General features: G+C 70.6%; 101 protein-coding genes and 1 riboswitch (2 of these 102 only partly in view). Of the genes, 41 read left to right on the top strand and 60 right to left on the bottom strand.

Annotated elements, in window-relative coordinates; all coding sequences use genetic code 11:
• The 5 genes in view from ffh to ACIBH1_RS19595 are tightly spaced (at most 42 nt apart) and all read right to left on the bottom strand, a layout consistent with a single transcriptional unit that may run on beyond the window.
• Positions 1-1,328 carry the 5' portion of a signal recognition particle protein gene (gene ffh / locus ACIBH1_RS19615; protein WP_397315212.1) on the bottom strand. 217 nt of this gene lie to the left of the window's left edge, so 1,328 of the gene's 1,545 nt are visible here — the first part of the coding sequence; the start codon lies at positions 1,326-1,328; the stop codon falls past the left edge of the window.
• Positions 1,329-1,370: 42 nt separating this feature from the next.
• Entirely contained in the window at positions 1,371-1,949 is a 579-nt protein-coding gene (locus ACIBH1_RS19610; RefSeq protein WP_397315211.1) for a GTP-binding protein, read from the bottom strand.
• The gene (locus ACIBH1_RS19605) at positions 1,930-2,331 is read right to left on the bottom strand and encodes a DUF742 domain-containing protein (RefSeq protein WP_181611987.1); all 402 of its coding nucleotides are present in this window, start codon (positions 2,329-2,331) and stop codon (positions 1,930-1,932) included. The genes ACIBH1_RS19610 and ACIBH1_RS19605 overlap by 20 nt, the downstream gene beginning before the upstream one ends.
• 4 nt (positions 2,332-2,335) lie before the next feature.
• Positions 2,336-2,758 carry a roadblock/LC7 domain-containing protein gene (locus tag ACIBH1_RS19600; RefSeq protein ID WP_397315210.1) on the bottom strand — a complete coding sequence of 141 codons (423 nt, stop codon included), beginning with the start codon at positions 2,756-2,758 and terminating at the stop codon, positions 2,336-2,338.
• Positions 2,755-5,580 carry a nitrate- and nitrite sensing domain-containing protein gene (locus ACIBH1_RS19595; RefSeq protein ID WP_397315209.1) on the bottom strand — a complete coding sequence of 942 codons (2,826 nt, stop codon included), beginning with the start codon at positions 5,578-5,580 and terminating at the stop codon, positions 2,755-2,757. The genes ACIBH1_RS19600 and ACIBH1_RS19595 overlap by 4 nt, the downstream gene beginning before the upstream one ends.
• A 420-nt stretch (positions 5,581-6,000) precedes the next feature.
• Here ACIBH1_RS19595 and ACIBH1_RS19590 point away from each other — a divergent pair, with 420 nt between their 5' ends.
• The 4 genes from ACIBH1_RS19590 to ACIBH1_RS19575 are packed head-to-tail and all read left to right on the top strand — an operon-like array spanning position 6,001 to position 9,555.
• Positions 6,001-6,939, top strand: a complete 939-nt coding sequence (locus tag ACIBH1_RS19590) for an ABC transporter substrate-binding protein (RefSeq protein ID WP_397315208.1) — start codon at positions 6,001-6,003, stop codon at positions 6,937-6,939.
• Complete coding sequence (locus ACIBH1_RS19585; RefSeq protein WP_397315207.1) at positions 6,936-7,952, top strand: ABC transporter substrate-binding protein; 1,017 nt, start codon at positions 6,936-6,938, stop codon at positions 7,950-7,952. The genes ACIBH1_RS19590 and ACIBH1_RS19585 overlap by 4 nt, the downstream gene beginning before the upstream one ends.
• A complete protein-coding gene (locus ACIBH1_RS19580) occupies positions 7,949-8,731 on the top strand; it encodes an ABC transporter permease (RefSeq protein ID WP_397315206.1) in 783 nt (260 codons plus the stop codon). Before ACIBH1_RS19585 ends, ACIBH1_RS19580 begins: the two co-directional genes overlap by 4 nt.
• A complete protein-coding gene (locus ACIBH1_RS19575) occupies positions 8,728-9,555 on the top strand; it encodes an ABC transporter permease (protein ID WP_397315205.1) in 828 nt (275 codons plus the stop codon). Before ACIBH1_RS19580 ends, ACIBH1_RS19575 begins: the two co-directional genes overlap by 4 nt.
• 53 nt (positions 9,556-9,608) lie before the next feature.
• On the opposite strand, the gene ACIBH1_RS19570 is transcribed toward ACIBH1_RS19575, so the two are convergent.
• The 3 genes from ACIBH1_RS19570 to ACIBH1_RS19560 are packed head-to-tail and all read right to left on the bottom strand — an operon-like array spanning position 9,609 to position 12,425.
• Positions 9,609-10,052 carry a DUF3598 family protein gene (locus ACIBH1_RS19570; RefSeq protein ID WP_397315204.1) on the bottom strand — a complete coding sequence of 148 codons (444 nt, stop codon included), beginning with the start codon at positions 10,050-10,052 and terminating at the stop codon, positions 9,609-9,611.
• Positions 10,052-11,443, bottom strand: a complete 1,392-nt coding sequence (locus ACIBH1_RS19565; RefSeq protein WP_397315203.1) for an aldehyde dehydrogenase family protein — start codon at positions 11,441-11,443, stop codon at positions 10,052-10,054. The genes ACIBH1_RS19570 and ACIBH1_RS19565 overlap by 1 nt, the downstream gene beginning before the upstream one ends.
• A gap of 4 nt (positions 11,444-11,447) precedes the next feature.
• Complete coding sequence (locus ACIBH1_RS19560) at positions 11,448-12,425, bottom strand: DUF1838 family protein (protein ID WP_397315202.1); 978 nt, start codon at positions 12,423-12,425, stop codon at positions 11,448-11,450.
• A gap of 232 nt (positions 12,426-12,657) precedes the next feature.
• On the opposite strand from ACIBH1_RS19560, the gene ACIBH1_RS19555 reads away from it, so the two are divergent.
• Positions 12,658-13,431, top strand: coding sequence for an ABC transporter ATP-binding protein (locus tag ACIBH1_RS19555; protein ID WP_397315201.1), 774 nt, complete (start codon positions 12,658-12,660; stop codon positions 13,429-13,431).
• Positions 13,432-13,522: 91 nt separating this feature from the next.
• On the opposite strand, the gene ACIBH1_RS19550 is transcribed toward ACIBH1_RS19555, so the two are convergent.
• A complete protein-coding gene (locus tag ACIBH1_RS19550) occupies positions 13,523-15,856 on the bottom strand; it encodes a nitrate- and nitrite sensing domain-containing protein (protein ID WP_397315200.1) in 2,334 nt (777 codons plus the stop codon).
• Between the two features lie 203 nt (positions 15,857-16,059).
• Between ACIBH1_RS19550 and ACIBH1_RS19545 the strand changes: the two genes are divergently transcribed.
• Positions 16,060-17,010 (top strand): ABC transporter substrate-binding protein, encoded by a 951-nt coding sequence (locus tag ACIBH1_RS19545; protein ID WP_397315199.1) that lies wholly within the window; start codon positions 16,060-16,062, stop codon positions 17,008-17,010.
• A gap of 21 nt (positions 17,011-17,031) precedes the next feature.
• Here ACIBH1_RS19545 and ACIBH1_RS19540 read toward each other — a convergent pair whose 3' ends face one another.
• The 6 genes from ACIBH1_RS19540 to ACIBH1_RS19515 all read right to left on the bottom strand — a co-directional run bounded on the left by ACIBH1_RS19540 (position 17,032) and on the right by ACIBH1_RS19515 (position 24,473).
• Positions 17,032-17,607, bottom strand: a complete 576-nt coding sequence (locus tag ACIBH1_RS19540; RefSeq protein ID WP_397315197.1) for a GTP-binding protein — start codon at positions 17,605-17,607, stop codon at positions 17,032-17,034.
• On the bottom strand, positions 17,588-17,944 hold the full coding sequence (locus tag ACIBH1_RS19535) for a DUF742 domain-containing protein (protein WP_397315196.1): 357 nt from the start codon (positions 17,942-17,944) through the stop codon (positions 17,588-17,590). The genes ACIBH1_RS19540 and ACIBH1_RS19535 overlap by 20 nt, the downstream gene beginning before the upstream one ends.
• Positions 17,945-18,016: 72 nt before the next feature.
• Positions 18,017-18,439, bottom strand: a complete 423-nt coding sequence (locus ACIBH1_RS19530) for a roadblock/LC7 domain-containing protein (protein ID WP_181611973.1) — start codon at positions 18,437-18,439, stop codon at positions 18,017-18,019.
• A 2-nt stretch (positions 18,440-18,441) separates the two neighbouring features.
• A complete protein-coding gene (locus ACIBH1_RS19525; protein WP_397315195.1) occupies positions 18,442-21,684 on the bottom strand; it encodes a nitrate- and nitrite sensing domain-containing protein in 3,243 nt (1,080 codons plus the stop codon).
• A gap of 147 nt (positions 21,685-21,831) precedes the next feature.
• Positions 21,832-23,211, bottom strand: coding sequence for an aminobutyraldehyde dehydrogenase (locus tag ACIBH1_RS19520; protein WP_397315194.1), 1,380 nt, complete (start codon positions 23,209-23,211; stop codon positions 21,832-21,834).
• An 8-nt stretch (positions 23,212-23,219) separates the two neighbouring features.
• Positions 23,220-24,473 (bottom strand): glycosyltransferase, encoded by a 1,254-nt coding sequence (locus ACIBH1_RS19515; RefSeq protein WP_397315193.1) that lies wholly within the window; start codon positions 24,471-24,473, stop codon positions 23,220-23,222.
• Positions 24,474-24,562: 89 nt separating this feature from the next.
• Here ACIBH1_RS19515 and ACIBH1_RS19510 point away from each other — a divergent pair, with 89 nt between their 5' ends.
• Positions 24,563-25,177, top strand: coding sequence for a TetR/AcrR family transcriptional regulator (locus tag ACIBH1_RS19510; protein ID WP_397315192.1), 615 nt, complete (start codon positions 24,563-24,565; stop codon positions 25,175-25,177).
• Here the strand turns inward: ACIBH1_RS19510 and ACIBH1_RS19505 are convergent.
• Genes ACIBH1_RS19505 through ACIBH1_RS19490 form a run of 4 tightly spaced genes read right to left on the bottom strand, consistent with a single transcriptional unit; the run spans position 25,167 to position 28,899 of the window.
• Positions 25,167-26,195, bottom strand: a complete 1,029-nt coding sequence (locus ACIBH1_RS19505) for an ABC transporter ATP-binding protein (protein ID WP_397315191.1) — start codon at positions 26,193-26,195, stop codon at positions 25,167-25,169. The genes ACIBH1_RS19510 and ACIBH1_RS19505 overlap by 11 nt on opposite strands.
• A complete protein-coding gene (locus tag ACIBH1_RS19500; protein WP_397315190.1) occupies positions 26,179-26,943 on the bottom strand; it encodes an ABC transporter permease in 765 nt (254 codons plus the stop codon). Before ACIBH1_RS19500 ends, ACIBH1_RS19505 begins: the two co-directional genes overlap by 17 nt.
• Positions 26,936-27,781, bottom strand: a complete 846-nt coding sequence (locus ACIBH1_RS19495) for an ABC transporter permease (protein ID WP_397315189.1) — start codon at positions 27,779-27,781, stop codon at positions 26,936-26,938. Before ACIBH1_RS19495 ends, ACIBH1_RS19500 begins: the two co-directional genes overlap by 8 nt.
• Positions 27,778-28,899: a spermidine/putrescine ABC transporter substrate-binding protein gene (locus tag ACIBH1_RS19490; RefSeq protein WP_397315187.1), complete on the bottom strand. Its 1,122-nt coding sequence runs from the start codon at positions 28,897-28,899 to the stop codon at positions 27,778-27,780. Before ACIBH1_RS19490 ends, ACIBH1_RS19495 begins: the two co-directional genes overlap by 4 nt.
• A gap of 143 nt (positions 28,900-29,042) precedes the next feature.
• Between ACIBH1_RS19490 and ACIBH1_RS19485 the strand changes: the two genes are divergently transcribed.
• Both ACIBH1_RS19485 and ACIBH1_RS19480 read left to right on the top strand, forming a co-directional pair.
• Positions 29,043-30,065, top strand: coding sequence for a phosphotransferase (locus ACIBH1_RS19485; RefSeq protein ID WP_397315186.1), 1,023 nt, complete (start codon positions 29,043-29,045; stop codon positions 30,063-30,065).
• Entirely contained in the window at positions 30,066-30,980 is a 915-nt protein-coding gene (locus ACIBH1_RS19480; RefSeq protein WP_397315184.1) for an SIS domain-containing protein, read from the top strand. It begins immediately after the preceding gene.
• Here ACIBH1_RS19480 and ACIBH1_RS19475 read toward each other — a convergent pair.
• Genes ACIBH1_RS19475 through ACIBH1_RS19460 form a run of 4 tightly spaced genes read right to left on the bottom strand, consistent with a single transcriptional unit; the run spans position 30,974 to position 34,808 of the window.
• Positions 30,974-31,555 carry a GTP-binding protein gene (locus ACIBH1_RS19475; protein ID WP_397315183.1) on the bottom strand — a complete coding sequence of 194 codons (582 nt, stop codon included), beginning with the start codon at positions 31,553-31,555 and terminating at the stop codon, positions 30,974-30,976. The genes ACIBH1_RS19480 and ACIBH1_RS19475 overlap by 7 nt on opposite strands.
• Positions 31,536-31,889, bottom strand: coding sequence for a DUF742 domain-containing protein (locus ACIBH1_RS19470; protein ID WP_181611963.1), 354 nt, complete (start codon positions 31,887-31,889; stop codon positions 31,536-31,538). The genes ACIBH1_RS19475 and ACIBH1_RS19470 overlap by 20 nt, the downstream gene beginning before the upstream one ends.
• Before the next feature lie 13 nt (positions 31,890-31,902).
• Positions 31,903-32,316 carry a roadblock/LC7 domain-containing protein gene (locus tag ACIBH1_RS19465; protein ID WP_220133927.1) on the bottom strand — a complete coding sequence of 138 codons (414 nt, stop codon included), beginning with the start codon at positions 32,314-32,316 and terminating at the stop codon, positions 31,903-31,905.
• 5 nt (positions 32,317-32,321) lie between these two features.
• Positions 32,322-34,808: a nitrate- and nitrite sensing domain-containing protein gene (locus ACIBH1_RS19460; RefSeq protein ID WP_397315182.1), complete on the bottom strand. Its 2,487-nt coding sequence runs from the start codon at positions 34,806-34,808 to the stop codon at positions 32,322-32,324.
• 395 nt (positions 34,809-35,203) lie between these two features.
• On the opposite strand from ACIBH1_RS19460, the gene ACIBH1_RS19455 reads away from it, so the two are divergent.
• From ACIBH1_RS19455 to betA, 5 genes are read left to right on the top strand one after another with little or no spacing between them, the layout of a single operon-like run.
• Positions 35,204-36,250: a glycine betaine/L-proline ABC transporter ATP-binding protein gene (locus ACIBH1_RS19455; protein WP_397315181.1), complete on the top strand. Its 1,047-nt coding sequence runs from the start codon at positions 35,204-35,206 to the stop codon at positions 36,248-36,250.
• 30 nt (positions 36,251-36,280) lie between these two features.
• Positions 36,281-38,179, top strand: a complete 1,899-nt coding sequence (locus ACIBH1_RS19450; protein WP_397315180.1) for an ABC transporter permease — start codon at positions 36,281-36,283, stop codon at positions 38,177-38,179.
• Entirely contained in the window at positions 38,176-39,156 is a 981-nt protein-coding gene (locus ACIBH1_RS19445; protein ID WP_397315179.1) for an ABC transporter substrate-binding protein, read from the top strand. The genes ACIBH1_RS19450 and ACIBH1_RS19445 overlap by 4 nt, the downstream gene beginning before the upstream one ends.
• A 51-nt stretch (positions 39,157-39,207) precedes the next feature.
• Positions 39,208-40,146, top strand: a complete 939-nt coding sequence (locus ACIBH1_RS19440; protein ID WP_397315178.1) for an ABC transporter substrate-binding protein — start codon at positions 39,208-39,210, stop codon at positions 40,144-40,146.
• Positions 40,143-41,768 carry a choline dehydrogenase gene (gene betA, locus ACIBH1_RS19435; RefSeq protein WP_397315177.1) on the top strand — a complete coding sequence of 542 codons (1,626 nt, stop codon included), beginning with the start codon at positions 40,143-40,145 and terminating at the stop codon, positions 41,766-41,768. The genes ACIBH1_RS19440 and betA overlap by 4 nt, the downstream gene beginning before the upstream one ends.
• Here the strand turns inward: betA and ACIBH1_RS19430 are convergent.
• Complete coding sequence (locus tag ACIBH1_RS19430) at positions 41,750-42,547, bottom strand: ABC transporter permease (protein ID WP_397315175.1); 798 nt, start codon at positions 42,545-42,547, stop codon at positions 41,750-41,752. The two genes, betA and ACIBH1_RS19430, sit on opposite strands and share 19 nt — an antisense overlap.
• Positions 42,544-43,461 (bottom strand): ATP-binding cassette domain-containing protein, encoded by a 918-nt coding sequence (locus ACIBH1_RS19425; protein ID WP_397315174.1) that lies wholly within the window; start codon positions 43,459-43,461, stop codon positions 42,544-42,546. The genes ACIBH1_RS19430 and ACIBH1_RS19425 overlap by 4 nt, the downstream gene beginning before the upstream one ends.
• A gap of 60 nt (positions 43,462-43,521) precedes the next feature.
• Here ACIBH1_RS19425 and ACIBH1_RS19420 point away from each other — a divergent pair, with 60 nt between their 5' ends.
• Positions 43,522-44,277 (top strand): TetR/AcrR family transcriptional regulator, encoded by a 756-nt coding sequence (locus ACIBH1_RS19420; RefSeq protein ID WP_397315173.1) that lies wholly within the window; start codon positions 43,522-43,524, stop codon positions 44,275-44,277.
• A gap of 10 nt (positions 44,278-44,287) precedes the next feature.
• On the opposite strand, the gene ACIBH1_RS19415 is transcribed toward ACIBH1_RS19420, so the two are convergent.
• From ACIBH1_RS19415 to ACIBH1_RS19375, 9 genes are all read right to left on the bottom strand, one after another.
• Complete coding sequence (locus ACIBH1_RS19415; RefSeq protein WP_397315172.1) at positions 44,288-44,956, bottom strand: response regulator; 669 nt, start codon at positions 44,954-44,956, stop codon at positions 44,288-44,290.
• The gene (locus ACIBH1_RS19410) at positions 44,953-47,457 is read right to left on the bottom strand and encodes an ATP-binding protein (protein WP_397315334.1); all 2,505 of its coding nucleotides are present in this window, start codon (positions 47,455-47,457) and stop codon (positions 44,953-44,955) included. The genes ACIBH1_RS19415 and ACIBH1_RS19410 overlap by 4 nt, the downstream gene beginning before the upstream one ends.
• A 119-nt stretch (positions 47,458-47,576) precedes the next feature.
• Positions 47,577-48,134, bottom strand: a complete 558-nt coding sequence (locus tag ACIBH1_RS19405) for an ATP/GTP-binding protein (protein ID WP_181612183.1) — start codon at positions 48,132-48,134, stop codon at positions 47,577-47,579.
• A 7-nt stretch (positions 48,135-48,141) separates the two neighbouring features.
• Positions 48,142-48,507, bottom strand: a complete 366-nt coding sequence (locus tag ACIBH1_RS19400; protein ID WP_220133820.1) for a DUF742 domain-containing protein — start codon at positions 48,505-48,507, stop codon at positions 48,142-48,144.
• Between the two features lie 4 nt (positions 48,508-48,511).
• Positions 48,512-48,934, bottom strand: a complete 423-nt coding sequence (locus ACIBH1_RS19395; protein ID WP_181611952.1) for a roadblock/LC7 domain-containing protein — start codon at positions 48,932-48,934, stop codon at positions 48,512-48,514.
• Between the two features lie 52 nt (positions 48,935-48,986).
• Positions 48,987-51,959 carry a nitrate- and nitrite sensing domain-containing protein gene (locus ACIBH1_RS19390; protein WP_397315171.1) on the bottom strand — a complete coding sequence of 991 codons (2,973 nt, stop codon included), beginning with the start codon at positions 51,957-51,959 and terminating at the stop codon, positions 48,987-48,989.
• A 233-nt stretch (positions 51,960-52,192) separates the two neighbouring features.
• On the bottom strand, positions 52,193-54,418 hold the full coding sequence (locus tag ACIBH1_RS19385) for a [protein-PII] uridylyltransferase (RefSeq protein ID WP_397315170.1): 2,226 nt from the start codon (positions 54,416-54,418) through the stop codon (positions 52,193-52,195).
• A gap of 45 nt (positions 54,419-54,463) precedes the next feature.
• Positions 54,464-54,802, bottom strand: a complete 339-nt coding sequence (locus tag ACIBH1_RS19380) for a P-II family nitrogen regulator (RefSeq protein ID WP_181611949.1) — start codon at positions 54,800-54,802, stop codon at positions 54,464-54,466.
• A complete protein-coding gene (locus tag ACIBH1_RS19375; RefSeq protein WP_397315169.1) occupies positions 54,799-56,157 on the bottom strand; it encodes an ammonium transporter in 1,359 nt (452 codons plus the stop codon). The genes ACIBH1_RS19380 and ACIBH1_RS19375 overlap by 4 nt, the downstream gene beginning before the upstream one ends.
• 256 nt (positions 56,158-56,413) lie before the next feature.
• Here ACIBH1_RS19375 and ACIBH1_RS19370 point away from each other — a divergent pair, with 256 nt between their 5' ends.
• The gene (locus tag ACIBH1_RS19370) at positions 56,414-57,307 is read left to right on the top strand and encodes an ABC transporter substrate-binding protein (protein WP_397315168.1); all 894 of its coding nucleotides are present in this window, start codon (positions 56,414-56,416) and stop codon (positions 57,305-57,307) included.
• A gap of 37 nt (positions 57,308-57,344) precedes the next feature.
• On the top strand, positions 57,345-57,980 hold the full coding sequence (locus ACIBH1_RS19365; RefSeq protein ID WP_397315167.1) for a rhomboid family intramembrane serine protease: 636 nt from the start codon (positions 57,345-57,347) through the stop codon (positions 57,978-57,980).
• A gap of 103 nt (positions 57,981-58,083) precedes the next feature.
• Here the strand turns inward: ACIBH1_RS19365 and ACIBH1_RS19360 are convergent, their stop codons facing one another.
• Positions 58,084-58,686, bottom strand: coding sequence for a CGNR zinc finger domain-containing protein (locus ACIBH1_RS19360; RefSeq protein ID WP_397315166.1), 603 nt, complete (start codon positions 58,684-58,686; stop codon positions 58,084-58,086).
• Between the two features lie 35 nt (positions 58,687-58,721).
• On the opposite strand from ACIBH1_RS19360, the gene ACIBH1_RS19355 reads away from it, so the two are divergent.
• Entirely contained in the window at positions 58,722-59,096 is a 375-nt protein-coding gene (locus ACIBH1_RS19355; RefSeq protein ID WP_397315165.1) for a nuclear transport factor 2 family protein, read from the top strand.
• Between the two features lie 152 nt (positions 59,097-59,248).
• Here ACIBH1_RS19355 and ACIBH1_RS19350 read toward each other — a convergent pair whose 3' ends face one another.
• From ACIBH1_RS19350 to ACIBH1_RS19330, 5 genes are all read right to left on the bottom strand, one after another.
• Positions 59,249-60,190 carry an RNA polymerase sigma factor RpoD/SigA gene (locus ACIBH1_RS19350; RefSeq protein ID WP_397315164.1) on the bottom strand — a complete coding sequence of 314 codons (942 nt, stop codon included), beginning with the start codon at positions 60,188-60,190 and terminating at the stop codon, positions 59,249-59,251.
• A gap of 109 nt (positions 60,191-60,299) precedes the next feature.
• A complete protein-coding gene (gene hutI / locus ACIBH1_RS19345; protein ID WP_397315163.1) occupies positions 60,300-61,430 on the bottom strand; it encodes an imidazolonepropionase in 1,131 nt (376 codons plus the stop codon).
• Positions 61,427-62,746, bottom strand: coding sequence for a formimidoylglutamate deiminase (locus ACIBH1_RS19340; RefSeq protein WP_397315161.1), 1,320 nt, complete (start codon positions 62,744-62,746; stop codon positions 61,427-61,429). Before ACIBH1_RS19340 ends, hutI begins: the two co-directional genes overlap by 4 nt.
• The gene (locus ACIBH1_RS19335; RefSeq protein WP_397315160.1) at positions 62,743-63,930 is read right to left on the bottom strand and encodes an allantoate amidohydrolase; all 1,188 of its coding nucleotides are present in this window, start codon (positions 63,928-63,930) and stop codon (positions 62,743-62,745) included. Before ACIBH1_RS19335 ends, ACIBH1_RS19340 begins: the two co-directional genes overlap by 4 nt.
• Before the next feature lie 59 nt (positions 63,931-63,989).
• Positions 63,990-64,670: an SDR family oxidoreductase gene (locus tag ACIBH1_RS19330; protein ID WP_397315332.1), complete on the bottom strand. Its 681-nt coding sequence runs from the start codon at positions 64,668-64,670 to the stop codon at positions 63,990-63,992.
• A 29-nt stretch (positions 64,671-64,699) separates the two neighbouring features.
• Between ACIBH1_RS19330 and ACIBH1_RS19325 the strand changes: the two genes are divergently transcribed.
• From ACIBH1_RS19325 to ACIBH1_RS19315, 3 genes are read left to right on the top strand one after another with little or no spacing between them, the layout of a single operon-like run.
• Complete coding sequence (locus ACIBH1_RS19325) at positions 64,700-65,230, top strand: PadR family transcriptional regulator (RefSeq protein WP_397315159.1); 531 nt, start codon at positions 64,700-64,702, stop codon at positions 65,228-65,230.
• 21 nt (positions 65,231-65,251) lie between these two features.
• Positions 65,252-66,205 carry an ATP-binding cassette domain-containing protein gene (locus tag ACIBH1_RS19320; protein ID WP_397315158.1) on the top strand — a complete coding sequence of 318 codons (954 nt, stop codon included), beginning with the start codon at positions 65,252-65,254 and terminating at the stop codon, positions 66,203-66,205.
• Positions 66,202-66,951, top strand: a complete 750-nt coding sequence (locus tag ACIBH1_RS19315; RefSeq protein ID WP_397315157.1) for an ABC transporter permease — start codon at positions 66,202-66,204, stop codon at positions 66,949-66,951. The genes ACIBH1_RS19320 and ACIBH1_RS19315 overlap by 4 nt, the downstream gene beginning before the upstream one ends.
• On the opposite strand, the gene ACIBH1_RS19310 is transcribed toward ACIBH1_RS19315, so the two are convergent.
• From ACIBH1_RS19310 to ACIBH1_RS19300, 3 genes are all read right to left on the bottom strand, one after another.
• Positions 66,931-67,788, bottom strand: coding sequence for a MurR/RpiR family transcriptional regulator (locus tag ACIBH1_RS19310; protein ID WP_397315156.1), 858 nt, complete (start codon positions 67,786-67,788; stop codon positions 66,931-66,933). The genes ACIBH1_RS19315 and ACIBH1_RS19310 overlap by 21 nt on opposite strands.
• Positions 67,789-67,804: 16 nt before the next feature.
• On the bottom strand, positions 67,805-69,454 hold the full coding sequence (gene hutU, locus ACIBH1_RS19305) for a urocanate hydratase (RefSeq protein WP_397315155.1): 1,650 nt from the start codon (positions 69,452-69,454) through the stop codon (positions 67,805-67,807).
• A gap of 63 nt (positions 69,455-69,517) precedes the next feature.
• Positions 69,518-71,275 (bottom strand): ABC transporter ATP-binding protein, encoded by a 1,758-nt coding sequence (locus ACIBH1_RS19300; RefSeq protein ID WP_397315154.1) that lies wholly within the window; start codon positions 71,273-71,275, stop codon positions 69,518-69,520.
• Between the two features lie 193 nt (positions 71,276-71,468).
• On the opposite strand from ACIBH1_RS19300, the gene ACIBH1_RS19295 reads away from it, so the two are divergent.
• The 3 genes from ACIBH1_RS19295 (at position 71,469) to ACIBH1_RS19285 (ending at position 75,627) form a co-directional block, all read left to right on the top strand.
• A complete protein-coding gene (locus ACIBH1_RS19295) occupies positions 71,469-72,854 on the top strand; it encodes a DUF4331 domain-containing protein (protein WP_397315153.1) in 1,386 nt (461 codons plus the stop codon).
• 83 nt (positions 72,855-72,937) lie between these two features.
• Complete coding sequence (locus ACIBH1_RS19290; protein ID WP_397315152.1) at positions 72,938-74,146, top strand: tetratricopeptide repeat protein; 1,209 nt, start codon at positions 72,938-72,940, stop codon at positions 74,144-74,146.
• Positions 74,143-75,627, top strand: a complete 1,485-nt coding sequence (locus ACIBH1_RS19285) for a nickel/cobalt transporter (RefSeq protein ID WP_397315151.1) — start codon at positions 74,143-74,145, stop codon at positions 75,625-75,627. The genes ACIBH1_RS19290 and ACIBH1_RS19285 overlap by 4 nt, the downstream gene beginning before the upstream one ends.
• A 62-nt stretch (positions 75,628-75,689) precedes the next feature.
• On the opposite strand, the gene ACIBH1_RS19280 is transcribed toward ACIBH1_RS19285, so the two are convergent.
• From ACIBH1_RS19280 to ACIBH1_RS19245, 8 genes are all read right to left on the bottom strand, one after another.
• Complete coding sequence (locus tag ACIBH1_RS19280) at positions 75,690-77,357, bottom strand: hypothetical protein (RefSeq protein WP_397315150.1); 1,668 nt, start codon at positions 77,355-77,357, stop codon at positions 75,690-75,692.
• Positions 77,358-77,565: 208 nt separating this feature from the next.
• Positions 77,566-78,210, bottom strand: coding sequence for a hypothetical protein (locus ACIBH1_RS19275; protein WP_397315149.1), 645 nt, complete (start codon positions 78,208-78,210; stop codon positions 77,566-77,568).
• A 236-nt stretch (positions 78,211-78,446) separates the two neighbouring features.
• Entirely contained in the window at positions 78,447-79,202 is a 756-nt protein-coding gene (locus tag ACIBH1_RS19270; protein WP_397315148.1) for a hypothetical protein, read from the bottom strand.
• 61 nt (positions 79,203-79,263) lie between these two features.
• Complete coding sequence (locus tag ACIBH1_RS19265) at positions 79,264-80,253, bottom strand: hydroxyacid dehydrogenase (RefSeq protein WP_397315147.1); 990 nt, start codon at positions 80,251-80,253, stop codon at positions 79,264-79,266.
• On the bottom strand, positions 80,250-81,086 hold the full coding sequence (locus ACIBH1_RS19260; RefSeq protein WP_397315146.1) for a carbohydrate ABC transporter permease: 837 nt from the start codon (positions 81,084-81,086) through the stop codon (positions 80,250-80,252). The genes ACIBH1_RS19265 and ACIBH1_RS19260 overlap by 4 nt, the downstream gene beginning before the upstream one ends.
• A complete protein-coding gene (locus tag ACIBH1_RS19255) occupies positions 81,083-82,015 on the bottom strand; it encodes a carbohydrate ABC transporter permease (protein WP_397315145.1) in 933 nt (310 codons plus the stop codon). Before ACIBH1_RS19255 ends, ACIBH1_RS19260 begins: the two co-directional genes overlap by 4 nt.
• Before the next feature lie 70 nt (positions 82,016-82,085).
• Positions 82,086-83,384 carry an ABC transporter substrate-binding protein gene (locus tag ACIBH1_RS19250; RefSeq protein ID WP_397315144.1) on the bottom strand — a complete coding sequence of 433 codons (1,299 nt, stop codon included), beginning with the start codon at positions 83,382-83,384 and terminating at the stop codon, positions 82,086-82,088.
• A gap of 90 nt (positions 83,385-83,474) precedes the next feature.
• Entirely contained in the window at positions 83,475-84,509 is a 1,035-nt protein-coding gene (locus ACIBH1_RS19245) for a substrate-binding domain-containing protein (protein ID WP_397315143.1), read from the bottom strand.
• A 122-nt stretch (positions 84,510-84,631) separates the two neighbouring features.
• Here ACIBH1_RS19245 and ACIBH1_RS19240 point away from each other — a divergent pair, with 122 nt between their 5' ends.
• Positions 84,632-86,314 carry a DUF2264 domain-containing protein gene (locus tag ACIBH1_RS19240; protein ID WP_397315142.1) on the top strand — a complete coding sequence of 561 codons (1,683 nt, stop codon included), beginning with the start codon at positions 84,632-84,634 and terminating at the stop codon, positions 86,312-86,314.
• 49 nt (positions 86,315-86,363) lie between these two features.
• Here ACIBH1_RS19240 and ACIBH1_RS19235 read toward each other — a convergent pair whose 3' ends face one another.
• On the bottom strand, positions 86,364-87,092 hold the full coding sequence (locus tag ACIBH1_RS19235) for a hypothetical protein (protein WP_397315141.1): 729 nt from the start codon (positions 87,090-87,092) through the stop codon (positions 86,364-86,366).
• Between the two features lie 29 nt (positions 87,093-87,121).
• The gene (locus tag ACIBH1_RS19230; protein WP_397315140.1) at positions 87,122-87,976 is read right to left on the bottom strand and encodes a bifunctional 5,10-methylenetetrahydrofolate dehydrogenase/5,10-methenyltetrahydrofolate cyclohydrolase; all 855 of its coding nucleotides are present in this window, start codon (positions 87,974-87,976) and stop codon (positions 87,122-87,124) included.
• A 187-nt stretch (positions 87,977-88,163) separates the two neighbouring features.
• On the opposite strand from ACIBH1_RS19230, the gene ACIBH1_RS19225 reads away from it, so the two are divergent.
• Positions 88,164-88,784: a hypothetical protein gene (locus tag ACIBH1_RS19225; protein ID WP_397315139.1), complete on the top strand. Its 621-nt coding sequence runs from the start codon at positions 88,164-88,166 to the stop codon at positions 88,782-88,784.
• On the opposite strand, the gene ACIBH1_RS19220 is transcribed toward ACIBH1_RS19225, so the two are convergent.
• Both ACIBH1_RS19220 and ACIBH1_RS19215 read right to left on the bottom strand, forming a co-directional pair.
• Complete coding sequence (locus ACIBH1_RS19220) at positions 88,781-91,624, bottom strand: BTAD domain-containing putative transcriptional regulator (protein WP_397315138.1); 2,844 nt, start codon at positions 91,622-91,624, stop codon at positions 88,781-88,783. The genes ACIBH1_RS19225 and ACIBH1_RS19220 overlap by 4 nt on opposite strands.
• Positions 91,624-92,328, bottom strand: coding sequence for a FadR/GntR family transcriptional regulator (locus tag ACIBH1_RS19215; protein WP_397315137.1), 705 nt, complete (start codon positions 92,326-92,328; stop codon positions 91,624-91,626). The genes ACIBH1_RS19220 and ACIBH1_RS19215 overlap by 1 nt, the downstream gene beginning before the upstream one ends.
• A 140-nt stretch (positions 92,329-92,468) precedes the next feature.
• Here ACIBH1_RS19215 and ACIBH1_RS19210 point away from each other — a divergent pair, with 140 nt between their 5' ends.
• The 7 genes from ACIBH1_RS19210 (at position 92,469) to ACIBH1_RS19180 (ending at position 101,277) form a co-directional block, all read left to right on the top strand.
• Positions 92,469-93,770 (top strand): glutamine synthetase family protein, encoded by a 1,302-nt coding sequence (locus ACIBH1_RS19210; protein WP_397315136.1) that lies wholly within the window; start codon positions 92,469-92,471, stop codon positions 93,768-93,770.
• Positions 93,771-93,814: 44 nt separating this feature from the next.
• Complete coding sequence (locus ACIBH1_RS19205; RefSeq protein ID WP_397315331.1) at positions 93,815-95,110, top strand: aldehyde dehydrogenase family protein; 1,296 nt, start codon at positions 93,815-93,817, stop codon at positions 95,108-95,110.
• An 8-nt stretch (positions 95,111-95,118) separates the two neighbouring features.
• A complete protein-coding gene (locus ACIBH1_RS19200) occupies positions 95,119-95,883 on the top strand; it encodes a 3-oxoacyl-ACP reductase (RefSeq protein ID WP_397315135.1) in 765 nt (254 codons plus the stop codon).
• Positions 95,884-95,885: 2 nt separating this feature from the next.
• A complete protein-coding gene (locus ACIBH1_RS19195; protein ID WP_397315134.1) occupies positions 95,886-96,572 on the top strand; it encodes a gamma-glutamyl-gamma-aminobutyrate hydrolase family protein in 687 nt (228 codons plus the stop codon).
• 43 nt (positions 96,573-96,615) lie between these two features.
• Complete coding sequence (locus tag ACIBH1_RS19190; RefSeq protein ID WP_397315133.1) at positions 96,616-97,557, top strand: LysR family transcriptional regulator; 942 nt, start codon at positions 96,616-96,618, stop codon at positions 97,555-97,557.
• A 91-nt stretch (positions 97,558-97,648) separates the two neighbouring features.
• Positions 97,649-99,910 (top strand): M4 family metallopeptidase, encoded by a 2,262-nt coding sequence (locus ACIBH1_RS19185; protein ID WP_397315132.1) that lies wholly within the window; start codon positions 97,649-97,651, stop codon positions 99,908-99,910.
• The gene (locus ACIBH1_RS19180) at positions 99,907-101,277 is read left to right on the top strand and encodes a M20/M25/M40 family metallo-hydrolase (protein WP_397315130.1); all 1,371 of its coding nucleotides are present in this window, start codon (positions 99,907-99,909) and stop codon (positions 101,275-101,277) included. The genes ACIBH1_RS19185 and ACIBH1_RS19180 overlap by 4 nt, the downstream gene beginning before the upstream one ends.
• Positions 101,278-101,343: 66 nt before the next feature.
• Here the strand turns inward: ACIBH1_RS19180 and ACIBH1_RS19175 are convergent, their stop codons facing one another.
• Positions 101,344-102,177: a hypothetical protein gene (locus tag ACIBH1_RS19175; RefSeq protein ID WP_397315129.1), complete on the bottom strand. Its 834-nt coding sequence runs from the start codon at positions 102,175-102,177 to the stop codon at positions 101,344-101,346.
• A gap of 203 nt (positions 102,178-102,380) precedes the next feature.
• A riboswitch (glycine riboswitch) is annotated at positions 102,381-102,479 on the top strand.
• A 132-nt stretch (positions 102,480-102,611) separates the two neighbouring features.
• Here ACIBH1_RS19175 and gcvT point away from each other — a divergent pair.
• The 6 genes from gcvT to ACIBH1_RS19145 all read left to right on the top strand — a co-directional run bounded on the left by gcvT (position 102,612) and on the right by ACIBH1_RS19145 (position 109,351).
• Entirely contained in the window at positions 102,612-103,697 is a 1,086-nt protein-coding gene (gene gcvT / locus ACIBH1_RS19170) for a glycine cleavage system aminomethyltransferase GcvT (protein ID WP_397315128.1), read from the top strand.
• On the top strand, positions 103,694-104,083 hold the full coding sequence (gcvH, locus tag ACIBH1_RS19165; RefSeq protein WP_397315127.1) for a glycine cleavage system protein GcvH: 390 nt from the start codon (positions 103,694-103,696) through the stop codon (positions 104,081-104,083). Before gcvT ends, gcvH begins: the two co-directional genes overlap by 4 nt.
• 72 nt (positions 104,084-104,155) lie before the next feature.
• Positions 104,156-105,577: an L-serine ammonia-lyase gene (locus tag ACIBH1_RS19160; protein ID WP_397315126.1), complete on the top strand. Its 1,422-nt coding sequence runs from the start codon at positions 104,156-104,158 to the stop codon at positions 105,575-105,577.
• Positions 105,578-105,635: 58 nt separating this feature from the next.
• On the top strand, positions 105,636-105,875 hold the full coding sequence (locus ACIBH1_RS19155; RefSeq protein WP_397315125.1) for a hypothetical protein: 240 nt from the start codon (positions 105,636-105,638) through the stop codon (positions 105,873-105,875).
• Positions 105,876-105,902: 27 nt separating this feature from the next.
• Entirely contained in the window at positions 105,903-109,001 is a 3,099-nt protein-coding gene (locus ACIBH1_RS19150) for a BTAD domain-containing putative transcriptional regulator (protein ID WP_397315124.1), read from the top strand.
• Between the two features lie 62 nt (positions 109,002-109,063).
• A complete protein-coding gene (locus tag ACIBH1_RS19145; RefSeq protein WP_397315123.1) occupies positions 109,064-109,351 on the top strand; it encodes a hypothetical protein in 288 nt (95 codons plus the stop codon).
• A gap of 51 nt (positions 109,352-109,402) precedes the next feature.
• On the opposite strand, the gene ACIBH1_RS19140 is transcribed toward ACIBH1_RS19145, so the two are convergent.
• From ACIBH1_RS19140 to ACIBH1_RS19125, 4 genes are all read right to left on the bottom strand, one after another.
• Complete coding sequence (locus tag ACIBH1_RS19140) at positions 109,403-110,932, bottom strand: MFS transporter (protein WP_397315122.1); 1,530 nt, start codon at positions 110,930-110,932, stop codon at positions 109,403-109,405.
• Positions 110,929-111,504: a dihydrofolate reductase family protein gene (locus ACIBH1_RS19135; RefSeq protein WP_397315121.1), complete on the bottom strand. Its 576-nt coding sequence runs from the start codon at positions 111,502-111,504 to the stop codon at positions 110,929-110,931. Before ACIBH1_RS19135 ends, ACIBH1_RS19140 begins: the two co-directional genes overlap by 4 nt.
• Positions 111,505-111,522: 18 nt before the next feature.
• On the bottom strand, positions 111,523-112,107 hold the full coding sequence (locus ACIBH1_RS19130; RefSeq protein WP_397315120.1) for a dihydrofolate reductase family protein: 585 nt from the start codon (positions 112,105-112,107) through the stop codon (positions 111,523-111,525).
• Positions 112,108-112,207: 100 nt separating this feature from the next.
• On the bottom strand, positions 112,208-113,242 hold the full coding sequence (locus tag ACIBH1_RS19125; protein WP_397315119.1) for an AraC family transcriptional regulator ligand-binding domain-containing protein: 1,035 nt from the start codon (positions 113,240-113,242) through the stop codon (positions 112,208-112,210).
• 163 nt (positions 113,243-113,405) lie between these two features.
• On the opposite strand from ACIBH1_RS19125, the gene ACIBH1_RS19120 reads away from it, so the two are divergent.
• Positions 113,406-113,708, top strand: a complete 303-nt coding sequence (locus tag ACIBH1_RS19120) for a 4a-hydroxytetrahydrobiopterin dehydratase (protein WP_397315118.1) — start codon at positions 113,406-113,408, stop codon at positions 113,706-113,708.
• A 74-nt stretch (positions 113,709-113,782) separates the two neighbouring features.
• On the top strand, positions 113,783-114,273 hold the 5' portion of the coding sequence (locus tag ACIBH1_RS19115; protein WP_397315117.1) for a hypothetical protein. Its footprint extends 34 nt past the window's final position; 491 of the gene's 525 nt are visible here — the first part of the coding sequence; it begins with the start codon at positions 113,783-113,785; the stop codon falls past the right edge of the window.

Below are 114,273 nucleotides of genomic sequence, written 5' to 3'. Positions count from 1 at the left end.
CGCCCCGGCATGCCGGGGATGCCGATGCCGCTGGCCATCTTCTTCATCATCTTCTGCGCCTCGAAGAAGCGCGTGACGAGGTTGTTGACGGCGGAGACCTCGACGCCGGAGCCGCGGGCGATGCGCGCGCGGCGGGAGCCGTTGATCATCTTGGGGTCGGCGCGCTCGCCGGGCGTCATCGACCGGATGATCGCCTGGATGCGGTCGAGGTCGCGCTCGTCGATGGAGTTGAGCTGGTCGCGCATCTGGCCCATGCCGGGCATCATGCCGAGCAGGTTCTTGATCGGTCCCATCTTGCGGACCATCATCATCTGCTCGAGGAAGTCTTCGAGCGTGAAGTCCTCGCCCGAGGTGAGCTTGCCCGCCATCTTGGCGGCCTGCTCCTCGTCGAAGGTCTTCTGGGCCTGCTCGATCAGGGTGAGGATGTCACCCATGTCGAGGATGCGGGAGGCCATGCGGTCGGGGTGGAAGGCGTCGAAGTCTTCGAGCTTCTCACCGGTCGACGCGAACATGATCGGCTTGCCGGTGATGTGGCGCACCGAGAGCGCGGCGCCGCCCCGGGCGTCGCCGTCGAGCTTGGTGAGCACCACGCCGTCGAAGCCGACGCCCTCCATGAAGGCCTGCGCCGTGGTCACGGCGTCTTGGCCGATCATGGCGTCGACGACGAACAGGACCTCGTCGGGCGAGACCGCGTCGCGGATGTCGGCGGCCTGCTTCATCAGCTCGGAGTCGATGCCCAGGCGGCCGGCGGTGTCGATGATGACGATGTCGTGCTGCTGGCGCTTGGCGTACTCGATCGAGTCGCGCGCGGCCTTCACCGGGTCGCCGACGCCGTTGCCCTCGAAGGGCGCGTAGACGGCCACTCCGGCGCGCTGGCCCATGACCTGCAGCTGCTGCACGGCGTTGGGGCGCTGGAGGTCGGCGGCGACGAGCAGGGGCACGTGGTTCTGGCCGACCAGCCACTTGGCCAGCTTGCCGGCCAGGGTGGTCTTACCGGCACCCTGCAGACCCGCGAGCATGATGACCGTGGGCGGCGTCTTGGCGTAGCGCAGCCGGCGCGTCTCGCCACCCAGGATCGCGATGAGCTCGTCGTTGACGATCTTGACGACCTGCTGGGCGGGGTTGAGCGCCTGGGAGACCTCCGCGCCGCGGGCGCGCTCCTTGACCTGGGCGACGAACGCCCTGACCACGGGGAGCGCGACATCGGCCTCGAGCAGTGCGATGCGGATCTCGCGGCACGTCGCGTCGATGTCGGCCTCGGAAAGGCGTCCCTTCGACCGGAGGGAGGAGAAGACCGATGTCAGGCGGTCGGATAGCGTCTCGAACACGTGGTGGACCAGTCCTCGGGATATTTAGGCTTGGCTTCCAGCCTATCCCCAACCGGAGACCGCGGCGTCGACGTTGAGCGCGTGCTCCACAAGCGTGATCAAAGAGGCCTTCACCGAGCCGCGTTCACGCGCGTCCAGCCGTACCAGCGGGACGGAGGGAGACAAGGTCAGAGCCTCGCGCACCTCGGTGTCACCGTGGGCGAACTTGCCGTCCCAGCCGTTGAGACCGATCACAAAAGGCAGCTGGGCTTCCTCGAAATAGTCGATGGCCGAGAAGCTGTCGGCCAGACGACGGCTGTCGACCAGGACGATGGCGCCGATGGCGCCGCGCACCAGGTCGTCCCACATGAACCAGAACCGCTGCTGGCCAGGTGTGCCGAACAGGTAGAGCAGCAGGTCGCGGTCGAGCGAGACACGGCCGAAGTCCATGGCCACCGTCGTGGTCGACTTCAGTGGCGTCATGGCCAGGTCGTCGACGCCTACGGACGCGTCGGTCATGACCGCCTCCGTGGTCAGCGGCATGATCTCGGAGACCGCCCCGACGAAGGTCGTCTTGCCGACTCCGAAGCCACCGGCCACCACGATCTTCGCGGAGGTCGTCTCAAAGCCTGCGAAGTCCACTGAGTACCCTTTCCAGCAGCACCCGGTTGGGCCTGCCCGAGTTCAATTCAGGCTGGTGCACTCGGACCAGACCTTCTGCCGCCATGTCGGCGATCAGCACTCTGACCACGCCCAGCGGGATCCGCAGCAGCGCGGAGACTTCGGCGACCGAGCGGACCTGCCTGCATAACTGGCTGATCGCCTGGTACTCCGGAGTCATGTGCGTGAGTTCCCTGCGCTCGGCCGTCGCCGAGGAGACCAGGGCCTCCATCGCCAGCTTCATCCGCGGGGCCGTACGTCCGCCGGTGACCGCGTAGGGGCGCACCGGCGAGGCGGGATCGGATTGGGGAGGGGGTTGGGGCAGCGGGTCCCACCCACCGCTGTTCCACCGGGGATCCGTCATCGGCTCACCTGGTCTGGCTGGCGCGAAGCTCGGCGCGTACGGCAGGCGTCAGCACCTGGCCCGCCCGCTCGACCATCAACGTCATCTGGTAGGCCACCAGTCCCATGTCGCAGTCCGGTGCGGCCAGCACCGCCATGCACGAGCCGTCGCTGATCGCCATGATCAGCATCAGCCCGCGCTGCATCTCCACGATCGTCTGGTTGACCGCGCCTCCCTCGAAGACCCTGGCGGCGCCCTGGGTGAGGCTGATCAGGCCGGAGGCGATCGCGGCGAGCTGGTCGGCGCGGTCGGGCGGAAAGCCCGACGAGGACGCCAGTGGCAGGCCGTCAGAGGAGACGACCACGGCGTGCGCGACACCTGGCACACCGGAGACGAAGTCTGTGATCAACCAGTCGACTCCACGAGCCGCGTGACTCAGATCGTTCATTGGCCCTCCTCCCTGCTTTCAACGTGGCCGGGGCCCGCGGGATACGCCCGGCCCTCGGTGAGATCCGCGCGGGCCGCGCGGAATCCCTGCTGGAAACTGGACAACCGGCTCCTGACGCGATCGGGGGCGTAGGTCGGCGCCGGCATCGGCATGGGCGCCTTGGGCGCCGCGACCGGGGCCGCGGCCGGAGCGGCGGACGCACCGGCCGAGCCGGGCACCAGGTTCGCCTTCGGCACTCGTTTGGGCAGGCCCGCGGAGGTCGGCGCGTCGGCGACCGGCTCGCGTGCCGCCGCGGCGGCGGTCCATCCGGCGTCGGCCTTGGTCGATCCCCAGGAGGCGCTGTCGCCGCCACCCTGCTCGAACCAGGCGGACTCGACCGAGGCGAAGATCGGCAGGAACTCGTCGCCCGCAGCGGGCTTGACCACCGGGATGGGGCCGGTCGCGGCCGACTCCGTCTCGGGGAAGCCGAAGGAGCGGCGTGGGAGCGGCGCGGCCTCGTCGGGGTTGGGGAAGTCGTAGCGCTGCCGTCTGGCGGGCGGGGGCTCGCCGAACGACCACGAGGAGGGAGCGGGCTCCTCCGGCGGCGCCTGCGCGGGGGCGTTCCAGCCGCGCGACGACAACCACGGGTCCTGGGTGTCGAATCCGCCGGTGGCGACCTGTGGCTCCGACGGCCACGAGGGCCCGGGGTCGGAGGGCCACTGCGGAGCGCTCGGCCACGACCCGGCCACCTGGTCGGGTACGGCGGGCGTGCCCCAGCCCGGCGCCTGCGCCCCCCCGGCGAAGGGGTCCTGCGACGGGAACGGGTCGGCGGGTCCGCCGGCGAAGCGGTTGATCGGCGCCTGCACCGCGGCGAAGGAGTCGGTCTCGAAGCCGGTGGAGGGTGCGCCCGTGGCGAGCGGCGCGCCCAGCAGCGATTCGGGGAGCAGCACCATCGCGGTCAGGCCGCCCGCGCCGTGCGGGCGCAGCTGAACGCGCACGCCGTGGCGGTGGGCCAGCCTGGCGACCACGAACAGGCCCATGCGCCGGGAGACCGACACGTCGACGTCGGGGCTGTGCTCCAGCCGCTCGTTGGCGTGGGCGAGCTCCTCCTGGGTCATGCCGATGCCCTGGTCGGTGATCGCGACCATCATGCCGCCGCCGTCGATCCTGCTGCCCGACACGGTGACGCGGGTCTCGCGCGGGGAGAAGGACAGCGCGTTCTCCACCAGCTCGGCGAGCAGGTGGATGATGTCGTTGACCGCCTGGCCGGCGACGGCGACGCCGCCGGGCACCTGCAGGACGACCCGCTCGTAGTTCTCGACCTCCGACAGCGAGGCGCGGGCCACGTCGACCAGCTGCACCGGCTGGCTCCAGCGGCGCGGCGGCTCCTGGCCGGCCAGGACCAGGAGGTTCTCGCTGTTGCGGCGCATGCGGGTGGCGAGGTGGTCGAGCTTGAACAGGTTGCCGAGCCGCTGCTCGTCCTGCTCGCCCTGCTCCAGGCCGTCGATGAGGGTGATCTGGCGCTCGACCAGGGTCTGGGAGCGCCGGGAGAGGTTGACGAACATCGCGTTGACGTTGGCGCGCAGGCGGGCTTCCTCGCCGGCCAGCCGTACCGCCTCGCGGTGGACCTCGTCGAAGGCCCGTGCCACTTCACCGATCTCGTCCTCGGAGTCGACGCCGATCGGCGTGACCGAGCCCGCGGCGGGCTCGCCCGTCTCGCGCAGGACGCGGACCGTCTCGGGCAGGCCGGTGCCGGCGATCTGGAGCGCTTCGCTGCGCAGCCGGCGCAGCGGGCGGACCAGCGAGCGGGCCATGAGGGTGGTGACGAGCAGGACCAGCAGCAGGAGCAGGCCGCTGCCGCCGGCGGCCAGCAGCGCCGAGCGCTGCGCGGAGTCCTGGAGGGTCTGGATCTGCTGGATGATCGAGTCCGACAGCTGCTTCTCCACCGTGCGCATGCCGCCGATGGTGGAGCTGATGACGTCGAACCAGCGGTCGGCGTCCTGGCGGACCTTCGGATCCAGGTCGAGTGTCCTGAGCCCCTTGAGGTGCTGGGTCTGGGCGACGAGGCGGTACAGCTCGGCGCGGTCGACCTTGGCGCCGGTGACGGTGTCGTCGTAGGCCTGCCGGTGGTCGATGGAGGCCAGGGCCTTGAAGGAGTTGACCTCGCTCTCCCGCTGGGCGTAGGCGGCGACGAAGGCGTCGTACTCCTCGGTCTTGAAGCTGCCGGTGAGGACCGCGGCCGACAGCAGGGCGCGCATGGTGGAGGCGTGGTCCTTGGCGCGGTTGAGCGCCGCCATGGCCTGGATGGACTTGCTGAGCGACTCGTCCAGCGCTCCCTGGTCGACCTCGTCGTGGAAGGTCTCCAGCACGTCGATGATCTGTGAGTACTTCTTCAGCGTGGGGAGCGCGAGGAAGTTGTTCTTCGTCGCCTGGTCCCGGACGATCTTTACTTCGGCGAGGCGGCCCACGGCCGTCCCGGCCAGGGTATCGGCGGCCTCACCGTGCGAGCCGTCGATGATCGCGGCTCTCGTCGTCACCTTCGCCATGGCCTCGTCGACCATCGGGAAGGCGTTGCTGTAGAGCTCGCGCAACTTCTCCGTACGGCCCGCGCCGACGAAGGCGACCGCCCGGTCGCGTTCGAGCTCGAGCGCGTCGGCCAGTTCCGCGATGGCGGCACTGAGCTCGGCCTTCTCCAGGCTGCGCTGGTATTCGTTGACCCGCGAGATGGAGTCGACGATCTGTAAGGCTCCTACCAGGACGCTTACCACCGTCGGCACCGCGATGAGGGCGATGAGACGCCATCGAACTCGCCAGTTGCGCAGTGCGAACCTGCCGCTCTTCACGCCTTTCGCCCTTCTGTCGCCTGATCCAGGTCTCGCTCTGACTGGCCTGACAGGGCCGGTGCCCGTCCCACGAGCAGCCTCGGGTTAATGGGGATCCACGACGTTCCTCTTGAGGCAAGAAGTAATTTGAGCACATCCTGACCTGTCAGGCCAACAGAACATTAGCCTCATAAGCCTCAATTCATCCGACATCCGGTGTCAAGAAGCTATAAAGCGGACATACCTCTTCAATTCCCAACAAGTGGTGTGTCCAGAACGAAATGATTCATGGCCATTGACGGATAAGGTCCTGTACGATCTCCGTCCTGTCCGCACGGCTATGCCCCCCTACCCCTCGGGCCCCGCGCGCGTACAACTTCCCCTCCCCCAAGGAGAGTCATGATTTTCGGGCCTCTCGCACGTGCGTCCGTTATCGGATTGGTGGCGTTAACCCTCGCCGCCTGCAGCAACAGCGCGCCGAGTGAGTCCGCCGGCGCGGCCAGCGGTCCGCTGGAGAAGACCACGCTGAACATCGGGATCACTCCGACGCCGTCCTCCGCCCCGGTCTTCATCGCCATGAAGAGGAACTTCTTCAAGGATGAGGGGCTGACCGTCAAGACGACGATCATTCAGGCGCCGCAGGCCGCGATGCCCCTGGTCGCCAACGGCAGCATGGACATCTTCAAGGGCAGCTACGTGTCGATGCTCAACATCCAGGACGCGGGCCAGAAGCTCAAGATCCTCTCCGACACCCTGCAGGGCGCCCCCGGCATCGCCGGCGTCGTGGTCGCCAAGGGCTCGCGGATCCAGACCGCCGAGGACCTCAAGGGCAAGACCATCGCGGTCAACTCGCTGAAGAACCTCGGCGAGCTGTCCGTCTCCGCCCACCTGCAGATCAACAGCCTGGCCCCGACGGACGTGAAGTTCGTCCCCTTCAACTTCGACAAGCAGATCCCGGCTCTGTTCGGCGGCCAGGTGGACGCCGCCTGGCTCGTGGAGCCCTTCCTCACCGCCGCCCAGCAGGAGGGCGCGCGGCTTCTGCTCGACACCAACTCCGGGCCGACCGACGCCCTGCCGATCGACGGCTGGGGCACCACAGAAGACTGGGCGGCCAAACACCCCAAGACCGCCGCCGCCTTCCAGCGGGCCGTCACCAAGGCCCAGCGACTGGCGGCGACGGACCGCTCCGCGCTCGCGGAAGTGGTCCCCAGCTACACCCAGATCCCCAAGGAGGCCGTCATGACGATGGCCATGGGGACCTTCCCGACCTCGCTCAACGCGAGCCGGATCCAGCGGGTGGCCGACCTCATGTACGACTTCGGCTATCTGAAGAACAAGATCGACGTCGAGTCAATGATTTTCCAGGGAGCAGCGCAATGAGAAGGCTGACTCAGATATTCGTCGCGGGGTTGGCCACTGCGCTGACCATCACCGCCTGTGGGTCCGGTGGCAACCAGACTGCCACCTCGACGGCTTCGCCCGCCGGCTCGGCCTCCGCCGCTCCGGCCGGCGGCGGTCTCGAGAAGACGGAGTTGCTCGTCGGTGTCGTACCGGTGCCGTCGTCGGCCCCGCTCTTCATCGCCGAGAAGAAGGGCTTCTTCAAGGAGGAGGGCCTGACCGTCAAGACGGAGATCATCCAGGCTCCGCAGGCGGTCATGCCGAAGATTCTCAACGGCAGCATGGACGCCTTCCTCACCAGCTACGTGTCGCTCATCGCGATCAACGACTCGGGCGCGGCCAAGGTCCGCCTGATCCAGCACGTCCAGGAGGGCGCGCCCGGCGTCGCCGGGGTCGTCGTGCCGAAGGGCTCGGCGGTCAAGACCGCCGCGGACCTGAAGGGCAAGACCATCGCGGTCAACGCCCTCAAGGCCATGGGCCAGGCCGTCACCAACGCCCACCTGCAGGCCGCCGGCCTCACCCCCGACCAGGACGTCAAGTACGTCGCGGTGCAGTTCGCCGACCAGCTCGGCGCGCTGGCCTCTGGCAAGGTCGACGCCGCCTGGCTGGTGGAGCCGTTCCTGACCGCCGCCCAGCAGCAGCTCGGCGCGACCCAGGTGATCGACACGATGTCCGGCCCGACCGCCTCCTTCCCGATCGACGGCTGGGGCGTCACCGAGGAGTGGGTCGCCAAGAACCCGAAGACCGCCGCCGCCTTCCAGCGCGCGCTGGCCAAGGCCCAGGCGCTGGCCGGCAGTGACCGCACCGTCATCGACGAGGTCGTGCCGACCTACACCCAGATCCCGGCCGAGGCCGCCAAGGCCATGAAGCTCGGCGTCTTCTCCGCCGAGGTCGACAAGACCAAGTTCCAGGCGCTGGCCGACCTGCTGACCGGCCTGGGCTACATCAAGGCCAAGCCGGACGTCTCTACGTACGTCGCCAACATTTCCGGATGACCCCTTCGCGTTACAGACGAGGAATCCTGGGCGCCTGTGGTGTCCTGGGGTTCCTCGTCCTCGTTGAGCTGGCGGGCCGGGTCGGACTGATCGATCCCGGCCTGCTCCCTTATGTGTCGGACGTGCTGATCGCGGCCGCCGGCCTTCCCTTCGAAGAGAAGTTCCTGACCGACGTGCTGGCCACGCTGGAGGCCTGCGCGCTGGGCCTGCTGATCGCCCTGATCACGGCCGTCCCCGCGGGCCTGCTCCTGGGAACGGTGCCGGTCGTGGAGCGCTCGGTGCGTCCGCTGGTGGAGTTCCTGCGCCCGATCCCGTCGGTCTCGCTGATCCCGCTGGCCATGTTCCTCTTCCCGGCCAGCCAGGACGCCAAGACGGCGCTGGTGGCCTACACCTGCGCCTGGCCCCTGCTGATCAACACCATGTACGGCCTGGCGGACGTCGACCCGCTCGCCAAGGAGACGCTGCGCAGCTTCGGCTTCGGCCCGCTGGCCGTCGTCCTGCGGGTGAACCTGCCGAGCGCCGCCCCGTTCATCGCCACCGGCATCCGCATCGCGGTCTCGGTGACGCTCATCGTCGCGGTCAGCGTGGAGCTCATCGCCGCGGGCGACGGCGGCCTGGGCACCTTCATCTCGCTGGCCGGCGGCGCCAACCGCGTCGACCGCATGCTCGCGGCGACGGTGTGGGCGGGCATCATCGGCCTGGCCGTCAACATGCTGTTCACCATGGGCGAGCGCAGGGTCTTCCGCTGGCACCAGGCCAGGGCGGGGGTGGCCGGATGACCCTCGCAGCACGACGCGGCCGCGTCAGCCGCTTCGGCACCGGCCTGCTGTGGTACTGGCTGATCCCGGTGACCGCGGTCGTCTGGGAGGTGACCACCAGGCAGCTGGAGGCCGTCTACTTCCCGCCGCCGTCGGTGATCGTGGTCCGCCTGCACGAGATGTGGTTCTCCGGGCCGCTGTCGCAGGCGTTCCTGACCGACGAGGCGCTCGACGACCTCGTGCCCAGCCTGACCAGGCTCTTCGTGGGCTGGGCCGCCGCGGCGGCCGCCGGGGTGGTCGTGGGGCTGATGCTGGGCCGCTCGGCCCGGCTGGCGGCGCTCGTGGAGCCACTGCTGCACTTCGGACGCTCGGTGCCGCCCTCCACGCTGCTGCCGGTGTTCCTGCTGCTGTTCAAGATCGGCACCCCGATGCAGGTGGCGTCGATCGTCTACGGCGTCATCTGGCCGGTGCTGATCAACTCGATGGACGGCGCGCGCTACGTCGACCGTCAGTACATCGAGACGGGCACCGTCTTCCGGGTCAGCACGAGCCAGCGGATCCTGCGCATCATCCTTCCCGCCGCGGCGCCCAAGATCTTCGCGGGACTGCGGCTCAGCGTCTCCCTGGCGCTGATCATGATGGTCGTCTCCGAGCTGGTGGGCAGCAGCGAGGGCATCGGCCACCGGCTGCTGGAGGCCCAGAGCGAGTTCGACATCCCCGCCATGTGGGCGGGCATCGTCCTGCTCGGCGTGCTGGGCATCGTGCTCAACTCGGCCTTCATTGCCGTGGAGCGCGTGGTGCTCTCGTGGCACCACCAGTCCAGGAAAGCCGCCTCCGAGCTGTAGGCAGGCCAAGAAGAAGGGGGAGGCGGGTGCGACCCGCCTCCCCCTTCCGCTGTCTAGGCCACGCGCTTCTCGTCGATGAGGGTGCGCTTGACGCACTCCCCGTTCCTGATCCACTGCCACACCCGGCTCTTGCTCTTGCCGTCGTCACTCAGCACGATCAGCTCGAACAGCCGCATGTCCTCGCCCTCGGCCTTGTAGATCCAGTGCAGGTAGATCGTGGAGTCGTCGAGCTCCCAGAAGGTGCCCCTGATGCGCTCGGTGTCGAAACCGCAGCGACCGTCGCCCAGGTAGGTACCGGGGAACTCCAGGACCTCCGTGCGACCGTCGTCCCAGGTGTAGCGGTTGGTCTGGTGGTAGGTCACGTCATCGACGATCCGGCAGGTCAGGTGCGAGCGGTGCCGGTCGATGAGGTTTCCCTCGCCGTCGAGGTGGGTGTAGGTGCCCTCCCACTCGCCCTCGTGCCGTGCCAGCAGCGGCATGTCCTCGCGCAGTCCCATCAGTTCTCGCCCTTCTCAGTGTTGTGCCACCAAGGATCGGCTCCTTGGGATCGGTTGACCAGGTAGGACCGGCGCCGCACGAAGCGCTGGATCGAGGCCTTGCCCATGCGCGAGCCGCCCAGGCCCGACAGCTTGAAGGAGTTCTTCTCCCCCTCGTGGACCAGGGCGGTCAGCGAGGCGTCGTTGACGCTCACCGCGCCCACCTGCAGACGCGCCGCGACGGCCCTGGCGCCGGCCTCGTCGGCGGCGAAGACCGCCGCCGACAGGCCGTAGGCGGACTCGTTGGCCATGGCCACCGCCTCGTCGGCGTCGGCCACCGGCATGACCGGCAGCAGCGGCCCGAAGGTCTCCTCGGTCATGACGAGCATCGAGTGGTCGACGCCGGACAGGACGGTCGGGCGGCACCACAGGCCGCCGCCGTGCTCCTCGATCACGCCGCCGGTGTGCACGCGGGCGCCGCGCTCGACGGCGTCGGCCAGGTGCCGCTCGATGACCTCGACCTGGTCGGCCGCGATGATCGGGCCGATGGGCCCGCCCTCGCAGGTGAGCCCGACCGCGCCGGCCTTGGCGGCGAGCAGGTCCAGGAACTCGTCGTGGACCGACCGCTCGACGTAGATGCGCTCGATCGACTGGCACGACTGCCCGGCGTTGGCGGTGGCGCCCCACAGGATCGCCGAGGCGGTCCTGTCGAGGTCGGCGCCTTCCAGCACGATCGCCGGGTCCTTGCCGCCGAGTTCGAGGAAGGCCGGCACGAAGGCGCGGGCGGCGGCCTCGCCGACCTTCCTGCCGGTGGGGACGCTGCCGGTGAAGACCAGGGCGTCGACCAGCGGCACCATCTCGGCTCCTGTGGCGCCGTCGCCCTCGACCAGCAGCAGCGGCACCTCCTCCGGCACCAGGCGCATCAGCGGCTCGATGAAGCGCGGGGTGACCTCGCTCGGCTTGACGATCACGGCGCACCCCGCGGCCAGGGCGGGAACCGCGTCGATCATGCCGAGCAGCAGCGGCAGGTTCCACGGGCTGATCACCCCGACCAGCTCGTACGGCACGGCCTCGCCGCCGACGACGATCCCCGGCAGCGAGGCCGGGGAGTCGTCGGGCGCGGCGAGCAGGGCCGGGGCCTGGGCCACCCAGCGGTGGATCAGCCCGGCCACGATCTGCCGTTCCAGCAACGACTCGCCCGTCCGCCCCGTGTCGGCCACCAGGGCTTCCAGCAGGGCCTCGTCGGTCGCGATGGCCTGAGCCAGCCGGGTCAGGGCAGGACCCCTGTCCGTCGCCCGCCAGGCGGCGGCCGCCTCGCGCAGCCCCGCCGCCGCCGACGCGAGCTGCGCGGCGGACGGCGGGGACAGCACGTGGTCGGGCTTCCCGGTCAGCGGGTTCCTGACCTGTGTCATACAGCTACGCTCCGTTGGTCGCGCACCACTGGGCCCAGGTGGAGGTGCCACCGCCCAGCTGCTTGTTGTAGAAGGAGGTCCAGGAGTTCTCGCTCGTGCCGGGGGCGCTGGGGCTGGTCTTGTACAGCGGCCAGCTGGCGTCGACGGCGGTGCGGATCCACGGCTCCAGGCTGGAGTAGCCCGCCAGCGACCAGCTGCGGGCGTGGTAGGTGAGCTGGCCCTGGACACTCGTCTCGGGCAGGCACATGAACGGCGCCCACGGGCTCGTGCGCGCCCAGCTGATCTTGGTCTTCATGTGGCCGCCGGGGTACCAGCCGTTGCCGGTGGCCCGGGCGTACACCTCGTCGAGGTCGACGTAGAAGTCGAACATCTCCATCGCCGAGTAGGTGCCGTTCTTCAGCCCGAAGCTCTCGCCCAGCGTGGTGCCGAAGTTGGTGCGGACCGGGATGTCGCTGGTCCACTCGACCTCGTCGTGCATCGTGCGCAGGGCCGGGCCGACGAAGCTGGAGGTGACGTTGAACGGACCGAAGTTCACGTTGGCGTTGTTGATCGGGACGACCGGGTAGGTCTTGCCGTCGATCGGGTTGGTCCACTGCGTCAGGATCTGCGTGGGGTTGTTCGGGTCGGTGTAGAAGACGATCTCGCGCGAGAGCTGGTAGAGCTGGTTGGTGTTGGGCACCCGGTACAGCTGCCGGATGTTGTAGCCCTCGATGTTGAAGAGCTTCTGCCCGTGCACGATGCCGGGGGCCAGGGCGTTGCCCTCGACGTTGGCGTAGACCGAACCGGAGATGCGGAAGACCATGTCCTCCCCGTCGGGCCGGCCGTACGTCTGCAGCGCGAGCTTGGCGGCCTGGTCGGTGACCTGGATGTAGACCGGTCCCGGATGAGTGGGGTCGGAGGTCTCCTCGGCCACGGCGGCGGTGCCCGTGGAGGCGAGCATCACCACGCACATCGCGATTGACGTGGCTAAACGCTTGTTCATCGAATCTCCAGTGAGGGGAGGGGTGAAGCGGCTGGAAAATCCGACCATCTTCAGCGAAGCGATGTCAACGAGGCAGGTGAGATGATATCCCGGCGTTGTTAACTAAAGTTGCAAGCCTCCCGAAAAGTGCATTTGACCCATTTTGTCGGTAATTGGTGCACTCGCGTGGCTCCCGGATCAATGGTCGGATAGAGTCCCCATGCTCAGGTAGCTCGCGCCTCAAGGATCCAGCTTGCTCGAGATTTCGAACCTCACGCACACATACGGCAGCGGCCCCTCCGCCCACCACGCCATCGACGGGCTGAGCCTCAGCGTGGCCGAGGGCGAACTGCTGTGCATCGTGGGCCCTTCCGGCTGCGGGAAGTCCACCCTCCTGCGCTCGATCGCCGGGCTCATCAAGCCCACCGGCGGCCAGATCGCCATCGGGGGGCGCACCGTCACCAAGACCCCCGACGACCTGGCGGTGGTCTTCCAGGACTACAGCCGCTCGTTGTTCCCCTGGATGACGGTGGCCGACAACGTCGCCATGCCCCTGCGGCGGCGCACCATGGACAAGGCCCAGCGCAGGGCCGCCGCCCAGGAGGCCCTGGAGTCCGTGGGCCTGGCCGACGCGGGCAAGAAGTACCCCTTCCAGCTGTCCGGAGGCATGCAGCAGCGGGTCTCCATCGCCAGGGCGCTGGCCTACCGCCCGACCCTGATGCTCATGGACGAGCCCTTCGGCTCGGTCGACGCCCAGACCCGCGAGGACCTGGAGGACCTGGTCCTGCAGGTGCGCGGGCACCACACGATGACCATCGTGCTCATCACCCACGACATCGACGAGAGCGTCTACGTCGGCGACCGGGTCGTGGTGCTGTCGAAGGCCCCGGCGCGCGTGGTCGGCGACCTGAAGGTGGACCTGCCGGCGCCGCGCGACCAGATCACCACGCGCGAGCACCCCGACTTCGTGCACCTGCGCGCCGAGGTGGGCCGCCTGGTGCGGGGCGTCGAGCGCACCCACGCCTGATCCCCCGGGCGCCTGATCTGCCGGGCGCCTGATCCCCCAGGCCGCAGAACCCCCGGGCGGGAGGCGGCGCCCTGCGCTGTCAGGCGCCCTGTCAGAGCCGCCCCTCGCTGATGTCCGCCTTGGCGGCCCGCACGCCCTCCTGGAAACTGTTCAGCCTGCTGCGCACCAGCGAGGCGGGCGCGTGCGTCGGGGTGGGCGTCACGCCTCTGGGCATCGCCCCGCTGGGCGCGGAGCCGGGCACCAGGTTGGCCTTGGGCACCCGCTTGGGCAGCCCCGCCGCGGTCGGAGGGTCCTTCACGGGGTTGCCCACGACCGCCGCCGCGTTCCAGCCCTCGTCGGTCTTGGCCGAGCCCCACTCGCCGTCCGGGCCGAACCAGGCGGACTGCACGGAGGCGAAGATCGGCAGGAAGTCGTCCTCCGATCCCCCCGGCTCGGGCACCAGCGGGTGGGCGCCCAGCGGTAGCGACAGGTCCGCGAGCCCCGCCGTGGTGTCGGGAGGCCACGGCGGCGTCACCGGCCTCACCCGCGGCCTGAGCCTGACCCGCAGGCCGCCCTCCACGGGGCTGGTGAGGATCGCGGAGGGCAGCAGGACGAGCGCCGTCAGCCCGCCCTCCTCGTTGGCGCGCACCTGGACACGGATGCGGTGCCGCCTGGCCAGGCGGGCGACCACGAAGTGCCCCATGCGCCGCGAGGCCGTCACGTCCATCGCCGCGGCGTGCGCCAGGCGCTGGTTGGCCTGCATCACCTCGTCGGGCGTCATGCCGATGCCCACGTCCGACAGCGCGACCATGATGCCGCCGCCGTCGAAGCGGCTGCCGGCCATCGTCACCGGGCTGGCCAGCGGCGAGTAGGCCAGCGCGTTCTCGGTGAGCTCGGCCAGCAGGTGCGCCAGGTCGTTGGCGGCCTCGCCGCTGACCGCGACCCCGTCGGGCATGTGCGCCGAGACCCGGTCGGAGTCCTCCACCTCCTCCAGGACGGCCATGGCGATGTCGCTCAACGTGACCGGCTGCGTCCAGCGCCTGACCGGATCCTGCCCGGCCAGCACCAGCAGGTTGTCGCCGTTGCGTCGCATGCGGGTGGCCAGCAGGTCGAGCTTGGTGAGCGTGTCGGGCTGCCACTCCCCCTGTTCGAGGCTGTCGATGAGGGTGATCTGCCGCTCGACCAGCGCCTGCGATCGGCGGGAGAGGTTGACGAACATGGCGTTGACGTTGGCCCGCACGCCCGCTTCCTCCTGCGCCAGCCGTACGGCCTCGCGGTGGACCTCGTCGAAGGCGCGTGCGAGATCGCCGACCTCATCGTCGCCGTGCACGCCGATGGGTTCCACCGGCGGCGTGGCGTGCTCGCCGTGCTCGCGCAGCAGCCGGACGGTCTCGGGCAGCCGCTCGTTGGCGATCTGCAGGGCCTCGCCGCGCAGCCGCCGCAGCGGCTGCACCAGCGACTGGGCCATGGCCAGGGCGACCAGCAGGACGAGCAGGATCATGGCGCCGGTGGCGAGCGCGGCGATGCCGCCGTCGCGGTGGGCCTGGGAGCGCAGCGCCAGGGTGTGCACGTGGATCGACTGCATCAGGTGCTGTTCCAGCAGGCGCATCGCGTCGACCTTGGCGCAGGCGGCCTCCGACCACAGCTCGGCGTCGCGGTTGCTGTCCGGCACCAGGTCGAGGGCGCTCCGGCCGTTCTGGGCCTGGGTCAGCGCCAGCATCCGGTACAGCTCGGCCTGGTCGATCTTCTGGCCCGTGACGGTGTCGTGGTAGAGCTGGCGCTGCTCGACGGTGGCCAGCTGCCGGTAGGTGGCGACCTCACCCTCGACGCGCGCCTGGGCGCCGATGAGGACGTTCAGCTGGGCCGGGCGCAACTCTCCTGCCAGCAGGACCCCGGTCATGACCGAGCGCAGCCTGGCCGCCTGGTCCTTGGCCCGCGACAACGCGGCCAGGGCCAGGGTGGTGTTCTTGATCTGGCCTTCCGGGCTGTCGCGGGCGATCTCCTGGTTGAACTCCTGCAGCACGGTGACGAGATCGTCGTAGCGCGCCATCGCCGACAAGGCGGGAAGCTCGCTGGTCATCACGAGGTCGCGGACGAGCGGGAGCTGCCCCAGTCTGGCCACGATGCGGCCGGCGGGCTCCGAGGGCGGATCGAGGCGGGCGGCCTGCGTGGCCACCGTCGCGACGATCGTGTCCACCCGCCCGAAGGCCCGCTGGAGCGAGGCGAGCCTGGTCTCGGCGCGCGAGGCGGAGATGTAGCGCACCGCCTGGTCGCGTTCGGCCGACAGGTTGTGGATCAGCTCGTAGATCGTCTCGCCGAGCTGGGCCCGGTCCATGACGAGCTGGTACTGCCCGGCCTGCCGCATGGAGCCGGCCACCTGCAGCCCGCCCATGACGAGCGCGGCGACCGCGGGCACGATGATGATCGCGATGAGTCGCCAGCGCACGCGCCAATTCCGCAGGGCTAATCGCATGCATGCACCGAAACGCCGGAGGGGTGAGAGCAACCTGAGCATATACCTGGAAAGCGGGATTTTCCGTTAGAGCTGCGCATATTGGCTGGTAAAGGGGGTCGCCTGGTTCCGAACCGGGGGTCAAGGCCACCCGGGGCGCTACCGGGCCCGATCGCCTGGGACTAGGGTGATCGCCCATGAGATGGGGCGCCGTCCTGGCCGGCCTGACGCTGGTGGTGTCCGCCTGTTCCGGCCCCGGCTCCGGCGACGCTCCGGAGAAGACCGAACTGCGCGTCGCCGTCCTGCCGATCCCCGACGCCGCTCCCCTCTACATCGCCCTCCAGAGGGACCTCTTCGACGACGAAGGGCTCACCGTCAGGGCCGAGATCGTCGATGACAGCACGCGCGCGGTGCCCAGGCTCGCCGCGGGCGAGCTCGACCTGGCCATCGCCGACTACATGACCGTCTTCGGCCTCGTCGACAAGGGCGCCAGGCTCAGGGTCGTGGCCGACGCCTCCCAGGCCGGCCCCGGCACGGCCGCGCTCATGGCCCAGAAGGGCTCGGGCGTCACCACGATCCAGGAGCTCAGGGGCATGAAGGTCGCCGCCCCCGCCGGGATCGGCACGTTGCTGGTGGAGGTGACGCTGAAGGCCAACGGCATGGAACCGGACGACGTCACCATGGTGCGTGTGCCGTACCCCGACCACGCGCGGGCCCTGAACGACGGCCGGGCCGACGCCTCCAACGCCTGGGAGCCCTACGTGACCGCCGTGGAGAAGGCGGGCGGGATCAAGCTCGCCGACACCGTCGCCGGGCCCACCGCGGACTTCCCGGTCGCCGGCTGGGTGGCCGCCGACGAGTGGGCGGCCAAGCATCCGCGGACGATGGCGGCCTTCCAGCGCGCCCTGCTGAAGGCGCAGAAGCTGGCCGCGGGCGACCGCAGGGCCGTGCAGGACGTGCTGCCCGCCTACGCGGGGATCGACGCCGCCACGGCGGCCGCGATGGTCCTGCCGGCCTACCCGATCACGCTCGACGTCAAGCGTGTCCAGAGGGTCGCCGACTTCATGACGGAGTTCGGCCACCTGAAGGCGAGGCTGGACGTGGCACCGCTGATGGCGCAGCAGCCACCGCAGCTGCGGGCGGGGTGATCGCCCGCAGCCGGGGACACGTCAGGCGCTGGTCGTCATGTGCCGGGTCAGGGCGTGCTCGACGAGCGTGATGAGGGTCTGCTTGACCGCGTCACGCGAACGCGCGTCCAGCGTCACGATCGGCACCTGCGGCGAGAGCGACAGGGCCTCGCGGACCTCCTCGCCCTGGTGCGGGAAGGCGCCGTCCCACCCGTTGATGCCGATGACGAACGGCAGCCCCGCCTCTTCGAAGTAGTCGATCGCGGGGAAGCTGTCGGCCAGGCGGCGGGTGTCGACCAGGACCACCGCGCCGATGGCGCCGCGCACCAGGTCGTCCCACATGAACCAGAACCGGTGCTGCCCCGGCGTGCCGAACAGGTACAGGATCAGGTCCTGGTCGAGCGAGACACGGCCGAAGTCCATCGCGACGGTGGTCGTCGTCTTGGTGGGCGTGAGCGACAGGTCGTCCACGCCCGCCGAGGCGTCGGTCATCACGGCCTCGGTGGTGAGCGGAAGGATCTCCGACACCGCCCCCACGAAGGTCGTCTTGCCCACGCCGAAGCCTCCCGCGACGACGATCTTCGTCGAGGAGAGGCCCCTAGAGCCTGCGAAGTCCACTGAGCACCCTTTCGAGCAGGTTGAGGTCCGGGCTACCCGATTCCAGCGCAGGCTGGTGGACACGGATCAGACCCTCTGCCGCCATGTCGGCGATCAGAACTCGGACCACGCCGAGCGGCTGTCGTAAAAGTGCGGAGATCTCGGCGACCGACCGCACCTGGCGAGCCAGCTGGATGATCGTCTGATACTCCGGACTGACTAGTGAAATGTCTTGATGCGCGGCTGTCAATTCAGCCGGAAGCGATACCAACGCCTCCATCGCGAACTTGATGCGCGGAGCCGTGCGCCCGCCGGTCACGGCATACGGCCGCACCAGCGAGCTCGACTTGCGCCGCACGCCGTCCGAGGTGGGGCTGTTATCACCCGTCCAACCCTGATCTGACACTGTCTTGTCTCCCGTCGGCGCCGACTAGTGCGGCCGCGAGGCCTGCAATTCCGCTCGTACGGCAGGCGTGAGCACCTGCCCGGCGCGCTCCACGAGCAGCGTCATCTGGTAGGCGACCAGTCCCATGTCGCAGTCGGCCGAGGCGAGCACGGCCAGGCTGGATCCATCGCTGATCGACATGATCATCAACAGGCCGCGCTGCATCTCGATCACGGTCTGGCTGACCGCGCCGCCCTCGAACACCCGGGCCGCGCCCGCGGTGAGGCTGACCACGCCGGAGGCCACCGCGGCCAGCTGGTCGGCCCGGTCCTTCGGGAAGCCCTCGGAGTAGGCGAGCGGCAGGCCGTCGGCGGAGACCACCACGGTGTGCGCCACGCCCGGCACGTTGTTGACGAAATCAGTGATCAACCAGCTGATCCCGCGCGCGCCCTGGCTCAGTTCTCTCATGGTCATTCCTCTCCAATTTCTTCACGGCCCTGCCGTACACCTTGCTGGTAGCTGGACAACCGGCTGCGCAGCCGGTCGGGGGAGACCGGCTCGGCCGGCTCGCCGAACAACGAACCGGAGGTCGGCACCGATCCTGGCACCAGGTTGGCCTTGGGCACGCGGCGGGGCAGGCCGCTCTGGGTCTGCCCGGACGAGGCCTGCTCGGACGGTCCGCCCGTCAGCGGGCCGCCGGGGGTCAGGGGGCCGCCGGGCGGCAGGCCGCCTCCGGAGGGAAGGCGCTGCGGCAGTCCGCCACCCCCGCTGGGGTCGCGCTGCGGCAGTCCGCCGCCCGGGGCCGGGTCGCGCTGGGGCAGGGCGCCCCGGCTCGGGTCACGCTGGGGCAGTCCCTCGTACGGGGGCTGGCCGCCGCCGGAGGGGTCGCGCTGCGGAAGCCCGGAGGCGGTGACCGGCGACGGCTGGCGCTGGGGCAGGCCCTGGCCGGGCATCGCCGCCGGGGCGGAGACCTCCGGCGTCTGGAAGGCCTGCTGAGCGGGCTCCGGCGGGCCGGGCTTGGCCAGGATCGCCGGCTTGGTGAACCAGTCCGAGGTCTGCACCTGCTCGAAGATCGGCAGGAACTCCTCGTCCCGCTCCTCCATGGGCGAGTCGCGGAAGACGGGCAGCGGTCCGGTCAGCTCGCTGGGGTTCGGCTGGTCGAAGGCGGGCCAGGAGGTGTCGGAACCCTGCTGGGAACCGGTGGACCACGAGGTGTCCGAGCCCTGCGAGCCGGTGGACCACGAGGTGTCCGAGCCCTGGGAGCCGGTGGACCAGGAGTCCGGGCCCTGCGAGCCGGTCGACCAGGAATCGGCCGAGCGCGGCGTCCACAGGTCGCCGGGGCGCGAGGCGGTGTCGGGCGCCGCGGCACGCGCGGACGGCGCGCCGGGGCGGGCCGACCAGGCGTCCTCGGCCGGGGGAAGCGCCGACCAGGGGTCGTCGTTCGCGGGCTCGTCGGCCAGGCGCGCGGGCCGCTCGGTGAACAGCTCGGGCTCCTCCCCCGACACCGAGGGCCAGCCGCCTCCGGGCGGCGGCAGGGTGTCGGGCCACGGAGTGTGCATGACCCCGGCGCCCGCGGGGGCGCCGGCCGGCTGACCGGGCTCGGCCCTGGGGAAGGGCGTGGCCGAGGAGAACAGGTCCGACGAGGGAGCCTCGGCGAAACCACCGCGAGACGGGCCGCCGGCCAGGGAGGCCGGGCCCTCGCCCTGGAAGGCGGCGGCCATCGCCGGGATCTGCTGGGTGGGCGCGTTGGACGGGGCGATGAGGACCGCGGGGAGCAGCACCATCGCGATCAGTCCTGGACCCTCCTGCCGCGAGCGCAGCTGGACCTGGACGCCGTGGCGCAGGGCCAACCGGCCGACCACGAACAGGCCCATGCGGCGGGCGACGGAGACATCCACGACCGGCGGGTTGGCCAGGCGCCAGTTGAGCTCGGTGAGCTCCTCGGCGGTCAGGCCGATGCCCTGGTCGGTGACGGAGACGATCATGCCGCCCGGGGCGGGGGCGGTGGTCACCACGACCTTGGTCTCGCGGGGCGAGAAGGAGATGGCATTCTCGATCAGCTCGGCCAGCAGGTGCACGGTGTCGGTGACGGCCGGGCCGACGATCTCGACGTCGGAGGGGATCTGGATGCTGACCCGCTCGTAGTTCTCGACCTCGGACAGCGAGGCGCGGGCGACGTCGACGAGCGCGACCGGCTCGCTCCAGCGGCGCGCGCTCTCGTGGCCGGCCAGGACCAGGAGGTTCTCGCTGTTACGGCGCATGCGGGTGGCCAGGTGGTCGAGGCGGAACAGGTTCCCGAGCCTCGACTCGTCCTCCTCGCCGTGCTCCAGGTCCTCGATCAGCTGCAGCTGCCGCTCGACCAGGGTCTGGGAGCGCCGGGAGAGGTTGACGAACATCGCGTTGACGTTGGCGCGCAGCTTGGCCTCGTCGCCGGCCAGCCGGACCGCCTCGCGGTGGACCTCGTCGAAGGCCCTGGCCACTTCCCCGATCTCGTCGCGGGTTCCCACGCCGATCGAGGTGATCTTCGGCGTCGCGGTCTCGCCGCTCTCGCGCAGGGTCCGCACGGTGTCGGGCAGGCGGAAGCCGGCGATCTCCAGCGCCTCGGAGCGCAGGGTGCGCAGCGGGCGGACCAGCGAGCCGGCCACCCAGGCGGTGATGAGCAGCACGAGGAGGAGCAGGACGAGGATGACCGCGGCGGAGATGATCGCGTAGCGGAGCTCGGTGTCGCTCAGCTCCTCGGTCCGCTTCACGATCTTGTCGGCCAGGACCATCTCGACCTTGCGCATCGCGTCCACCGTGACGGTGGTGCTGGCGTGCCAGACGTTGAGGTCACGCTTGGTGGTGATGTCGAGGTCGCGGATGGTGCGGTACTCACGCAGCTGGGACAGGGCCCGCTGGCGCATGGCGTCGGCGCGGTCGACGGACTGGCCGCGCACGTTCTTCTTGTACAGCGCGGCCTCGGTGGCGGCGGCCTCGGCCGTGAAGGTGTCGAGCTCGGCCTGCTGGCGGTCCCAGGAGCCGAGGAAGTCGGACAGGTCGTCGTAGTCGAGGCGGCGCTCGACCAGGGCCACCACGAGGATGGCCTGCTGCCGGGAGACCTCCTCCTTGGCCTGGTGCAGCGCGCCGAAGGCGGCCGAGTCGCCGACGAGCTGGTCGTCGTCGCCCACGGTGCCCAGCTCGCCCTGCAGGCCGCGCAGCACCTGGATCAGGCTGGTGTAGGTGCGGATGGCGGCGCGGGGAGGCGCGCTCTGGCCGACGACCGAGGAGCGCAGCGACGGCAGACCGTTGAGCCAGCGGCGGATCTCGTCGGTCGCCTGGCGCACACGCGGCTGGTGCTCGGCGTCGATGGCGGCCGTGGCGTCGATCACCTTGGCTCGGGCGGCGTCGACGACCTTCTGCTGGTCGCGCAGCTTGACCAGGTGGGCGCTGGCCCGGTGGTCGGCCACCAGCCAGGCGGTCAGCGAACGTTCCTTGCCCAGCTCGTGCGAGAGCGTGGACAGGCGCTGCACGAGCTCGGCCACCTGGGTCAGCCGCCGGTACTCGGCGCTGGTGCCGATGGCGTTGGTCAGCTGGATGGCGGCGAGGAGCACGCCCACGACCGTGGGGATGAGGATCAGCGCCACGAGCCGTGAGCGCACGCGCCAGTTCCCCAGCTGGAACCGTCCGCCGGTGTGCTCCCCTGGCGCGACGCGCTTGGGGTTTTCCTTCCTCACTTTGTACGCAACCTCTCGCCGTAACGTGTGCTCGAAACTGACACGTGTGGGGCGCATGGGGGAAGATTTGGGCAGGGCAATTGGAACACAGCCCCTACCAAATCGGCGAACCGACCTTTTCCCTAGAAAACGCCCAAAACGTGCTTTTTAGGCAGGCCGGAACGAGTCTCGTTCGGCCGGTGCCGCGTGCTTGATCATGAGATGACGGGTCACGGAGTACTCCTGGACCGCCTCCTGGCTCATGTCCTTGCCGAACCCGCTTCCCTTGACCCCGCCGTGCGGAGCCTCGCTGGCGATCGGCAGGTGGTCGTTGATCCAGGTCACGCCGACGTCGAGGCGGTGCGACACGCGCATCGCCCGGGAGACGTCGCGCGACCAGACCGACGAGGCCAGGCCGTACCTGGTGTCGTTGGCCAGCCGCACCGCCTCGTCCTCCCCGTCGAAGGGGAGCACGACCAGCACCGGACCGAAAATCTCGCCCTGGACCACCTCGCTGGACTGCGCCACGTCGGTGACCAGCGTGGGCGGGTAGTAGAAGCCGGGACCCTCCGGGACGAACCCTCCGTGCACCACGTTGCCCGAGACGAAGCCGTGCACCCGGTCGCGGTGCGCGGCGGAGATCAGCGGGCCGATGTCGGTCGAGGCGTCCCAGGGGTCGCCGTAGACGATCTTGGCGATGGTCTCGCGGATCGCCTCGACCGCCTCGCCGTACACCTGCCGGTCCACGTAGACGCGCGTCGCGGCCGTGCAGTCCTGGCCGGTGTTGTAGGTCGCGCCCATCGCCACGCCCCTGGCCATCTCGGTCAGGTCGGCGTCGGCGAACACCAGCGCCGGCGCCTTGCCGCCGAGCTCCAGGTGCACCCGCTTCAGGGTGGCGGCCGCGCCGGTCATGACCGCGCGCCCGGTCTCGGTGGAACCGGTGACGCTGACCATGTCGACGCCCGGGTCGGTGACCAGGGCCTGGCCGACGTCACCGCCGCCGAGCACGACTTCCACCGGCGCCCCCGCCCGCACGCACAACTCGCGCAGGCGCAGCGTGCTGCGCGGGGTCATCGGCGCCGGTTTGATCACCACGGCGTTGCCCGCGGCTAGAGCGGGAGCGATCTTCCAGACCGCCATGATGAAGGGGAAGTTCCACGGTGCGATCGAGCCGACCACGCCGACCGGGCGGCGCAGCATGACCGAGGTGTAGCCCTGGCTGAACACCCCCGCCCCCGAGCCCTCCAGCGAGCGGGCGGCACCGGCGAAGAAGCGCAGGTTGTCGACGGCGAAGGGCAGCTCGCCGTCGCGAAAGACGGCGGCGGGCTTGCCGGTCTCCTCGACCTCGAGCCTGGTCAGCTCATCGGCGTCGGCCTCCACCAGGTCGGCCAGGCGCAGCAGCACCCTGGCGCGCTCGCCGGGGGTGGCCTGCGACCACTCGGCGAAGGCCTGGCGGGCCCGCTGTACGGCATGGGCCACGGCCTCGATCTGCGTGTCGGCGACCTGCTCGATCGGCCGGCCGGTGGCGGGGTTGATCAGTTGGGGCATGACAGGACCTAGGCTCCGAGCTGTTCGATGAGGTCGGCGGCCTTGCGCAGGCCGTCGCGACCGCGGATCTCCTCACCCGTGGCGGACAGGCGGGCGCGCAGCCCGGTGTCGCCCAGGAGCGTGGCGACCGCGCCGGTCAGCTCCTCGTCGGTGAAGGTGTAGGTGGACAGGCGCACGCCGTAGCCGAGCTCGTGCACACGCTGGGCGTTGTCGTACTGGTCCCAGAAGAGGGGCAGCAGGATCATCGGCTTGCCGAAGTGCATCGCCTCGGTGGTGGTGTTGTTGCCGCCGTGGGTGATGACCAGGTCGCAGAGCGGGATGATCTTCGTCTGCGGCACGAACTCCGCGCCCCACATGTTGTCGGCGAGCTTGATCTCGGCGTGCAGCGGGCCCTTGGAGACGATGTACTGGTGCTGCGTGGTGCCCAGCACGTCGATCACGCGCTGCATCAGCTCCACGTCGGAGGAGCCCAGCGAGCCGAGCGAGAAGTAGACCAGCGAGGCGCCCTCGCGGCGCTCGAAGGGCAGCTCGAACTCCTCGTCGGTCTCGCGCACCGAGGAGTCGAGCCGGTGCCAGCCGGCGTCCAGCGGCCGCTCGGCGACGTAGTCGAGCGCCTCGGGGTAGACGTAGAGGTTGAGCGCGCCGGAGTGGATGAAGTCGAGGTCGGGCAGCGGCTCGGTGCCCTGCTCCACGCTCCACTCGTTGAAGGCGCTCCAGACCTCGCGGTGGGTGCGGTCGTACTCCGCGCGGAAGGCCTCCCACTCGGAGCGGTCGTCGGCGGGCAGGCCGGAGAAGACCGGGGCGATGTCCTGGCCGCGCACCTCCAGCGGGTTGCACGAGACGATGCGCACGAACGGCTTGCCCGCGGTCAGCAGCGCAGGGAAGGTGATGACGTTGTCCTCGACGATGACGTCCGGCCGCACGCGCTCGATGATCGCCTTGAGCTGCGGCTCGCAGTACTTGGCGCCGTCGATGAGGGAGTCCCAGATCGGCTTGGTGACCGTGGAGAGCTGCTCCAGCGTGGTCTTGCGGTACTCAGGCGCGGTCTCGCGGATGAAGTCCTTCCAGAACTGGCCCGGGTCCTGCTCCTCGGCGTCCTCGGCCGGGGGCGCGAGGTCGACCAGGTCCTCCTCGAACCCGAGCGCCTCCAGCTTGCCCTTCCAGGAGGCCTCGGCGGCGAAGACCACCCGGTGTCCGCGCTTGCGCAGGATGTCGCCGATGCCGATGCAATTGTTCGTGGGCCCGTAAGCACTCTCGGGCATGAAAAGGATGGTTAGCGACATAGTCATCTCCGGGGGCTTGAATTTCGCTTCACAACATCATCTGGCGGAAAGGTCATCTTCGCGGCACTATGGCACCCGTGACGCAGCGTAAAAGTCGATCTGACCGACGAATCGACCTCATCGAGGCCGCCCGTCGCGCCATCGTGCGACACGGCATCGATCGCGTGCAGCTCGCTCACGTCGCCGAAGAGGCCGGACTGACCTCCGGTGCGGTGCTCTACCACTACCCCGAGCTGTCCGAATTGCTGATCGACGCCCAGCAGGCGGGATTGGAGCGTTTCTACGAGCAGCGAGTCAGGCGCATCGCCGACCTCACGGACCCGGTGGAAAAGCTCGTCACCACCATCCGCGCCGGCCTTCCGACCGGACCGGAGGACCCGGATGTCCGGCTGCTCAACGAATGCGGAGGGGCGGCCGGGCGCAACCGGATGTACGGCCTGATGCTGACCGCCCTTTACGACCGTCAGGTGGCGATGTACCAGTCGATCCTCGACACCGGAGCCGCCCTGGGGGTCTTCACGCTCACCGCCGAGCCGATCGCGGTCGCGCGCAACCTGGTGGCTCTGGAGGACGCCTACGGCTATCGCATCACCGCCAGGCATCCCGCGATCGGCCCGGCCGAGGCGGCCGAGCTGATCATGTCGTACGCCCGCACGGCGACGGGCTGCGAGCTCATCCACTGATGAGCACCGCGTCCTCCGGGCGCCAGCCCAGCCTGACCCGCTCGCCGGGCCGTACCTGGCTGGCTCCCTGGACCGCGACGAGCACGGGCTTGGGGTGTCCTGCCACGTCCACCGAGACGTGGGAGACGCCGCCGTAGAAGCTCACGTCGGCGACCGTGCCCGCCAGGCCGCGATCGGCGGCCAGGCTGATCTTCTCGGGCCGTACGGCCAGCAGCGCGGGAGAGCCCTCGGGCAGCTCCCCCTCGGCAGGCAGCGTGCCGAAGTGGCCGTTGCTCAGGCCCCTGGCGCTCGCGGTGCCCTCGAAGAGGTTGTTGGCGCCGACGAAGTCGGCCACGAACCGCGAGCCGGGCCGCTCGTACAGCGCGATGGGCGCGTCGACCTGGCAGACCCTGCCCGCCTCGAACACCGCGATGCGGTCGGCGAGCGACATGGCCTCCTCCTGGTCGTGGGTGACCACGACGAAGGTGATGCCGACCTCGTTCTGCAGCCGCTTGAGCTCCAGCTGCATGTCCGCGCGGACCTTCTTGTCGAGCGCAGACAGCGGCTCGTCGAGCAGCAGCAGGCGCGGGCGCTTGACGATCGCGCGGGCCAGGGCGACGCGCTGGCGCTGGCCGCCTGACAGCTGCTGGGGCTTGCGCCCGGCCATCGACGACAGGCCCACGGTCTCCAGGACCTCGCCGACCCGCTGACGGATCTCGTCCCTGCCGAGCCGCTCCTGCTCCAGGCCGTAGGCGACGTTCTTGGCCACGGTCATGTGCGGGAACAGCGCGTACGACTGGAACATCAGGTTGATCGGCCGGCGCTCGGGCTTCAGGGCCAGCAGGTCGGCGCCGTCGAGCGTGACGTCGCCGCTGTCGGGGGTCTCGAAGCCCGCCAGGATGCGCAGCAGCGTCGTCTTACCGCAGCCGCTCGGCCCGAGCAGGGCGAAGAACTCGCCCTGGCCGATGGTGAGGCTGACCTCGTCGAGCGCGGTGACCTCACCGAAGCGACGGCTGACCCGGTCAATCGTGAGCACCACGTTCTCCGATCTTGGTGAGGCGCTGGCCCGCGATCACCGCGGTGAAGCTGATCAGCAGCAGGACCGTGGCCAGCGCGTTGGCCTCCGGCTTCACGCCGAACCTGAGCATCGAATAGATCACGATGGGCAACGTCTGCTCCGTCGGCCCGATGGTGAAGAAGGCGATCACGAACTCGTCGAGCGACAGCGTGAACGCCAGCAGCGCGCCGGCCACGATGCCCGGCGCCAGCTGCGGCAGCGTGATCTTCACGAAGGTCCGTACGGCTCCCGCGCCCAGGTCGCGCGAGGCCTCCTCCAGGGAGGGGTCGGCGTGGGTGAGCCTGGTGCGCACGACCGCGGCCACGAAGGCCATCGAGAAGACGGCGTGCGAGAGCATCACCGACCACAGGCCCAGCGTGACCTGGACCAGCGCGTAGAAGGCCAGCAGGCCGATCGCCAGCACCAGGTCGGGCAGGATCGCGGGCATGAGCGCGACCGCGTCGAGGACCTTGGAGCGCGTGTGCCTGGCCAGGCCCACCGCCAGCAGTGTGCCCAGCACCGTGGCGAGCACCGTCGAGCCCACCGCCACGAAGAGCGTGTTGACCAGGCCCTCGGCGATGCGCTCGTTGGTGAGGAACTCCCCGTACCACTTCAGGCTGAAGCCCTCGAAGACGTAGGGCGAGTCACCCGAGTTGAACGACATCCACACCAGCACCGCGATGGGCAGGTAGAGGAAGACGTAGGTCAGCCAGAACGGAACCCTAAGCACGGCGCGCCACCCTCGCCTGGACGAGCAGGAGCACCAGCAGCACCGCGATCAGCGCGAGCGCCAGGGTGGAGCCGAACGGCCAGTCGCGAGCCTTGAGGAACTCGGTCTGGATCAGGTTGCCCACCATGAGGCTCTTGCCGCCGCCCAGCAGCTCGGGGATGACGAAATTGCCGAAGCTCGGCACGAACACGAACAGCGCGCCCGTCATGGCGCCCGGCAACGTCATCGGCAGCGTCACGCGGCGGAAGGTCGTCGCCCTGGAGGCGCCCAGGTTGGCCGAGGCCTCCAGCAGCTGGGGGTCGAGCCGCTCGATCGAGCTGTAGAGCGGCAGCACCATCAGCGGGAGGTAGGAGTAGAGCAGGCCGACCACGATGGCGCCCTCGTTGTAGAGCAGCTCGAACTCGGTGCCCAGCAGCGAGTTGATCAGGCCGGGGCCGCTCATGAGGATGGTCAGGGCGTACATGCGGATGATGAAGCTGGTCCAGAACGGCAGCACGATCGCGACCAGCGCGATCGTCTTCCACTTGCGCGGCAGGTTCGCGATCACATAGGCCGTGGGGTAGCCCAGCAGCAGCGCGATCACCGTGGTGATGGTGGCCAGCTTGAGCGAATCCAGCACGACGTCGAGGTAGAGCGGATCGATCAGCCGGGCGAAGTTCTCGGTGGTGAACTCGTAGACGATCCCGCCGAAGCGGCCGCGCTGGAAAACCGTGTAACCCAGGACCAGGGCCAGCGGGATCAGCATGAGCACGATCAGGTAGATCAGCCCTGGTCCCAGGAAAGCCGCGCCGGACAGCCACCGCGTGGCTGTCCGGCGCGGCCTGGACGTGCGTGTCATTGCTGCGCCGCGACCTCGCTTGCCAGGCGGGTGTACTTGGTCGAGGCCTGGCCGAGGTCGATGATGGACTCACCCTGCAGCAGCTCGGCGGGGGTGATGCCGAGCAGGGAGCCCTCGGTGATCTCGACCTTGTCCATGGCGGCCTTGTTCGGCACCTTGTAGCCGATGTTGACCGCGGCCCAGCTGTGGATCTCCGGGTCGAGGATGTAGTTGATCAGCGCGTGGGCGGCTTCCTTGTTCTTGGACGACTTCATGATGACCATGGTGTCCACCCACAGGTCGGAGCCCTCCTTGGGCACGACCCAGCCGATGTTCTTCTCGGAGGTCGGGCACCAGCCGTCCCAGGCCTCGACCATGACGGCCTCGCCGCTCTTCAGCTTCTCGCCGAAGGTGGTGTCGTCGTAGCCCAGGAGGTTCGGCTTGGCCTTGAGCAGCAGCTCCTTGACCTTGGCGATGTCCTCGTCCTTCTCGGTGTTGACGCTCAGGCCCAGCGCCTTGATGGCGGGCAGCGCCAGCCAGCGCTCGGTGGTCATCATGGTGACCTTCTTGACCGCCTCGGCCGGCGGGTTGAGCAGGTCGTTCCAGCTCGTCGGCGCGGCCTTCAGCAGGTCCTTGCGGTAGCAGATGCCCGTGGTGCCCCAGGTGTAGGGCACGGAGAACTTGTTGCCCTTGTCGTAGGACAGCTGGGTGGCCTCGGGGTAGAGGTTGGCCAGGTTCGGGATCAGCTCGGGGTGGATCGGCTCCAGGAGGCCGGCGTCGTTGAGCGCCTGGGCGTACTGACCGGAGACGAACGCCACGTCGACACCGCTGTCGCCGGAGGCGGTCAGCTTGGCCATGGCCTTCTCGTTGGTGTCGTGCAGACCGATCTCGATGTTGGAGATCTTCAGGGCCGCCTTGGCCTTCTCCGGCAGTTCCTTGGGCGTGTAGCCGTCCCAGACCGTGATGGTGACGCTCTGCTTGGACAGGTCCGCCTGCGGGTTGAGCTGGGCCGCGGTGGTGGCGGGCGCGCTCGCCGCGCTGTTGTTCGACGACTCACCGCCGCACGCCGCTGCGGCCAGCGCGAGTCCGGCGACCGCTACAGCGGCCGGGAGGCGACGGGTGAATCGGGTACGGAACACGACCGGTACTCCTCGATGCAAGTGCTGATAGATCAGGCCAGGGTAGGACTTTTGCAGAACTTTTAAACTTGAGCAACACTAACGAACGTTGTGCTGCCTGGAAGTTTGGTCAGTTCTTGAAGTCAGCTTCAGTTTGGTCCCGCTTGCTCGCCGTAGGTGAGAACCCGATTACCACAAGCGAACGCGGGCTCTCCTCCGCACTCCTCGCGGCCCTGTCCGGTGAGGCGCCGGCGCCCTTCGCCGTCGAGCGGTTCGCGCCCCTGCCCGCCGCCGGCCCCTCCGAGCGGGCCATCACGGTCGACCAGACGAACCTGTCCGTCGTGGTCGACGAGCGGGTCGTGGTCAAGTGGCTGACGCCCCCGGCGCCCCTGCCCCACCCGGCTCCGGACGTGCTGGGACACCTGGTGAGAGCCGGGTTCACCGACACCGCTCCGCCGTACGCCGCGGTGACGACGGGCTCCCACCTGGTGGCGCTGGTGACCGGTTTCCTGCCGGGGGCGCGTGACGGGTGGGAGTGGTGCGTCGACTTCTGCGAGGCCGGCGAGGCTGCCTTCGCCACCCGCCTCGGCGCCCTCGCGGCCGACCTGCACGCCGCCCTGGCCACCCTGCCCTCTCCGGCAGGCGGCCGCTCATGGGCATCGGGAGGCGGCGCGGCCAGGGCTGAACGAGCCCTGGCGGAAGCTCTGGAGCTCACCGGCGGCGAGGACGGCGAGTGGCTGGCGAGCGTCGCCGCCAGGATGAGAGCCGACCTCGCCATGCCCGAGACGACCCCCGACCCGATCCGCATCCACGGCGACTTCCACGTGGGCCAGATCCTCCAGTGGGACGGCGGCTACGCGGTGATCGACTTCGACGGCAACCCCACCCTCGACGGCGCGGAGCCGTACCAGCCCAGGGAGCGCGACGTCGCCCAGATGACCACGAGCCTGGAGCACGTGGCCCAGGTGGCGATCAAGCGCAGGGAAACACCCACCGAACGGGCGCGCGCGTGGGCGGGCGAGGCGCGCGAGCGGTTCCTGACGGCCTACCGCGAGCGGCTGCCGCTGGACGAGGGCCTGCTCAAGCCGTACGAAGTCGAGCAGGAGTGCCGCGAGCTCATCTACGCCGCCCGCCACCTGCCCCGCTGGCGATACGCCCCGATGGGCGTGCTGAAAGGACGATACTGAGTGCACCCCGACCTCTTCCTCGCCGACCTGGAGGCCAAGCCCCAGGCCCTGGAGGCGCTGGCCGCCGGTCTGGAGCGGGGCAACCCGTGGCGCGGCGGCCACCGCAGGGTCCTGTTCCTCGGCATGGGCAGCTCCAAGTACGCCGCGGGGGTGGCGGCGCGCCGCCTGCGCGCCCTGGGCGTCGACGCGCACGCCGAATACGCCTCCGCCGCCCGGCCGCTCCCTCCGAGCGACGACCTGCTGGTGGTGGCGATCTCGGCCACCGGCGGCAGCCGCGAGACCCTCGACGTCCTCGCGCACTACGACGACGTCGTGGCGCTGACCAACAACCCCGACTCCGCCATCGCCGGGGCAGCGCGCGAGGTGGTCCTGATGGAGGCAGGCCAGGAGCGCGGCGGCGTCGCCTGCCGTACCTTCCAGCACACGCTGGTCCAGCTGATGGCGCTGGAGGAGCGGCTGACCGGCGGCGGGCGTGACCTGCCCGCCCTGGTCAGGAAGGCCGCCGAGGCCGCCGACGACCTGCTGCGACGCCGGGACGAGTGGCTGCCCAAGACCTGCGAGCTGCTCGACGGCCCCAACGGCGTCTACACGATCGCCCCCGCCGAGCGCCTGTCGTCGGCGCAGCAGTCGGCGCTGATGTTCCGCGAGGGCCCGCGGCGCCCGGCCGACGCCTGCGAGAGCGGCGACTGGTCGCACGTCGACGTCTACCTGACCAAGACCCTCGACTACCGGGCGATCCTGTTCCCCGGCAGCGCCTACGACGAGCAGGCAATGGAGTGGGTACGGCAGCGCGGCTCGACCGTGCTCACCGTGGGCGGGGACCTGCGCTACCGCCACGACGACGATCCCGACGTCGCCCTGCTGACGGAGACGCTGGTGGCGGAGCTGGTGGCCGCGACCTGGTGGAATCAGTAGACCTGCTGCGCGGCGCGGATGCGCAGGGCGTGCTCGACCAGGGTGATGAGCGTGCCCTTGACCGCGTCGCGGCGCCTGGCGTCGGTGCGGACCACGGGGACGTGCGGAGGCAGCGCCAGGGCGTCCCTGACGTCGTTCTCCCCGTAGACGAACTGCCCGTCCCAGCCGTTGATGCCGACCACGAACGGCAGGCGGGCCTCCTCGAAGTAGTCGATCGCAGGGAAGCTGTCGGCCAGGCGGCGGGTGTCGACCAGCACGACCGCGCCGATCGCACCGCGCACCAGGTCGTCCCACATGAACCAGAACCGGTGCTGCCCCGGCGTGCCGAACAGGTACAGGATCAGGTCACGGTCGAGCGAGACACGCCCGAAGTCCATCGCCACCGTCGTGGTCGACTTCAGCGGCGTCATGCCCAGATCGTCGACGCCGACGGAGGCGTCGGTCATGACCGCCTCCGTCGTCAGCGGCATGATCTCCGACACCGAGCCGACGAAGGTGGTCTTGCCGACCCCGAAGCCCCCCGCGACCACGATCTTGGTCGAGGTGAGCCCGGGGCTAGAGCCTGCGTAGTCCACTGAGCACCCTTTCCAGCAGGTTCAGCTGCGGCGCTCCGGCCTCCAGCTGCGGCTGGTAGATCCGCACCAGCCCCTCGGCCTCCATGTCGGCGATCAGCACCCTGGCCACCCCGATCGGGACGGCCAGCAGCGCCGAGACCTCGGCCACCGAGCGCACCTGGCGGCACAACTCGCTGATCGCGCGATACTCGCGCGAGTAGGTCGGGCCGAGCTGGGCCGACGTGGCCGAGGAGACGAGAGCCTCCATGGCCAGGTTGGTCCGCGGCGTGGTGCGCCCGCCGGTGACGGCGTACATCCGCACCAGCGAGCTGCGTTCCTCATTCCACGAGGTCATCGGCCGCCTCCCATCACCAAGGGCGCGAGGCCGACAGTTCCGCCCGGACAGCCGGGGTGAGCACCTGTCCCGCCCGCTCCACCAGCACGGTCATCTGGTAGGCCACCAGGCCCATGTCACAGTCGGGCGCGGCCAGCACCGCCAGGCAGGAGCCGTCGCTGATCGACATCACCAGGAGCAGGCCACGCTGCATCTCTACAAGGGTCTGGTTGACCGGGCCTCCCTCGAAGACCCGCGCGGCGCCCTGCGTCAGACTGATCAATCCCGCGGCGATCGCCGCCAGCTGGTCGGCCCGGTCCTTGGGGAACCCGCGGGAGAAGGCCATCGGCAAGCCGTCGGAGGAGACCACCACGGCGTGCGCCACGCCGGGCACGTCATCGACGAATCCCGTCACCAGCCAGTTCACGTCGCGGGCGGCCTGGCTCATCTCTCTCATTGGGGCTCCTCCTCAATCTCCGCACGGCCTTTCCTGACGCCCTGCTGGAAGTTGGAGAACCGGTCACGCAGCTCGTCGGGCGAGACGGGCACGGCGGGCGGCGGGGCGGCCGACTCCTGCGCGGCGGTTCCCGGAACCAGATTCGCCTTCGGTGTGCGTCTCGGCAAGCCCGCGGACGTGGTTCCTCCCAGGAGCGGCTGGCCGGCGACCTCGGCCGTGCGCATGGCGCCGCCCGGCTCGGGGGTGCGCCAGCCGTCCTGGGGCTGCGGCTCGCCCGGCCGGCCCGACTTCACGAACCAGCTGCTGGGAGGTTCCTCCCGCGCCGCGGGCGGCTCCATCGACAGCGCCTGGGCCTGGGAGATCACCGGCACCTCGGTGACCTCGGGCACCGGGGGCGTCGCGGCGGCGGCACCGGTCTCCACGCGCTCCAGCGGCCCCGTCATCTCGGCCAGCGAGTAGTCGCTCGGGCTCGGCGTCTTGGTGAACCACGAGCCCGACGCCTCGATCCTGTCGAGGGTGTCGACCGTGGGCATCGGGTCGAAGGACGGGTGCCCGTGGCCGTACGGCGGGTGCCCGTGAGCGAGGGAAGGATGCCCGTGGCCGAAGGGGTCGGGCGGCAGCATGCCGATCGGCGGCGCGGGCGGCACGTGCGCCGCCACCTCGGTGAGCATCCGGTCGGGCAGCAGCACCATCGCCGCCAGCCCGCCCACGTCCTGCTGGCGCAGCTGGACCCGGATCTGGTGGCGCAGCGCCAGCCGGCCGACCACGAACAGGCCCATGCGCCGGGCGACGGAGACGTCCACGACGGGCGGGTTGGCCAGGCGCCAGTTGGCCTGGGCGAGCTCCTCAGCGCTCATGCCGATCCCGTGGTCGGTGACCGAGAGCATGAGCGAGCCGCCGTCGACGCGGTTGCTGGTGACGCTGACCCGGCTGTCGTGCCGGGAGAAGGAGACGGCGTTCTCGATGAGCTCGGCCAGCAGGTGCACCACGTCGTTGACGGCCTGACCGGCGATCGCCACGTCCGACTGGATCTGCACGCTGACGCGGTCGTAGCCGTCGACCTCGCCCAGCGCGGCGCGCACGACGTCGAGCAGCTCGACGGGCTCGCTCCACTTGCGCGAGGTCTCCTGCCCGGCCAGGACCAGGAGGTTCTCGCTGTTGCGGCGCATGCGGGTGGCCAGGTGGTCGAGCTTGAACAGGTCGCCCAGGCGGGTGTCGTCGCGTTCGCCGCGCTCCAGCCGTTCGATGAGGGTGAGCTGGCGCTCGACCAGGGTCTGGGAGCGCCGGGAGAGGTTGACGAACATGGCGTTGACGTTGGAGCGCAGGCGCGCCTCCTCGCCCGCCAGCCGTACGGCCTCCCTGTGCACCTCGTCGAAGGCCCGCGCGACCTCGCCGACCTCGTCCTGGGCGTAGTGGCCGCCCGCAGGCAGCATGGCCGGGTCGAAGGCGGCGCCCTCGCGCAGCCGCTGGACGAAGTCCGGCAGGCGGCGCCCGGCGACCTCCAGGGCGTCGCGGCGCAGGCGGCGCAGCGGGCGCACGAGCGAGCGCGCCACCCCGGTGGTGATCAGCAGGACCGCCACGAGCAGGGCGAGCACGGCGACGGCCACGACCATGGCGCGCCCGCGTTCGGTGGAGCTGAGCTGCTCGCTGCGCAGCACGATCCCGGCGGCGTGGGCGGACTCGACCTCGCGCAGGGAGTCGACGATCACCTTGCTCGCCTCGAACCACTGGCGCGGGTCGTCGCTCTGGGTCAGGTCGAGGTCGTTGAGCGCGACGCCCGCGGTCGCCCGCGTGAGCACCAGCTCGCGCAGGAACAACGCCTGGTCGGCGGCGCGCGTGCTGACCTTCTCGTCGAACACGCGGCGCTCGTCGGCGGTGGCCTCCGCGGCGAAGGCCCTGCGCTCGTTCTGCTCGGTGGCCAGCTCGCCGAGCAGGCGCTTGAGCTGGTCCTCGTCGATCCTGCCCGCCACGACGGCGGTGGTGATCAGCGCCTGCTGGATCGAGAAGCTCTCCTTGGCCAGGGCCAGGGAGTGCAGCACGCGGGTCTGGCGGAACAGCGCGTCGTCGGTGGCGCCCTTGCTGACCTCGTCGTGGATGGTGAGCAGGTCCTTGACGATCGTGCCGTAGGAGTCGACCGCGGCGGCGGGCAGCAGGTCGCCGTCGAAGGCCTGGCGGCGCAGTCCCGTCAGGTCGTCGAGGCGGGCTGTCATGGCCTCGACCTCGTCGGCGGTGCGGCCCGTGACGTCGCCCCCGAGCTCGGCGATGGCGTCGCGCACGTCGAGGACGGCCGCGTCGGTCTCGCCCCGCTGCCGCTCGACCGCTTCGCGGAAGCCGGAGGGGCGACCCAGCGCGATGAACCAGGCCACGCGGGCGCGTTCCTCGGCCAGGCGGTGGACCAGCAGTCCTGTCTGCGACGACAGCTGGGCCAGCCTGCTGGTCCGCGCGTAGTCAGCCGCTGCGCTGCTGGAGCTGAGGAGTTGCACGCCGCCCAGGAGGACGGCCGCTGCTGTCGGAACCAGGATGAGCGCGACAAGCCGGGCTCGGACTCGCCAGTTTCGTAAGCGCCATCCACCGACATCCCTCGCTCGAGGCCGCCTGTCACCCATCTCAATGTCCTTGGGAGAATATTCAACAATCACTACCAGCTCGGCCAAGCACACATTACGCGACAAAAGTCGAGCTATGGGGCAGGCGAGAAGAAAGCTGGAGCCCCCACTTCCGTCCCTCTTATTCCCTTAATACGTTTACTGTCCGACCATGGGCGATTGGCCCGTTCCATTACGTAACAGTCAGGGCTCCAGCAGGTCACGACGTTGAGGAAGCCTCTATTCAGGTCATATGTTGTGCCCCAGCATGCTGCGACCTTCTGGAGGGAATTGTGCGGATTGGTCCAGAAAGTGCTGGCATCGAGGTCAAGGGACTGTGGAAGATCTTCGGCCCGAAGGCCGAACGTGTCCTGACGAGCGATGACCGCCTCCTGGAACCCGCCGCCCTGCGCGAGAGGACCGGCTGCACCGCCGCCGTCCGCGACGTGAGCTTCGAGGTACGGCCCGGCGAGGTGTTCGTCGTCATGGGCCTGTCGGGCAGCGGCAAGTCCACCCTGGTGCGCTGCCTGACCCGGCTCATCGAGCCGACCGCGGGCCAGATCTCCATCGGCGGCGACGACGTCCTGCGCGCCACCCCCGCCGGTCTGCGCGAGCTGCGCCGGCACCGGGTCAGCATGGTCTTCCAGCACTTCGGCCTGCTCCCCCACCGCCGCGTGATCGACAACGTCGCCTACGGGCTGGAAGTCCAAGGCGTCGGCAAGAACGCGCGGCACGCGCGTGCGCGCGAGATCCTCACCCTGGTCGGCCTCGACGGCCACGCAGACTCCTACCCCGACCAGCTGTCCGGCGGCATGCAGCAGCGGGTCGGCCTGGCCAGGGCGCTGGCGGTCGAGCCGCAGGTGATGCTGTTCGACGAGCCGTTCAGCGCGCTCGACCCGCTCATCCGCCGCGACATGCAGGCCGAGGTCGTCCGGCTGCACCGCGAGGTGGGCAAGACCATGGTCTTCATCACCCACGACCTGGCCGAGGCGCTGAAGCTGGGCGAACGCATCGCGATCATGCGCGACGGCTCGATCGTCCAGCTCGGCACGCCGGAGGAGCTCGTGGGCGCGCCCGCCGACGACTACGTGGCCGACTTCGTGCGCGACGTGCCGCGCAGCGACGTGCTCTCGCTGCGCTGGATCTGCCGCGAACCCGACGAGCACGACTCGATGGAGGGTCCGCCGTTACCCGCCTCGACCCTCATCAAGGACGCGGTGCAGGTCGCCACCGCCACCGCGCTGCCCATCAGGGTGACCGACGGCGAGCGGCTCGTGGGGGTGGTCGACCGGGTCGACATCCTGGCCGCCATGGCGCCTCGTCAGCAGGTGACGGCATGAGCGCCGGCACCCGAGGGGGACGGAGGTGTCATGGCCGCTGAGCCCACCCTCGCCCCGCCGCCCGCCTTCCGGTTACCACGCTGGGCCGCGCCCGCCGCCTTCACGCTCGTCCTCGTGCTGGCCTACCTTCTGCTGCGCGGCTCAGGAACGCTCCCCCACGACGACGACGCGCCCCCGTTCACCGCGATCACCGAGATGCGCGAGTGGGTCGACGCCCACAAGAACGACAGCCCGCTCTTCCTCTACTTCGTCAACTATGTCCGCCTCTTCATCGGCGGCCTGTTCGTCCTGCTCCAGACCTCGCTGCACGGCCTGGGCTGGGCCGGCCTCATCGGCGTCATGGGCGCCCTCGGCTGGCTGGCCGGCGGCTGGAGGATCGGCGTGCTGGCGATGGCGAGCCTGGCCGCCTGCGGCGTGCTGGGCGTGTGGACCCTCACCGTCGACACCCTCGCCCTGGTGGGCGCGTCGGTGCTGCTGTCGCTGGCGATCGGGCTGCCGCTGGGCGTGTGGGCGGGACGCTCCCCGCGCCTGCGCAGGGCGCTCGGCCCGGTGCTCGACTTCATGCAGATCATGCCGACCTTCGCCTACCTCGCGCCAATGGTGCTGTTCTTCCAGATCGGCGCACCGGCGGGGGTGGCGGCCACGATGATCTACTCCATCCCGCCCGCGATCCGCATCACCGCGCTGGCCATCGAGCAGGTCTCCCCCACCGCCGTGGAGGCCTCGGCGTCGCTGGGCGCCACGCCCCGGCAGACCCTCACGAAGGTCTACCTGCCGCTGGCCCGCTCGACGATGGGGCTGGCGATCAACCAGACGATCATGATGGCGCTGTCGATGGTCGTCATCGCCAACCTGATCAACTCCCCCGGCCTCGGCTCCGACATCATCAAGGGCCTGTCACGCGAGAACGTCGGGCTCATGCTGCCCGCGGGCCTGGCCATCGTGCTCATCGGCATCGCCCTCGACCGCACCACCATGGCCGCCTCGCGGCAGCGGTTCCGGCCCTCGCGGGTGCCGTACGCCGTGGTGGCCGGCCTGGCCGGGATCGGCCTGACCTTCGTGCTGCCCGCCGAGTGGCCGTGGGTGCTGCGTACGGCCCAGCCGGTCAACGAGGCGGTGCGCTGGGCCGAACGTTCGTGGTTCGAGGTCACCGACGCGATCAAGGAAGCCGTCAGCCTCTACCTGCTCAACCCGCTGGAAGGGGTGCTGACCTCGGCCCCGTGGTGGCTGGTGGCGGTGGCGCTGCTGGCCCTCGCGTGGCGGATCGGCGGCGTACGGCCGGCGGTGACGGTGGCGGTGTGCGTCGCGGCGATCGTGCTGCTGGCCCTCTGGGAGCACAGCATGGTCACCCTGGCCATGGTGATCGTGGCGGTGGCCGCCACCCTGGCCGTCGGCGTCTCGCTCGGCATCCTGGCCGCCCGCTCCGCCCGGTTCTCCGCCCTCCAGCGGCCGCTGCTCGACGCCGCGCAGACCCTGCCCGCCTTCGTCTACCTGCTGCCCGCGCTGGCGCTGTTCGGCGCGACCAGGTTCACCGCGATCTTCGCCTCGGTGATCTACGCGGTGCCGCCGGTGGTGCGCCTGGTCGAGGAGGGCATTCGCAACGTGCCGCCCACCGTGGTGGAGGCGGCGCTGTCGGCGGGGTCCACGCCCCGCCAGTTGCTCTGGAAGGTACAGCTGCCGATGGCACGCAAGGCCATCCTGCTGGCGGCCAACCAGGGCATCGTCATGACACTCGCCATGGTCGTGCTGGGCGCGCTGGTCGGTGGCGGCGCGCTCGGCTACGACGTCGTGTCGGGCTTCTCCCAGCGCACGGACTTCGGCATGGGCTTCGCCGCCGGTGTCGCGATCGTGCTGCTCGGAATCATGCTCGACCGGATCACGCAGGGCGCCGACAGGCGCCCTCCCCCCTTGAGAAGGAAATCGCTATGAAGATTCGCCTGCTCGCGGGCGTCCTCATGCTCGGTGTCGCCCTCGCGGGGTGCGGCGGCGCCAAGGTGGAGGACACCCCGAGCGCAGCGCCGGCCCCCTCGGGTTCGGCCAGTGCCAGCGCCCAGCCGTCGGCCGGCGGCACCGTCAAGATCGCGATCAACCCGTGGGTCGGTTACGAGGCCAGCGCGGCCGTCGTGGCCTATCTGATGAAGAACGAGCTGGGCTACACCGTCGAGCTGCCCGAGATCAAGGAGCAGCTCGCCTGGGAGGGCTTCGCCAACGGCCAGGTCGACGTCATCATCGAGAACTGGGGTCACGACGACCTCAAGAAGAAGTACATCGAGACGGACGGCGTCGCCGTCGAGGCCGGATCGACCGGCAACAAGGGCGTCATCGGCTGGTACGTGCCCAAGTGGATGGCCGACAAGTACCCGGACATCACCGACTGGAAGAACCTCAACAAGTACGCCGACCTGTTCAAGACCTCGGAGTCCGGCGGCAAGGGCGCGCTGCTGTTCGGCGACCCGTCGTACGTCAGCAACGAGGAAGCGCTGATCAAGAACCTCAAGCTCGACTTCAAGGTCGTCACCGGCGGTTCAGAGGCCGCCCTCATCAAGGGCGCCCAGCAGGCCCAGGAGCAGCAGAAGCCCCTGCTGTTCTACTTCTGGGACCCGCACTGGCTGTTCAGCAAGACCGAGCTCGTCCGCGTGAACCTGCCCGCCTACACCGAGGGCTGCGACGCCGACCCCAAGAAGGTCGCCTGCGACTACGCCGAGCTGGACCTCGACAAGATCGTGAGCAAGAAGTTCGCCGACACCGGTGGCAAGGCCTACGACCTGGTCAAGAACTTCAGCTGGACCAACGCGGACCAGAACCAGGTCGCCATGGACATCAACGACGGCATGACGCCGGAGGAAGCCGCCAAGAAGTGGATCGAGGCAAACGCCACCAAGTGGCAGGCCTGGATCCCCAAGTGATCTTCCGCTGACCGCCCGGGGCCCCTCCGGCCCCGGGCATGGAGCTCCCCTATGAATCGCAGACTGCTTGCCGTACCCCTGGCGGTCGTCCTGCTGGTGGCGTGCAGCCCCGAGCAGACGTCGACCACGGCGGAGGCGACCGACTACACCGTGCGCATCGACGTGCACGGCTGGCTGGGCTACGAGGCCACCGCGGCCGTCATGGCCTACCTGCTGCAACACGAGCTCGGCTACAAGGTGGTGCGCCGCCCGGTGGCCGACGAGAAGAAGTCGTGGCCCGGATTCGAGAACGGGCAGACCGATGTGATCGTCGAGAACTGGGGACACGACGATCTCAAGAAGATCTACATCGAGGACAAGAAGGTCGCGCTGTCGGCGGGACTTAATGGCAACAAAGGGATCATCGGGTGGTACGTCCCTCAATGGATGACCGAGCAATACCCGGGGATCACCGATTGGCGGAACCTCAAAAAGCGCGCCGCCCTATTCCGGACCGCGAAATCCGGGAATTTCGGTCAGTTACTTGATGGCGATCCGAGCTTCGTCACCAACGACAAGGCCCTGGTGACCAATCTCGGCCTCGATTTCAAGGTCGTTTACGCGGGCAGCGAGGACGCTTTGATCAAGGCGGCCCAGGACGCCACCAAGAACCGCACGCCGCTGCTCATGTACTTCTACGAGCCGCAATGGCTGTTCACCAAGGTCAAACTGGCCAAGGTGACGCTGCCGCCCTACGCCATCGGCTGCGACGCCGACGCGGCCAAGGTGGCCTGCGACTACCCGCCCTACCTGCTCGACAAGGTCGTCAGCGCCAAGTTCGCCCGCGAGGGCGGGCGCGCCTACGAGCTGGTGCGCAACTTCTCCTGGAGCAACGACCACCAGAACAAGGTCGCCAGCGACATCGTCAACGGCGGCATGACGGCCGACCAGGCGGCCAAGAAGTGGGTCGAGGAAAACAAGATCGTCTGGAAGGACTGGATGCCCCGGTGACCACGTGGGACTACATCGTCGTCGGTGGAGGGTCCGCCGGGAGCGCCCTGGCCAACCGGCTGAGCGCCTCCGCGCGCGTGCTGGTGCTGGAGGCCGGGCGGCCCGACTACCCGTGGGACGTCTTCATCCACATGCCCGCCGCGCTGATGTTCCCGATCGGCAGCCGCTTCTACGACTGGAAGTACGAGTCCGAGCCGGAGCCGCACATGGGCGAGCGGCGCGTCTACCACGCGCGCGGCAAGGTGCTCGGCGGCTCCAGCAGCATCAACGGCATGATCTTCCAGCGCGGCAACCCCCTCGACTACGAGCGCTGGGCGGCCGATCCCGGGATGAAGAGCTGGGACTACGCCCACTGCCTGCCGTACTTCAGGAAGATGGAGAACTGCCTGGCCGACCCCGCCTCGCCCTTCCGCGGGTCGTCGGGGCCGCTCAAGCTGGAGCGCGGGCCGGCGAAGGGCCCGCTGTTCGACGCGTTCTTCGCCGCCGTGCGCGAGGCGGGGCACGAGCTGACCGACGACGTGAACGGCTTCCGGCAGGAGGGCTTCGCCGCCTTCGACCGCAACCTGCACCGCGGGCGCCGGCTTAGCGCCGCCCGGGCCTACCTGCACCCCGTGCGCGGCAGGAAGAACCTGACCGTGCGCACCCGCGCGATGGTCTCGCGCATCGTGTTCGAGGGCATGCGGGCGGTCGGCGTCGAGGTCGGCGGGTCGGTGATCCGCGGCAAGGAGATCATCCTGTGCGGCGGGGCGATCAACACGCCCCAGCTGCTCCAGGTCTCCGGCGTCGGACCGCGCGCGGCGCTGGAGGCGGCGGGCGTGCGGGTGGTGCACGACCTGCCGGGCGTGGGCGAGAACCTCCAGGACCACCTGGAGGTCTACGTGCAGCACGCCTGCCTCAAGCCGGTCTCGCAGCAGCCGTCGCTGGCCATGTGGCGGCGGCCCTTCATCGGGGCCGACTGGCTGTTCAGGCGCAGGGGTCCCGGGGCGACCAACCACTTCGAGGCGGGCGGTTTCCTGTGCTCGAACGACGAGGTGGCCTATCCGAACCTGATGATCCACTTCCTGCCGATCGCCGTGCGCTACGACGGGTCGGCGCCGGCCGGAGGGCACGGCTACCAGCTCCACATCGGACCGATGTACAGCGATTCGAGGGGTTCGGTTCGTATCAAGTCCGGAGATGTCGCCGTCAAGCCCGAACTGCGCTTCAACTACCTCTCCACCGACCAGGACCGCCGCGAGTGGGTCGAGGCGATCCGCCACGCCAGGCGCATCCTGTCGCAGCCCGCCTGGGCCGATCTCAACGGTGGCGAGATCAGCCCGGGCCCCGGCGTGGAGACCGACGAGGAGATCCTCGACTGGGTGCGCCGCGACGGCGAGACCGCTCTGCACCCCTCCTGTACGGCACGCATGGGCGTGGACGAGCTGTCGGTGCTCGACCCGGAGACCATGCGGGTGCACGGCCTGGAGGGGCTGCGGGTGGTCGACGCCTCGGCCATGCCGTACGTGACGAACGGCAACATCTACGCGCCGGTGATGATGCTGGCCGAGAAGTCGGCCGACCTCATCCTGGGCAACACCCCGCTGGCGCCCGAGCCGCTGGAGTTCTACCGCCGTTCCAGCTGACGGTAGGCGCGCACGGACAGCGGGAAGAAGATCGCCAGCAGCACCACCGGCCACACGACGGCCATGAGCACCGGGTGCTGGGCCACCCATGACTCGCCGCCCCACGACGGGTTGCCGAACAGCTCCCGCACGGCGGCGACCGTGGACGACAGCGGGTTCCACTCCGCGATCGCGCCCAGCCAGCCCGGCATGCTGCCCGGCGCGACGAAGGCGTTCGACAGGAAGCCGATCGGGAACTCCAGGGTCTGCACCGCCACGACGGCGCCCGGGTCCCTGACCAGCAGGCCCAGGTAGATGCCTGCCCACAGCAGCGCCAGGCGCAGCAGCAGGAGCAGGCCGACGGCGGCCAGTGCCTGGCCCGCGCCGTTCACCGGCCGCCAGCCGACGGCCAGGCCGGTGCCGAGCATGAGGGCCAGCAGCAGCGCCGAGTGCAGCAGGTCGGCGATGCTGCGCCCGAGCAGGACGGCCGAGGGTGACATGGGCATCGAGCGGAAGCGGTCGGTGACGCCCTTGGAGGCGTCGGTGGTCACCGCGACCATCGTGGCCGACAGGCCGAAGAGCATCGTCATGCCGTACATGCCCGGCATGAGGAAGTCGAAGTAGTTCGCGCCCTCCGGCACGGCCACGGCTCCGCCGAACAGGTAGCCGAAGACCAGCGTGATCATGACGGGGAAGATCAGCCCGAAGATCGCGGAGGCGGGTTGCACCACCCAGTGGAGCAGGTCGCGCCTGGCCACCGTCCACCCGTCGGCCAGCGCCCAGCGTACGTCGGTGATCATTTCTGCACCTTCCTGAGGAACACCTCGTCGAGGGTCGGGCGCCGCACCGCCAGGTCCTCGATCTCGATGGACTTCAGCGCCGCGGCAGCCTCGGTCAGGGCGGCGATGCGGTCGTTCACCACGACGCTGACATGGCGGGTGTCGACGTCGAGGTCGGCTGCGGCTCCCGCGATCCGTTCCAGCACCGCCGCCGCCTCGCCCACCTGGCCCGCGTGCCGGACGACCACGTCGAGCCGGTCGCCGCCCAGGTCGGACTTGAGCTGGTCCGGCGTGCCCTCGGCGACCACGCGACCGGCGTCGATCACCGAGATGCGGTCGGCGAGCTGGTCGGCTTCCTCCAGGTACTGCGTGGTCAGCAGCACCGTGGCGCCCTGTGCGACCAGGCCGCGCACGGCCTTCCATACCTCGCTGCGGCTGCGCGGGTCCAGGCCGGTCGTGGGCTCGTCGAGGAAGAGCACCGGCGGCGAGAGGATCATCCCCGCGGCCAGGTCGAGGCGGCGGCGCATGCCGCCCGAGTAGTTCTTCACCGGCTTGCCGCCGGTGTCGTCGAGACCGAAACGTTCCAGCAGCTCCAGTGCCCTGGCTCGCGCCCGCCTGGCGCCCAGGTGGTAGAGGCGGCCGAACATCTCCAGGTTCTGCCGGCCGCTGAGCAGCTCGTCGAGGGCCGCGTTCTGGCCGACCAGGCCGATGCTCCGGCGCACCTGGCCGCCCTGGCGGGTCACGTCGAACCCGGCCACCTCGGCCCGGCCGCCGTCGGGCCGCAGGAGCGTGGTCAGGATGCGCACCGCCGTCGTCTTGCCCGCTCCGTTCGGACCGAGGAGGCCGCAGACGGTGCCTTCGCGCACCTCGAGGTCGAACCCGTCGAGCGCGGCCCGGTCGCCGTAGACCTTTCTCAAGCCCTGCGCGTTAATCATACGCTGTACCGTACAGCATACGGTTCATGACAGGCAAGCGTACGGTGTACCGTACGAATCATGACCACCGAGTACTCAGGCAAGGGCGACCCCGCCCGCAGCCTGGCGCTGCTCTGGCGCACCAGCGAGAAGCCCAGCCGCAAGGGCAAGCCGGAGCTCAACGTCGACCGCATCGTCCGCGCGGCCATCGCCATCGCCGACGAGGAGAGCCTGCAGGCGCTGTCGATGCGCCGGGTCGCCGAGAAGCTCGGCGTCGGCACCATGTCCCTGTACACCTACGTGCCGGGCAAGCCGGAGCTGCTCGACGTCATGCTCGACACCGTCTACGGCGAGACCGACCGGCCCGAGGACGTGCCGGGCGACTGGCGCGACCGCCTCCGCCACATCGCCCGCGAGAACTGGGCGCTCTACCTGCGACACCCCTGGCTGCTCCAGGTCGCCAGCAACCGGCCGGTGCTCGGGCCCAACGTGACGGCCAAGTACGAATACGAGCTGCGCGCCATCGACGGCATCGGCCTGACCGACATCGAGATGGACTCCGTGCTGACGCTCGTCACCGACTTCGTGCACGGCAGCGCGCGCGGCGCCGTCGACGTCGCCCGCGCCGAACAGGCCACCGGATTGTCGGACGAGCAGTGGTGGGCCGCGCACGCGCCGTTCCTCGCGCGCATCGCCGACACCACCCGCTACCCGGTCGCCGCCCGCGTCGGCCAGGCGGCGGGCGAGGCCCACCAGGCGGCCTACGACCCCGACCACGCCTTCGAGTTCGGCCTGGAGCGCATCCTCGACGGCGTCGCGGCGCTGGTGCGCGCCTGAGACCCGGGGCTCAGGGCTGGAAGCGGTAGCCCATCCCGGGCTCGGTGATCAGGTGGACCGGGTGCGCGGGATCACGCTCCAGCTTGCGCCGCAGCTGCCCCAGATACTGGCGCAGGTAGTGGGTCTCCCTGAGGTACTTGGCTCCCCACACCTCGGTCAGCAGCTGCCGCTGGCTGACCAGCTTGCCGGGGTTGTGCAGGAGGATCTCCAGAATGTGCCACTCGGTCGGCGTCAGCCGTACGTCGCCCGAGACCGTCTTGCCGGTCAGGTCGACGAGATGGTCACCGATCTTGATCTTGGACAGCCCCTCCTCGTGCAGCACCATGCGCCGGGTCACCGCCCGCAGGCGCGCCAGCAGCTCCTCGATGTTGAACGGCTTGGTGACGTAGTCGTCGGCGCCCGCGTCGAGGGCCTCGACCTTGTCCTGGTTGCCCGCACGCCCCGAGAGGACCAGGATCGGCATCGAGCTCCAGCCCCTGATGCCGTGGATCACGTCGACCCCGTCGATGTCGGGCAGGCCGAGGTCGAGGACGACCACGTCAGGGCGGAACTCCGCGGCCAGCCGCAGCGCCTGGCCGCCGTCGGCGGCCTCGGCCACCTCGTAGTGCCTGGCGGCCAGGTTGATGCGCAACGCGCGCAGGATCTGCGGTTCGTCGTCGACGACGAGGACGCGGGTCATGGTCTTTCCTCGATCGGCAGTGTCAGGGTCATGGTGAGGCCTCCCCCGGGTGTCTCCTCCGGCGTCAGGGTGCCGCCCATGGCCTCGGTCAGGCCACGCGACAGGGCCAGCCCCAGCCCGACGCCGCTGTGGTTGTCGCGGTCGCCCAGCCGCTGGAAGGGCTGGAAGACCCGCTCGTGAGCCTCCGGCGGGATGCCGGGACCGCGGTCGGCCACGCGGATCTCCACCTGGCCCCCGTGCCGGCTGGCGCTCACCAGCACGGTGCGGTCGGCCGGACTGTATCGGACCGCGTTGGCCATCAGGTTGACCAGGACCCGTTCGAGCAGCGCCGGGTCGGCCACCACCTCGGGCAGCTCGAAGGAGATGTCGCCCTCGACCCGGTCGGCCAGCGGGCCCAGCTCGTCGACCGCGCGGGGCACGATCTCCTCCAGCGCCACCGGCTGCGCGGCCACCCCGAGCACGCCCGCCTGCAGCCTGCTCATGTCGAGCAGGTTGACGACCAGCTGGTTCAGCTTGGCCAGCGACTCCTCCGCGGTGGCCAGCAGTTCGCGCCGGTCGCCTGGCGACCAGTCGACCTCCGTCGACAGCAGCGAGTCGACCGCGGCCTTGGCGGAGGCCAGCGGGGTGCGCAGGTCGTGGCTGACGGCAGCGAGCAGCGCCGTGCGCATCCGATCGGCCTCGGCCAGCGGCTGGGCGCGCGAGGCCGCCTCGGCCAGCCGCTGGTGGCGCAGCGCCACCGCGATCTCGGCGGCGAAGGCCTCCAGGACCCGGCGGTCGGCGGCCTCCAGCGGCTCGCCCCTGGCGGCGAGCACCAGGTTCTCGTCGATCACCACGTCGGTGTCGCCCTGCGCGGGGGTGGCGCACGGCGGCCCGCCGGAGGTGGCGACGATCCGCCACTCCTGGTCGGCGGAGCGTTCGAGCAGGGTCGCGGCGCTCAGGCCGAAGGTCTCGCGCAGGCGGGCCAGCAGCGACGGCAGCGCCGACTCCCCGCGCAGGACGTGTCCGGCCAGCGTGGCCAGGATCTCGGCGTCGGCGCCGGCCTGCGCGGCCTCTCTCGTACGGCGGGCAGCGGTGTCGACGATGCTGCTCACCGCGACCGCCACCAGCACGAACACCACCAGCGCGAAGAAGTTGTCGGGACTGCTGATCATGAACTCGTGCAGCGGCGAGGTGAAGTAGTAGTTGAGCAGCACCGAGCCCGCCACCGCCGCGGTGACCGCCGGCCACATGCCGCCGACCAGCGCGACCGCGATGGTCATCACCAGGAAGAAGAGGATCTGGCTGGGCAGCGACAGCTCCTCGCGGGCCGGGATCAGGGCGGCGGCCAGGCCCGGCATGCCCAGCACCGCCATCGCCCAGCCGGTCAGCCGTCGCCGCCGGGTCAGCGCGGCCCTGGACCGCTGGCGGCGCCGCCTGCCCCGCTTGGCCTCGGCGTGCGTGATCATGTGGACGTCGATGGAGCCCGACTGGGCGATCGTCTCCACCCCGACGCCGCGCGACAGCAGCTGGGCCAGGCGCCCTCGCCGCGAGGCCCCCAGCACCAGCTGGGTGGCGTTCACCGCGGAGGCGAACTCCAGCAGCGCCTTGGGGATGTCGTCGCCGACCACCTGGTGGTAGGTGCCGCCGAGAGACTCGGCCAGGCCGCGCTGGCGTGCCAGGTGGGCGGGGTCGCCGGTCGCCGGCCCGTCGGCGCGGGTGACGTGGACGGCCAGCAGATCGGCGCCCTTGCTGCGGTCGGCGACCCTGGCGGCCCGCCTGATGAGCGTGTCGCCCTCCGGCCCGCCGGTCAGCGCCACCACGACCCGCTCGCGCGCCTCCCAGGTGCCGCGGATGCCGTGGTCGGCCCGGTAGCGGTCGAGCTGCTCGTCGACCTTGCCCGCGACCCACAGCAGCGCCAGTTCTCGCAGCGCCGTGAGGTTGCCCTCGCGGAAGTAGTTGGACAGCGCGGCGTCGACCTTCTCGGGAGGGTAGACATTGCCGTGCGCCAGGCGCCGCCGCAGCGCCTCCGGCGCCATGTCGACGAGCTCGACCTGGTCGGCCCGCCGTACGACCTCGTCGGGGACGGTCTCGCGCTGCTGCACCCCGGTGATCTCGTGCACCACGTCGTTGAGCGACTCCAGGTGCTGCACGTTGAGCGTCGAGATGACGTTGACGCCCGCCTCGAGGATCTCCTCGACGTCCTGCCAGCGTTTGGCGTTGCGCGAGCCAGGCACGTTGGTGTGGGCCAGCTCGTCGATCAGCACCACCTTGGGCGCGCGGGCCAGCACGGCCGGCACGTCGAGCTCGGTGAAGCTGCTCCCCCGGTGCTGGACCAGCGCGCGCGGCACGACCTCCAGCCCGTCGAGCAGTTCGGCGGTGTGCACCCTGCCGTGGGTCTCGACGAAGCCGACGACCACGTCGCGCCCGCGCTCCATGGCCCGGCGTCCCTCCCCGAGCATGGCGAAGGTCTTGCCCACCCCGGGCGCGGCGCCCAGATAGACCCTCAACCTGCCCCGAGGCACGTCGATCCCCCTCTCGATCAGCCCCTTCACCCTATCCAGGCCGGACCTGGGGGCCGCCGGCCGGAAAACCCGAAAACCGGTTCCGGCGAGCGCCGGAACCGGTGGGAAAGTGTGCGTGCCTAGGCCGGCGCCCCGTAGGCGGCGCGGATGCGCACGACGTGCTCCACGAGCGTGATCAGCGTCTGCTTGACCGCCTCGCGGTGGCGCGCGTCGGTGCGCACGATCGGCACGTGCGGCGAGAGCGCGAGAGCCTCGCGGACCTCGTCCTCGCCGTGCAGGAAGGAGCCGTCCCACCCGTTGATCGCGATCACGAAGGGCAGCTTGGCCTCTTCGAAGTAGTCGATCGCCGGGAAGCTGTCGGCCAGGCGGCGGGTGTCGACCAGCACGACCGCGCCGATCGCACCGCGCACCAGGTCGTCCCACATGAACCAGAACCGGTGCTGTCCGGGCGTGCCGAACAGGTACAGGATCAGATCACGGTCGAGCGAGAGCCGGCCGAAGTCCATCGCGACCGTGGTGGTCTGCTTGGTCGGCGTGAGCGACAGGTCGTCCACGCTCGCCGAGGCGTCGGTCATGACCGCCTCGGTCGTCAGCGGGAGGATCTCGGACACGGCGCCCACGAACGTCGTCTTGCCGACGCCGAAGCCACCGGCCACCACGATCTTCGTGGAAGTCAGCCCGGGGCTAGAGCCTGCGAAGTCCACTGAGCACCCTTTCGAGCATAGTGAGGTCTGGCTGTCCCTGCTTCAGCTGCGGCTGGTGCAGGCGGACGAGTCCTTCGTCGGACATGTCCGCGACCAGCACGCGGGCCACCCCCAGGGGGACACGCAGCAGAGCCGAGATCTCCGCCACGGAGCGGAAGGTCCTGCACAGCTGCATGATGGCCTCCTGCTCGGGGGTGAGCAGGGCGAGCTCGTCGTCCGGGATCGACATCGAGGAGACCAGGGTCTCCATCGCGAGGTGATAGCGAGGTTCCGACCGGCCGCCCGTCACCGCATACGGGCGGAACAGGGGCTCGTCCTCCCCCGCGCCGTCGGCGCCGTACACCATCACATCACCGGATCCGCGCGGCCTGCAGCTCGGCCCGGAGCGACGGCGTCAGCGCCTGTCCGGCCCGGTCGACCAGCAGGGTCATCTGGTAGGCCACCAGTCCCATGTCACAGTCGGGCGCGGCCAGGACGGTGAGCACGGAGCCGTCGCTGATCGCCATGACCAGCAGCAGCCCGCGCTGCATCTCCACGACCGTCTGCGTCACGGCGCCACCCTCGAACACCCGGGACGCGCCCACGGTGAGCGAGAGCAGCCCGGCCGAGACCGCGGCGAGCTGGTCGGCGCGGTCCGGGGGGAAGCCCTCGGAAGCGGCCAGGCACAGTCCGTCGGCGGAGACCACGACGGCGTGGGCGACACCGGGGGTGTTGCGCACGAAGTCGGTGATCAACCAGTCGAACCGATGAGCCTCATGACTGAGGGTCGTCACGCTACTTCCTCCTTGATCGCAAGCGTGCGCAGGTTCTTAAGCTCGCTCACGCTCAGTCCTCCTGCTCGTTGAGCTCGGCGCGGCCACGCCGGACACCCTGCTGGAAGCTGGACAGGCGGCTGCGCACCCGGTCCGCCGAGGGCGGCGGGACGGGGGCTGCCGGCTGCGGCTGCTGCGGCTGGGCCGACTGACTGACCGTGCCAGGAACCAGGTTGGCCTTGGGGGTACGGCGGGGCAGTCCAGCCTGGGTGATGCCACCGAGGCTGGGGTCACTGGCCGCCTGGGCCGCGCGCCAGCCGGCGTCGGCCGCCGTGCGCCAGGCGTCCTCGCCAGAGGGTACGGCAGGCGCGGGTGAGCTCTGCGCCTCGGGTCCCGCGGAAGCGGCGGCCGCGGCCGGCGTGGCCGGGCGCTGCGAGTCGCTGGTCGCGTCGGGCCTGCGGAACCAGGCCGACTCCACCGCGGCGAAGATCGGCAGGAACTCCTCGCGCTCCGGCTCCATCGGCGAGACCTCGACCGACGGGGGCTGGTGCGGCGGCCGGCGCAGCTCTCCGGTGGAGTGCGGCGCGGCCATCGGGTTGGGGAAAGCCCCGGTGGGCCTGCTGAAGGCGCCCGTCTGCGGCTCGTTCTGCCCGAAGGACGAGAAGGACCCGCCCGCCTGGTCGTTCGAGCCGAACGACGGGTACGGGTTGCCGGAGGGCTGGTCGTTGGAGCCGAACGACGGGAACGCGGAGCCGGGGCGCTGGTCGCCGAATCCGGGCTGCCCCTGGGCGCCGTCGCCATGGGGACGCGGCTCCCGCTGGGGAAGCGGATTGTCACCGCTGGGGAAGCTCGGGAAGTTCGCGTTGTCGAGGCTCGGGAAGGCGGCGTTCTCCAGGCTCGGGTAGCTGCCCGGGTTGCTCGGGAAGCTCGGATGCGAGCCGGGGGTGAACGCGTTGGGCTGGGAGAACGAGCCGGTCGTGTCGGCGGTGAAGGAGCCCAGACCCTGGCGCTGCGCCGAACCGGCGCCGGTGGTGTCCCAGCTGTCGCCGTAGGAGGGGAAGGCGCCGTTGGGCTGGGGCTGGTAGTTCTGGTTGCCGCCGAACGCGGGGCGCTGGGGCGCGGGCTGCTGGCCGCTGTCGGGGATGAGCGACTGAGGGAGCAGGATCATCGCGATCAGGCCGCTGCCCTCGCCCTTGCGCAGCTGCACGCGGATGCCGTGGCGCAGGGCCAGGCGGCCGACCACGAACAGACCCATGCGCCGGGAGACCGACACGTCCACGACGGGCGGCTCGGCCAGGCGCCGGTTGGCCTCGGCGATCTCCTCGTCGGTCATCGAGATGCCGGAGTCGCTCACCGACAGCAGCGCTCCGCCGCCCTCGATGACACTGCTGGAGACGCCGACCTGGGAGTTCTTCGGCGAGAACTGCACGGCGTTCTCGACCAGCTCGGCGACGAGGTGGACGAGGTCGTTGGCGGCGCTGCCGACCACCATGGTGGCGCGGTGCACGCGGACCTGGACCCGCTCGTAGTCCTCGACCTCCGACAGCGCCGCGCGGACGACGTCGACGAGGCGGGCGGGCTGGCTGCGGCGCCGGGCGGGCTCGTGACCGGCGAGGACCAGGAGGTTCTCGGAGTTGCGGCGCATGCGGGTGGCCAGGTGGTCGAGCTTGAACAGGTCGGCCAGGCGGCCGCCGTCCTGCTCGCCCTTCTCCAGACCGTCGATCAGGGAGATCTGGCGCTCCACCAGCGTCTGGGTCCGGCGGGAGAGGTTGACGAACATCGCGCTGATGTTGCCGCGCAGCTCGGCCTCCTCGGCCGCGAGCCGTACGGCCTGGCGGTGGACCTCGTCGAAGGCCTGGGCCACCTCGCCGATCTCGTCCTTGCCGTCGATCGGGATGGGCAGCACGTCGGGCGGGGTGGTCTCGCCGGAGACGCGCAGGTTGCGCACCACGTCGGGGAGCCGGATTCCGGCGATCTCCAGGGCCTCCGAGCGCAGGCGGCGCAGCGGGGTGACCATGGAGCGGGCGATCGCGACGGTCAGGAGCAGGACCAGCAGAAGGAGCACGAGGATCGCGACACCGGCGAGGATCGCGTTGCGGACCTCGGCCTCGCGCAGTTCCTGGGCGCGCAGGAGGGCCTGCTCGGCGTACTTCTTCTCGACCTGGGTGCGGATCTGCTCGACGACCCACGAGTTGTCGTTGAACCAGGCGGTGATGCCCTTGGCGTCGTCGGCGATCAGGCGCTTCTGGAGCGTCACGCCCGAGGCGCCCTTGGAGCCTGCGAGCACGATGGCCCGGGCCTTGGTGAGCTCGGTCTTGTAGTACTTCTCCTGGTTCAGCGCGGAGCTGAGGTCGAGCGCGGCCTTGGAGCCGGCCTCGGAGCCGAAGGCGCTGACGGCGCTCTTCTGCCGGTCGCGCATCGCGATGAAGTCCTCGACCTGCTGGGCGGTGGTCGCGCCGTCCTGGTAGGAGGCCTGCAGCAGCATGATGCGCTGCTGGGAGATGGCCTCCTTGGCGCGGGCGAGCGCGCTCAGGCCACGCAGCTGGCCGACGATCTGCGGGTCGTTGGTGATGAGGCTGAGCTCTTCGTGCAGACGCAGGAGGTTGTCGACGACGCCGGAGTAGCGGGAGGGGTTCTTCTCCTTGCGGACGCTCGGCAGGCCGCGTAGCGAGGCGGCGGCGCTCTTGGCGCGCTCGGCGGCGCGGGTGCCGTAGGAGTCGTCGATCGTGGCCAGGTCCTCCAGGACCCGGGAGGTGGCGCGGTCGGTGTCCTTGACCCGGGCTTCCGAGTGCTCGCGGAGTGACTTGTTGTTGCCGGAGATCACGTACCAGCCGACGGTGTCACGCTCCAGCCCGATGGCCTGAAGCGTCTCGCGCAGGCGTCCGGCCATCTCGGCGGCCGAGGCCACGCGGGTGTAGCTGCCGACGCTCTCGATGGAGGTGACCACACGTGCGCCGGCGAGGGTGACGCCCGCGATGGTGGGAACCAGGATGAGCGCCGTGAGACGCCATCTCACGCGCCAGTTACGCAGCGCGAACTTGGGCATCGACCGCTTCTGGCGGTCGCGCCTGCCCTTGGGGGCCCCACCTTGGTCCGGCCAGGCACCCCCTGTGCCGGGGTTCGGCACGTTGTTACGCGTTGTCACCGCTGCTCGCTACCCCTCGATCATCCCGTGGTAAAACGGGTATTAAGTCGTCCACAAGGTATCCGCAGCACATGCATGACCAGGCAAAACCGACACAATTGTTACAAATGTGACCACAGACCGTGCATGTCCGGTTATCGCAGTGCGGCAAGCACCTGGTCACGGACTTCGCTGCGATGCGCGTCGTCGCTGAGGGGGCGACCGGCGCGGTCAACCACGTAGAAGACGTCTACCGCCTCCGCGCCCAGAGTCTCCACACGCGCAGCTTTCACGTCAAGCCCACATTCCCCGAAAGCACGCCCAATCCGCCACAAAAGCCCTGGTCGGTCGTGCGCTCTGACTTCCACAACTGTCGCCGTGGCAGAAGCGTCGTCAACAAGCGAGACGCGCGGAGGCGCCACCGGCACGCGCGCGGGCCTGATCGACCGGGCCCTGCGCGCCAGCCGCTGCTCGATGTCGAGGCGCCCGGCCAGCACCAGGCGGAGATCGGCTTCCAGCGTCGCCGGGTCAGGCGGCGAGCCGTACTCAGGGACCACCGAGAACTCGATCACGGCGGTGTCGCCCGCGGCGGCCGACGAGGCCGAGCGGATCACCAGGTGGTGCGCGGCCAGCACGCCCGCCGCGCGCCAGAGCAGCCCGGGACGGTCGGGGGCGACCACGGTGACCTTGGGCCCCTGCACGCGCACCGCCCCTCCCCCGTGACGGGCGAGCGCGGTCTGCTCGACCGACAACGTGGGCGCCTTGGGCGGCGGCGACCCCGCCAGCATCGAGCGCACCCGCCGCACCAGGTCCGAGACCAGCCCGGCCTTCCAGCTGTTCCACGCCGCCGGGCCGGTGGCGTGCCCGTCGGCCACCGCGAGCGCCGACAACAACTCCAGCACCTCGCGCGAACCGACCGCCTCGGCCACCTTCTCGATCGTCATCGGATCGTCGAGGTCGCGCCGGGTCGCGGTCTCCGGCAGCAGCAGATGGTGCCGGACGACCGCGGCCAGCGTGTCCACGTCGGCCGCCGGCAGCCCGAGCCGCGAGCCGATGTCGCGCACGACCACCTCGCCGGTCTCCGAATGGTCGCCCGGCCAGCCCTTGCCGATGTCGTGGAAGAGCGCCGCGATCAGCAGCAGGTCGGGGCGCGACACCTCGCGGGTGTAGGCGGCGGCGTTCGCCGCGGCCTCGATCAGGTGCCGGTCGACGGTGAAACGGTGGATGGGATTGCGCTGCGGCCTGTGCCGCACCCGCTCCCAGTCGGGCAGCAGCTTCACCAGCACGCCCGCCTGGTCGAGCTCCTCCCACACCGGAACCGCCGCGCGGCCCGCGCCCAGCAGCGCCACCAGCGCGTCGCGGGCCTGCGTGGGCCACGGCACCGGCATGGGCGGCGACTGGGCGGCCAGGGTGGAGACGGTCGCGGGAGCCAGCGGCAGCCCGGCCTCGGCGGCCGCCGCCGCGGCGCGCAACACGAGGACCGGATCCTTGCGCGGGTCGACCCCGCGGGCCAGCACGACCTCTCCGCCGTGCTCGACCACGCCGTCGGCGACCGGCCGGCGCCCGCGCGGCGTCGGGCCCGACAGCAGGCGATCCACCGTGCGCCAGGTGCCGTCGAAGGCGTGGGAGACGGTACGGCCGGCCTCAGCCAGGCGGCGCATCAGCGCGTCGGCGTCGAGCAGCCCCAGAGTGCCCGCGACGGCGTCCTGCTCCTGCAACACCAACCGGTCGGCGCCGCGGGTGGTCACCACGTGCAGCGCGTGCCGTACATCAAGGACGAACTCGTAGGCCTCGCGCACCCGCGGACCGGGGGCGGAGGCCACCCAGGCGGCGGCCACGGCCTGCATCGCCTGCACGTCGCGCAGGCCGCCGCGGCAGTCCTTCAGATCGGGTTCGAGGAGGAAGGCCAGCTCCCCCGCGCTCTCGGCGCGCTTGTCTGCTGCCTCGCGCAGCTCGCCGAGGCGGCGGCGGGAGTCGGCGCGCCACTCGGCCAGCACCGCCTCGCGCACGCTCCTGGTCAGCTCGGGATCGCCCGCCACGTGCCTGGCCTGGATGAGGCCGAGCACCGCCTTCAGGTCCTGGCGGGCCACCTTGACGGCCTCGTCGACCGTGCGGACCGAGTGGTCGAGGCCGACCCCCGAGTCCCAGATCGGGTACCAGATCCGATCGGCCACCCGGCCGATGTCCTGGCTCCCGTCGTGCAGCAGGACCAGGTCCAGGTCGCTGCCGGGAGCCAGCTCCGAGCGGCCCAGCGAGCCGACCGCGACAAGCGCGACCTTGCCGATCGCGCCTGCCGTACGGGCCAGATCCTTCAGCCAGCGGTCGATGTCCGCGGCCCGCTCCTTGCGGGCCGCGGCGAACGAGCGGGCTTCTCCTCGCACCGTGCTACCCGCCGAGCGCTTCGTCGAGCATCGGGAGCCTCTGCACTACAGCGCCTCGGGGCCGCGCTCACCGGTGCGGACGCGGATGACCGTGTCGACCGGGACGGACCAGACCTTGCCGTCACCGATCTTGCCGGTCTGCGCGGCCTTGACGATGACGTCGATCACGTCCTCGGCGTCGTCCTCCTCGGCCAGCACCTCCAGACGGACCTTCGGCACCAGGTCGACCTGGTACTCCGCGCCGCGGTAGACCTCGGTGTGGCCCTTCTGACGGCCGTAGCCGCTGGCCTCGCTGACCGTCATGCCCTTGACCCCGAACTGCTCCAGGGCGGCCTTCACGTCATCGAGCTTGAAGGGCTTGATGACCGCGGTGATGAGCCTCATGCGTCCACCTTCTTAACTGTGCTCACGGGACCGTTGGAGGAGATCACACCGGAGGCGTGAACACTACCGAGGTCGTAGCCGGTCTCGGCGTGCGACGTGATGTCGATGCCGGCGACCTCGGCCTCCTCGCTGATACGGAAGCCCATGGTCTTGTCGATGATCTTGCCGAGCACCCAGGAGATCACGAAGGAGTAGAGACCGACGGCGACCGGGCCGAGGATCTGCAGACCCACCTGGCTCCACTGGCCGCCCTCCATCAGGACACCCTTGTTCTGGCCGGGCAGGAACGGGTAGTTGGCGACGAAGCCCAGGGAGACGGCGCCGACGACACCGCCGACCAGGTGCACGCCGACCACGTCGAGCGAGTCGTCGTAGCCGAGCTTGTTCTTCCAGCCCACCGCGTAGCAGCAGGCGGCGCCGGCCAGCAGGCCGATGACCGCGGCGGCCCACGGGTCGACGAAGCCGCAGGCGGGAGTGATGGCGACCAGACCGGCGACCGCGCCCGAGGCCACGCCCAGGGTGGTCGAGTGCTTGTCGCGCAGCTTCTCCACGACGATCCAGGTGCCCGCGGCGACGGCCGTGGCGATCTGGGTGTTCATGAAGGCCAGACCGGCGGTCTGGTCGGGAGCCAGCTCGGAGCCGGCGTTGAAGCCGAACCACCCGAACCACAGGATGCCGGTGCCGAGCAGGACCAGGGTCAGGTTGTGCGGGCGCATCGGCTCCTTGCCCCAGCCCTTGCGCTTGCCCAGCACCAGGGCGAGGGCCAGGGCCGCGGCTCCGGCGTTGATGTGGACGACCGTGCCGCCCGCGAAGTCCTCGATGCCGAGCTGGCCCAGCCAGCCGCCGCCCCAGACCCAGTGCGCGACCGGGAAGTAGACGAGCGTCACCCAGACGCCGGCGAACAGCACCCAGGCGCCGAACTTGGCACGGTCGGCGATCGCGCCGCTGATCAGGGCGACCGTGATGATCGCGAAGGTCAGCTGGAAGGCCGAGAAGACCATCAGCGGGAAGTTGTCGGCCGCCGCGGCCTCGGCCGTGATCTGCTTGGCCGCGTCCTCGACGATGAGGTTCTCGTAGACGGCGTTGAACACGCCGCTCAGGCCGAGGTAGTCGAGGCCGCCGACCAGCTTGTTGACGAACCCGCTGCCGTCACCCGCGGCGTCGAAGAAGAGGGAGAAGCCGTAGATCACCCAGGCGATCGTGACCACGATGATGCTCGCGAACGACATCATCATCATGTTCAGGACGCTCTTGGCGCGGGTCATGCCCCCGTAGAAGAGTGCGAGGCCTGGAGTCATCAGCAGCACCAGGGCGGTGCATACCAGCATCCAGGTGGTAGTGCCGCCATCGATCATCGACGCGACCCTCCTTCAGAGATTGGCTGTGGCCGGTTGTTCACGAGTCGCAGTGGACGCCTCCAGGGCCTCGTCGACCGGCTGCGCACTGACGCTGAACCGAACTGTGTTCTTCCGCCGTTTCAGGGCACGACCAGGTGTGTTTCGCATTCGTGAATCTCGGAGGAAGGGTGTTTCGCGGATGTTTCGGACAGCTCACAGGGGCCTTTATGGGATACTTAGGCTTACCTAACTAGCCGACAGAGGATTCACAGAAATGCGTCTGCGCCTGGCCGTCCTGGCCGTGCTCCCCGTCCTGGCCCTGTCCGCGTGCGGCTCCACCGGCCCGGCGAACACCGCCGACGGGCCCACCGTCAAGCACGCCATGGGCCAGACCACGGTGCCCAAGACGCCCAAGCGCGTGGTGGTCCTCGACACCGACAAGCTCGACACGATGGTCTCGCTCGGGCTCAGCCCGGTCGGCGCCGCCCAGGCCGGCGAGAACCAGAAGTGGCCCGCCTACCTCGGCGCCGCGCTGAACGACACCAAGCCCGTCGGCACGCTGCAGGCGCCCAGCCTGGAAGCCATCGCGGCACTCAAGCCCGACCTCATCCTCGGCAGCAAGTTCCGCCAGGCCGCCCTCTACGACAAGCTCGCCAAGATCGCGCCCACGGTCTTCACCGAGAAGGTCGGCATCACCTGGAAGGAGAACTTCCTGCTCGACGCCGAGGCGCTGGGCAAGAAGGACCAGGCGGCCACGCTCCTGTCCGACTACGAGGCACGCGCCAAGACCATCAAGACGGACAAGAAGGTGAGCATCGTCCGCTTCATGCCCACCGAGATCCGCGTCTACGGCCCCGAGTCGTTCAGCGGCATCGTCCTCGGCGACGCCGCCGTGGCCAGGCCCGAGGCCCAGCTGCTCGCCGGCCAGGACGACAAGCGGTTCGGCAAGCTGTCGCCCGAGAACCTGGCGCAGGCCGACGCCGACGTGCTCTTCTACACGGCGTACGGCAAGGCGGCCCAGGACCAGCAGGCCTCGATCACGGCCGGCCCGCTGTGGAGCAACCTCAAGGCGGCCAAGCACAACGTCGACGACGAGATCTGGATGACCGGAATCGGCGTCACGGCCGCCGGGAAGATCCTCGACGACTTGCAGAAGTACCTGGGCTGAGCCCTGATCGTGACTCAGGGGCCTGATACTCGACCGCGTGACAGCGGAGATCATGGTCGCGGAGGCGCGTAAGGCCTTCTGGGTGATGGTCGGATTCCTGGCCTTCATCTGGGCGGTGCAGATCGTCAACTGGATGGCCGGCTACGCCCTGAGCCACGAGTTCGGCGTCCAGGCGTGGAACCCCGCCAGCCTGCCCGACATCGCCACGGCGCCGTTCCTGCACTGGGGCTGGGGGCACATCCACGCCAACTCCGGGCCGCTGTTCATCTTCGGCTTCCTCGCCGCCTACCGGGGGGTCGGCAGGTTCCTCTGGGTGACCGGGATGATCATCGTGGTCAGCGGCCTCGGGGCGTGGTTCACCAGCGACCCGATGAGCATCGGCGCCGGGGCCAGCGGCGTGGTCTTCGGGTATTTCGGCTACATCCTGGTGCGCGGCGTCTTCGACCGGCATCTGATCGACATCGTGGTGGGCGTGGTCATGGCGCTGTGCTTCGCCTACACCTTCACCGGGCTGCTGCCGCAGGAGGGGATCGGCTGGCAGGCCCACGTGTTCGGGTTCGTGGCGGGCGTGGCTGGCGGCTGGCTGTTCCGCGACCGCCCACGGACTGCCGCCCCACCGCCGGCCGACTCCCGTGCGGCGTTGCGCAAGGAATTGGACGACCTGGGGCTCTGATCGCGCGGGACGTGGCGCGACCGGGGGGCTGATCGCGCGGGACCTGGTGCGACCCGGGGCCTGATCGCGCGGGACGTGGCACGACCGGGGCTCTGGCGCCGCTTCAGGTCCTGGTGCGGCGGGTGCGCATCTTGTGGCGGTTGCCGCAGCGGTCCATGGAGCACCAGCGGCGGGCCCCCGGCCGTGACGTGTCCAGAAATATCAGCGCGCAGCGGTCGCCGCCGCACATCCGCAACCGCTCCAGCCGATCACCGCCGAACAGCTCCACCGCGTCACGCGCCACCGCCGACAGGAACTGCGCCCCCGTGACCGGCGCCGCCCACGACCGCCGCAGCTCCCCGTCGATCACCGGCACCGGCGGGGGCGCGGCGGCGAAGGTGTTGAGCGTCTCCAGGTCCGCTGAGCGCTCCCCCGCCCGATACGCCTCGCCCGAGATCGGCGGCGTGATCTCCTTGTCGCCTGTCACCCCCACGGCCAGCCGCCAGATCGCCGCCCGCAGCCGCTTGGCCCCGTCGATCTCGTGCTCGCCCACCTCGACCGGCCCCTCGACGCCCAGGCGCGAGCGCGGGATCCAGGCCGCCAGGTCCGCGGCCTCGTGCAGCTGCTCCCACGGCTCCAGCACTCCTGACAGCAGGAACTCCAGACACAACGTCCCCGCGTCGAAGCGGAAGCTCTGGCCGTCGCGGCCCGTCAGCACCATCTCCATGGACACCATCCTATGACACCGGTTAAACTGGTGTCATGGACAACGAGATCATCGAACTCACCGATCGTGCATGGCAGGCCAACCGCGGGGGCGACGCCGTCTTCTACGACAAGTTCCTCACCGACGACGCGATCAGCGTCTCGCACTGGGGCGTGGTCACCGACCGCGACGCGATCCTGCGCGGGTTCGCCGAGAACCGGAACCCGTACACGCGCACCGAGCAGTCCGACCACAAGATCGTCAGGCTTACGGACGACAGCCTCGTGCACAGCAGCACCGTCGAGATCGACGTCCAGGCGGAAGGCGCCGGTCCGATGACCATGCGGCTGTACGCCACGACCGTGCTGGTGCGCAGGGACGGGGAGTGGAGGGCCGCCTTCTTCCAGGTGAGCCCGACGCCGAACCGGTAGACCGGAGACACGCACACCGAACCGGTAGGCCGGAGACGCGTACGCCGAGCAGATCGACCGGAGACACCACACCGAGCCGGTAGGCCGGAGACACGCGGAGAGCCCCGCCCGGGGTCGGGCGGGGCTCTCCGCGTATTCGAGCGTCGTGGTGCTCAGGCGGCCGAGGAGGCCATCTTCCTGAGCCTGGCCAGCGCGTCGCGCTCGATGCGCCGCGCGCGGTCACGGCCGATGCCGTAACGCTCGCCGACCTCCGTCAGCGTGTGCTCGCGCCCGTCGACCAGCCCGTAACGCCAGCGCAGCATCTCGCTCGTGTCGCCCTCCAGCCCGTGCAGCCACTCGTCGAGCCGCTCGCGCTCCAGGATGTCGATCGCCTGCTGCTCGGGGTCCGCCCACGTCTCGTCGGCGATCATGTCGCCCAGCTCGGTCTCGTCCTCGTCACCGACGCCCAGCTGCAGCGACACCGGGTCGGAGGCCCAGCGGCGCAGCTCGCGCACCCGCTCGATCGGCAGGTCGAGCGTCGCTGCCAGGTCGTCGTCGGTCGGCTCCACGTCGAACTCGGCCAGCATGTCGCGCCGCACCCGCATCAGCCGCGTCATCTGCTCGCCGGCGTGCGTGGGCAGCCGCACCGGCCGCGCCTGCTCGTGGATCGCCCGCCCCACCGACTGCCTGATCCACCACGTGGCGTAGGTCGAGAACTTGTACCCGCGCCGGTAGTCGAACTTCTCCACCGCGCGCACCAGGCCCAGGTTCCCCTCCTGGACCAGGTCGATCAACGGCATGCCGCGCCCGGAGTACTTGCGCGCGACCGCCACCACCAGCCGGAGGTTGGCCTGGATGAACTCGTCCTTGGCCCGCTGCCCCGACACCGCCAGCGCGTTGAGCTCCTCGTCGAGCGCGTCCCCGATGCGCGGCTCGCTGCCCCCGCTGTCGAGTATCTGCTCGGCGAAAAGCCCCGATTCAATGCGCTTGGCCAGGTCTACCTCCTCCTCGGCACTGAGCAACGGGACCCGCCCGATCTCGGCCAGGTAGGTCCCAAGCAGATCGCGATCCGCGACCGCCTGCTCCTGCGTGCGATTCCCCGTAGGCCTTGCCATCCCCAGGCACCTCGTTCCCGCAGCTGCGTTCTATACCCCGGCAACGTCCGGCCCGGGGCAAAGATTCCCCCAAGAACTACGCCGATCGGATGGTTTCTCGCCTCCTCCTTCAGGAGGAGAAAACGCGCGTAATCATCGGTACTCCGGGGCGATATGCGAGGTGCACATAACTCGGCGCGTCAAGAACGACCAGGTCAGCGCGGTTGCCGGCGCAGATCACGCCGATGTCGTCACGCCGTAGCGCCCTGGCTCCGCCGTACGTTGCAGCTCTGATCGCCTCCAAAGGCGTCATTCTCATTTCCCGTACGGCGAGCGCGATACAAAAGGCCATCGACGACGTGAACGACGAACCGGGATTGCAGTCGGTGGCGATGGCCACGGTGGCGCCCGCGTCGATCAGCCTCCTGGCGTCGGGGTAGGGCGAGCGGGTGGAGAACTCCGCGCCGGGCAGCAGCGTGGCCACCGTGTTCGACGAGGCCAGCGCCTCGACGTCGGCGTCGGTGAGGTGGGTGCAGTGGTCGGCGCTGGCCGCGTCGAGTTCCACGGCGATGCGCACGCCCGGCCCTTCGGTGAGCTGGTTGGCGTGCACGCGGGGCAGCAGCCCCGCCTTCGTCCCCGCGGTGAGGATCTCCCGCGTCTGGTCGCCGTCGAAGGCGCCGCGCTCGCAGAAGACGTCGACCCACTTCGCGTACGGCGCGCAGGCCGCGAGCATGTCGCCGGTCACCAGCCGCACGTAGGCGTCGGCCTCGATCCCCTGGGGCACGACGTGGGCGCCGAGGTAGGTGGTCTCCTCGGTGACCTGCCGGGCCAGGCGCAGCGCCCTGGCCTCGTCGTCGACGGTGAGCCCGTAGCCGCTCTTGATCTCGACGGTGGTGGTGCCCTGGGCGCGCATCTCGGCGACGAGCGCCCGCATGCGCGCGTCGAGTGCCTCCTCGGAGGCGGCGCGGGTGGCCGCGACGGTGGTGCGGATGCCTCCCGCGCTGTAGCTCTGGCCGGACATGCGGGCGTTGAACTCCGCCGTGCGGTCGCCCGCGAAGACCAGGTGGGCGTGGCTGTCGACGAAGCCGGGGATGACGGCGCGTCCCTGCGCGTCGTGGCGCTCGTCGGTCTGGGGGGCCCTGCCCGACTCTCCCACCCACTCGATGCGGTCGTCCTGGATGACGACCGCCGCGCCGGTGAGCTCCTCCCGCTCGGGGTCGCCGGTGTACAGCAGGCCGATGTTGTCGATGAGCAGGCTCACCTGAGGGCTCCAATCGCTTCGGCCAGCGCCTGGCCGGTGTTTCCCAGAACATGCCGGCCGTCCTCGACGATCCGGCGTCCGCCCGACACGACGCTGTGCACGTCGGCCGCCGTGGCCGCGAAGACCACGGCCTCGGCTCCCGCCGTGCCCGCCGTACGGACCGAGTCCGTGCGCACGGACACCAGGTCCGCCCAGGCGCCCGGCACCAGCATCCCGGCGTCGGGGAAGCCGAGCGAGGCGTGCCCGGCCGAGGTGGCGGCGGCCAGCAGCTCGGCGGCGGGCCAGTGGCCGCGCTTCTCGCTGGCCAGCCGCTCGTTCAGCTCGACCGCCCGCGCCTCCTCGAACAGGTCGATCACCGCGTGGCTGTCGGAGCCCAGCGTGATCGGCGAGCCGTGCTCGAACAGGGTGCGGGCGGGCCCGATGCCGTCGGCCAGGTCGCGCTCGGTCGTCGGGCACATGCACACCGCGGTGCGCGAGTGGCCGAGCAGGTGCACGTCGACCTCGCTCAGGTGGGTGGCGTGCACGGCCGTGGAGCGCGGGCCGAGCGCGCCGTGCTCGTGCAGGAGCTGCACCGGCGTGGCCGAGTACATGCGCACGCACGCGTCGTTCTCGGCGCGCTGCTCGCTGACGTGGGCGTGCAGCGGCGCGGCGTGGCGGTGGGAGAACTCGCTCACGACGTGCATCTGCTCGGGCGGCACCGCGCGGACCGAGTGGACGGCGGCGCCGATCTCGACGTCGTGCTGCCCCGTGTAGGCGGCGGCGAGCCCCTCGGCCCTGACCGCCCACTGCTCCGCCGTACCGTCGCCGAACCTGAGCTGCGCGCCGGCCAGCGCCGTGCCGACGCCTCCGGTGAGGTAGCAGGTGTCGAGGAGCGTGATGCGCAGGCCGGCGTCGCGCGCGGCCCGCACGAGCGCGTGGCCCATCTCGTTGGGATCCTGGTACGGCACGCCGCCGGGACCGTGGTGCAGGTAGTGGAACTCGCCCACGCAGGTGACGCCGGCCAGCGCCATCTCCGCGTAGACGGCCCTGGCGAGGTTCAGGTACGACTCGGGGTCGAGCGTGGCCGCGATCGAGTACATCTGGTCGCGCCAGGTCCAGAAGTCGCCCTTGCCCGCCTGGGTGTGGCCGCGCAGCGCCCGGTGGAAGGCGTGGGAGTGGGCGTTGGCCAGGCCCGGGATCGTCAGTCCCGCCAGCCTCTCCGCGCTGCCCTGCGCGCCCTGGCCGATCCGGGCGATCCGCTCGCCCTCGACCTCGATGAGCATGCTCTGCGCGAGCCCGTCGGGCAGCCACGCGTGTTCGCACCAGTACGTCGTCATCGGGTCAACTCCTCGAGCACGCCCGCCAGCGCGGCGACACCCGCCTCGCAGTCGGCCCGCTCGGCGTGTTCCTCAGGAGAGTGGGAGATACCCGTCGGGTTGCGCACGAAAAGCATCGCGCTCGGCACGCCGGCCCCGGCCAGGATCCCGGCGTCGTGCCCGGCGCCGGTCGGCAGCACGGGCACCATCATCCCGGGCCCGCCGGGAGCGCCGAGCGCGCGGTGGGCGGCGACCGCCACCCGCTCCCTGAGGGCGACGTCGAAGTCCACGACGGGAGTCCACGACTCCTCGCTGACCGCGGCCCCCTCGGACAGCTCGGCGACCAGCGCGCGCACCTCGGCCTCGCCGGCGCCGCGCGAGTCGAGCCAGGCCGACACCAGCCCGGGGATGGCGTTGGCGTTGTTGGGCGAGACCCGCAGCTTGCCGAAGGTCGCCACCACGCCGTGCTTGACCGCGGCCTCCCGCGCGGCCAGTACCTTGGCCGCGTAGGCGAGCATCGGGTCGTCGCGGTCCTCCAGCCGCGTGGTCCCGGCGTGGTTGGCCTGGCCGCGGAAGTCGAAGCGCCAGCGCCCGTGCGGCCAGATCGCCGACGCGACGCCGACGGGGCAGTCGTGGTCGGCCAGCCCGCGGCCCTGCTCGACGTGGAGTTCGACGAACACCCCGATCCGCGCCAGCGTCTCGGGGTCGGCTCCCAGGTCCTCGGGCTTGCGTCCCTGCCTGGCCAGCACCTCGCCGAGCCGGTCGCCGTCGTCGTCGGCCAGGCCGCGGGCCCGCTCGGGGTCGAGCACGCCCGTCAGCAGCCGCGAACCCATGCACGGCACCCCGAAACGCGCTCCCTCCTCGTCGGTGAAGCAGGCGACGCCGATCGGCTTGGACGGGGTGAAACCCCGCTCCCTGAGCAGGTCGACCGCCTGGAAGGCGGAGACGACGCCGAGCGGCCCGTCGAACGCGCCACCCTGCCGCACCGAGTCGAGGTGGCTGCCGGTGACCACGCCCGGCTCGCGCGAGGAGTCGCCCCACCAGGCCCACTGGTTGCCGTTGCGGTCTTCGTGCAGGTCCAGGCCGCGACGGGCGGCCTGGTCGCGGAACCACTCGCGCAGGGTCAGGTCGGCGGCCGACCAGGCGTCACGCACGTAGCCGCCGGTCGAGGGGTCGAGCCCGATGCGGGCCAGGTCTTCGAGCATGGATCCCACTGTAGTGAATGACTTCATTCACCGGGAAGCTCACACGCCCGCCGAGGAGGTCAGGACCGCGGGCGCGGGCGCAGCGTCAGATCCGTGAGGTGCGCGTCGGGTCCCGCCTCCAGCGCGGCCACGATCGCCCTGGCCACCGAGTCGGCCTCCAGGTAGTTGGACGGCTCGAACTCCTCGCCCTCCTGCTCGCGCACCGATCGCTGCATGTCGGTGGCGATGCGCCCGGGGTACACGGTCGTCACCCGCAGACCCGGCTCCTCCTGCCGCAGCACGTCGGCGAAGGCGCGCATGGCGAACTTCGAGGCGGCGTACGACCCCCATCCGGCGTTGGCGTTGAGCCCGGCGCCCGAGTTGACGCAGACCACGTGGCCGGAGGCGGCGCGCAGGGCGGGCAGCAGCAGCCGGGTCAGCTCGGCGACGGCGACCACGTTGACCTCGTAGGTGTCGCGCCAGACCCGCGCCGGAGTGTCGGCGACGGAGCCCAGGCGCACCACGCCGGCGCTGTGCACCAGCACGTCGAGCCGGTCGAGCTCGGGCAGGTCGGCCGCGGTGACCGAGGTCAGCTCCACGGGCCAGACGGTGGCGCCGGGCAGCTCCGCGGCGAGGGCGTCGAGCGCGGCGCGGTCACGGCCGCCCAGGACGAGCCGGTGGGTGGGCGCCAGGGCGCGGGCCAGGGCGGCGCCCACGCCGCGGGAGGCTCCGGTGATCAGTGCGGTCTTCACGGTTGACATCATACTCAAGTTTGTATTCAAATTTGAGTATGTCCTCGACGCGCCTGCTGATCCTCGGCACCCTGCTCGACGAGCCGCTCACCGGCTACAGGGTGCGTCAGACCCTGGAATTGTGGGGCGCCGACAGCTGGGCCAACGTGGCCTTCGGCTCGATCTACCACGGGCTCGCCAAGATGGCCGACGAGGGCCTGCTGGAGATCGTCGAGGTCGGCAAGGGCGGCAAGACCGTCTACGGCATCACCGACATGGGCCGCCTGCAGTTCCATCGCATGCTGGTCTCCGGCTGGCACGAGATCCAGCCGATCGTCGACCCGTTCCAGGTCTCGCTGATGTTCATGGACCGGATGGAGCGCCCGGCCCTGCTCGCCGCGCTGGCCGCGCGGATAAAACACCTTGAATTCACCGTCGAGATGTACAAGCGTTCCATCGGCGGCAAGCAGGCCTTCGGCGCCCCCCGCCACGTCGACGAGAACCTGCGCCTGTCCATCGGCATGCTCGAGACCCAGCTGGCCTGGTGCCGGCAGGCGGTCGGACGAGTCGAGGACGAAGACCTCCCCTAACCAAGAGGAGACATCCCCCCGATGATCATCAATGCGCAGAAACTGCGTAAGACATTCACTACTAAATCCAGAAAAGGCACCCAGACCGTCGAGGCGGTCAAAGAGGTCAGCCTGCAGGTCGACAAGGGCCAGATCTACGGCGTCCTCGGACCCAACGGCGCCGGCAAGACCACCACCATCCGGATGCTGGCCACGCTCATCACCCCCGACTCCGGCACCGCCACGGTGGCCGGGCACAACCTGCTCAAGGAGCCCGGCCTGGTACGGCGCAGCCTGGGCTACGTCAGCCAGGCCGGCGGGGTCGACGAGAACGTCAGCCCCCGCGCCCAGATCACCTTCGGCGCCAGGATCTACGGCGTCGCCGACGTCGAGACCGCCGTCGAGAGCGTCCTCAAGCGCCTCGACCTGGTCGAGTTCGCCGACCGGCCCGCCCGCACCCTCTCCGGAGGCCAGAAGCGCCGCGTGGCCATCGGCCTGGGCCTGGTGCACAGCCCGCCGCTGCTCTTCCTCGACGAGCCCACCACCGGCCTGGACCCGCAGAACCGCGCCAACCTCTGGGACCGCATCGCCGAGCTGCGCGAGCAGGGCACCAGCGTGCTGCTGTCGACGCACTACCTGGAGGAGGCCGACGCCCTGTGCGACCGGCTGGCGATCGTCGACCACGGCGTGATCGTGGCCGAGGGCACCGCCTCCGAGCTCAAGCGGCAGATCCAGGGCGATGTGATCTCGCTGCGCCTTGACGACCCCGGCCGCGGCGCCGAGGTGCTCACGCCGCACGCCAAGGAGACCCGCGTCGACGACGACGTGCTGCGCGTCTACGTCGACGACGGCGAGCACACCCTGGCCTCGCTGCTGCGCACCCTGGAGGAGCAGCATCTCCAGATCAAGTCCATCGCCATGACCAGCGCGACCCTGGACGACGTCTTCCTGGCCAAGACCGGCCGTTCGCTGCGTGACACCGGAGCAGAATCATGATCCGCGACACCTGGTTGTTCTTCGGGTACGAGATGCGCGCGCTCATGCGCAACCCGGTCTGGCCGCTGCTCGGGCTGATGCAGCCGGTGCTCTACCTGCTGCTGTTCGCCCCGCTCTTCGCCGGGCAGGCCTTCAACGGAGACATGGGCAAGGCGCTCGACGTCTTCGCGCCCGGCATGCTCGTCATGACGGCGCTCTTCAGCTCCTTCACCGCGGGCTACGGCACGATCATGGAGCTGAAGTCCGGAGTGCTGGAGCGGCTGGCGGTCAGCCCCGCCTCGCGTCCGTCGATCCTGCTGGGCCGCATGCTGCGCGACACCGTGATGCTGCTGGTGCAGTCGGCGGTCTTCCTGGTGCTCGGCTTCGTGCTCGGCATGCGGATCGGCGTCCTCGCGCTCGTGCTGATGCTGCTGCTGATGGTCGCGACCGGGCTGATGGCCGCCGGAGCCGCCTACGGCCTGGCCCTGGCGACCAAGGACGAGAACGCCATGGGCTCGATCATGCAGTTCGTCATGCTCCCGCTCATGCTGCTGTCGGGCGCGCTGCTGCCGATGGCCTACGGGCCCGACTGGCTGGAGAAGGTCGCCTGGTTCACGCCGTTCTACCACCCGACGGAGGCCGGGCGCGCCCTGTTCGCCAGCGACTTCGGCGACCTCAACGTGGTGCTCGGCTTCGTCATCATGCTGGGCCTGGCCGCGCTGACGATCTCGTGGTCGGTGCGCGGGCTACGGCGGCTCGCCGGGTAGGAAGATGCCGGCCTCGTCGGAGGAGCGTTCGTAGTCTTCCAGCCGGGCCTGGGTGCGCAGCGGCGCCGCGTCGGCCATGGCCTCCACCAGGGCCATGGCCACCGCCAGCGGAGCGGCGTGCGAGTCGAAGACCAGCCTGTCGCCGACGGGCGCGTCGAGCGTGATGTCGGCGGGCAGGCCCGGCCGGTCGGTGATCACCACGCGCCTGAGCCCCAGCTTGTCGGCGTACTCCAGCGCCTGGATCGACTCGGCGGGATAGCGCGGCAGCACCACGGCGAGCACCCACTGTGCGCCCGCGCGCTGCACGATGCGCAGCCCGTCGAGCAGTTCGGAGCCGCCGTGGGTGAACAACCGCACGTCGGGGTGGATGAGCCTGGCGTAGTAGCCGAGCGTGGTGGCCAGGCCGGCCGAGACCCGCAGACCGAAGATCGGCAGCGGGTCCGCCGCGGCCAGCGCCTCCCCCGCCTCCTTGATCCGCAGAGGAGCCGGCGGCGCTTCGTCGCTGCCGGCTTCCACGGCAGGGGTGCCGTCGAGCCGGGAACGGAGCAGGCCGAGGTTGCGGATCTCGCCGTCGATCGCGCTCTCGATCAGGCCGGGCGCGTCAGCCGTACGGCCCAGCACCAGCGGCCTGAGCGCCTGGCGCAACTCCGGATAGCCGGCGAAACCCAGCGCCACGGCGAACCTCGTCACCGACGGCTGGCTGACGCCGGCCCGCTCGGCCAGCTCGACGCTGGACAGGAAGATCGCCTCGTCGAGGTGTTCGGAGAGGTAGAGGGCGATCCTGCGCTGGGCGGGCGACAGCCGTACCCCGTCGAGGAGCCCGCCGAGACCGCCCATCACCCCACCCGCCTTCTCAGGACTCGCGCATCGGGATGCGCACCCCTCGATTCTCCGCCACCTCTACGGCCTCGTCGTACCCGGCATCCACATGGCGCATCACGCCGGTGCCCGGGTCGTTGGTGAGCACCCGGCTGACCTTCTCGCGCGCCAGCGCGGAACCGTCGGCGACGGTGACCTGGCCGGAGTGGATCGAGCGCCCGATGCCGACCCCGCCGCCGTGGTGGATGGAGACCCACGCGGCGCCGGACGCGGTGTTGAGCATCGCGTTGAGCAGGGGCCAGTCGGCGATGGCGTCGGAGCCGTCGGCCATGCCCTCGGTCTCGCGGTACGGCGAGGCGACGGAACCGCAGTCGAGGTGGTCGCGGCCGATCACGATCGGGGCCTGGAGCTCGCCGGAGGCCACCATGTCGTTGAAGCGCTCGCCCGCCAGGTGCCGCTCGCCGTACCCGAGCCAGCAGATACGCGCGGGCAGCCCCTGGAAGTGCACCCGCTCGCCCGCCATGCGGATCCAGCGCGCCAGCTGCTCGTTCTCGGGGAACAGCTCCAGGATCGCCTTGTCGGTCCTGGCGATGTCGGCCGGGTCGCCCGACAGCGCCGCCCATCTGAAGGGGCCCTTGCCCTCGCAGAACAGCGGCCGGATGTAGGCGGGCACGAAGCCGGGGAAGGCGAAGGCCCTGGTGTAGCCCGCGAGCTGCGCCTCGCCGCGGATGCTGTTGCCGTAGTCGAAGACCTCTGCTCCGGCGTCGAGGAAGCCGACCATGGCCTCGACGTGCCTGGCCATGGACTCGCGCGCCTTCTGCGTGAACCCGGCGGGGTCCTTCTCGCGCTCGGCGGCCATGTCGTCGAAGGCCACCCCGACCGGCAGGTACATGAGCGGGTCGTGCGCCGAGGTCTGGTCGGTGACGATGTCGATCTCGGCGCCCTTGGCCAGCAGCTCGGGCAGCGCCTCCGCCGCGTTGGCCACCACGCCGATCGACAGCGGCCGGCGCTGGTCGCGGGCTTCGTAGGCCAGGCGCAGCGCCTCGTCGAGGTCGGCGGCCTCGACGTCGAGGTAGCGGTGCTCGATGCGGCGCTTGACGCTGCGCGGGTCGCAGTCGATGCAGATCGCGACGCCGCCGTTCATGGTGACGGCCAGGGGCTGGGCTCCGCCCATGCCGCCGAGGCCGGCGGTCAGCGTGATCGTGCCGGCCAGGGTGCCGTTGAAGCGTTTGGCGGCGACGGCGGCGAAGGTCTCGTAGGTGCCCTGCAGGATGCCCTGGGTGCCGATGTAGATCCACGAGCCGGCGGTCATCTGCCCGTACATGGTCAGCCCGGCCGCCTCCAGCCTGCGGAACTCCTCCCAGTTGGCCCAGTCGGGCACCAGGTTGGAGTTGGCGATGAGCACGCGCGGCGCCCACTCGTGGGTGCGGAACACGCCGACCGGGCGGCCCGACTGCACCAGCAGGGTCTCGTCGCCCTCCAGCGTGGTCAGGGTGCGCACGAGCGCGTCGAACGACGGCCAGTCGCGTGCCGCCTTGCCCGAGCCGCCGTAGACGACCAGCTGCTCGGGGTGCTCGGCGACCTCGGGGTCGAGGTTGTTCTGGAGCATGCGCAGGGCGGCCTCCTGAGGCCAGCCCTTCGCGGTCAGCGTGGTGCCGCGCGGTGCTCTGACGGTCCGGCTCATGGCCACCCCTTCGTGAATGAACCTATTCAAAGGCAGATTACACGGAGAGGCGGCCTTCGGTCGTCAGGCGGTCAGGAACTGGGTGGCGGCCAGCTCGCGGTAGAGGTCGTCCTCCCCCACCAGCTCGTCGTGGGTGCCGACCGCCCGCACGGCGCCGCCCTCCATCACCACGATGCGGTCGGCGTTGGTCACGGTCGAGAGACGGTGCGCGATCACCAGCACCGTGGTCTCCGCCGCCACCTCGGCGATCACCTCGCGCAGCCGCAGCTCGTTGACCGCGTCGAGCTGCGAGGTGGCCTCGTCGAGCAGCAGCAGGCGCGGCTTGCGCAGCAGCGCCCTGGCGATGGCCACCCGCTGCCGCTCGCCGCCGGAGAGCAGCACGCCCCGGTGGCCGACCGCGGTCTCCAGGCCCTCGGGCAGGCGCGAGACCAGGTCGTCGAGCCTGGTGCGCCTGATGGCCCGGCTCAGCTCCTCCTCCGTGGCGTCGTTCGCGGCGAAGAGCAGGTTCTCCCTGAGCGTGCCCGCCAGCACCGGAGCGTCCTGCTCGACGTAGCCGAACGAGGCGCGCAGGTCGTTGAGCGGCCAGTCGCGGATGTCGCGCCCGCCGACCGTGATCGTGCCCTCCTGGTGCTCGTAGAAGCGCTCCAGCAGGGCGAAGACCGTGGACTTGCCCGCGCCGGAGGGCCCGACGAGGGCGGTCAGGCCGCCGGGCGGCACCTCGAAGCTGACGCCGTTGTGCACGGTGGGCCGGTCGTCGCCGTAGCGGAAGTGCACGTCCTGGAAGGTCAGCCCGACGGGCTCGTGCGAAGCCGTACCGACGGCGACGCCGGTCTCCTCGGCGGGCAGGTCCTCGACCTCCTTCATGCGCTGCAGCGCGGCCAGGCCGTTCTGGACCAGGATGGCACCCTGCACGAGCTGGCCGATGGGCATGACCAGGAAGAACAGGTAGAGGAAGAAGGCGATCAGCTCGGCCACCTCCAGCGCCCCGGAGGCGACGCGCGCGCCGCCGATGGCGAAGACCGCCACGAAGGCGATCTGGAAGGCCACCCAGGTGGAGACGCCCGCGAGCGAGCCCCACACGGCGACCTGAACGCCGCGCTTGCGCGCCCGTTCCGCGGCGTCGCCGACGATGGCGATCTCGCGCTCCTCCACGCCGCTGGCCTTGACCGTGCGGTAGGCCTGCAGGGCCCGGTCGAGGACCGCGCCCATGTCGCCGACCGCCTCCTGGGCCTTGAACTGGGCCTTCTGGATGCGCGGCATCAGGGTGGCGACCATGCCGCCGACCACGACCAGCACCAGCAGGGTGACCAGGAAGAGCACGCTGTCCTTCAGCGCCATCAGCACGATCGCGCCGATGAGCATGAAGAAGGCGCCGATCGACTCGATCAGGCCGTTGGTCAGCACCGTGCGCAACAGGGTCGTGTCGCCCGTGACCCGCGACAGCAGGTCGCCGGGCTTGAGCCGGTCGACGTCGGCGACCTTCAGGCGGAACATGCGGTCGACCAGCTTGCGGCGGGCGTCGTAGACGATGCCCTCACCGGTGCGTTCCATGATGTAGCCGCCGAAGGCCATGATCGCCGCACCCACGATCACGGCGACCGTCAATCCGATCAGCAGTCCTCCGACGGGTTCGCCGGAGCCGAAGGCGTTGACGATGTACTCGGCCACCTGGGGGATGGCCAGCGCCGCCCCCGAGCCGAGCACGGACAGCAGGCCGCCCACCACCAGGATCGAGCGATGGGGGCGCAGATAGGCGAACAAGTCACGCAGGGGGGCTTTGGGCCCGGGGTCGACGGTGCCCTCGGGGCGTTCCTGACTCATGCCTGCTCCAACGTTTCAGGGGTCGGGTTCTACACCGGTCAACCTAAATTGACGACCTAAGTATGTCAACCAAAGTTGACTTCTACTCCCTGAGAAGGAGATGCAATCCGCTCGCCCACTCGCGACGAATAGAGCGTCGAGGAACCCGGCCGGAACCTCTTCTCTCCGACAGTCACGAGACAAGGACCCAACCATGGAGCTCCGGATCAACCGGCGCGCAGTAGTCGGGCTAGGCGTCGCGGTGGCGTTGACCGCCTCCTCGCTCGCCTTCCTCCGGCCCGACACCGGCACGGCTTCCTCACACCGCGAAGCCCCGATGATCGCGGGCGACCCGCGCAACGACGACACCGACGTCTACGCGTTCGTCAGCCCCGACAAGCCCGACACCGTCACGCTGCTCGGCAACTGGATCCCCTTCCAGGAGCCCAACGGCGGCCCGAACTTCTACACCTGGGACACCCGCTCGCGGTACTACATCAGGATCGACAACGACGGCGACGCCAAGCCCGACATCAGCTACCAGTGGACCTTCCGCGACGACGACAAGCGCGGCAACACCACATTCCTGTACAACAACGGCCCCGTGACCTCGCTCGACGACCCCAACCTGCTCTACAAGCAGCGCTACACGCTCAAGCGGATCACCGAGTCGGGCACCCAGACGCTCGTCAACAACGCGATCGCCGCCCCCAGCAACGTCGGCCCGGCCTCCATCCCCGACTACGGCACGCTCAGGAACCAGGCCATCCGCAACCTGCCCAACGGCGGCAAGACCTACGCCGGGCAGTCCGACGACGCCTTCTTCCTCGACCTGCGCGTCTTCGACCTGCTCTACGGCGGCAACCTGTCCGAGGTCGGCCAGGACAGCGTCCGCGGCTACAACATCAGCACGCTGGGCGTGCAGGTGCCCGCCAAGGACCTGGCCCTCAAGGGCGACGTCAAGCGCAACCCGGTCATCGGCGTGTGGACCACGGTCGACAAGTGGACCCCCGACGGGTATGTCCAGGTCTCCCGCCTGGGCAACCCGCTGGTCAACGAGGTCGTCGTGCCCGCAGGACTGAAGGACGCCTTCAACGCGCTGCCCCCGCACAAGGACGCCGACGTCCCCGCCGTCGTCAAGCGCGTCACCGAGCCCGAGGTGCCCAAGCTCCTGGAGGCCATCTACGGCATCAAGGCGCCCGCCACCCCGCGCAACGACCTGGTCGAGATCTTCCTGACCGGCATCGCCAAGGGCAACGGCCCGATCATGGCCGACCTGAACTCGCAGACCCTCAACAAGGACGCGGGCAAGCTGCGTCCCGCCGAGATGCTGCGCCTCAACATGACGATCCCGCCCTCGAAGGACCCCAACCGGCTCGGCGTGCTCGCCGGCGACCTGCAGGGCTTCCCGAACGGCCGCCGCCTGGCCGACGACGTGGTCGACATCGAACTCCAGGCGCTGGCCGGCGCCGCGACCTCCGGCAAGCTCATCCCGGCCCTGACCGACAAGGTCGACGCCAACGACAAGCCGTTCGGCTCGACGTTCCCCTACATGGCCCTGCCCTCGAACTCCGGCGTGAACACCGCCGGAGCCAAGTAAGGCCATAGCAGAACTCGGCGGGCTCCCTCCCTCGTCTCCCCGGAGCCCGCCGTCCCCCCTTTCCGTCCGAAGGAGCTCAGCTCATGCGTGTCCTCATCGCGGCAGGCGGCGTCGTGCTGGCCGGGGCGCTGATCTTCACCGCCGCCACCCTGGCCGCGCCGCCCCAGCAGAGCGCGGCCACCCGCACCACCGAAACCCTCCAAGCCCGCCTCCAGCGCCTGCCCGGCGACTACCGCGGCTGGGCCAGACTCGCCACCGACCACCTCGAGCAGGCCCGCATCACCGGCAACCCCGCCTTCTACCCCAAGGCCGAACAAGCCCTGACCAAGGCAAACGCGCTCGCGCCCCAGGACGACACCGTGCTCACCGCCGGCGCCGCCCTCGCCGCCGCCCGCCACGACTTCTCCCAGGCCGTACGGCTCGCCGAACGGGCCGTCGCCGCCAACCCCTACGGCTCCACCGCCTTCGGCGTCCTGGCCGACGCCCGCACCCAGCTCGGCGACCACGCCCAGGCCGACCAGGCCATCGAGCGCATGATCGCCCTGCGTCCCGGCGTCGCCGCCTTCACCCGCGCCTCCTACGCCGCCGAACTGCGCGGCGACCTCGCCGGAGCGCGACGCCACCTCGAATACGCCCTCGCCGACGCCTACCAGCCGGCCGACCTCGCCTACTGCCGCTTCTACCTGGGCGAACTGGCGCTGCGATCGGGCGAGCTCGCCCAGGCGCAGCAGTGGTACGGGCAGGCGCTGCAGGCGATGCCCTCCTTCACCCCGGCCATGGCCGGCCAGGCCCGCGCCCACGCCCTGTCCGGCGACCTCAAGACGGCGCTGCCCCTCTACGAAACCGTCGTCGGGCGCCTGCCCCTGCCGCAGTACCTCGTGGAGTACGGCGAGGTGCGCATCAAGGCCGGACTCGCCCCCGACTGGACCCTCCTGCGCGCCCAGCAGCGCCTGGCCACCGAATCAGGAGTGCTCGACGACCTGACCCTGGCCGAGTTCGAGGCCGACCACGGCGACCCGGCGCTGGCCGTACGGCACGCTCGCGCCGAGTACGGGCGCAACCCCAACCCCGTCGCCGCCGACGCGCTCGCCTGGGCGCTGCACCGGGCGGGCCGCTCACGCGAGGCTCTGCCGTACGCCGAGAAAGCCACCGCGACCGGCTGGCGCAACGCCCTCCTGCACCACCACCGGGCCGAGATCGAGCAGGCCCTCGGCATGCGCGGCACCTCACCGGCCCGCACCTACAACCCGACCTTCGACCCCGCCCTGCCCGCGCTCGCGAGGTTCTCATGAAAATGCTGCTCGTCGCCCTCGTGCTGGCGCACCCGCTAGGCAACTTCACCGTCAACCACTACAACGGCCTGCGAGTCTTCGCCGACCGCGTCGAGAACACCGCCGTGGTCGACGCCGCAGAACTGCCCACATTGCAGGGCAGGCCCACCGCGCGCCCCGCCGCCGAACAGTGCGCCACGCTCGCCTCCGCCCAGCGCCTCGTCGTCGACGGCACGCCGGTGCCGTGGCGGGTGGCCGACGCGACGTTCTCCTACCAGCCCGGCCAGGGCGGCCTGGAGACCTCCCGGCTCACCTGCTCCCTCGTCGCCACCGTACGGCCGGCGTCCACGATCGAGTTCACCGACGCGTTCGAGCAGGAGCGCATCGGCTGGCGCGAGATCGTCGCCGTCGGCCCCCTCGTACGGCAGGCGACCTCCGACGGCGCCCCCCTGCCCTCGACGAGCATCAGCGACGAGCTGCGCTCCTACCCCGCCGACCTGCTCTCCTCGCCCCTCGACCAGCGCTCGGCCACCATCGCCGTCACCGGCGCCGCCTCGCCGGCCGCGTCCGCCCCCTCGCTGCCCTCCGGCTGGTTCCTCGGCGACCTGTTCGCCTACATCGACCGCGTCTTCACCGGCCTCATCGGCGCCGACACGCTCACCGTGCCCCTCGGCCTGCTCGCCGTCGCCCTCGCCGCCGTCCTCGGGGCGGGCCACGCGCTCATCCCCGGGCACGGCAAGACGGTCATGGCCGCCTACCTCGCCGGCCGCCGCGGCCGCCCCCGCGACGCCTTCGTCGTCGGCGCCACCGTCACGGTCACCCACACGGCCGGGGTCCTGGCCGTGGGCGTGCTCCTCACCCTGGCCAGCTCCCTGGCCGGGGAGTCGGTGCTGGGGTGGCTGGGCGTGGCCAGCGGCATCCTCATCGTCCTCATCGGCGCCCGCCTCCTCTGGTCCGCCCTCCGCGGCCACGGCCTCGACGGTCATGGGCACGGGCATGGGCATGGGCACGGTCATGGGCACGGTCATGGGCACGGTCATGGGCACGGCCACGAGCATGATCACGAGCACGGGCGTGGACATGATCACGAGCACGGGCACGGGCACGGGCATGATCACGCCGCCCACCCCGGCCATGATCACGACAACGCCTCCCAAGAAGGCCGCCCCCACCGCAGCCGCCGAGCCGGCCTGATCGGCCTGGGCGTCGCGGGCGGCCTCGTACCCAGCCCCTCGGCCCTCATCGTCCTGCTCGGCGCCATCGCCCTGGGCCGCACCTGGTTCGGCATCGCCCTCGTCACCGCCTACGGCCTGGGCATGGCCGCCACCCTCACCGCCACCGGCCTGCTGCTCGTCAAACTCGCCGACCGCCTGGAACGCCGCGCCGCCTTCGGCATGAAGCTCGCCGCCCGCCTGTCCGGCCTGGCCCCCACCGGCACCGCCGCCATGGTCGTCCTCCTCGGCACCGGCCTGGTGATCCGCTCGGCCGCCGGGGTGTTCTGAGGACCCTGAGAAACGCCGAACGCGGGGCCCCGGTCAACCGGGACCCCGCGTCGGACGGACGATCAGCCCAGGCGCCCGCTGACGGCGACCGCATGGCTCGCCTCGGCGGACAGGGCGAGCTCCGTGCCCGCCCACACGACCTTGTAGGTGTACTGCCCTCTGATGGCCGGGGTGTCGGAGAAGGTGAACCTCCCGTCCACGGCGGTGGTGACCGCGGGAAGGTTCAGGATGATCGTGCGATCACCACGTTGCACCGTGCGGGTCACCTTCAGCGAGTGACCCGCGCCCGGCGCCTGACCCTCGAAAGTCAGCCTGCCGGAGAGCTGAAGCTGCCGTCCGGCCACTTCCTCAGTGGGCCCGGTCAGCGTGACCGCCGTCTCTTGCGCCCGGAGCGTGACGGTGAACGAGACGCTGCTCGGCAGGTGATCGGCGTTTCCTTCCCAGCTCACCTCGTACGTGGTCCTGCCCAGGGCCTGGGGGACGTCCTCGACCGTGAAGCTCCCGTCCTCCGCCGTGGTCACGCCCTCGATCGTGCTGGTGGTGCCATCCGGATGCTGCCGGGTCACCTTGAGAGGCTGCGCACCCGGAGCGGACTCCCCTGCCAGCGCCAACCGGCCGGTCAGGTCCAGCCGCTGCTGCACGGGAGCCTCGGACAGACCCCTGAGAATCAGGGTCGAGGCCTTGCGGCCCGGCCCTTCCGCTCGCCAGAGGTGAAGGGCGTCGCTGCCGGAGGTCCTGAGGACCGAGACCATGTCGGATCCCGAGAAGGCGATGCTCCCCTCAACCATGTCGCCGGCGGAATTGGTCTTCGTGGACAGGATGGCGCCCGTGGCGACCTCGTAGAGCTCGATGTTCCGAGTGGCGTCACGCGTCCATCCGAGCGCCAGGTGTTTCCCGTCGGCGCTGAACCGTGCGGCGGCTGGGTAACCGCGGAAGGGATCCGATTCTCCGTACGAGCGGATCTTCGTGAGCGTGGTGGTGTCCCACGCGTCGTGCCGGTAGGGCGAGCCGAAGGCCGAGACGAGCATCGCGCCGTCCGGGGACAGGGCGAGATCCTGGAGGTTGTACAGGCTGTGGTCGTGGCCGTCGATCTCACCCAGCAGCGTCGGCGACGCGGCGCTCACGTCATAGACGAAAAGGCTGGAAGGGTTGATTCCGGTGTCGCCGAACACCAGGCGGTCTCCGGCCGCGGCGACCTTGGGCGTACCGTACCTCCCGCTGACGAGCGGGTTGGGAGCGGCCTCCGGATCGGACAGGTCGAGGCTGACGACGCCGCCTTCCCGCGTCTCGCACCCGTATCCGATCCACATCCGGCTCCCCTTCAGGGCCAGATGGCTCGGACAGGGGTAGGCGGCCAGGTCGATCCGACGCAGGATGGCGGGGTTGGCCGCGTTGATCTCGATGACCTCGTTGGATCCTCGCAAAGCGGCGTAGAGCCGGGTGCCATCCGCGTTCGTCGCCAGGTCCGCCACGTACGACAGGTACAGGAACGCGCCTGCGAACTGGCCCGCGGCATCGGTGGCGATGATCCGGTCATCGGCCGACACGAAGATGTGGCCGCCCCCGGCCGCCACATCGCCGCCCAGCCTGTAGGAGCTCAGGCTGATACCGAGATCGGTGGTGGTGTCCTCGGCCTGGGCGGCCGGGCTGGCGACCGCCAGAAGTCCGACTGTGGTGACGAGCGCGGCGGCAAGAGCCGCTAACCGACGAATCGACCGGAAACCGTGCATGCATTCTCCCCTGACTGATGAACGTCCTGATCAAGCCAGACGGGAGGAACGCGGTCAAGATCCACAGGTAGTGACCATGGCATGTATCGAAAATGTATTCGCATATCAAGCGAGCAGGGATGATCACGCCCCGTCTCGCGCCCGCAACCATGACACTCCGCTATCTGCGCAGGTCACTCCCAAGCCGCCGAGATCAGATCGTTACCGGCTAGTCGATCCCGGGAAGGTCCGGGTCGTCGGCGTCGATGTCGCCCTCCTCGGCCCGGCGCAGCTTGATCTCCTCGATCCACGACAGCACCAGCGCGCGTATCTTGCCGTCGAGCCGTTCGTCGTCCATCTCCTCCACGAACTCCAGGCGCATGAGCAGCTCGTGCACCGAGAAGGAGTCGTGGTGGGCCCGGCCGCAACCCTCCAGCTCCAGGAAGCTGTACAGGTGCGCGGCCGAGGCGACGTCGATCACGTCGCGGGCCAGTCCCCGGTCGTGAAGGGCTCGTACGGCGAGGCCCACGGCGTCGTCGAGAGCGACGACCGGCAGCGGGTCGTGGGCCACGGGCGGGTGGCGCAGGGCCACGGCGATCACGGTGACCTCGAACGACCCGGCCACGAGCAGGCCGTCGCGGTACGGCGCGACTGTGAGGCCGTCAGCGAGCAGGGCTTGGGCGATGGCGTCGACGGCGTGGATGGCATCGATGGCGCCGACGGCAGGCGCGGCGTCGGTGCCAAACGCAGGGTCAGTGGCAGGCGCGGCGTCGGTGCCAAGCGCAGGGTCAGTGCCAAGCGCGGCGTCGGTGCCAAGCGCGGCGTCGGTGCCAAGCGCGGCGTCGGTGCCAGGCGCGGCAACCCCGGCGTGCATGACGTCCCCGTTGACCCCGCCGATCCCAGCGACCCCCTCGACCCCGGCGACCCCGGCATCTACGGCGTTCGCGGGGGGCCGAAGGTCACGCGGTGTGGGGATGACCAACGTGAGGCCAGGGTGGGGATGACCGGTGAGGCCGTGTGCCTGGAGGGCGTGGGTGCCCGCGAGCAGTAGCTCGTAGGCGTCATGCAGGGGCCGGATCGCGGTGAGGACGCGCTCCTCGACGGGCGGTGTCACCCCGTCTGGCCGCGGCGTTTGCGGGTGGAGGGCAGGTCGTGGCGCCCGGAGACGAACTCCTGGACGGCGATCTTGGCCCTGATCACCGGCCGCCGCCACCGTTCCTCGCGGTGGATGGCGGTGGCGAGCTTGCGCGGGCGCCTTCCGGCGAAGAACCAGTGCGCCCATGGCGAGCCGGGCCGGGCCAGGCGGACGGCGCCGACGAGCAGCAGCGGGGGGACGAACAGGCCCACGAGGCCGGTCCAGATCTTGCCCTTGAGCAGGGTGATGATGGCCAGTAACAGGTTGCCGACCATGAACCAGGCGCTGGCGAAGAAGCCGCCGTAGTCGATGACGAGCGGGCGCAGCCCCACCAGGAGCAGGCCGGTGATGGCGATGGCGACGAACACCGCGTCGACCGAGGTGCGGCCCTCCTCCTCCCAGTACACGTCGTGCAGGTGGAGGATCAGGGCGAACTCGTCGAGCACGAGCGCGGCGCCGATGCCGAAGACGGTGGCGGCCACGGCGTACCAGCCTTGGGAGCCTGAGACCATCAGGCCGGTGACGCCGCCGACGAGCATGAGCACCACGCCGAAGACGACGTGGTGGATGTGCATGTCACCCACGTTGACGTTGCGGAACCAGCCGATCTTGGCGCGGATGAGGCGCACGTTGACGCGAGTGGCGAGGAAGGCGCTGATGAGCGCGGCGAAGAAGCAGAACAGCGGCAGCCGTCCCGTCGCGATGATTCCCTGCTGAAACCACTCCCCCATCGTCACTCAAGGGTATGCCTGCCGTACCTCTGCCGCGGCGACGCCCCGGTGGCGCCCGTGCTCAGGCGGAGCGCGACAGGCTGGCGGGCTCGACGGCGTGCTCGAAGGGGAGCCCGCGCGCGTAGCGGGCCAGTTCGTCCACGGCCAGGTCGGCCATCCTGGCCAGCTCGCCGCCGAGCGAGCCGGCGATGTGCGGGGTGACCAGCACGTTGGGCAGGTCGTAGAGGGGCGAGCCGGCGGGCAGGAACTCCGGCTCGGTGTGGTCGAGCACGGCGTACAGGCGCCCGGAGACCAGTTCGCGGGTGAGCGCGTCCTGGTCGACGAGGGCGGCGCGGGCGGTGTTGATCAGCGTGGCGCCGTCGCGCATGCGGGCCAGCCGCCGGGCGTCCATGAGGTGCCGGGTCTCCGGCAGGTCGGGCGCGTGGAGCGAGACCACGTCGGAGCGTTCGATCAGCTCGTCGAGGCCGACGGTGGGCACCCCGAGGTCGTCGCGCAGATACGGGTCGCTGACCAGCACCTCCAGGTCGAAGGGGCGCAGTAGTTCGATCACGCGGCGGCCGATGCGGGAGGCGCCGACGACGCCGACGGTCTTGCGGTAGTTGCCGAAGCCGGGGTGGAGCCGGTCCCAGTCGCCGTTGCGCCGTTCCGTGCGGTAGGTGCGGGCGATGTCGATCACGCGCTTGTTGGCGAACAGGATCGACGCGAGGGTGAACTCGGCGACCGGTTCGGCGTTGGCGGCGGCGGCCGAGGAGACGGCGATGCCGCGCTGCCAGACCGCGTCGGTCAGGTGGTGTTTGACGGAGCCGGCCGCGTGCACGACGGCCCTGAGCAGGGGCGCGCGGTCGAGCACCTCGGCGGTGACCTGAGGGCAGCCCCACGAGGTGAACAGCACTTCGACCCCGGCCAGGTCCGCCTGGGAGAAGTCGGTGACCACCAGGCCGGGGTCGACGTCGGCGATCATGGACAGGCGGCTGCGGACGGGCCCCTGGATGAGGCGTTCGGCGACGTCGGCGCTCATGGCGACGAGCGTCCTGGGTCGTGCTGTGGTCACTTGACGCTCCCCGCGGTCATGCCGGCCTTCCAGAACCGCTGCAGGAAGCCGAAGACCACCAGCAGCGGCACGATCGACAGCAGCGCGCCGGTGATCGTCAGGGTCTGGTACTCCGGGAAGGCGTAGGCCTGGGAGTTCCACGAGAACAGGCCGAGGCTGAGCGGGAAGAGCTTCTGGTCCGACAGCATGACCAGGGGCAGGAAGAAGTTGTTCCAGATGGCGGTGAACTGGAACAGGAAGATCGTCACGAACGCGGGCTTGAGCATGGGCAGCGCGATCGAGAAGAAGGTGCGCACCTCGCCCGCGCCGTCGGAGCGGGCCGCCTCCAGCACCTCGCCGGGCACGTAGCCGGACGACAGCACCCTGGCCAGGTAGACGCCGAACGGGTGGACCAGCACCGGGATGAAGACCGCCCAGAAGGTGTTGACCAGCCCGGCCTTGGAGGCCAGGAGGTACAACGGCAGCGCGGTGGCGGTGGTGGGCACCAGCACGCCGAGCAGCACCAGCCCGAACAGCTTCTCCTTGCCCAGCCAGGCGTACTTGTCGAAGGCGTAGCCGCACATCACGCTGACCAGGGCGCTGATCGCTCCGCCCACCCCGGCGTACAGCACGCTGTTGAGATACCAGCGGAAGAAGATCCCTTCACCCTCCCCCGTGACCTTGGCGAGGTTGGCGCCCAGGTTGAAGTCGCCGAAGGCGAAGCCGCTCGTGGCGTAGAGGTCGGGCAGCGACTTGGTCGAGGAGAACAGCAGCCAGCTCAGCGGCAGCAGCGTGTAGGCGGCCGCGAGGACAAGCAGGGCGTTGACCGCGCCCCTGGACATCAGGCGGTTCATCGTGTCCTGTTCCCCCACCTCGTGACGAAGAACGACAGCGCGGCGGCCAGCCCGGCGAGGATCAGGCTCGACGCGGCGGCCTGGCCGTAGTCGTTCTTGGCGAAGGCCTCGGTGTAGGCGTACATGTTCGGCGTCCAGGTGCTGACCACGCCGTCGCTGGGGTTGTCGAGCACCATGGGCTCGGTGAACAGCTGCAGCGAGCCGATGATCGTGAACAGCACGGTGGTGATGACGGCGGCCCTGATGAGCGGCAGCTTCACCGAGATCGCGGTCCTGAAGGCTCCCGCGCCGTCGATGGTGGCCGCCTCGATCACCTCGCGCGGGATGGCCTGCAGCGCCGCGAAGTAGATGATCATGTTGTAGCCGATCCACTCCCACAGGGCGATGTTGACCACCGAGCCGAGCACGTTGCTCGCTCCCAGGAAGTCGACGTCGCCGAGCAGGTCGATGATCGGGCTGATGCCCGGGGTGTAGAGGTAGAGCCAGATCAGTCCGGCGATCACCCCGGGCACCACGTGCGGCATGAACAGGGCCAGCTGGAAGAACCTGCTCAGCCGGGCCAGCCCCGAGTCGAGCAGCAGCGCCAGGGCCAGCGCCCCGCCGATCATCAGCGGGATGTAGATCAGGCAGTAGCCGGCCACCACCAGGAAGCCGTCGGTGAAGGCCCGGTCGGCCAGCGTGTCGAGGTAGTTCGACAGCCCGACGAAGACCGTCTCCTTGCCGCCGAAGCCCAGGCCGGAGGACTTCTCGCTGAACAGGCTCAGGTAGAGCGCGTAGCCCAGCGGAGCCACGATGACCCCTGCGAACAGCACGAAGAACGGCGCGGTGAACAGCGTGATCGCTCCGCGCCTGCGCCAGCTCTCGGTACGGCGGGGCGAGGGTCGCGGCCTGTCCCGGGTGGGCGGCGGCGCTTCGACGGTGGTTGCCATGCGTTTCCTTACGGCGGGTCGGCCGGCGTGCCCGCCTTTCACGGCGGGCACGGGCGGCGGGTTCGAGAGGTCAGGCGGCGACGTTGAGGCCGCGGCCCTTGATCTCGGCCACGGTGGCCTGCTGGACGCTCTCCAGCACTTCGGGGATGGTGATCCCGCCGGTGGAGACCTTGCCGAGCGAGTCCTTGAAGGCGGTCAGCACCTGGACCATGCTCGGGCCCCAGGTCCAGCCGGGCTGGATGCTGCCGTAGGCCTCGGTGAACAGCGCGTAGATGTCCTGCCCGCCGTAGAAGGAGGCGTCGAAGGACTTCTGCGCGACCGGCACCAGGCCGGGGATGGCGGGGAAGCCGCTGGAGGTGCCCGACGACAGGCGGGCGGTCCAGGCCTCCTCCGAGCCGGTCAGCCACTTGATGACCTCGACGGCGGCCTTGGTGTTCTTGCTGTTGGCGCTGACGCCGAAGGTGGTGCCGCCGAGCATGCCGCTGGCGGGCGTGCCCCAGTTCGGAACCGGTGCGATGGCCCACTTGCCGGCCTGGCCCGCGTGGTTGCCCTTCATCACGCCCGCACCCCAGTTGGCGCCGACGTAGCCCCACAGCGAGTTGTCCTCGAAGGCGGCGTTCCACTCCTGGGAGAAGGAGGCCTGCACCTTGACGAGGTCGTCCTCGACCAGGCCCTGCCAGTAGCCGGCGACCTTCTTGGTGGCCTCGTCGTCGATGGAGACCTTCCAGGCGTCGCCTTCGGCGCCGAACCACTTGGCGCCGGCCTGCCAGGACAGGGCGGTGAGCACGCTGGGGTCGTCGGGGAAGAAGGTGGCGATGCGGGCCTTGCCGTCGGCCTTCTTGACCTTCTCGGCGGCGGCGCGGAAGTCGTCCCAGGTCTTGGGGACCTCGATCTTGTTCGCCTCGAACAGGTCCTTGCGGTAGAAGAAGACCTGCGGGGCGGCGTCCATCGGCAGCGACCAGGCCTTGCCGCCCAGTTCGACCAGGCTGAAGACGTTGGCGGGGTACTTCGCCTTGACGTCGCCGACCTCGGCGCTGATGTCCTGGAGCGCGCCCTGGTTGACGAAGTCGGGCAGCTGCGGGTACTCAATCGACATCACGTCCGGCGCGTTGCCGGCCTTCACCGCGTTGGCGAACTTCGCGTAGCCGCCCGCGTTGCCCGAGGGGATCTCCTCGAACGTGATCTGGATGTCCTTGTGCGACTTGTTGAAGGCGTCGACGACCTGCTGGGTGCCCTTGGCCCAGCCCCAGAAGGTGACCGTGGCGGGCTGTCCGGCCGGCGCGGCGGCGGGAGCGGCGCTCTCGCCTCCGCAAGCGGCGAGAAGAGACATGCCGGCCAGCGCCGCGGCGACGGCGAGTGTGCGTCCCATCGTTGCTCCTTGGGGGGAATCAATCGCGATGGAACATCATTCGCTCACTTTCGATCGAATGTCTAGTGATCGATCAGTAACGAAAGTATTTCACTCGTGAGCGATCGAAGAATCGCGAACCCGAAGCTCCGGCAGCAAGGCTAGGTGCTGGCCGGGCATGCTCGGTCCCTCCTGGATCCGGCGAACCAGCAGGTCGACGGCATGGCGGCCGACGGCGGCCTTGGGCGGGGCGACCGCGGTGAGCGGCGGATCGCTGAGCGCCGCGACCTCGTCGTCGTAGGCGACGATCGACACCTCGTCCGGCAGCCTCACCCCGGCCACCCGCAGGTGCTGCACCAGCAACAAGGCGTCCTCGTCGTTGTGCACCAGCAGGCCAGTGACGCCGCTCCTGATCGCCTCGACCACCGCGTCGGCCTGCGTGTCGGTCGGACCGTCCTGATCGATCGCCAGCTCGCCCGGATCGTCCAGGTCGAAGGCGCGCACGGCCGCCAGGAAACCCTCGCGGATGCGCGGCGCGGTCGGGCTGACCCGCGTCACCATGGCCACGCGGCGATGCCCCAGCTCGGCCAGGTGCCGCACGCCCAGGAAGGCGCCGTGGGGATGGTCGGAGGCCACCGCGTCGAGCAGCGAGGCCGCCCCGCCCAGCTCCGCCTTGCGCTCCACCAGGACGGCGGGCACGCCGATGCCGGACAGCCACCCGGCGTGGCTCGCGTCGGGCTGCCTGGTCAGGGTCAGCAGCAGGCCGTCGACCCCGCCGTTGATCAGCTGCTTGACCTGCATGCGCTCCTCGGCCTCGTCGTAGCGCGAGACCCCGAGCACCAGGCGTGCGCCCAGCTCGGCGGCGCGCTCGCGGGCGCCCCTGATCACGTTCGGGTAGTAGTAGGTCGCGGCGGGGACCAACATGCCGATCGTCATCGTCTCGCGCGGCGTGCTCTCCTGGGCCGGCTCCGGCAGCGTGATGCCGCCGTGCACCCGGTGGACCAGGCCGCGCCCGGCCAGGTGCTCGACGTCCCTGCGCAGCGTGACCATGGACACGCCCAGGCTCTCCGCCAGCTCGGCCAGGCGCACGGAGCCGCGCTCGCGCACCTCGCGGAGGATGAGTTCATGGCGTTGCTCGACGAACACTGGGGGGCTCCTTAGGACTCGACAGACCGATCCTACCGAGTGCAGCTTTCGTTTGTGAACGTTTCTTTCGTTCGATCACTCTGATACGTTTTCGGCCACCCGCGTTCTCTGGAGGCCCCCGCATGTTCGTTCTCCCGCCGGAAGATCGATCGCTCAGTCCGATCACCGGGTGGACCCGGGCGCACTGGGAGGCCGTCGCCGACGGACTGCTCGCCGCCGTCGAGCCCTATCGCAGCGCCGACCGGGCCGAGGTCGTGCTTCCCGGGCGCGAGAGCTGGTCGCACTGCGACGGGCTGGAGGGATACGCGCGCACCTTCCTGCTCGCCGCCTTCCGGGTGGCGGGCGGGGGCCCCGCCGGGTTGCTGGAGCCGTACCGGATCGGGCTGGAGGCCGGGCCGAGCGTGTGGCCGCCGATCACCGACCGCTCCCAGTCCATGGTCGAGGCGGCCTCGATCGCCCTGTGCCTGTGGCTGACCCGCGAACGGCTGTGGGACACCCTGCCGGCCGCGACCCAGGACGCCGTCGCCGGATGGCTGTCGGGCGCCCTCGACCACGAGCCCGTCGACAACAACTGGTGGCTCTTCCCCGTCATGGTCGGCGGCTTCCTGTCGGCCGCCGGGCGCCAGGCCGACCCGCGCGGGCTGGAGCGCATCGAGGAGTGGTACGTCGGCGAGGGCTGGTACTCCGACGGCGCCAACCGCTCCTTCGACCACTACAACGGCTGGGCCATGCACCTGTACCCGGTGCTCCACCACCTGCTGTCGGGCCGCGAGCAGGGCGTGTACGGCACGCGGCTGCGCGAGTTCCTGCGCGGCTACGCGCTCACCTTCGACCACGGCGGCGGCATGCTCTACCACGGGCGCTCGCTCACCTACCGCTTCGGCTCGGTGTCGTCGCTGTTCGCCGGAGCGCTCATCGAGGCCACTCCCCTGCGGCCCGGCCAGACCAGGGGCATCGCCTCGTCGGTGCTGCGGCACTTCCTCGACGCGGGGGCGCTGTCACCCGAAGGGCTGCTCACGCTCGGCTACCACGGGCCGCACGAGCCCTCGCTGCAGCCGTACTCCGGCTACGCCTCGCCGTACTGGGCGTCGAAGGCCTTCGTCGGGCTGCTGCTGCCGCCCGAGCACCCCGTGTGGACCGAGGCAGAGGAGCGCGGGCCGACCGGGGTGCTCGCCCTGGCGGCGCCCGGGATGATCGTGCACAACACCGGCGAGGTGGCCAGGCTGATCAACCACGGCAGCCAGCACCACTCCGGCGACCCGCTCTACGACCGCTTCGCCTACTCCACCCGCACGGGGCCGACGGCCGGGGTGGCGGACAACGACTTCACGGCCGGTGGAGTGACACGCGGGAAGATCGTCCCGCTGGGCGCGGGGCAGGAAGGCGAGCTGGCCTGGGCGGGCTCGGCCTCGGAGGGAGTGACGAGCTTCAGCGTGGTGCGCGGCGCCACCGAGATCCGCGTCCACCGCGTGGCCGGCGGCTCGGCCGTCACCCAGACCGGCTGGGCGATCCCCGGCGACGGCCAGGCCGACGGGCTCGGCGTCACCCTGCGGTCGCAGGGGCATCCGAGGTCGAGGCTGGTCGGGCTGTACGGCTACGCGCGCGCGTCGGTGGCACGGGCGCCCGAGGGCACGGCCTTCGGCGCCCCCGCCACGGTGCCGGTGCTCGAAGGCGTGGCGGCAGACGGCTGGGCGGTGTCGGCCGCGATCCTGGGCGAGCACGACGAGCCCCTGCCCGCCGTCGAGGCGGCGGAGCACCTGACGCTCACCTGGCCCGACGGCGTGCGCTGGACCACCCCCGCCTGAGGTCCGGCCGACGGCGGGGGCTGAACAACGCCCGCCTGCCGCCCGGGGATCAGCGGACCGTGTAACCCGCCGGTGAGATCACCGACCGCAGCCGATCCACGTACAGATCGGCCCGGACGGTCCCGTCCGGCGCGTAGAGCCGCAGGTGCCGCTGCTCACCCGACTCGCGCAACGCGACCAGGTCGAGCGTCAGCGCCGTCCCGCGCATCCCCGCCGCCTCGGCCGCGGTCGGCTTCAGGTCGTGAGCCCTGCTCCCGTCGAGCCCTGCCGTGGAGAACCCGTCGCGTCCGGCCCGCACGTGCCGCATCACCAGCAGGTCGCCCGTCCACCCCCATGGCACCAGCCGCGAGTCGCCGGGCTCAGACCTGGGCGGCACCACGAGCGTGTCGCTGTCGCTGGTCAGCTCGCGCACCAGCACGCCGCCGCCGGGACGCGAGGTCGCCAGCAGGCGGCCGTCGGGTGACAGCGTGGTGGTGTCGAGCGAGACGCCGGGCCCCAGGTGGAACTCGCCGCCCTGCCGCGTGATCAGCAGGACCGGGCAGCCGCTCAGGCACTCGGCGTGCAGGACGACGCCCTCGCCCGCGGGCCCGTCGATCGGCAGCGGCCTGACCACCTCGAAGGTCTCCACACCCGGGAGCGGGGCGATGCCCACGATCTCCGGGCTCAGCTGGAGCCTGGCCATGCCCAGCCCGGCTCCCCCCACCATGAGCAGCAACCCGGAGGTGGTGAGCAGCCGCGCCGCCCACCAGCGCACCTGGCCTAACCGTGTCGGGCTCATCTCTCTACGAAAGCACGACTTGCGGGAAATTACGCCCTTTCGGCAGCGGCAATAGCATTCCGGAACAGCATGGCCACAGTCGTGGGACCCACGCCGCCGACCCGCGGCGTGATCGCGCCCGCGACCTCCTCCACCGACTCGTCGACGTCGGGCAGCAGGCGGCGTCCCTCGTAGCGCACGCCGCCGCCGATGACCACCGCGCCGGGCCGTACGTGCTCGGGCTGGATGATGCCCGGCACGCCCGCGGCGGCGATCAGGATGTCGGCGCGGCGGGTGTAGTCGGCCCAGTCGGGCACGCCCGTGTGCACCACCGTGACGGCGGCGTTGGCGGTCGGCCGCTTCTGCGCCAGCATCATCGCCAGCGGCCGGCCCAGGGTCGCGCCGCGGCCCAGGATGACCACGTTCTTGCCGGAGACGGGGATCTCGTAGAAGGCCAGGATCTCCTCGATGCCGGCGGGAGTGCACGGCAGCGGGCCCGGCATGCCCAGCGCCAGGCGACCCATGTTCAGCGGGTGCAGGCCGTCGACGTCCTTGTCGGGGTCGAGCGACTGCAGCGCCGCGTCGTAGTCGAGGTGGCCGGGCACCGGATACTGCACCAGCACGCCGTGGACGGCGCGGTCGTCGTTGTAGCCCTGGATGACGGCCAGCAGGTCCTCCTGCTTGGCGTCGGCGGGCAGGTGGGTGTGCGGCGACTCGAAGCCGAGCTCGGCCGCCTGCTTCTGCTTGATGCGGATGTAGCCGGCGCTCGCGTCGTCGTCGCCCACCAGGATGGTGGCCAGCGACGGCGCCACACCCTGGGCCTTCATGGCCTCGACGCGCTTGCGGACATCGGCCAGAATCGCCTCGGCCACCGGGCCACCCGGCAGCATCCTCGCGTTGGACATACGACTCCCTCGTCACGTGGTCGCCCAGGCGGTCGGCTCCCACGACGAACTCCCCGATGGTCGATTCCATCCTCCGGCCGCCAGTCGCGCTGGCCTCCAGGATGCCCGATGGGACGGGTTCAGCAAAAATCCAGCGGCTCCGGCGAGGCTTTTGCGCGGGGGCCCAGAACAAAGGGAGACACGGTACATGCGGAAGGTCATGGCCCTGCTGGCGGCGGCGGTGCTGGCAGGCGCCGTCACAGGGGCGCAGCCAGCAGCGGCGGGGGCAGCGGTGCAGTGCGAGGACTTCGGGGAAGGCCCGACCGAGCTGTCGTGCGACGGGCTCAGCGCGACGACGACGTCCGGTCCCGCCGGTCTGTGCATGGACAGCGCGATGGTCGCCGGATCGATGAGCTCGGAGCTCGCCAACGGCGCCAAGGTGAGGTTGCTGATCCACCGGAGCCAGGCATGCGGCTCCGAGTGGACGACGCTGCAGGTGCTGAACTGGCCCACGGAGGAGGAGCCGGCACCCAGGATCAGGGTGTCCATCGCCCGCGCGAACGAGCCGGACGTGGACTCCCTCTACGAGGCCGCCGAGGTCGAGACGGACGGGGGTCTCATTCTCGACGAGGGCGGCAACGGCACGGCCCACTCTCCGATGCTCGACGCCCGCACCCGGGATCTGCTGGACATGCGCCACCTGGCCAAGGTGGTCAGGCGAGGCGGGCTCGGGGTGGCGGCCCGCCTGGAGACCGGGGATCTGGTTCACGAGGAGATGCCATGTGACGGGACTCTGTACTTGTGCATGACCCCGAGAGCATGGCCCTAGGAGAAATGGTGAAGCACCGACCTGGCGGCCTTCCCCACCAGGTCGGCACGGGGGGCGGCATCGGGAGGCACGGCAACCGCCGGCCGTGCCTCCCAGCCGCTGACGTCCTCGGCCCGCAGGGGCCAGGGTTCGTAACGGATGCGGGCCCTGCAGGTGACGGCCATCGCCTGCAGGGTCTCGGCGGCGCGGTCGTGGTTCTCGGTCGCCATCAGGGCGGCCAGGTGGACCGCGCGGAACAGGGTGCCGAGGTCGTTGAGCGGCAGCCCGGCGCGCAGGCACTCGACCAGCGCCGCCCTGGCCTCCTCGTGGCGGCCGGCGCGGCGGTGGGCGTGGGCGCGCGTCTCGAGGATCTCGGGGACGAGCGTGGTCCAGCCGGTCCTGGCGCTGAGCTCGGCGGCCTCGTCGAGGATCTCCAGCGCCTCGTCGACCAGGCCGGTCAGGACGCGGGTCCAGGCCTTGCAGATCTGCGCCTGGATGACGGTGTTGGGGGCGCCGCCGCGCTCGAGCACGAGGTCGGCGGTCTGTCCCGCCTCGGCGAGGCGTCCGGCGCGCAGGGCCACCAGGGCGTGGACCCAGCGGCAGCGGTCGGAGGGCAGGCCGCTGTCCTCGGCGGCCTCGTAGGCCGAGCGCACCGACCGGTCGGCCTCGTCGATGTGGCCGCGCCAGGCCAGGATCACGGCGGCTCCGGCGCAGGCGTCGACGATCCTGGCGTCGTCGCCGGTACGGCGGGCGGCCTCGACGGCCGCGCGGGCGAGGTCGGCGGCGTCGTCGTCGAGCAGCACGTCGCTGACGGCGGCCAGGCCCAGGAGCACGTCGGCGCGGGCGGCCGGGTCGGTGAGGAAGTCGAGCGCCCGGGTGAGCCGGTCTCGCGCCTCGGGCAGCCGGTCGGCCATGTAGGCGAGGCGCCCGGCCCATTGCAGCAGCCGTCCGCGCAGCTCGGGTTCGAGCTCTGCCTGCCGTGCGAGCGCCTGGCCGGTCCAGCGGCGCACGGCGTCGATCTGGCCGATGTCGCGGTCCCACAGCGGTCTGGCCAGGGTGAGCAGTTCCACGCCTTCGCGCAGGGCCGGCCCGTCGGGCCGCAGTCCCCAGTCGAGCGCGGCCATCAGGTCGGCGAACCGGGTGTGCAGCCGGTCGGCCAGCTCAGTACCGGTCGAGTCGCCGGCCAGCGAGCGGAGGTGCAGCAGGAGGGCGTCGCGGGCGGAGTTCAGCTCGTCCCGGCCGGCCAGGGCGCGGCAGGCGTCGCGGATCGGGACGAGGATGCGGTAGGAGTACTCCTCGCCCCGCTGCGCCTGCACCAGTGAGCGGTCGATGAGGTGGCCGAGCAGCTCCGCGACGCGCGCGCCGCCGCCCACGGCCTCGGCCGCCCGCAGGTCGAACGAGCCGGCGAAGACGCTGAGCCGGGTCAGGAGCAGCCGCTCGTGCTCGTCCAGCAGGGCGATGCTCCACTCGACGGACGAGACGATGGACTGCTGGTGCGGCAGGGTCAAGCGCTCGCCCCCGAGCAGGCCGAGCTGGTCGTGCAGGCGGTCGAGCAGGTCGCGCACGGACATGGTGCGCAGGCGCGCCGCGGCGAGCTCGACGGCCAGCGGGATGCCGTCGAGGCGGGTGCACAGCTCGGCCGCCAGGACGAGGTCGGGGGCGAGCGCCGGGCTGTGCTGGCGGGCGCGGCGCACGAACAGCTCGACCGCAGGGCGTACGGCAAGCGGCGCCACGTCCCACAACACCTCGCCGGAGACGCCCAGGGGCTGGCGTGAGGTGGCCAGCACGGTCAGGCCCGGGTAGGCGCCGAGCAGCCGCTCCACCAGCTGCCCCGCCGTACGCGTGAGGTGCTCGACGTTGTCGAGGAGCACCAGGAGCTCGTCGTCGTCGAGGTCGTCGACGTCCAGGATCCCGGTGAGGATCTCCAGGTCGGCTGTGGCGGGCAGGGGCCCGAGTTCGAGGACGGCGACGCGGCGTGACCGGCGGGCCAGGGCGAAGGCGAGCGCGCTCTTGCCCGCGCCGCCGGGGCCGACGAGGGTGACGATGCGGTGGTCAGCCAGCAGCCTGGCCAGGGAGTCGAGGTCGTGCTCGCGTCCGACGAGGTCGACGGGCGGTGGGCGGCGGCCGCGCCAGAAGTCCTTGGGCTGTTCCGGCGGCGGCTGGGCGGCCTGCCTGAGCACCCGGACGTGGGCCTCGCGCAGCCGGGGCGAGGGGTCGATGCCGAGCTGGTCGTCGAGGCGGCCGGTGATGTCGGCGTAGACGGCCAGGGCCTCGGCCTGGGCGCCGGTGGCGGCCAGGGCGAGCATGAGATGGGCGTGCACGCCTTCGTTGAGCTGCTCCTCGGCGGCGGTGGCGCGCAGGTGCGGCAGGACCTGGGCGGCCCTGTCGTGGAGCAGGGCGAGCTCGGCGGCCTCGTCGAGCACGCGCAGCCGTTCCCTGGCCACGCCGAGCGCCTGGGCGCTGCCCCGCACCTCGGGGCCGAGGTCGGCCAGCAGCGGCCCGGTCCATCGGGCCAGCGCCTCCACCGGCTGCCCGCGCTCCGCCAGGTCGCGGAAGTCGAGCAGGTCCAGGTCGCACCGGTCGGGGTCGACCTGGTAGCCGGTGGAGGTGGTGCGTAACCAGCTCGGGTCGCCGGTGGCCCTGCGCAGGCGGCCGACGTAGGTCTGGATGACGTTGATCACCGAGGCGGGTGCGCTCTCGCCCCACACGGTGTCGACGAGCTCGGAGACGGTGACGGTGCGGCCTGCGCCCAGCAGGAGGACGGCCAGCACCCTGCGCTGTCGTGCCGTGCCCAGCTCGATCTCCGCGTCGCCCCGCCAGGCGCGCAACGGACCGAGCACCTGGAAGCGGATCGCCGTCATCAGGACAGAAAGCCTCTTAGCAGGGCGGCGGTTCCGTCAAGGTGTTCGGCCACGGCCCGTCGTGCGGCCTCGGGGTCGCCGCCGAGGATCGCGGTGACGATGGCGGCGTGCTGGGTGGCGGCGTGATCGATGTTGACCTGCAGCATCGGGATGGCGTTGAGCAGGTCGCCGACCCGCATGCGCGCGTCGGCGCAGGCGGCGGCCAGCAGCGGCGAGCCGGTGAGCTCGGCGATCGACAGGTGGAAGGCGGTGTCGAGGCGGCGGTAGTCCTCGGGGCAGGCGTGGTTGAGCTCCTCCAGGCGGCGGCTGAGGGTGTCGCGCTGGTCCTGGGTCAGGTCCATGACCGCCAGGACCTGGGCGGCGCCGCATTCGACGGCCATGCGGAAGGTCAGGGCGTCGGCCAGGTCGTCGGTGCCCATGTCGGCGATGACGCGCTTCAGGTCTCCGGTGCCGGGGGCGGGCGCCTGGTAGGTCACGAAGGCGCCGCCGTACCTGCCCCGCCGTACGTCGAGGAAGCCCGCGTCCTGCAGCGCCCTGATGGCCTCGCGCAGGGTGACGCGGCTGATGCCGAGCTGGACGGCGAGCTCGCGCTCCGGCGGGAGTTTCTCCCCCGGCGGGACGACGCCGAGCTTGATCGCCTGCAGGAGCCGTTCGACGGTCTCCTCGAAGGCGTTGCCGGCCCGCACGGGGCGCAGCATCGTCATCAGACGCGCGGAATCTTCCACTTGACAACGGCTCCCGGGATGCACCTCAATGGTCTAACACTAGCCCATTAATCGGGAACGGGAGCTCTCCGCAGGTGATATCTCTCGACGAACTACGACATGAGGTGTCGGCCGGGCGTGTGGACACGGTCCTGCTGGCGCTCGTCGACATGCAGGGACGACTGCAGGGCAAGCGCCTGTCGGCGCGATTCTTCCTCGACGAGGTGCTGAAACACGGCTCCGAGGGCTGCAACTACCTGCTCGCGGTCGACGTGGAGATGAACACCGTCGGCGGCTACGCGATGTCGTCGTGGGAGCGCGGCTACGGCGACTTCATGATGCGACCCGACCTGTCGACCCTGCGGCTGGTGCCCTGGCAGGAGGGCACGGCCATGGCCATGGCCGACCTGGTCTGGAACGACGGCGCCGACGTGGTGGCCTCGCCGCGCCAGATCCTGCGCAGGCAGCTCGACCGGCTGGCCGAGCGGGGCCTGGCCGCCTACGTCGGCACGGAGCTGGAGTTCGTCGTCTTCGACACCTCCTACGAGGAGGCCTGGCGGCGCGCCTACCGCGACCTGACCCCGGCCAACCAGTACAACGTCGACTACTCCCTTCTCGGTACGGCCCGCGTCGAGCCCCTGCTGCGGCGCATCCGGCTGGAGATGGAGGGCGCGGGCATGTACGTCGAGTCGGCCAAGGGCGAGTGCAACCTGGGCCAGCACGAGATCGCCTTCCGCTACGACACGGCCCTGCGCACCTGCGACAACCACGCGATCTACAAGAATGGCTCCAAGGAGATCGCCGCCCAGGAGGGCCGGTCGATCACCTTCATGGCCAAGCCCAATCAGCGTGAGGGCAATTCCTGTCATATCCACATCTCGCTGAGATCTGTGGATAATGAGCCAATTATGGCCGGAGACCGGCCTTTCGGACTTTCCGAGCTCGGTGCTCGATTCATCGCCGGGCAACTCGCCTGCCTGCGGGAACTCACCCTGCTCTACGCCCCGAACATCAATTCCTACAAGAGATACGTGCCCGGCAGTTTCGCCCCGACCGCAATCAAGTGGGGTGTGGACAACCGCACCTGCGCGCTGCGATTGGTGGGCCACGGCGACTCGCTCAGGATCGAGAACCGGGTGCCGGGCGGCGACGTCAACCCCTACCTGGCGGTCGCCGCGCTGATCGCCGCCGGGCTGCACGGCATCGACAACGAGCTGACGCTGGAGGAGCCCTTCACGGGCAACGCCTACGCCAGCGGCGCCGAGAGCGTCCCGCATACGCTGCGCGACGCGCTGGCCCTCTTCGAGGCCTCCAAGCTGGCGCGCGAGAGCTTCGGCGACGAGGTGGTCGCCCACTACGCCAACAACGCGCGCGTGGAACTGGCCGCCTTCGACGCCGCGGTCACGGACTGGGAACTGTTCAGGGGATTCGAACGACTTTGAAGATCATCAACCCGGCGACCGAAGAGGTCGTCGCCGACATCGAGATGGCCGACGCGTCCGAGGTCGACCGCGCGGTCTCCGTCGCCAGGACGGCCTTCCGCGCCTGGCGCGAGACCGCGCCAGGCGAGCGGGCCAGGCTGCTGCGGCGGTTCGCCGCGCTGGTCGAGGAGCACGCCGAGGAGCTGGCCCGGCTCGAGGTCCGCAACTCCGGACACCCGATCGGCAACGCCCGCTGGGAGGCGGGCAACGTGCGCGACGTGCTCACCTTCTACTCCGGTGCGCCCGAGCGCCACCACGGGCGCCAGATCCCGGTGCCCGCCGGCGTGGACGTCACCTTCCAGGAGCCCCTGGGCGTCGTCGGCGTCATCGTGCCGTGGAACTTCCCGATGGTGATCATGACCTGGGGCGTCGCCCCGGCTCTCGCGGCGGGCAACACGGTGATCGTCAAGCCCGCCGAGTGGACCCCGCTGACGGCGCTGAGGCTGGCCGAGCTGGCCCTGGCGGCGGGCCTCCCCGAGGGGGTGCTCCAGGTGCTGCCTGGAGCAGGGGAGGTCGCGGGCGCCCGCCTGGTGGAGCACCCCGACGTGGCCAAGATCGTGTTCACGGGCTCGACCGAGGTGGGCAGGCAGATCGCCGCCTCGTGCGGGAGGCAGGTCAAGCGGCTGACCCTGGAGCTCGGCGGCAAGTCGGCCAACATCGTCTTCAACGACTCCGACCTCGACAAGGCCGCCACGACCGCGCCGTACGCCGTCTTCGACAACTCGGGCCAGGACTGCTGCGCCCGCTCGCGGATCCTGGTGCAGCAGGACGTGCACGACGAGTTCCTCGAACGGCTCGCGCGTGCCGTACGACAGGTCAAGGTCGGCGACCCGCTCTCGCCCGAGACCGAGATGGGGCCGCTCATCAGCGCCGAGCACCTCGAGCGCGTCAGGGGCTTCGTCGACCGCGAGCCGTACGTCACCGGCCACTGCCCCACGGGCAGGGGGTACTGGTTCCCGCCGACCGTGCTGATCTCCTCGCTCGACGACCGGGCCTTCACCGAGGAGATCTTCGGGCCTGTCGTGTCGGTGGTGCCCTTCCGCGACGAGGCGCACGCCGTCGAGATCGCCAACGACACCCCCTACGGACTGTCCGGCTCCATCTGGACCAGGGACGTGGGCAGGGCCCTGCGCGTGGCGCGGGCGGTGGAGTCCGGTGCGCTGAGCGTGAACTCGCACTCCAGCGTGCGTTACTGGACCCCGTTCGGCGGCTTCAAGCAGTCGGGCCTGGGCAGGGAGCTGGGCGCGGACGCGCTCGACGCCTTCACCGAGACCAAGAACGTCTTCATTTCCACGGAATGAGTGAGAGCATGCACCGTTTGCAGGACCGCGTCGCCGTCATCACGGGCGCGGGCAGCGGCATCGGCCTGGCGACCGCCAGGAGATTCGCCGAGGAGGGCGCGAAGGTCGTCTGCGTCGACGTCGACGAGGAGGCGGGCACGAAGGTCGCGGCCGAGGTCGGCGGGATCTTCGTCGAGGCCGACGTGACCGACGCCGACGCCGTCGAGCGCATGTACCTCACCGCGTTCGAGACCTACGGCAGCGTCGACATCGCCTTCAACAACGCGGGCATCTCGCCTCCCGACGACGACTCGATCCTGGAGACCGGCATCGACGCGTGGCGCCGGGTCCAGGAGGTCAACCTGACCAGCGTCTACCTGTGCTGCAAGGCCGTGATCCCGTACATGCGGCGGCAGGGCAAGGGCTCGATCATCAACACCGCCTCCTTCGTCGCGGTGATGGGGTCGGCGACCTCGCAGATCTCCTACACCGCCTCCAAGGGCGGCGTGCTGGCGATGTCGCGCGAGCTCGGCGTGCAGTTCGCGCGCGAGGGCATCCGCGTCAACGCGCTGTGCCCAGGACCGGTCAACACCCCGCTGCTGCAGGAGCTGTTCGCCAAGGACCCGGAGCGGGCCCAGCGCCGCCTGGTGCACATCCCGGTCGGCCGCTTCGCCGAGGCCTCGGAGATCGCGGCCGCGGTGGCCTTCCTGGCCTCCGACGACGCCTCCTTCATCACCGGGGCGGAGTTCCTGGTCGACGGCGGCATCTCCGGCGCCTACGTGACACCCTTGTAGCCATGAGCCGCCCCGTCATCGGCATCACCTGCTACGTCGAGCCCGCGCGCTTCACCGTGTGGGACATGAAGGTCGCGCTGCTGCCGTACATGTATGTGGAGCAGGTGGTGCGCGCGGGCGGCCAGCCGGTGCTCATCCCGCCCGCCGGAGACCCGTCCGAGCTGCCCGCGCGGCTCGACGGGCTGATCCTGGCGGGCGGCGGCGACATCGATCCGTCCAGGTACGGCACGGCGCCGCACCCGCGGGTCGGCTACGTCCGCGAGTTCCGCGACGCGGCGGAGTTCGCGATCCTGGAGAGCGCCCTCGACCGCGGCATCCCCTACCTGGGGATCTGCCGTGGCCTGCAGGTGCTCAACGTCGCCCTGGGCGGCTCGCTCCACCAGCACCTGCCCGACGTGGTGGGCCACGAGGGCCACTCCCCCGCCCCCGCGACCTTCGGCCAGGCGCCGGTGAAGATCGTGCCGGGTACGAAGCTGGCGGGCATCCTGCCGGCGAACCCGACGGTGCCCCATTATCACCACCAGGCCATCGACCGGCTGGGCGACGGGCTGACCGTCTCCGCCCACGCCGACGACGGCACGATCGAGGCGGTCGAGATCGAGGGCCGGGCCTTCGCCCTGGCGGTGCAGTGGCATCCGGAGGCGGCGGAAGACTGCCACCTGTTCGAAGCCCTGGTCACCGCTTGTTAATTGGGTCTTACTCTAAAGGTTCTTTACTAATAAACTCGGTGTCGTGGAGCTCGAGGTTCGTCACCTGAGAGTGCTGTGCGCGATCGCCGACACCGGGAGCATCTCCAAGGCGGCGGCGACGATGGGCATGTCGCAGCCCGCCCTGGCCGCGCAGCTGCGCCGCATCGAGCGCATGTTCGGCGGGCGCCTGTTCGAGCGCGGGCACGACGGCGCCCATCCCACCGCGCTCGGCGCCTGGCTGCTGTCCAGGTCGAGGTCGCTGCTGCCGGCCTTCGACGACCTCGAACGCAGCACCAGGCGCTTCGCGGGCAACTCGGCGCACATCCGGGTCGCCTGCGCGCTGACCAGGCTGGCCGGCATGGTCGCGCGCAGCCTGCACGGGCTGTTACCCGACGCCCAGGTCAGCCTGCGCACCGAGGAGTCGACGGAGGTCATCCCCGGCCTGCTGGAGTCGGCCCGCATCGAGCTGGCCAGCCTCGACGAGTATCCGGGCCACGAGATGACCGCGCCGCACGGCACCGCCTACGCCCACATCGCCACAGAACCGATCTTCGTGGGGCTCTCGGCCCAGCACCCCCTCTCCGGCTGTGACGAGATCGACCTCACCGACCTGGCGCCCGAGGCCTGGGCACAACCGGGCGTGCTGGACGCCGCCCCGCGCGAACACTTCTGGGACACGTGCGCCGCCTACGGCTTCACCCCGCGCGTGGCCTACGGCGTCACCGTGGACGTGGCCCTGGACCTGATCTCGGAGGGCCGCTGCGTCGGGCTCTTCCAGGCCAGCGGACCGGCCCGCGAGCGCATCGTCATCCGGCCGCTGAAGGACTCGCCGCTGCGGTTCACCCACCTGCTGGGCTGGACCGAGCAGGGGCCGATGGAGCCGCACTCCAAGGACCTGGTGCAGGCGGTGACCAAGACCTATTGGGCCGAGGCGCTGCGCAGCCCCGACTATCGGGCCTGGTTGAGGCGGCACAAGCCGCTATAGCCCCGCGTTATGACAAATTGTTGGGTTACCGGTCTTCGAACGCGCGGTGTCCACTGGGAGCTGCTCAATCACCCCCCACAAGGAGCCACCAGTGAACCCCAAGATCAAATTGGGGGCTGCCGCCGTGCTCGCGTTGGCCCTCACCCATCTGGGCTCGCCGAGCGCGCAGGCCCAGTCCGATCCGCCGCCCCGGGAGCTGGCCATCACCACCAGCCAGGGCGTGCTCTCCAGCGTGCAGGCCTCCGCCGAGGAGGACTTCCACCTCGCCTCCGCCGTCGAAGGCGTCAAGGGCCTGCAGTTCATGACCTACAACCGGACCTACAAGGGCCTGCCGGTCCACGGCGGCGAGGTCGTCGTCGGCACCGACGCGTCCGGCCAGGTCATCAACTCCGTGACCACCGGCCAGCAGGCGCAGATCGACCTGTCCACCACGCCCGCGATCAGCGCCGCCACCGCGGCCGTCACCGCGCGCGCCCAGCTGCGCAGGGCCACCGGCGTCAGCACGCCCAGGCTCCTCGTCCACGTCACCACCGGCAAGCCGGTGCTGGCCTGGGAGAGCGTCGTCACCAGTGCCAAGCCCAGCGTCCTGCACGTCTACGTCGACGCCCAGACCGGCAAGGTCATCGACAGCTACGACCTGGTCCGCGACGCCACCGGCAACGGCCACCACAACGGCACCGTGACCATCGACGCCGGCTCGACGTCGAGCGACAGCACGCGCCCCGGCCTGTCGTGCGGCAACCAGTCCGGCCAGGCCTACACGCTGCAGGGCGGCGTGCTCGGCAACGGCGGCGCCACCGACCTGCCCACCGCCTGCGCCGACGTGCTCTACGCCGCGCAGAAGGAATGGGACATGCTGCGCCAGTGGCTGGGCCGCAACGGCGTCAACGGCAGCGGCGGCACCTTCCCCGCCCGGGTGGGGCTGAACGAGGCCAACGCCTACTGGAACGGCAGCTTCACCAACTACGGCCACAACGGCAAGACCGGCGCGGCCCGCAAGCAGCTCAACCCCATGGACGTCGTCGGCCACGAGTACGGCCACGCCATCTTCCAGACCACCCCCGGCGGCGCCGGAGGCGGCAACGAGTCCGGCGGCCTCAACGAGTCCACCGGCGACATCTTCGGCGCGCTGACCGAGTCGTTCGCCAACAACCCCAACGACCCGGCCGACTGGCTGGTCGGCGAGGAGACCGGCCTCGGCAGCGGCCCCGGCGGCGCCATCCGCAACATGGCCAACCCGTCGGCGCTCGGCCACCCCAACTGCTACACCGGCTCCTTCCCCGAGGTGCACGCCGGCGCCGGCCCGCAGAACCACTGGTTCGTGCTCACCGCCGCGGGCACCAGCGCCAGCACCCGCTGCGACAACGGCCCGGCGATCACCGGCATCGGCATCCAGAAGGCCGGCCAGGTCTTCATGACCGCGCTGAACAACAAGACCTCGCCGTGGACCCACCTCAAGGCCCGCGTCGCGACGCTGAACGCCGCCAAGACCCTGTTCGCCCCCAGCTGCACCGAGTTCAACGTGGTGCTGGAGGCCTGGAAGGGCATCAACCTCGGCCCGCGCGCCGGTGACCCGACCTGCTCCACGCAGGGCAACGACTACTCGCTGTCGCTCGACCCCGCCGCCGGCAGCGCCCAGCCGGGCCAGAGCGTCACGACCACGGTCAGGACCACCGTGACCAGCGGCTCCGCGCAGCAGATCACGCTGTCGACCGGCACGCTGCCCGCCGGCGTGACCGCCTCGTTCAGCCCGGCCACCATCAGCGCCGGCCAGACCTCGACCCTGACGCTGTCGACCTCCGCCTCCAGCCCGCAGGGCACCCACTCGGTCACCGTCAACGCCGACGGAGCCACCGTGGACCGGCAGGCGGGCTACTCGCTGACCGTCGGCCAGTCGCAGGGCAACGACTACACGCTGGGCCTGAGCCCCTCCTCGGCCTCGGTCGCGGCGGGCGGATCCACCAGCACAACCGTCCAGACCCAGGTGACCTCGGGCAGCGCCCAGTCCGTCTCGCTCAGCGCCTCCGGCGCACCGGCCGGCGTGACCGTGTCGTTCAGCCCGCAGACCATCCAGTCGGGCCAGTCCTCGACCGTGTCCATCTCGGTCGGCGCCTCGGTCGCGCCGAACACCTACTCGATCACCGTCAACGGTGACGGGACCTCGGCCGACAGGAGCGCGACCTTCAGCCTGACGGTGACCGGCGGCCAGGGCACCACCTGGCAGCCGTGGACCGCCTACGCGGTGGGCGCCCAGGTCTCCTACAACGGCGTCAACTACCGGTGCCTGCAGGGCCACACCTCCCTGCCGGGCTGGGAGCCGCCGAACACCCCGGCCCTGTGGCAGCGGCTGTGATCAGGCGAATCCTCGGGTCGGCGCTGGCCGCCGCGCTGGCGCTGACCTGCCTGTCCGCACCTGCCTCTGCGAAGGCGGCCGCTCCTGACATCCCCGTCGGGAACATCACCGCCCACCTGAGCCAGCTGCAGTCGATCGCCGGCGCCAACGGGGGCAACCGCGCCTCCGGCCGTCCCGGCTTCACCGCCTCCCTGAACTACATCAAGGGCAGGCTCGACGCCGCCGGCTACACCACCCGGGTGCAGTCCTTCACCGGCGGCAGCAACCTCATCGCCGACTGGCCCTCCGGCCCCACGGGACCGACAGTCATGCTGGGCGCCCACCTCGACAGCGTCGCGTCGGGCCCCGGCATCAACGACAACGGCACCGGCAGCTCGTCGTTGCTGGAGGTCGCGCTGGCCCTGTCCGCCCAGCGGCCCTCCCTGACCAGGCACGTGCGCTTCGCCTGGTGGGGAGCCGAGGAGCAGGGACTGGTCGGCTCCCGCTACTACGTGCAGAACGGCGGGGCGTCCGGGGTCGAGGCCTACCTCAACTTCGACATGACCGGCTCGCCCAACCCGGGCTACTTCGTCTACGACGACGACGCGGCCCTGCAGCAGCTGTTCAACTCCTACTACTCCTCCATCGGCGTGCCGACCGAGCCGGAGCGCGTCGGCGACGGCCGCAGCGACCACGCCCCGTTCAAGAGCGCGGGCGTGCGCGTGGGCGGCGTGTTCACCGGCGCCTCGGAACGCAAGACGGCGGCCCAGGCGGCCAAGTGGGGCGGCCAGGCCAACCAGTCGTTCGACCGGTGCTACCACTCGGCCTGCGACACCTACCCGTCCAACGTCAACACCACGGCGCTGGACCGCAACGCCGACGCGGCCGCGCACGTGTTGTGGGCGCTGGCGGTGGGAACCGTCAACCCGCCCGGCAACGACTACTCGATGACGGTCAGCCCGTCGTCGGCCACGGTCTCGGCCGGGCAGTCGGCGTCGGCCACGGTCGCCACCCAGGTGACCTCGGGCAACGCCCAGACCGTCGCACTGTCGTCGTCGGGAGCGCCCGCGGGCGTCTCGGTGTCGTTCAGCCCGGCGTCCATCCAGTCGGGGCAGTCCTCGGCCGTCTCGATCGCGGTGGGCGCCTCGGTGCCCGCCGGGACCTATCCGATCACGCTCAGCGCCGACGGGGCCACCGTCGATCGTTCGGTCACCTTCTCGCTGACGGTCGGCGGGGGCGGCGGCGAGACGAGCTGGGCGCCGTACACCGCCTACCAGGCCGGTGCCACGGTGACCTACCAGGGCGTGAGCTACCGGTGCCTGCAAGGGCACACCTCGCTGCCGGGATGGGAGCCGCCCAACGTGCCGGCCCTCTGGCAGCGCCTCTAGGGAAACCTCTGGGGAAACAGAGCGACCGCGTGGTCTCGGGCTGGGGGTTTGCGGCCACGCGGTTCCCTAATCGACCGGCTTCAGCACCGGTTCGAGCATCACGACTCCGGCACCGTGCTCAGCGTCGAGCCGGTGCCGGAGTTCTTCCGTGGCCACCCAGACCCCGGCGGTCACCTGCTCCCTCATGATGTCGACGGACGTGTGGACGTAGCCCTCGCCCAGCGACTCCTGGACACGCCGCAGCTCCGCCTCGGAGCGCCGGGCCTGGCTCACGCACAGCGGTCCGCCCCACGTCTCGCGGATCCACGCCTCCCTGCCCGCCAGATCGCCCGTGAACTTCACGTTGAGCACCAGCTTGGTCGGATCGTTGGCGTACTTCTCCGCCCATTCCGGCTTGCTGCCGTCGTAGCCCGGGATCGCGTCGAGATAGCTCTGGTCCAGCCACACCCCGCCCACCGAAGGCTCGCCCTCCAGCCGCTGCTGGGTCGCCTGGAGCGCCTCCTGCGTGGCCTTGGCCGGGTCGGAGGGCCGCCAGCCGCCCTCGGGCGCGGGACACGGCGAGGTGAACCGCTGCTCCTGCACCGCGGGCCTGCGCGCCTCCCCCGCCGGCTCGGTCAGCGTCAGGCGGGAGCCGTCCCACGTGCCGACGACCCGGTAGCTGCCCCACCTCGTTCCGTTGGCGCTCTCGTGGCGGACCTTCGACCAGTCCCAGCCGACCACGTCGGGCCCGCTGCACTGCGGCGGGTACGACTCGGCCACGAACGAGCACAGCTGCGGGCCGTGGGCGGGGCTCTCCAGCACGGTGATGGCGTCGGCGGCGTAGCGGCCGGGCCTCTGGGCGGACGCTTCGGCGCCGCAGGCGGTCACCAGGACGAGGACGGCGAGTGCGAGTGCGCGCATGCTCCTCAAGACGTATCCGGCCTCGCCGGGGTTCGATTTACTGCGAGTCATGCGCGCGCCGGGATCGCAGGCCTCTGCCTGGCGCGCTTCGCGGCGGTGAGGCCGTCTCCCCGCGCGCGAAGGCTGAGGGGATCGGCCTTCGCGACCCGCGCGCGGCCGTTCCGCCCTGATGGGGATTCCACTAGGCTTAGGGGTGACACCGATGAACCCGTGCGGGAGAGTGTCCTGACAATCCGGTCAGGGCCCCTGAAGGAGCAAGCCCTCCCCGCGAACCTCTCAAGGCAAAGGACCGTACGGGCCAGGGTGACCTCTGGAAAGCAGGCCGTCCGGGCCTCGCCGAAGGTGAAAGTCTGGCAAACAACCAGGCGAAACTCTCAGGCATCATGACAGAGGGGGAGGATCCTGGCATCCGACCCTGCCTCTGAGGTGCGAACATGTCCCGACCGACACCGTTGCGAGACGTCCACGAGAGTCTCGGCGCGACCCTGACCGACTTCGCCGGCTGGCTGATGCCGCTGCGATACGGAAGCGAGTCCGCCGAACACCGCGCCGTGCGCGAGGCGGCAGGCCTGTTCGACCTCTCCCACATGGGCGAGATCTTCGTGACCGGCCCGCAGGCGGGTGAGGCCCTCGACTACGCGCTGGTCGGCCACCTGTCCGCGCTGACGCCCGGCCGCGCCCGCTACACCATGATCACCAATCCGGCCGGCGGCGTGCTCGACGACCTCATCGTCTACCGCCTGGCCGACGAGGAGTTCATGGTCGTCGCCAACGCCTCCAACTACCGCTCCGTCGCGCTGGCGCTGACCAACCGCGCCAAGAACTTCGACGCCGTCGTCGACGACCGCTCCGACCAGTGGGCGCTCATAGCCGTCCAGGGGCCGCGCTCGCAGGAGATCCTCTCCTCGCTGACCGACGCCGACCTGCCCTCGCTGAAGTACTACGCGGGGCTGCCCGGCACCGTCGCCGGCGTCTCGGCGCTCATCGCCCGCACCGGATACACCGGCGAGGACGGCTTCGAGCTGTTCGTCGACGGCCAGGACGCCGTGGCGCTCTGGGGCGAGCTGACGAAGGCCGGCGAGCCGTACGGCATGATCCCCGCGGGCCTGAGCTGCCGTGACACGCTCCGCCTCGAAGCGGGTATGCCCCTGTACGGCAATGAGCTGAACGAATCGCTGACCCCGTTCGACGCCGGACTGGGTCGGGTGGTGAAATTCGACAAGCCCGGAGACTTCGTCGGCAGGGCCGCCCTGGAGCCGCTGCGAGACAGCGCGCCCAGGCGCCGGCTGGTCGGCCTCGTCGCCCGGGGCCGCCGGATCCCGCGCCACGGGTTCCCGGTCGTGGTCGGCGACCAGACGGTCGGCGAGGTCACCAGCGGCGCGCCTTCGCCCACCCTGGGCAAGCCCATCGCGATGGCCTACGTCGACACAGAGGTCTCCGACGGCCTAGCCGTTGACATCCGGGGCAGCCATGAGCCTATGGACCTGGTTGAGCTGCCCTTTTACAGGAGGAACAAGTGAGCAACATCCCTGACGACCTCAGCTACACCAAGGAACACGAGTGGGTGGCCGGCCTCGATGACGGCCTCACCGTGACCGTTGGCGTCACCGCCTTCGCCGCCGAAGCGCTCGGCGACGTGGTCTACGTGCAGCTTCCCGACGTCGGCGCGAGCGTCCAGCCCGGCGACTCCGTGGGCGAGGTCGAGTCGACCAAGTCGGTGAGCGAGATCTACGCGCCCGTCGGCGGCGAGGTCGTCGAGGTCAACCAGGCCGTCGTGGACAAGCCCGACCTGGTCAACACCGACCCGTACGGCGAGGGCTGGATGTTCCGCGTGCGCGTCGAGGGTGATCCCGAGGACCTGCTGTCCGCCCAGGAGTACACCGCCCTCACCTCGGGCGACTCCTGATTTCTGGCTTTGTCCCGGGGCCGCCGGGTCGGTGGCCCCGGAACCCCCTCCTTCTTTGAAAGGCGCAAGTCAATGGCGATCAGCGTCTTCGACCTCTTCAAGATCGGCATCGGCCCGTCGAGCTCGCACACCGGCGGCCCGATGGCCGCCGCGCACAAGTTCGCCCGCGGCCTCGAGGCCGACGGCCAGCTCGGCTCGGTCGCGCGTGTCGAAGCCATCCTGTACGGCTCGCTCGGCCTGACCGGCAAGGGCCACGGCAGCGACAAGGCCGTGCTGCTGGGCCTGTCCGGCGAGAAGCCCGAACTGGTCGACGTCGACAGCATCGACGACCGCCTGGCCGCCATGCGCTCCAGCGGCACCATCGAGCTCTTCGGCAAGCACACCATCCCCTTCGTCGTGGGCGAGGACCTCGTCTTCGAACGGAAGATCTCCCTTCCCGGCCACCCCAACGGCATGAAGTTCACCGCCTTCACCGCCGACGGCTCCGTGCTGCACGAGAAGATCTACTACTCCGTCGGAGGCGGCTTCGTCGTCGACGAGAACGCCGCCGGCGCCGACCGCATCAAGCCCGACGACACCGTCCTGCCCCACCCCTTCACCACCGCCACCGAGCTGCTCGCCCACTGCTCGGAGACCGGCCTGTCGATCTCCGGGCTCATGATGGAGAACGAGAAGGCCTTCGGCCGCTCCGTCGCCGAGATCCGCTCGGGGCTGCTCAACATCTGGCGCGTCATGACCGAATGCGTCGAGCGCGGCACCAGGACCGAAGGCGTGCTCCCCGGCGGGCTCAAGGTCAAGCGCCGCGCCCACCACCTGCACCGCAAGCTGCAGTCCGAATCCCCCGCCGCCGACTCCCTGCAGACCATGGACTGGGTGACGTTGTTCGCCCTCGCGGTCAACGAGGAGAACGCCGCCGGCGGGCGCATCGTCACCGCTCCCACCAACGGGGCGGCGGGCATCATCCCCGCGGTGCTCACGTATTACAACCGCTTCGTCCCCGGCGCCGACGACGACGGCGTGATCCGCTTCCTGCTCACCGCCGCCGCCGTCGGCGTGCTGTTCAAGGAGAACGCGTCCATCTCCGGCGCCGAGGTCGGCTGCCAGGGCGAGGTCGGATCGGCCTGCTCCATGGCGGCCGCGGGGCTCACCGAAGTGCTCGGGGGAACGCCCGAGCAGGTGGAGAACGCGGCGGAGATCGGGATCGAGCACAACCTCGGGCTGACGTGCGACCCGATCGGGGGGCTGGTGCAGATCCCCTGCATCGAGCGCAACGCCGTGGCGTCCATCAAGGCGATCACGGCCGCGCGCATCGCCCTGCGCGGCGACGGCAAGCACTTCGTCTCGCTCGACAAGGCGATTCACACGGTCCGCACCACCGGCGCGGACATGTCCAGCCGCTACAAGGAAACCTCCCGAGGCGGCCTGGCCGTCAACGTGATCGAAGCTGATGCCGACGAGGATCTGGAGATCGGCGTGAACATCGTCGAGTGCTGACCTCTTGGCTGCCCGCTGCGCCCGTAATCTGTCGCAGCGGGCAGGTACCGTTAGGGGTATGACGGCGCACCGGCACGACGAGGTCATCACCATCCCTCGTGACGAATACGAGGCCCTCAAGGCTGAGGTTCGAAGACTGCGCCGTGAGGTTGGTCGCCAGCAGGCAATGCGCGCCATCATGGAAAACGCCAGCGATCCTTCCCCCATGCGGACCTTCACTCGGGACGAGCTCGCCGCCGAATGGGGCATCAAGGAGACGTCGCGGGGAGGGCGCGCGGTCAACGTCATCGAGTGCTGAGGGCGGGCGCTCGCCGGGGGAGGCACAGTGCGGTTCGGCATCCTGGGGCCGCTGGAGGTGACGCGCGCCGGGCAACCGGTGCCCCTCTCGGCGAACCAGCTCCGCACGCTGCTCGCCGTCCTCCTCGTGCGGACCAACCGGGTGGTGCCCTGGCACGAGCTGATCTACGCCCTGTGGGACGAAGACCCGCCGGAGGATCCCAAGGGCACCGTGCAGACCTACGTCAGGCGGCTGCGCGCCGTTCTCGGCAGGGAACGCATCACCACCCACCCGCACGGCTACTCCCTGACCGCCAAACCGGACGAGGTCGACCTCGACACCTTCCGGCTGCTGGTCGCCGACGCCCGGCAGGTCACCGGCCAGGCCGCCCGCATCGACCTGCTCACCCGCGCCGACGAGCTGTGGGCTGGTGAGCCGCTGTCGGGGCTGAGCTCGACGTGGCTGGCGCGCCATGTGGTGCCCGGCCTGGTGGAGGAGCGGTTGCAGGCCCTCGACCTGCTGCTCGAAGCCCGGCTGGCGGCCGGTGACCATGCGGCGGTGCTCCCCCGCCTGGCCACCCTCACCCGCGAGCACCCGCTGCGCGAACGGTTATGGCGGCATCTCATGATCGCGCTGTACCGTTCGGGGCGGCAGGCCGACGCCCTGGCCGCCTACGACGACCTGGCCGGCCAGCTCGCCACCGAGCTCGGCCTGGACCCTTCGCCCGAGCTGCGCGACCTGCGCCAGGCCATCCTGATCTCCGACCCCGCCCTGGCCGCGGCCGATGAGCGGGCCGACGACGGCTGGCAGGTCCACGCCCAGCTGCCGCTCGACGTCTACCCCTTCGTCGGCCGCCGGGAGGCCCTCGACCGGGCCGGCCGGGTCCTGCTCGACCGGCAGCGGGTCCCGATCACCGCGCTGAGCGGCCCTCCGGGCGTGGGCAAGACGGCGCTCGCCGTGCACCTGGCCCACCGTCTCAGCTCGCACTTCCCCGACGGCCAGTGGTTCGTCGCGCTGCACGGCGCGTCCCTGCGCCCCAGGCCGCCGGCCGAGGTGCTCGGCGCCCTGCTGCGCCTGGCCGGGGTACGGCCCGCCGAGATGCCCGACGGCGCCGACGAACGCGCCGCCGCGCTGCGCTCGGCCCTGCGAGACCGGCAGATCCTGCTGCTCCTCGACGACGCGCGCAACGCCGAGCAGGTCCGGCCGCTGCTTCCCGGTACGGCGGGCAGCGCGGTGATCGTGACGAGCCGTACGGCGCTGGCGGGCCTGGCGGCGCTGCAGGGCGGCACCGCGATCACCCTCGACGTGCTGCCGCCCGACGAGGCGGCGACGCTGATCACCAGCCTCCTCGACGCCCCGGGCGAGCCGGCCGAGCAGGTGCGGCGACTGGCCGAGCTGTGCGGATATTTGCCGCTGGCCCTGCGGATCGCCGCCGCCAACGTCGCCGCGCGGGCGGACCTGACCGTCGCCGCGCTGGCGGACCGGCTCGGCTCACGCGAGGGCGCCCTGGGCCTGGCCGCGGCGGGAGACCCGAGCACCGCCGTACGCGCCTCCTTCGCCCAGGCCTATCGGGGCCTGCCGTCGGTGGCGCAGACGTTGTTCAGGCGGCTCGGCGTGGTGCCGGGCCGCGACTTCACCTCCGACGCGGCCGGGGCGCTCCTGGGAACGGACACCGCCGTCCCCGGCGCCACAGTCCCCGGCGCCATCGTCCCCGGCGCCACCGTCCTGGAGATGCTCGCCGACGCCAGCCTGCTCCACCGGCCCGCCCCCGGACGTTACGCCTTCCACGACCTGCTCCGCCTCTACGCCATCGAGCAGGTCGAGCGAGACCACGACGCGCCCGCCGCGCTCACCCGCCTGCTCGACCGCTACCAGCACCTGCTCGACGCCGCCATCCGCTTCCGCCACACCCCGCTGACCCGCCTGCCGCGCCCGGTCGACGAGAGCGCCTTCCCCGACGCGGCGAGCGCCATGGCCTGGCTGGACGGCGAACGCGACAACCTCATGGCCGCCCTCGTCGCCAGCGCGGCCGACCCGGCGCTGCGCCCACGGGCCTGGCACCTGGCCGACGGCCTGCGCCTGTACCTGTCGTCGGAGCAGCACCTGGCCGACTGGCGCACCGCTGTCGCCACCGGCCTGGAGGCCGCCAGGACCGAGGGCGACCACGACGCCATGGCCGTGATGTACCAGAGCCACGGCGCCCTTGAGCAGACCCGCGGCCACGCCGCCAAGGCCGCGGAGCTGGGGAGCCGGGCCCTGACGCACTTCCGCGCCGCCGGTCACCGGCTGGGCGAGGGCATCACGCTGGTCAACATCGGGCTCGCCCTCGACGATCAGGGCGAGTGCCTGCGGGCCCGCGACTCCATCCAGGAGGGCATCGACGTCCTGCGCACCATCGGTCCGCCGCCCCTGCTGGACATCGCGCTGCTGAACCTGTCGGGTGTCCTGGTCCGGCTGGGCGAGCTGGCGCCGGCCGTACGGCACGCGACGGAGAGCGGCGAGGTAACCCGTTCCCCGTCGATCCGGCGGGCGACGCGGCACAACCTGGCCAACGCCTACCGGTTTCTGGGCCGGGCGGAGCAGGCACGCGAGGAGATCCGGGCGTGCCTGGCGATGGACGACGACCGGCACACCGGGTTCGTCCTGGCCGACGCCGCCCTCCTGGCCGCCGATGAGGGCGATCTCGACGCGGCCGGCTCTTTCGCCCGGCGGGCGATGGAGGTGGGCAGGAAGGCCGGACGCTCGGCCGTCGCCGCGTCCGCGCTGCGGGCCAGGGCCCACGTGCTGCGCGTGTGCGGAGACCTCGCGGCCGCGCGGGAGCACTACTGGCAGGCGCGTGAGCTCGCCGAGGTGCTCGGGCACCGGCCCATCGCGGCCGAGGCGCAGCTCGGGCTGGCGCTGACCCTGCTGGCCGCGGGCGAGCGCGAGGCCGCCCGTGCGCAGGCGTCGGAGGGGCTGGAGCAGGCGCGGCGCTTCTCGTGGCGGGTGCTGGAGTGCCAGGCGCTGCTCATCCTGCGGGAGCTGTCGCGGGGTGTGGAGGCCGAGAGCTACGCCCGGCTGGCCGACGAGCTGGCGCGGCGCACGGGCTACGTGGCGCCGCCGTCCGACGTGCCTCCGACCTGTGGCGACACCGGCGCGACGCCGTAATGACAGCCGTTGGTGATGTCGTCTGCTCGCAAGCCGATTTTTCCAGCGAAAGGCAGACGATGATGAAGTTTGGCAAGCGTGTCGCCGCGGGTGTGCTGCTGGCGGCTCTGTCCGTGGCGACGCTCGGGGTTTCCGCTTCGGCCGCCGCCGCGGGCACCCGGGTGACCGGTGATCCGGGTGTCGGCACGGACGGCACCCGCGTCACGGGCGAGCCGGGCGCCGGGACCGACGGCACCCGCGTGACCGCAGAGCCCGGCGGCGAGACCGACGGCACCCGGGTGACCGGAGAGCCCGGGGCCGGGACCGACGGCACCCGGGTGACGTCGACCGGGAGCCGCGACTGGAGCTGACGACGCACGAAGCCGGGACCCGATCACCCTCGGGTCCCGGCTTCCGTCGTGTCAGCCCACGAGTTCGGGGACGGCCTCCTCCCGTCTGGCCTCTCCCGCGCGCGGCGCCCGCGGCCGGCCCAGCGCGAGGAGCACCAGCACCGCCAGTCCGGCGAACACCGGCACGCTCACCCAGGCCACCGCGTTCAGCCCGGCGGCGAAGGCATCGCGTGCCGCCTCCAGCAGGGCCGCGCCGTCGGGCATGGTCGCCGCCGCCGCGGCGGCGGCCGCCACGCTCTCCCGTGCCGCCTGCGGCGCCCACTCCGGCAGGGCGCCCTGGTAGACGGCGGTCGCCAGCGCCCCGAAGGCGGCCACGCCCATGGCGATGCCGAACTCTCCTCCCGTCTCGGTCATCGCGGCAGCCGTACCGGCCTTCTCCTGCGGCACCGAGCCCATGATGAGCCCGTTGCCCAGCGCCATCGGCACCGCGAGACCCGCGGAGGCCAGAGACAGCCCGGTCACCAGCAGCCCGAGGCTGCCCTCGCCGTCGACCTGGGTGTGCAGGAACAGGCCCGCCGCGCTCACCAGCAGCCCGGCCGCCATGACCCGGTGGACGGGGAAGCGCCTGGCCAGCACCGGTGCGAGTGTCATCGCGACGATCATCATGACGGCCTGGGGCACCATCCACATCCCGGCCCGCAGCGGGGACAGCCCCTCGACCACCTGCAGGAAGGTGGAGAACAGCAGCGACACCCCTGCCATGACGACGCCGCCGAGAAGCAGCACCGCCATCGTGCTCGACAACGCCCGGTCGGCGAACAGCCGCAGGTCCAGCAGGGGGCGGGGCGAGGAGAGCTGGCGCCGGACGAACACCACGCCGATCACGGCCCCGGCGAGCAGGGCGGCGGCGGGCAGCGGTTCCCATCCCTGCCTGGCCAGGCTCTTGAGCCCGTACACGACGGGCAGGATCGCGGCGAGCGAAAGCAGCACGCTCACCAGGTCCAGCCGTCCCGCGCCAGGAGCCCGGTACTCCGGCAGCAGCACCGGCCCCAGGATCAGCAACACCACCATGAACGGCACTCCGAGCAGGAATGCCGAACCCCACCAGAAGTGCTCCAGCAGCGCCCCGCCCACCAGCGGCCCGATCACCATGCCGACCATGAAGCAGCTGAACCACAGGCTCAGGGCCGTGTTGAGCTGCCGCTGGTCCTGGAACATCGTGCGCAGCAGGGCCATGGAGGAGGGCATGAGGCTCGCCCCCGCCAGGCCGAGCAGGGCCCGCATGGCGATGAGCATCTCGGGGCTGGACGCGTAGGCGGCCGCCAGAGAGGCCAGGCCGAAGGCGCCCGCCCCGATCAGCAGCAGCCGTCGCCGGCCGATGCGGTCGCCCACCGTGCCCATGGTGACCAGGAATCCGGCCACCATGAAGGCGTAGACATCCATGATCCATAACTGCTGGGCGGAGTCCGCGCCCAGGTCGGCGCTGAAGTGGGGGATGGCCAGGTACAACACGCTGACGTCGAGCGACAGCAGCAGCGTGGTCAGCGCCAGGACGGCCAGCCCCAGCCATTCCCGCCTTCCGGCGAGCCGGGTCGTGCTCATGTCGGATCCTTCCGTTCGGTAGTGGGATGTCGCGCCGGGCGGTACCGGAGGTCCAGCACGCCCGCGCCGCGATGGACGGCCAGGCCTGCCAGGGTCAGCCGCAGCACCTCGCCCGCCCGCTCGTGGGGGAACTCGTCGAAGAGCCGCCTGCCCCGGCCCAGGATGATCGGGTGGACCAGCAGGCGGAGCTCGTCGACCAGGTCGGCGCGCAGCAACGAGCGGATGAGGGTGACGCTGCCGAGGACGGTGATCTGCCGGCCCGGCCCGCGTCTGAGAACGTTCACGGCGTCGGCGGGCTCCCCGCGGAACACGGTGGAGTTGCTCCACCAGGCCCGTTCCAGCGTGGTGGAGACGACGACCTTGGCCACGCCGTTGGCCAGGTCGGCCAGCTCGCCGCTCCTGGCGGGCCAGACGGCGGCGAGGATCTCGTAGGTGACCCGGCCGAGCAGGAGCGTGTCGGACCGGGCGTACAGCCGGAGCAGGGCGTCCCCGATCTCCGCGTCGAGGTAGGGGAACTGCCACCGCTCGGGGCCCTCCACCACCCCGTCGAGCGAGGTGAGCAGGACCGCCACGAGCGGACGGCGGGTGTCCTACGCGCGCTCCGGCAGGTAGACCTGGATCATCACTCCTGCTCCGGTCGAGCGGCTGTCGACCAGCTCCAGGCGGGTGGGCACGACGTCGTCGAACAACCGCTTGCCGCTGCCGATCACCACGGGGGCAACCAGCAACCGGAACTCGTCGACCAGGCCGGACTTGACCAGCGTCTGGACCAGCCCGAGGCTCCCGTGCACCTGGAGCTCCCCGCCGGGCTCGGCCTTGAGTCCGGCGACCGCCCGCGCCACGTCCCCTTCGATCAGGCGCGAACCGGCCCAGTCGAGCACCGGCCTGCCGCGCGAGGCCACGTACTTGGGCAGCGTGTTGAACGCCCGCGTCACCACGTCGGACTCGTCGGCCGCCTGCGACCAGTAGGCGGCCATGGCCTCGTAGGTCACCCGTCCGAACAGGAACGCCCCCGCGTCGGTGAACCAGTCACCCACGGTCTTGCCGAACTCCTCGTCGGCGTAGGGCGCCACCCAGCCGCCGTGGGTGAAGCCCCCGCTGGGGTCCTCGTCCGGCGCACCCGGGCTCTGGGCGATGCCGTCCAGGGTGGTGAAGGTGGTCACTGTCAGTCGCATGTCGTGTTCTCCTCTCGTGTACTGCCACCACGCTAGGGATCACGCGCGGGCCTCCGAGAGACCGGAACGCGTCACCGAGGGGACCAGGACGCGCCACGTCTCAGGCGGCGTGGCGCCTGCGGTACAGGCTCGGCGGGTGCCCGTGGATGCGCTGGAAGGCTCGCCGCAGCGCCCGGACGTCCTGGTAGCCGACCCGGGCGGCGATGGACTCGATCCCCAGCGACGTCTCGCGCAGCAGCCGGGCCGATTCCGCGTGCCGTACCCGCTCCAGTTCCTCCCGCCAGGTCGTGCCCTCCTCGCCCAGCCGCCGCTGCAGGGTCCGCGGGCTCATGGCCAGGCGGTGCGCCACTCCGGCGAGCGTGGGGGCTCCGTCGCGGAAGGCCGCCGCCACCTCGCCGTGCACCTTGTCGAGCCAGCCCAGGACCGGGCGCGCGCTCGCGATCGCCGTCTCGGCGTAGCCCTGGACGATCGCCGACAGCGTCGGATCGGCGCCGGGCAGCGGCGCCGACGCGTCGGCCGCGCCGAACACGATCGCCGTGCGCCCGGCGCCGAACCCGATCTCCCGGGTACCGAAGATCTCCACCAGGTGCCGGTGGTCGCGCGGCGCCTCGTGCGGCAACAGCACCCGTGACGGGACGATCGGCCTGCCGGTGGCGGCCCGCGCCTCCTGCAGGATGAGCCCGAGCGCCAGCTCGCTGACGTGCGACGCCCCCGGCATGTCACCGTACGGCGTGCGGTAGGTGACCGTGACCAGCTCCGAGCCGTCCTGCGTGACCTGCGCGCCCTCCAGCGGGTCCCGTACGGCCGGCAGCAGCCGTGAGGCGACGCGCAGGCCCTCCGCCAGGGTGGGGGCGCTGCGGAAAAGGTAGTCCCAGACGTTGAGGCGCCCCGGCGTCCACGACTGCGCGACCCGGGCGCCGCCGCCCCAGCTCTCGATGGCCGCACCGGCCACCTCCCACAGGCGCAATGCCATGACCGACGGCAGGCGGATGCCGTCCTCGGCGATCGAGCCGAGGCCGGGCACCCGTGCCAGGCTCTCCTCGCGCACGCCGGCGGCCCTGGCCGCGTCGACCGTCAGACGCAGGAGGTACGGCGGGACCGTGCCGTACGCGGGAGTTTCCGGGTGGGGCTGCACGTGACGACGATGTCGCGGACCGGCGTCATCCGGCCGTCAGCCCGCCGTCACGGCCCCCTGCGGCAGACCTGCCATCGCCCTGCTCGGACGCTCTGGTGTGAAGCCCTCCCACGGTGGTAGCCCGTCCGGCGACCGCACCCAAGACGACCGAACCGGAGGCACCATGACCGAGCGCTTGACCGACGCGGACATCGAGACCGCGCTGGCGGCCCTGCAGAGCTGGCGCAGGGACGGCGACGCCCTGATCAAGGACGTGCCCATCACCGACGACAACTTCGGGTGGCTGAGCGAGGCCGTGACCAACGAGGCCGAGACGCTGGGACATCACCCCGACATCCAGCGCACCGCTGACGGCGTGCGCTTCAGCCTGACGACCCACGAGGCGGGCGGGGTGAGCCCGCGCGACGTCGAACTCGCCGCGCGCATCGACCAGATCCTCTCCGGCGGCGCCCGCGACCGGGGCTGACCGGCGCGGGCTCCGCGAGGCGTCATGCCGTAAGTCGATGGCGTCCGCCCGCAGGCCTTTGATGTCATGGTCCGATGAGCGACGCGCGAGCACTTCTGATCATCGGCACCGTCGGCGCGGGCAAGACGACCACGGCGGGGGCGGTGGGTGAGGTGTTGAGCGAGCAGGGAGTGCCCAACGCCGTCGTCGACCTCGACGCCATCCGGCAGGCCTGGCCCGCGCCCCCGGACGACCCGTTCCACTTCCGCCTGACGTTGCGCAACCTGCGGAGCCTGGCCGCCACCTATGTGGAGGCCGGGTTCACCACGCTCGTGCTGGCGGGGGTGATCGAGAACGCCGGGGAGCGCGCCAGGCTGGCCGAAGCGGTGGGGGTCGAGCTGACGGTCTGCCGGCTGCGCCCGCGCCTGACCGACGTGCGCGACAGGCTCACGCGCCGGCACGTCCTGGAGGCCGAGTCACTGTCGTGGCATCTCGCGCGCTCCGGCGAGCTCCACAAGATCCTGGAGGAGGCGGGCGTGGAGGATGTGATCGTCGACGCCGGCTGCGACACCCCGCCGGAGCTGGC

The organism is Nonomuraea sp. NPDC050663 (assembly GCF_044456985.1).
Taxonomy (GTDB): domain Bacteria; phylum Actinomycetota; class Actinomycetes; order Streptosporangiales; family Streptosporangiaceae; genus Nonomuraea.
Note: the sequence above shows the minus strand (reverse complement) of the source record. Positions and strands in the feature narration are given on the sequence as shown.

Coding starts and splice junctions, on each gene's coding strand:
- ACIBH1_RS19495 (WP_397315189.1), bottom strand. CDS start 27,781: ATGACACGCACGTCCAGGCCGCGCCGGACAGCCACGCGGTGGCTGTCC.
- ACIBH1_RS19415 (WP_397315172.1), bottom strand. CDS start 44,956: ATGACCCGCGTCCTCGTCGTCGACGACGAACCGCAGATCCTGCGCGCG.
- ACIBH1_RS19560 (WP_397315202.1), bottom strand. CDS start 12,425: ATGAACAAGCGTTTAGCCACGTCAATCGCGATGTGCGTGGTGATGCTC.
- ACIBH1_RS19355 (WP_397315165.1), top strand. CDS start 58,722: ATGGACAACGAGATCATCGAACTCACCGATCGTGCATGGCAGGCCAAC.
- ACIBH1_RS19195 (WP_397315134.1), top strand. CDS start 95,886: ATGAGCCGCCCCGTCATCGGCATCACCTGCTACGTCGAGCCCGCGCGC.
- ACIBH1_RS19275 (WP_397315149.1), bottom strand. CDS start 78,210: ATGCACGCCGGGGTTGCCGCGCCTGGCACCGACGCCGCGCTTGGCACC.
- ACIBH1_RS19465 (WP_220133927.1), bottom strand. CDS start 32,316: ATGAGCCAGGCCGCCCGCGACGTGAACTGGCTGGTGACGGGATTCGTC.
- ACIBH1_RS19310 (WP_397315156.1), bottom strand. CDS start 67,788: ATGGGCGGTCTCGGCGGGCTCCTCGACGGGGTACGGCTGTCGCCCGCC.
- ACIBH1_RS19390 (WP_397315171.1), bottom strand. CDS start 51,959: ATGCCCAAGTTCGCGCTGCGTAACTGGCGCGTGAGATGGCGTCTCACG.
- ACIBH1_RS19225 (WP_397315139.1), top strand. CDS start 88,164: ATGCGGAAGGTCATGGCCCTGCTGGCGGCGGCGGTGCTGGCAGGCGCC.
- ACIBH1_RS19425 (WP_397315174.1), bottom strand. CDS start 43,461: ATGATTAACGCGCAGGGCTTGAGAAAGGTCTACGGCGACCGGGCCGCG.
- ACIBH1_RS19300 (WP_397315154.1), bottom strand. CDS start 71,275: ATGAGTCAGGAACGCCCCGAGGGCACCGTCGACCCCGGGCCCAAAGCC.
- ACIBH1_RS19240 (WP_397315142.1), top strand. CDS start 84,632: ATGTTCGTTCTCCCGCCGGAAGATCGATCGCTCAGTCCGATCACCGGG.
- ACIBH1_RS19580 (WP_397315206.1), top strand. CDS start 7,949: ATGACCCCTTCGCGTTACAGACGAGGAATCCTGGGCGCCTGTGGTGTC.
- ACIBH1_RS19575 (WP_397315205.1), top strand. CDS start 8,728: ATGACCCTCGCAGCACGACGCGGCCGCGTCAGCCGCTTCGGCACCGGC.
- ACIBH1_RS19530 (WP_181611973.1), bottom strand. CDS start 18,439: ATGAGAGAACTGAGCCAGGGCGCGCGCGGGATCAGCTGGTTGATCACT.
- ACIBH1_RS19220 (WP_397315138.1), bottom strand. CDS start 91,624: ATGACGGCGATCCGCTTCCAGGTGCTCGGTCCGTTGCGCGCCTGGCGG.
- ACIBH1_RS19510 (WP_397315192.1), top strand. CDS start 24,563: ATGGCACCCGTGACGCAGCGTAAAAGTCGATCTGACCGACGAATCGAC.
- ACIBH1_RS19160 (WP_397315126.1), top strand. CDS start 104,156: ATGGCGATCAGCGTCTTCGACCTCTTCAAGATCGGCATCGGCCCGTCG.
- ACIBH1_RS19120 (WP_397315118.1), top strand. CDS start 113,406: ATGACCGAGCGCTTGACCGACGCGGACATCGAGACCGCGCTGGCGGCC.
- ACIBH1_RS19605 (WP_181611987.1), bottom strand. CDS start 2,331: ATGACGGATCCCCGGTGGAACAGCGGTGGGTGGGACCCGCTGCCCCAA.
- ACIBH1_RS19295 (WP_397315153.1), top strand. CDS start 71,469: ATGGAGCTCCGGATCAACCGGCGCGCAGTAGTCGGGCTAGGCGTCGCG.
- ACIBH1_RS19565 (WP_397315203.1), bottom strand. CDS start 11,443: ATGACACAGGTCAGGAACCCGCTGACCGGGAAGCCCGACCACGTGCTG.
- ACIBH1_RS19285 (WP_397315151.1), top strand. CDS start 74,143: ATGAAAATGCTGCTCGTCGCCCTCGTGCTGGCGCACCCGCTAGGCAAC.
- ACIBH1_RS19450 (WP_397315180.1), top strand. CDS start 36,281: ATGGCCGCTGAGCCCACCCTCGCCCCGCCGCCCGCCTTCCGGTTACCA.
- ACIBH1_RS19445 (WP_397315179.1), top strand. CDS start 38,176: ATGAAGATTCGCCTGCTCGCGGGCGTCCTCATGCTCGGTGTCGCCCTC.
- ACIBH1_RS19545 (WP_397315199.1), top strand. CDS start 16,060: ATGAGATGGGGCGCCGTCCTGGCCGGCCTGACGCTGGTGGTGTCCGCC.
- ACIBH1_RS19175 (WP_397315129.1), bottom strand. CDS start 102,177: ATGCGCGCACTCGCACTCGCCGTCCTCGTCCTGGTGACCGCCTGCGGC.
- ACIBH1_RS19250 (WP_397315144.1), bottom strand. CDS start 83,384: ATGGGACGCACACTCGCCGTCGCCGCGGCGCTGGCCGGCATGTCTCTT.
- ACIBH1_RS19145 (WP_397315123.1), top strand. CDS start 109,064: ATGAAGTTTGGCAAGCGTGTCGCCGCGGGTGTGCTGCTGGCGGCTCTG.
- ACIBH1_RS19315 (WP_397315157.1), top strand. CDS start 66,202: ATGATCCGCGACACCTGGTTGTTCTTCGGGTACGAGATGCGCGCGCTC.
- ACIBH1_RS19270 (WP_397315148.1), bottom strand. CDS start 79,202: ATGGGGGAGTGGTTTCAGCAGGGAATCATCGCGACGGGACGGCTGCCG.
- ACIBH1_RS19320 (WP_397315158.1), top strand. CDS start 65,252: ATGATCATCAATGCGCAGAAACTGCGTAAGACATTCACTACTAAATCC.
- ACIBH1_RS19360 (WP_397315166.1), bottom strand. CDS start 58,686: ATGGAGATGGTGCTGACGGGCCGCGACGGCCAGAGCTTCCGCTTCGAC.
- ACIBH1_RS19235 (WP_397315141.1), bottom strand. CDS start 87,092: ATGAGCCCGACACGGTTAGGCCAGGTGCGCTGGTGGGCGGCGCGGCTG.
- ACIBH1_RS19350 (WP_397315164.1), bottom strand. CDS start 60,190: ATGGCAAGGCCTACGGGGAATCGCACGCAGGAGCAGGCGGTCGCGGAT.
- ACIBH1_RS19585 (WP_397315207.1), top strand. CDS start 6,936: ATGAGAAGGCTGACTCAGATATTCGTCGCGGGGTTGGCCACTGCGCTG.
- ACIBH1_RS19420 (WP_397315173.1), top strand. CDS start 43,522: ATGACCACCGAGTACTCAGGCAAGGGCGACCCCGCCCGCAGCCTGGCG.
- ACIBH1_RS19335 (WP_397315160.1), bottom strand. CDS start 63,930: ATGCTCGAAGACCTGGCCCGCATCGGGCTCGACCCCTCGACCGGCGGC.
- ACIBH1_RS19290 (WP_397315152.1), top strand. CDS start 72,938: ATGCGTGTCCTCATCGCGGCAGGCGGCGTCGTGCTGGCCGGGGCGCTG.
- ACIBH1_RS19140 (WP_397315122.1), bottom strand. CDS start 110,932: ATGAGCACGACCCGGCTCGCCGGAAGGCGGGAATGGCTGGGGCTGGCC.
- ACIBH1_RS19200 (WP_397315135.1), top strand. CDS start 95,119: ATGCACCGTTTGCAGGACCGCGTCGCCGTCATCACGGGCGCGGGCAGC.
- ACIBH1_RS19325 (WP_397315159.1), top strand. CDS start 64,700: ATGTCCTCGACGCGCCTGCTGATCCTCGGCACCCTGCTCGACGAGCCG.
- ACIBH1_RS19230 (WP_397315140.1), bottom strand. CDS start 87,976: ATGTCCAACGCGAGGATGCTGCCGGGTGGCCCGGTGGCCGAGGCGATT.
- ACIBH1_RS19155 (WP_397315125.1), top strand. CDS start 105,636: ATGACGGCGCACCGGCACGACGAGGTCATCACCATCCCTCGTGACGAA.
- ACIBH1_RS19375 (WP_397315169.1), bottom strand. CDS start 56,157: ATGATCGATGGCGGCACTACCACCTGGATGCTGGTATGCACCGCCCTG.
- hutU (WP_397315155.1), bottom strand. CDS start 69,454: ATGAGCCGGACCGTCAGAGCACCGCGCGGCACCACGCTGACCGCGAAG.
- ACIBH1_RS19205 (WP_397315331.1), top strand. CDS start 93,815: ATGGCCGACGCGTCCGAGGTCGACCGCGCGGTCTCCGTCGCCAGGACG.
- ACIBH1_RS19340 (WP_397315161.1), bottom strand. CDS start 62,746: ATGACGACGTACTGGTGCGAACACGCGTGGCTGCCCGACGGGCTCGCG.
- ACIBH1_RS19515 (WP_397315193.1), bottom strand. CDS start 24,473: ATGCCCGAGAGTGCTTACGGGCCCACGAACAATTGCATCGGCATCGGC.
- ACIBH1_RS19600 (WP_397315210.1), bottom strand. CDS start 2,758: ATGAACGATCTGAGTCACGCGGCTCGTGGAGTCGACTGGTTGATCACA.
- ACIBH1_RS19280 (WP_397315150.1), bottom strand. CDS start 77,357: ATGCACGGTTTCCGGTCGATTCGTCGGTTAGCGGCTCTTGCCGCCGCG.
- ACIBH1_RS19330 (WP_397315332.1), bottom strand. CDS start 64,670: ATGTCAACCGTGAAGACCGCACTGATCACCGGAGCCTCCCGCGGCGTG.
- ACIBH1_RS19215 (WP_397315137.1), bottom strand. CDS start 92,328: ATGACGATGCTGCGCCCCGTGCGGGCCGGCAACGCCTTCGAGGAGACC.
- ACIBH1_RS19440 (WP_397315178.1), top strand. CDS start 39,208: ATGAATCGCAGACTGCTTGCCGTACCCCTGGCGGTCGTCCTGCTGGTG.
- ACIBH1_RS19400 (WP_220133820.1), bottom strand. CDS start 48,507: ATGGTGTACGGCGCCGACGGCGCGGGGGAGGACGAGCCCCTGTTCCGC.
- ACIBH1_RS19380 (WP_181611949.1), bottom strand. CDS start 54,802: ATGAGGCTCATCACCGCGGTCATCAAGCCCTTCAAGCTCGATGACGTG.
- gcvT (WP_397315128.1), top strand. CDS start 102,612: ATGTCCCGACCGACACCGTTGCGAGACGTCCACGAGAGTCTCGGCGCG.
- ACIBH1_RS19370 (WP_397315168.1), top strand. CDS start 56,414: ATGCGTCTGCGCCTGGCCGTCCTGGCCGTGCTCCCCGTCCTGGCCCTG.
- ACIBH1_RS19520 (WP_397315194.1), bottom strand. CDS start 23,211: ATGCCCCAACTGATCAACCCCGCCACCGGCCGGCCGATCGAGCAGGTC.
- ACIBH1_RS19570 (WP_397315204.1), bottom strand. CDS start 10,052: ATGGGACTGCGCGAGGACATGCCGCTGCTGGCACGGCACGAGGGCGAG.
- ACIBH1_RS19130 (WP_397315120.1), bottom strand. CDS start 112,107: ATGCGACTGACAGTGACCACCTTCACCACCCTGGACGGCATCGCCCAG.
- ACIBH1_RS19260 (WP_397315146.1), bottom strand. CDS start 81,086: ATGAACCGCCTGATGTCCAGGGGCGCGGTCAACGCCCTGCTTGTCCTC.
- ACIBH1_RS19255 (WP_397315145.1), bottom strand. CDS start 82,015: ATGGCAACCACCGTCGAAGCGCCGCCGCCCACCCGGGACAGGCCGCGA.
- ACIBH1_RS19470 (WP_181611963.1), bottom strand. CDS start 31,889: ATGACCTCGTGGAATGAGGAACGCAGCTCGCTGGTGCGGATGTACGCC.
- ACIBH1_RS19430 (WP_397315175.1), bottom strand. CDS start 42,547: ATGATCACCGACGTACGCTGGGCGCTGGCCGACGGGTGGACGGTGGCC.